115 protein-coding genes (2 of these 115 running past the window's edge) are annotated in these 111,145 nt (G+C 57.9%); 63 read left to right on the top strand and 52 right to left on the bottom strand.

From position 1 onward, the window contains the following. The 3 genes from AC2FEB_RS12135 to AC2FEB_RS12125 form a co-directional block, all read left to right on the top strand. A protein-coding gene (locus tag AC2FEB_RS12135) for a sulfatase-like hydrolase/transferase (RefSeq protein WP_299899032.1) crosses the window boundary here: on the top strand, positions 1 to 533 show its end. It extends 1,105 nt beyond the left edge of the window; the window shows 533 of its 1,638 coding nt (coding positions 1,106-1,638); the start codon falls outside the window, past its left edge; the stop codon is at positions 531 to 533. A gap of 668 nt (positions 534 to 1,201) precedes the next feature. After that, positions 1,202 to 1,408, top strand: a complete 207-nt coding sequence (locus AC2FEB_RS12130; protein ID WP_117870195.1) for a cold-shock protein — start codon at positions 1,202 to 1,204, stop codon at positions 1,406 to 1,408. A gap of 165 nt (positions 1,409 to 1,573) precedes the next feature. Then, positions 1,574 to 2,128, top strand: a complete 555-nt coding sequence (locus tag AC2FEB_RS12125; RefSeq protein ID WP_496672203.1) for a L,D-transpeptidase — start codon at positions 1,574 to 1,576, stop codon at positions 2,126 to 2,128. A gap of 18 nt (positions 2,129 to 2,146) precedes the next feature. Here the strand turns inward: AC2FEB_RS12125 and AC2FEB_RS12120 are convergent, their stop codons facing one another. Next, positions 2,147 to 2,773, bottom strand: coding sequence for an arylesterase (locus tag AC2FEB_RS12120; protein ID WP_117870199.1), 627 nt, complete (start codon positions 2,771 to 2,773; stop codon positions 2,147 to 2,149). Between the two features lie 66 nt (positions 2,774 to 2,839). On the opposite strand from AC2FEB_RS12120, the gene AC2FEB_RS12115 reads away from it, so the two are divergent. Then, positions 2,840 to 3,535: an ABC transporter ATP-binding protein gene (locus AC2FEB_RS12115; protein WP_117870201.1), complete on the top strand. Its 696-nt coding sequence runs from the start codon at positions 2,840 to 2,842 to the stop codon at positions 3,533 to 3,535. Beyond that, on the top strand, positions 3,532 to 6,060 hold the full coding sequence (locus tag AC2FEB_RS12110; RefSeq protein WP_496672209.1) for an ABC transporter permease: 2,529 nt from the start codon (positions 3,532 to 3,534) through the stop codon (positions 6,058 to 6,060). Before AC2FEB_RS12115 ends, AC2FEB_RS12110 begins: the two co-directional genes overlap by 4 nt. Before the next feature lie 2 nt (positions 6,061 to 6,062). Here AC2FEB_RS12110 and AC2FEB_RS12105 read toward each other — a convergent pair whose 3' ends face one another. Further along, positions 6,063 to 6,509, bottom strand: coding sequence for an RrF2 family transcriptional regulator (locus AC2FEB_RS12105; protein ID WP_170346430.1), 447 nt, complete (start codon positions 6,507 to 6,509; stop codon positions 6,063 to 6,065). A 93-nt stretch (positions 6,510 to 6,602) separates the two neighbouring features. On the opposite strand from AC2FEB_RS12105, the gene AC2FEB_RS12100 reads away from it, so the two are divergent. Further along, the gene (locus AC2FEB_RS12100; RefSeq protein WP_496672212.1) at positions 6,603 to 7,172 is read left to right on the top strand and encodes a gamma-glutamylcyclotransferase family protein; all 570 of its coding nucleotides are present in this window, start codon (positions 6,603 to 6,605) and stop codon (positions 7,170 to 7,172) included. Positions 7,173 to 7,224: 52 nt separating this feature from the next. Here AC2FEB_RS12100 and gltX read toward each other — a convergent pair whose 3' ends face one another. Both gltX and AC2FEB_RS12090 read right to left on the bottom strand, forming a co-directional pair. Further along, the gene (gene gltX, locus AC2FEB_RS12095; protein WP_496672214.1) at positions 7,225 to 8,550 is read right to left on the bottom strand and encodes a glutamate--tRNA ligase; all 1,326 of its coding nucleotides are present in this window, start codon (positions 8,548 to 8,550) and stop codon (positions 7,225 to 7,227) included. A gap of 75 nt (positions 8,551 to 8,625) precedes the next feature. Next, positions 8,626 to 9,060: a DUF1801 domain-containing protein gene (locus AC2FEB_RS12090; protein WP_496672217.1), complete on the bottom strand. Its 435-nt coding sequence runs from the start codon at positions 9,058 to 9,060 to the stop codon at positions 8,626 to 8,628. A 116-nt stretch (positions 9,061 to 9,176) separates the two neighbouring features. Between AC2FEB_RS12090 and AC2FEB_RS12085 the strand changes: the two genes are divergently transcribed. Then, positions 9,177 to 10,109, top strand: coding sequence for an MBL fold metallo-hydrolase (locus AC2FEB_RS12085; protein WP_496672220.1), 933 nt, complete (start codon positions 9,177 to 9,179; stop codon positions 10,107 to 10,109). 4 nt (positions 10,110 to 10,113) lie between these two features. On the opposite strand, the gene AC2FEB_RS12080 is transcribed toward AC2FEB_RS12085, so the two are convergent. From AC2FEB_RS12080 to AC2FEB_RS12070, 3 genes are all read right to left on the bottom strand, one after another. Beyond that, on the bottom strand, positions 10,114 to 11,445 hold the full coding sequence (locus AC2FEB_RS12080; RefSeq protein WP_496672222.1) for an NAD(P)/FAD-dependent oxidoreductase: 1,332 nt from the start codon (positions 11,443 to 11,445) through the stop codon (positions 10,114 to 10,116). A gap of 137 nt (positions 11,446 to 11,582) precedes the next feature. After that, positions 11,583 to 11,807: a hypothetical protein gene (locus tag AC2FEB_RS12075; RefSeq protein WP_496672224.1), complete on the bottom strand. Its 225-nt coding sequence runs from the start codon at positions 11,805 to 11,807 to the stop codon at positions 11,583 to 11,585. Positions 11,808 to 12,120: 313 nt separating this feature from the next. After that, entirely contained in the window at positions 12,121 to 13,779 is a 1,659-nt protein-coding gene (locus AC2FEB_RS12070) for an NAD+ synthase (protein ID WP_496672227.1), read from the bottom strand. Positions 13,780 to 13,933: 154 nt separating this feature from the next. On the opposite strand from AC2FEB_RS12070, the gene AC2FEB_RS12065 reads away from it, so the two are divergent. Then, entirely contained in the window at positions 13,934 to 15,415 is a 1,482-nt protein-coding gene (locus AC2FEB_RS12065) for an MORN repeat-containing protein (protein WP_496884077.1), read from the top strand. Positions 15,416 to 15,419: 4 nt separating this feature from the next. Here AC2FEB_RS12065 and AC2FEB_RS12060 read toward each other — a convergent pair whose 3' ends face one another. Next, positions 15,420 to 16,085, bottom strand: a complete 666-nt coding sequence (locus tag AC2FEB_RS12060) for an SDR family NAD(P)-dependent oxidoreductase (protein ID WP_496672233.1) — start codon at positions 16,083 to 16,085, stop codon at positions 15,420 to 15,422. 289 nt (positions 16,086 to 16,374) lie between these two features. On the opposite strand from AC2FEB_RS12060, the gene AC2FEB_RS12055 reads away from it, so the two are divergent. Next, positions 16,375 to 17,943, top strand: coding sequence for a 2-isopropylmalate synthase (locus AC2FEB_RS12055; RefSeq protein WP_117870220.1), 1,569 nt, complete (start codon positions 16,375 to 16,377; stop codon positions 17,941 to 17,943). Positions 17,944 to 18,111: 168 nt separating this feature from the next. On the opposite strand, the gene AC2FEB_RS12050 is transcribed toward AC2FEB_RS12055, so the two are convergent. Beyond that, positions 18,112 to 18,897: a 23S rRNA (adenine(2030)-N(6))-methyltransferase RlmJ gene (locus AC2FEB_RS12050; RefSeq protein ID WP_117870222.1), complete on the bottom strand. Its 786-nt coding sequence runs from the start codon at positions 18,895 to 18,897 to the stop codon at positions 18,112 to 18,114. A gap of 155 nt (positions 18,898 to 19,052) precedes the next feature. Between AC2FEB_RS12050 and AC2FEB_RS12045 the strand changes: the two genes are divergently transcribed. The 6 genes from AC2FEB_RS12045 to AC2FEB_RS12020 are packed head-to-tail and all read left to right on the top strand — an operon-like array spanning position 19,053 to position 25,619. Beyond that, on the top strand, positions 19,053 to 20,099 hold the full coding sequence (locus AC2FEB_RS12045) for a rod shape-determining protein (protein ID WP_039523195.1): 1,047 nt from the start codon (positions 19,053 to 19,055) through the stop codon (positions 20,097 to 20,099). A gap of 58 nt (positions 20,100 to 20,157) precedes the next feature. Beyond that, positions 20,158 to 21,060: a rod shape-determining protein MreC gene (mreC, locus tag AC2FEB_RS12040; protein ID WP_496672237.1), complete on the top strand. Its 903-nt coding sequence runs from the start codon at positions 20,158 to 20,160 to the stop codon at positions 21,058 to 21,060. Then, entirely contained in the window at positions 21,053 to 21,589 is a 537-nt protein-coding gene (locus AC2FEB_RS12035; protein ID WP_496672240.1) for a rod shape-determining protein MreD, read from the top strand. The genes mreC and AC2FEB_RS12035 overlap by 8 nt, the downstream gene beginning before the upstream one ends. Next, positions 21,586 to 23,535 (top strand): penicillin-binding protein 2, encoded by a 1,950-nt coding sequence (mrdA, locus tag AC2FEB_RS12030; protein WP_496672242.1) that lies wholly within the window; start codon positions 21,586 to 21,588, stop codon positions 23,533 to 23,535. Before AC2FEB_RS12035 ends, mrdA begins: the two co-directional genes overlap by 4 nt. Continuing rightward, positions 23,532 to 24,671 carry a rod shape-determining protein RodA gene (rodA, locus tag AC2FEB_RS12025; protein WP_117870230.1) on the top strand — a complete coding sequence of 380 codons (1,140 nt, stop codon included), beginning with the start codon at positions 23,532 to 23,534 and terminating at the stop codon, positions 24,669 to 24,671. Before mrdA ends, rodA begins: the two co-directional genes overlap by 4 nt. Before the next feature lie 15 nt (positions 24,672 to 24,686). Beyond that, a complete protein-coding gene (locus AC2FEB_RS12020; protein ID WP_496884076.1) occupies positions 24,687 to 25,619 on the top strand; it encodes a 2-hydroxyacid dehydrogenase in 933 nt (310 codons plus the stop codon). A 2-nt stretch (positions 25,620 to 25,621) separates the two neighbouring features. Here the strand turns inward: AC2FEB_RS12020 and AC2FEB_RS12015 are convergent, their stop codons facing one another. From AC2FEB_RS12015 to AC2FEB_RS11990, 6 genes are all read right to left on the bottom strand, one after another. Continuing rightward, positions 25,622 to 27,637, bottom strand: coding sequence for a M3 family metallopeptidase (locus AC2FEB_RS12015; RefSeq protein WP_496672247.1), 2,016 nt, complete (start codon positions 27,635 to 27,637; stop codon positions 25,622 to 25,624). Between the two features lie 75 nt (positions 27,638 to 27,712). Then, complete coding sequence (locus tag AC2FEB_RS12010) at positions 27,713 to 28,762, bottom strand: HesA/MoeB/ThiF family protein (RefSeq protein WP_496672249.1); 1,050 nt, start codon at positions 28,760 to 28,762, stop codon at positions 27,713 to 27,715. Beyond that, positions 28,762 to 29,217: a dUTP diphosphatase gene (dut, locus tag AC2FEB_RS12005; protein ID WP_117870240.1), complete on the bottom strand. Its 456-nt coding sequence runs from the start codon at positions 29,215 to 29,217 to the stop codon at positions 28,762 to 28,764. The genes AC2FEB_RS12010 and dut overlap by 1 nt, the downstream gene beginning before the upstream one ends. Positions 29,218 to 29,232: 15 nt before the next feature. Then, entirely contained in the window at positions 29,233 to 30,429 is a 1,197-nt protein-coding gene (gene coaBC / locus AC2FEB_RS12000; RefSeq protein ID WP_299899070.1) for a bifunctional phosphopantothenoylcysteine decarboxylase/phosphopantothenate--cysteine ligase CoaBC, read from the bottom strand. 63 nt (positions 30,430 to 30,492) lie between these two features. After that, positions 30,493 to 31,317: a ChaN family lipoprotein gene (locus tag AC2FEB_RS11995; protein ID WP_496884075.1), complete on the bottom strand. Its 825-nt coding sequence runs from the start codon at positions 31,315 to 31,317 to the stop codon at positions 30,493 to 30,495. Next, complete coding sequence (locus AC2FEB_RS11990; RefSeq protein ID WP_117870247.1) at positions 31,314 to 32,192, bottom strand: RNA polymerase factor sigma-32; 879 nt, start codon at positions 32,190 to 32,192, stop codon at positions 31,314 to 31,316. The genes AC2FEB_RS11995 and AC2FEB_RS11990 overlap by 4 nt, the downstream gene beginning before the upstream one ends. Positions 32,193 to 32,291: 99 nt before the next feature. Here AC2FEB_RS11990 and cobU point away from each other — a divergent pair, with 99 nt between their 5' ends. The 4 genes from cobU to AC2FEB_RS11970 are packed head-to-tail and all read left to right on the top strand — an operon-like array spanning position 32,292 to position 35,890. Then, on the top strand, positions 32,292 to 32,813 hold the full coding sequence (gene cobU, locus AC2FEB_RS11985; RefSeq protein WP_117870249.1) for a bifunctional adenosylcobinamide kinase/adenosylcobinamide-phosphate guanylyltransferase: 522 nt from the start codon (positions 32,292 to 32,294) through the stop codon (positions 32,811 to 32,813). Continuing rightward, a complete protein-coding gene (locus AC2FEB_RS11980) occupies positions 32,810 to 33,388 on the top strand; it encodes a histidine phosphatase family protein (protein ID WP_496672258.1) in 579 nt (192 codons plus the stop codon). The genes cobU and AC2FEB_RS11980 overlap by 4 nt, the downstream gene beginning before the upstream one ends. Positions 33,389 to 33,446: 58 nt before the next feature. Continuing rightward, positions 33,447 to 34,328, top strand: coding sequence for a glutathione S-transferase (locus AC2FEB_RS11975; protein ID WP_496672261.1), 882 nt, complete (start codon positions 33,447 to 33,449; stop codon positions 34,326 to 34,328). Positions 34,329 to 34,375: 47 nt separating this feature from the next. Then, on the top strand, positions 34,376 to 35,890 hold the full coding sequence (locus AC2FEB_RS11970; protein ID WP_496672264.1) for a YifB family Mg chelatase-like AAA ATPase: 1,515 nt from the start codon (positions 34,376 to 34,378) through the stop codon (positions 35,888 to 35,890). On the opposite strand, the gene gshB is transcribed toward AC2FEB_RS11970, so the two are convergent. From gshB to rsmI, 3 genes are all read right to left on the bottom strand, one after another. Next, positions 35,887 to 36,819: a glutathione synthase gene (gene gshB / locus AC2FEB_RS11965; RefSeq protein ID WP_117870259.1), complete on the bottom strand. Its 933-nt coding sequence runs from the start codon at positions 36,817 to 36,819 to the stop codon at positions 35,887 to 35,889. The genes AC2FEB_RS11970 and gshB overlap by 4 nt on opposite strands. Positions 36,820 to 36,880: 61 nt before the next feature. Beyond that, complete coding sequence (locus AC2FEB_RS11960; protein WP_117870261.1) at positions 36,881 to 37,252, bottom strand: YraN family protein; 372 nt, start codon at positions 37,250 to 37,252, stop codon at positions 36,881 to 36,883. A gap of 1 nt (position 37,253) precedes the next feature. Beyond that, positions 37,254 to 38,111 carry a 16S rRNA (cytidine(1402)-2'-O)-methyltransferase gene (gene rsmI, locus AC2FEB_RS11955; RefSeq protein WP_117870262.1) on the bottom strand — a complete coding sequence of 286 codons (858 nt, stop codon included), beginning with the start codon at positions 38,109 to 38,111 and terminating at the stop codon, positions 37,254 to 37,256. 88 nt (positions 38,112 to 38,199) lie between these two features. Between rsmI and AC2FEB_RS11950 the strand changes: the two genes are divergently transcribed. The 3 genes from AC2FEB_RS11950 to murJ are packed head-to-tail and all read left to right on the top strand — an operon-like array spanning position 38,200 to position 43,677. After that, on the top strand, positions 38,200 to 39,360 hold the full coding sequence (locus AC2FEB_RS11950; protein WP_117870264.1) for a penicillin-binding protein activator: 1,161 nt from the start codon (positions 38,200 to 38,202) through the stop codon (positions 39,358 to 39,360). Beyond that, positions 39,320 to 42,139 carry a [protein-PII] uridylyltransferase gene (locus AC2FEB_RS11945; protein ID WP_496672269.1) on the top strand — a complete coding sequence of 940 codons (2,820 nt, stop codon included), beginning with the start codon at positions 39,320 to 39,322 and terminating at the stop codon, positions 42,137 to 42,139. The genes AC2FEB_RS11950 and AC2FEB_RS11945 overlap by 41 nt, the downstream gene beginning before the upstream one ends. Continuing rightward, positions 42,136 to 43,677 carry a murein biosynthesis integral membrane protein MurJ gene (murJ, locus tag AC2FEB_RS11940; protein ID WP_496884074.1) on the top strand — a complete coding sequence of 514 codons (1,542 nt, stop codon included), beginning with the start codon at positions 42,136 to 42,138 and terminating at the stop codon, positions 43,675 to 43,677. The genes AC2FEB_RS11945 and murJ overlap by 4 nt, the downstream gene beginning before the upstream one ends. Here murJ and AC2FEB_RS11935 read toward each other — a convergent pair whose 3' ends face one another. Continuing rightward, positions 43,678 to 44,364 (bottom strand): rhomboid family intramembrane serine protease, encoded by a 687-nt coding sequence (locus AC2FEB_RS11935; protein WP_496672274.1) that lies wholly within the window; start codon positions 44,362 to 44,364, stop codon positions 43,678 to 43,680. 86 nt (positions 44,365 to 44,450) lie between these two features. On the opposite strand from AC2FEB_RS11935, the gene trpS reads away from it, so the two are divergent. From trpS to AC2FEB_RS11865, 14 genes are all read left to right on the top strand, one after another. Next, positions 44,451 to 45,479: a tryptophan--tRNA ligase gene (gene trpS / locus AC2FEB_RS11930; RefSeq protein WP_117870273.1), complete on the top strand. Its 1,029-nt coding sequence runs from the start codon at positions 44,451 to 44,453 to the stop codon at positions 45,477 to 45,479. A 59-nt stretch (positions 45,480 to 45,538) separates the two neighbouring features. Then, on the top strand, positions 45,539 to 46,402 hold the full coding sequence (locus AC2FEB_RS11925; RefSeq protein ID WP_117870275.1) for a branched-chain amino acid aminotransferase: 864 nt from the start codon (positions 45,539 to 45,541) through the stop codon (positions 46,400 to 46,402). A 77-nt stretch (positions 46,403 to 46,479) separates the two neighbouring features. Continuing rightward, positions 46,480 to 46,935, top strand: a complete 456-nt coding sequence (locus AC2FEB_RS11920; RefSeq protein ID WP_117870277.1) for a universal stress protein — start codon at positions 46,480 to 46,482, stop codon at positions 46,933 to 46,935. Positions 46,936 to 46,944: 9 nt separating this feature from the next. Further along, positions 46,945 to 47,538, top strand: coding sequence for a 2-hydroxychromene-2-carboxylate isomerase (locus AC2FEB_RS11915; protein ID WP_496672279.1), 594 nt, complete (start codon positions 46,945 to 46,947; stop codon positions 47,536 to 47,538). 69 nt (positions 47,539 to 47,607) lie between these two features. Further along, the gene (locus tag AC2FEB_RS11910) at positions 47,608 to 48,171 is read left to right on the top strand and encodes a NifU family protein (RefSeq protein ID WP_117870281.1); all 564 of its coding nucleotides are present in this window, start codon (positions 47,608 to 47,610) and stop codon (positions 48,169 to 48,171) included. Next, complete coding sequence (gene tsaB, locus AC2FEB_RS11905) at positions 48,161 to 48,751, top strand: tRNA (adenosine(37)-N6)-threonylcarbamoyltransferase complex dimerization subunit type 1 TsaB (RefSeq protein ID WP_117870283.1); 591 nt, start codon at positions 48,161 to 48,163, stop codon at positions 48,749 to 48,751. Before AC2FEB_RS11910 ends, tsaB begins: the two co-directional genes overlap by 11 nt. After that, on the top strand, positions 48,748 to 49,182 hold the full coding sequence (locus AC2FEB_RS11900) for a GNAT family N-acetyltransferase (RefSeq protein WP_117870285.1): 435 nt from the start codon (positions 48,748 to 48,750) through the stop codon (positions 49,180 to 49,182). The genes tsaB and AC2FEB_RS11900 overlap by 4 nt, the downstream gene beginning before the upstream one ends. 138 nt (positions 49,183 to 49,320) lie before the next feature. Continuing rightward, a complete protein-coding gene (locus AC2FEB_RS11895) occupies positions 49,321 to 50,319 on the top strand; it encodes a BMP family lipoprotein (protein WP_117870287.1) in 999 nt (332 codons plus the stop codon). Between the two features lie 95 nt (positions 50,320 to 50,414). Next, positions 50,415 to 51,944, top strand: coding sequence for an ABC transporter ATP-binding protein (locus AC2FEB_RS11890; RefSeq protein ID WP_299899100.1), 1,530 nt, complete (start codon positions 50,415 to 50,417; stop codon positions 51,942 to 51,944). A gap of 1 nt (position 51,945) precedes the next feature. Further along, the gene (locus AC2FEB_RS11885) at positions 51,946 to 53,040 is read left to right on the top strand and encodes an ABC transporter permease (protein ID WP_496672287.1); all 1,095 of its coding nucleotides are present in this window, start codon (positions 51,946 to 51,948) and stop codon (positions 53,038 to 53,040) included. Next, positions 53,040 to 54,008 carry an ABC transporter permease gene (locus AC2FEB_RS11880; RefSeq protein WP_496672289.1) on the top strand — a complete coding sequence of 323 codons (969 nt, stop codon included), beginning with the start codon at positions 53,040 to 53,042 and terminating at the stop codon, positions 54,006 to 54,008. Before AC2FEB_RS11885 ends, AC2FEB_RS11880 begins: the two co-directional genes overlap by 1 nt. A 90-nt stretch (positions 54,009 to 54,098) precedes the next feature. Next, the gene (locus AC2FEB_RS11875) at positions 54,099 to 55,022 is read left to right on the top strand and encodes a sulfite exporter TauE/SafE family protein (RefSeq protein WP_117870295.1); all 924 of its coding nucleotides are present in this window, start codon (positions 54,099 to 54,101) and stop codon (positions 55,020 to 55,022) included. A gap of 90 nt (positions 55,023 to 55,112) precedes the next feature. Next, positions 55,113 to 56,033 carry a sulfite exporter TauE/SafE family protein gene (locus tag AC2FEB_RS11870; protein WP_117870297.1) on the top strand — a complete coding sequence of 307 codons (921 nt, stop codon included), beginning with the start codon at positions 55,113 to 55,115 and terminating at the stop codon, positions 56,031 to 56,033. A gap of 2 nt (positions 56,034 to 56,035) precedes the next feature. Further along, on the top strand, positions 56,036 to 56,803 hold the full coding sequence (locus AC2FEB_RS11865; RefSeq protein WP_117870300.1) for a TIGR02186 family protein: 768 nt from the start codon (positions 56,036 to 56,038) through the stop codon (positions 56,801 to 56,803). A 3-nt stretch (positions 56,804 to 56,806) separates the two neighbouring features. Here AC2FEB_RS11865 and AC2FEB_RS11860 read toward each other — a convergent pair whose 3' ends face one another. From AC2FEB_RS11860 to AC2FEB_RS11835, 6 genes are all read right to left on the bottom strand, one after another. Beyond that, positions 56,807 to 57,535: an SDR family oxidoreductase gene (locus AC2FEB_RS11860; RefSeq protein ID WP_117870302.1), complete on the bottom strand. Its 729-nt coding sequence runs from the start codon at positions 57,533 to 57,535 to the stop codon at positions 56,807 to 56,809. After that, positions 57,532 to 59,064 carry an ATP-dependent DNA helicase gene (locus AC2FEB_RS11855; protein ID WP_117870304.1) on the bottom strand — a complete coding sequence of 511 codons (1,533 nt, stop codon included), beginning with the start codon at positions 59,062 to 59,064 and terminating at the stop codon, positions 57,532 to 57,534. The genes AC2FEB_RS11860 and AC2FEB_RS11855 overlap by 4 nt, the downstream gene beginning before the upstream one ends. Positions 59,065 to 59,124: 60 nt before the next feature. Further along, entirely contained in the window at positions 59,125 to 59,763 is a 639-nt protein-coding gene (locus AC2FEB_RS11850) for an acyl-homoserine-lactone synthase (RefSeq protein WP_496672295.1), read from the bottom strand. An 83-nt stretch (positions 59,764 to 59,846) separates the two neighbouring features. Beyond that, the gene (locus AC2FEB_RS11845) at positions 59,847 to 60,566 is read right to left on the bottom strand and encodes a helix-turn-helix transcriptional regulator (protein ID WP_117870308.1); all 720 of its coding nucleotides are present in this window, start codon (positions 60,564 to 60,566) and stop codon (positions 59,847 to 59,849) included. A gap of 368 nt (positions 60,567 to 60,934) precedes the next feature. Continuing rightward, a complete protein-coding gene (gene ccrA / locus AC2FEB_RS11840) occupies positions 60,935 to 62,218 on the bottom strand; it encodes a crotonyl-CoA carboxylase/reductase (protein ID WP_117870312.1) in 1,284 nt (427 codons plus the stop codon). A 136-nt stretch (positions 62,219 to 62,354) separates the two neighbouring features. Further along, the gene (locus tag AC2FEB_RS11835; protein ID WP_117870314.1) at positions 62,355 to 63,719 is read right to left on the bottom strand and encodes a 1-acyl-sn-glycerol-3-phosphate acyltransferase; all 1,365 of its coding nucleotides are present in this window, start codon (positions 63,717 to 63,719) and stop codon (positions 62,355 to 62,357) included. 144 nt (positions 63,720 to 63,863) lie between these two features. Here AC2FEB_RS11835 and AC2FEB_RS11830 point away from each other — a divergent pair, with 144 nt between their 5' ends. From AC2FEB_RS11830 to deoD, 3 genes are all read left to right on the top strand, one after another. Continuing rightward, positions 63,864 to 65,831, top strand: a complete 1,968-nt coding sequence (locus tag AC2FEB_RS11830; protein WP_117870316.1) for a protein meaA — start codon at positions 63,864 to 63,866, stop codon at positions 65,829 to 65,831. A 124-nt stretch (positions 65,832 to 65,955) separates the two neighbouring features. Beyond that, the gene (locus tag AC2FEB_RS11825; protein WP_117870318.1) at positions 65,956 to 66,273 is read left to right on the top strand and encodes an H-NS histone family protein; all 318 of its coding nucleotides are present in this window, start codon (positions 65,956 to 65,958) and stop codon (positions 66,271 to 66,273) included. An 18-nt stretch (positions 66,274 to 66,291) separates the two neighbouring features. Further along, entirely contained in the window at positions 66,292 to 67,002 is a 711-nt protein-coding gene (gene deoD / locus AC2FEB_RS11820; RefSeq protein WP_117870320.1) for a purine-nucleoside phosphorylase, read from the top strand. Positions 67,003 to 67,038: 36 nt separating this feature from the next. Here deoD and AC2FEB_RS11815 read toward each other — a convergent pair whose 3' ends face one another. From AC2FEB_RS11815 to AC2FEB_RS11755, 13 genes are all read right to left on the bottom strand, one after another. Next, complete coding sequence (locus AC2FEB_RS11815) at positions 67,039 to 67,902, bottom strand: urea carboxylase-associated family protein (protein ID WP_117870322.1); 864 nt, start codon at positions 67,900 to 67,902, stop codon at positions 67,039 to 67,041. A 290-nt stretch (positions 67,903 to 68,192) separates the two neighbouring features. Continuing rightward, positions 68,193 to 68,333 carry a hypothetical protein gene (locus AC2FEB_RS11810; protein WP_162896825.1) on the bottom strand — a complete coding sequence of 47 codons (141 nt, stop codon included), beginning with the start codon at positions 68,331 to 68,333 and terminating at the stop codon, positions 68,193 to 68,195. Between the two features lie 122 nt (positions 68,334 to 68,455). Further along, complete coding sequence (locus AC2FEB_RS11805) at positions 68,456 to 69,235, bottom strand: succinate dehydrogenase iron-sulfur subunit (protein WP_117870326.1); 780 nt, start codon at positions 69,233 to 69,235, stop codon at positions 68,456 to 68,458. A 31-nt stretch (positions 69,236 to 69,266) separates the two neighbouring features. Next, entirely contained in the window at positions 69,267 to 69,893 is a 627-nt protein-coding gene (locus tag AC2FEB_RS11800; RefSeq protein ID WP_117870328.1) for a sulfotransferase, read from the bottom strand. A 147-nt stretch (positions 69,894 to 70,040) separates the two neighbouring features. Next, positions 70,041 to 70,640 (bottom strand): class I SAM-dependent methyltransferase, encoded by a 600-nt coding sequence (locus AC2FEB_RS11795; RefSeq protein WP_496672303.1) that lies wholly within the window; start codon positions 70,638 to 70,640, stop codon positions 70,041 to 70,043. A gap of 24 nt (positions 70,641 to 70,664) precedes the next feature. Then, positions 70,665 to 72,470 carry a succinate dehydrogenase flavoprotein subunit gene (gene sdhA / locus AC2FEB_RS11790; protein ID WP_496672306.1) on the bottom strand — a complete coding sequence of 602 codons (1,806 nt, stop codon included), beginning with the start codon at positions 72,468 to 72,470 and terminating at the stop codon, positions 70,665 to 70,667. A gap of 18 nt (positions 72,471 to 72,488) precedes the next feature. Beyond that, positions 72,489 to 72,860, bottom strand: coding sequence for a succinate dehydrogenase, hydrophobic membrane anchor protein (sdhD, locus tag AC2FEB_RS11785; protein ID WP_117870336.1), 372 nt, complete (start codon positions 72,858 to 72,860; stop codon positions 72,489 to 72,491). A 13-nt stretch (positions 72,861 to 72,873) separates the two neighbouring features. After that, positions 72,874 to 73,260 (bottom strand): succinate dehydrogenase, cytochrome b556 subunit, encoded by a 387-nt coding sequence (gene sdhC / locus AC2FEB_RS11780; RefSeq protein WP_496672309.1) that lies wholly within the window; start codon positions 73,258 to 73,260, stop codon positions 72,874 to 72,876. Between the two features lie 215 nt (positions 73,261 to 73,475). Beyond that, complete coding sequence (locus AC2FEB_RS11775; RefSeq protein ID WP_117870340.1) at positions 73,476 to 74,138, bottom strand: DUF1194 domain-containing protein; 663 nt, start codon at positions 74,136 to 74,138, stop codon at positions 73,476 to 73,478. 54 nt (positions 74,139 to 74,192) lie between these two features. After that, complete coding sequence (locus tag AC2FEB_RS11770) at positions 74,193 to 75,221, bottom strand: MaoC family dehydratase (RefSeq protein WP_496672312.1); 1,029 nt, start codon at positions 75,219 to 75,221, stop codon at positions 74,193 to 74,195. Beyond that, on the bottom strand, positions 75,221 to 75,427 hold the full coding sequence (locus AC2FEB_RS11765; protein ID WP_496672315.1) for a DUF1737 domain-containing protein: 207 nt from the start codon (positions 75,425 to 75,427) through the stop codon (positions 75,221 to 75,223). Before AC2FEB_RS11765 ends, AC2FEB_RS11770 begins: the two co-directional genes overlap by 1 nt. 12 nt (positions 75,428 to 75,439) lie before the next feature. Then, positions 75,440 to 75,994: an NnrU family protein gene (locus AC2FEB_RS11760; protein WP_496672317.1), complete on the bottom strand. Its 555-nt coding sequence runs from the start codon at positions 75,992 to 75,994 to the stop codon at positions 75,440 to 75,442. A gap of 6 nt (positions 75,995 to 76,000) precedes the next feature. Continuing rightward, positions 76,001 to 76,858, bottom strand: a complete 858-nt coding sequence (locus AC2FEB_RS11755; RefSeq protein WP_496672320.1) for an HpcH/HpaI aldolase/citrate lyase family protein — start codon at positions 76,856 to 76,858, stop codon at positions 76,001 to 76,003. 171 nt (positions 76,859 to 77,029) lie between these two features. Between AC2FEB_RS11755 and AC2FEB_RS11750 the strand changes: the two genes are divergently transcribed. Beyond that, complete coding sequence (locus tag AC2FEB_RS11750) at positions 77,030 to 77,335, top strand: hypothetical protein (protein ID WP_496672323.1); 306 nt, start codon at positions 77,030 to 77,032, stop codon at positions 77,333 to 77,335. Here AC2FEB_RS11750 and AC2FEB_RS11745 read toward each other — a convergent pair whose 3' ends face one another. Further along, positions 77,336 to 78,091: a sulfite exporter TauE/SafE family protein gene (locus AC2FEB_RS11745; protein ID WP_496672326.1), complete on the bottom strand. Its 756-nt coding sequence runs from the start codon at positions 78,089 to 78,091 to the stop codon at positions 77,336 to 77,338. Between the two features lie 161 nt (positions 78,092 to 78,252). Here AC2FEB_RS11745 and mdh point away from each other — a divergent pair, with 161 nt between their 5' ends. Beyond that, a complete protein-coding gene (gene mdh, locus AC2FEB_RS11740; RefSeq protein ID WP_117870353.1) occupies positions 78,253 to 79,215 on the top strand; it encodes a malate dehydrogenase in 963 nt (320 codons plus the stop codon). Between the two features lie 122 nt (positions 79,216 to 79,337). On the opposite strand, the gene AC2FEB_RS11735 is transcribed toward mdh, so the two are convergent. Continuing rightward, positions 79,338 to 80,330: a zinc transporter ZntB gene (locus AC2FEB_RS11735; RefSeq protein ID WP_496672329.1), complete on the bottom strand. Its 993-nt coding sequence runs from the start codon at positions 80,328 to 80,330 to the stop codon at positions 79,338 to 79,340. A 392-nt stretch (positions 80,331 to 80,722) separates the two neighbouring features. Here AC2FEB_RS11735 and sucC point away from each other — a divergent pair, with 392 nt between their 5' ends. From sucC to lpdA, 9 genes are all read left to right on the top strand, one after another. Beyond that, positions 80,723 to 81,916, top strand: a complete 1,194-nt coding sequence (gene sucC / locus AC2FEB_RS11730) for an ADP-forming succinate--CoA ligase subunit beta (protein ID WP_117870358.1) — start codon at positions 80,723 to 80,725, stop codon at positions 81,914 to 81,916. Positions 81,917 to 82,013: 97 nt separating this feature from the next. Next, positions 82,014 to 82,841, top strand: coding sequence for a glycosyltransferase family 25 protein (locus AC2FEB_RS11725; RefSeq protein WP_496672332.1), 828 nt, complete (start codon positions 82,014 to 82,016; stop codon positions 82,839 to 82,841). Positions 82,842 to 82,854: 13 nt separating this feature from the next. Continuing rightward, a complete protein-coding gene (gene sucD, locus AC2FEB_RS11720; protein ID WP_117870362.1) occupies positions 82,855 to 83,736 on the top strand; it encodes a succinate--CoA ligase subunit alpha in 882 nt (293 codons plus the stop codon). Between the two features lie 48 nt (positions 83,737 to 83,784). Next, positions 83,785 to 84,426 carry a hypothetical protein gene (locus AC2FEB_RS11715; protein ID WP_162896827.1) on the top strand — a complete coding sequence of 214 codons (642 nt, stop codon included), beginning with the start codon at positions 83,785 to 83,787 and terminating at the stop codon, positions 84,424 to 84,426. Further along, positions 84,423 to 84,965, top strand: a complete 543-nt coding sequence (locus AC2FEB_RS11710) for a DUF805 domain-containing protein (RefSeq protein ID WP_117870366.1) — start codon at positions 84,423 to 84,425, stop codon at positions 84,963 to 84,965. Before AC2FEB_RS11715 ends, AC2FEB_RS11710 begins: the two co-directional genes overlap by 4 nt. After that, the gene (locus AC2FEB_RS11705) at positions 84,962 to 87,919 is read left to right on the top strand and encodes a 2-oxoglutarate dehydrogenase E1 component (RefSeq protein ID WP_496672336.1); all 2,958 of its coding nucleotides are present in this window, start codon (positions 84,962 to 84,964) and stop codon (positions 87,917 to 87,919) included. The genes AC2FEB_RS11710 and AC2FEB_RS11705 overlap by 4 nt, the downstream gene beginning before the upstream one ends. A 3-nt stretch (positions 87,920 to 87,922) precedes the next feature. Continuing rightward, positions 87,923 to 89,440 (top strand): 2-oxoglutarate dehydrogenase complex dihydrolipoyllysine-residue succinyltransferase, encoded by a 1,518-nt coding sequence (odhB, locus tag AC2FEB_RS11700; protein WP_496672339.1) that lies wholly within the window; start codon positions 87,923 to 87,925, stop codon positions 89,438 to 89,440. Positions 89,441 to 89,442: 2 nt separating this feature from the next. Beyond that, complete coding sequence (locus tag AC2FEB_RS11695; RefSeq protein WP_117870372.1) at positions 89,443 to 89,712, top strand: hypothetical protein; 270 nt, start codon at positions 89,443 to 89,445, stop codon at positions 89,710 to 89,712. Positions 89,713 to 89,784: 72 nt separating this feature from the next. Then, positions 89,785 to 91,173, top strand: coding sequence for a dihydrolipoyl dehydrogenase (lpdA, locus tag AC2FEB_RS11690; RefSeq protein ID WP_117870374.1), 1,389 nt, complete (start codon positions 89,785 to 89,787; stop codon positions 91,171 to 91,173). A 21-nt stretch (positions 91,174 to 91,194) separates the two neighbouring features. On the opposite strand, the gene AC2FEB_RS11685 is transcribed toward lpdA, so the two are convergent. Then, complete coding sequence (locus AC2FEB_RS11685; RefSeq protein ID WP_299899161.1) at positions 91,195 to 91,773, bottom strand: TetR/AcrR family transcriptional regulator; 579 nt, start codon at positions 91,771 to 91,773, stop codon at positions 91,195 to 91,197. 100 nt (positions 91,774 to 91,873) lie between these two features. On the opposite strand from AC2FEB_RS11685, the gene AC2FEB_RS11680 reads away from it, so the two are divergent. Next, the gene (locus tag AC2FEB_RS11680; RefSeq protein ID WP_299899163.1) at positions 91,874 to 92,467 is read left to right on the top strand and encodes an NAD(P)H-dependent oxidoreductase; all 594 of its coding nucleotides are present in this window, start codon (positions 91,874 to 91,876) and stop codon (positions 92,465 to 92,467) included. Between the two features lie 20 nt (positions 92,468 to 92,487). Here the strand turns inward: AC2FEB_RS11680 and AC2FEB_RS11675 are convergent, their stop codons facing one another. The 4 genes from AC2FEB_RS11675 to AC2FEB_RS11660 are packed head-to-tail and all read right to left on the bottom strand — an operon-like array spanning position 92,488 to position 95,393. Next, on the bottom strand, positions 92,488 to 93,093 hold the full coding sequence (locus tag AC2FEB_RS11675) for a pyridoxamine 5'-phosphate oxidase family protein (RefSeq protein ID WP_496672345.1): 606 nt from the start codon (positions 93,091 to 93,093) through the stop codon (positions 92,488 to 92,490). Continuing rightward, positions 93,080 to 93,820, bottom strand: coding sequence for a lysophospholipid acyltransferase family protein (locus AC2FEB_RS11670; protein WP_496884073.1), 741 nt, complete (start codon positions 93,818 to 93,820; stop codon positions 93,080 to 93,082). Before AC2FEB_RS11670 ends, AC2FEB_RS11675 begins: the two co-directional genes overlap by 14 nt. Then, the gene (locus AC2FEB_RS11665; protein WP_299899166.1) at positions 93,820 to 94,719 is read right to left on the bottom strand and encodes a cell division protein FtsX; all 900 of its coding nucleotides are present in this window, start codon (positions 94,717 to 94,719) and stop codon (positions 93,820 to 93,822) included. Before AC2FEB_RS11665 ends, AC2FEB_RS11670 begins: the two co-directional genes overlap by 1 nt. Beyond that, positions 94,716 to 95,393 carry a cell division ATP-binding protein FtsE gene (locus tag AC2FEB_RS11660; protein ID WP_117872870.1) on the bottom strand — a complete coding sequence of 226 codons (678 nt, stop codon included), beginning with the start codon at positions 95,391 to 95,393 and terminating at the stop codon, positions 94,716 to 94,718. The genes AC2FEB_RS11665 and AC2FEB_RS11660 overlap by 4 nt, the downstream gene beginning before the upstream one ends. A 182-nt stretch (positions 95,394 to 95,575) precedes the next feature. Here AC2FEB_RS11660 and AC2FEB_RS11655 point away from each other — a divergent pair, with 182 nt between their 5' ends. Further along, positions 95,576 to 96,316 (top strand): zinc-ribbon domain-containing protein, encoded by a 741-nt coding sequence (locus AC2FEB_RS11655; protein ID WP_496672353.1) that lies wholly within the window; start codon positions 95,576 to 95,578, stop codon positions 96,314 to 96,316. 3 nt (positions 96,317 to 96,319) lie between these two features. Here AC2FEB_RS11655 and AC2FEB_RS11650 read toward each other — a convergent pair whose 3' ends face one another. The 5 genes from AC2FEB_RS11650 to argH form a co-directional block, all read right to left on the bottom strand. Further along, positions 96,320 to 98,863 (bottom strand): TIGR02302 family protein, encoded by a 2,544-nt coding sequence (locus tag AC2FEB_RS11650; RefSeq protein ID WP_496884072.1) that lies wholly within the window; start codon positions 98,861 to 98,863, stop codon positions 96,320 to 96,322. A 37-nt stretch (positions 98,864 to 98,900) separates the two neighbouring features. Then, on the bottom strand, positions 98,901 to 100,166 hold the full coding sequence (gene lysA / locus AC2FEB_RS11645; RefSeq protein WP_496672356.1) for a diaminopimelate decarboxylase: 1,266 nt from the start codon (positions 100,164 to 100,166) through the stop codon (positions 98,901 to 98,903). Positions 100,167 to 100,228: 62 nt separating this feature from the next. Then, positions 100,229 to 100,384, bottom strand: a complete 156-nt coding sequence (locus AC2FEB_RS11640) for a hypothetical protein (RefSeq protein ID WP_162896828.1) — start codon at positions 100,382 to 100,384, stop codon at positions 100,229 to 100,231. Positions 100,385 to 100,471: 87 nt separating this feature from the next. After that, the gene (locus tag AC2FEB_RS11635; protein ID WP_117872872.1) at positions 100,472 to 100,669 is read right to left on the bottom strand and encodes an argininosuccinate lyase; all 198 of its coding nucleotides are present in this window, start codon (positions 100,667 to 100,669) and stop codon (positions 100,472 to 100,474) included. Continuing rightward, positions 100,669 to 102,057: an argininosuccinate lyase gene (gene argH / locus AC2FEB_RS11630; protein ID WP_496672360.1), complete on the bottom strand. Its 1,389-nt coding sequence runs from the start codon at positions 102,055 to 102,057 to the stop codon at positions 100,669 to 100,671. Before argH ends, AC2FEB_RS11635 begins: the two co-directional genes overlap by 1 nt. Before the next feature lie 21 nt (positions 102,058 to 102,078). Between argH and AC2FEB_RS11625 the strand changes: the two genes are divergently transcribed. The 11 genes from AC2FEB_RS11625 (at position 102,079) to yddG (ending at position 110,510) form a co-directional block, all read left to right on the top strand. After that, a complete protein-coding gene (locus AC2FEB_RS11625) occupies positions 102,079 to 102,645 on the top strand; it encodes a TlpA disulfide reductase family protein (protein ID WP_117870391.1) in 567 nt (188 codons plus the stop codon). Positions 102,646 to 102,710: 65 nt separating this feature from the next. Beyond that, positions 102,711 to 103,079, top strand: coding sequence for a hypothetical protein (locus AC2FEB_RS11620; RefSeq protein WP_117870393.1), 369 nt, complete (start codon positions 102,711 to 102,713; stop codon positions 103,077 to 103,079). Positions 103,080 to 103,163: 84 nt separating this feature from the next. Further along, entirely contained in the window at positions 103,164 to 103,493 is a 330-nt protein-coding gene (locus AC2FEB_RS11615) for a hypothetical protein (RefSeq protein ID WP_117872873.1), read from the top strand. A gap of 59 nt (positions 103,494 to 103,552) precedes the next feature. Next, complete coding sequence (locus AC2FEB_RS11610; protein WP_117870395.1) at positions 103,553 to 103,939, top strand: hypothetical protein; 387 nt, start codon at positions 103,553 to 103,555, stop codon at positions 103,937 to 103,939. Next, complete coding sequence (locus tag AC2FEB_RS11605; protein ID WP_496672365.1) at positions 103,936 to 104,907, top strand: sterol desaturase family protein; 972 nt, start codon at positions 103,936 to 103,938, stop codon at positions 104,905 to 104,907. Before AC2FEB_RS11610 ends, AC2FEB_RS11605 begins: the two co-directional genes overlap by 4 nt. Before the next feature lie 93 nt (positions 104,908 to 105,000). Continuing rightward, positions 105,001 to 105,189, top strand: coding sequence for a hypothetical protein (locus tag AC2FEB_RS11600; RefSeq protein WP_117870399.1), 189 nt, complete (start codon positions 105,001 to 105,003; stop codon positions 105,187 to 105,189). 103 nt (positions 105,190 to 105,292) lie between these two features. Then, positions 105,293 to 106,126, top strand: a complete 834-nt coding sequence (locus AC2FEB_RS11595; protein WP_496672368.1) for an EAL domain-containing protein — start codon at positions 105,293 to 105,295, stop codon at positions 106,124 to 106,126. Between the two features lie 190 nt (positions 106,127 to 106,316). Continuing rightward, entirely contained in the window at positions 106,317 to 107,492 is a 1,176-nt protein-coding gene (locus AC2FEB_RS11590; RefSeq protein WP_117870403.1) for an acetyl-CoA C-acetyltransferase, read from the top strand. A gap of 186 nt (positions 107,493 to 107,678) precedes the next feature. After that, positions 107,679 to 108,401, top strand: a complete 723-nt coding sequence (gene phbB, locus AC2FEB_RS11585) for an acetoacetyl-CoA reductase (protein WP_117870405.1) — start codon at positions 107,679 to 107,681, stop codon at positions 108,399 to 108,401. Positions 108,402 to 108,699: 298 nt separating this feature from the next. Then, positions 108,700 to 109,647 (top strand): transcriptional regulator GcvA, encoded by a 948-nt coding sequence (locus AC2FEB_RS11580; RefSeq protein ID WP_496672372.1) that lies wholly within the window; start codon positions 108,700 to 108,702, stop codon positions 109,645 to 109,647. Then, entirely contained in the window at positions 109,644 to 110,510 is an 867-nt protein-coding gene (yddG, locus tag AC2FEB_RS11575) for an aromatic amino acid exporter YddG (protein ID WP_496884071.1), read from the top strand. The genes AC2FEB_RS11580 and yddG overlap by 4 nt, the downstream gene beginning before the upstream one ends. Here yddG and AC2FEB_RS11570 read toward each other — a convergent pair. Together AC2FEB_RS11570 and AC2FEB_RS11565 are read right to left on the bottom strand one after the other, a co-directional pair. Next, positions 110,507 to 110,671, bottom strand: a complete 165-nt coding sequence (locus AC2FEB_RS11570; protein ID WP_083445267.1) for a YdcH family protein — start codon at positions 110,669 to 110,671, stop codon at positions 110,507 to 110,509. The two genes, yddG and AC2FEB_RS11570, sit on opposite strands and share 4 nt — an antisense overlap. 130 nt (positions 110,672 to 110,801) lie before the next feature. After that, positions 110,802 to 111,145, bottom strand: the final stretch of a protein-coding gene (locus AC2FEB_RS11565) for a tRNA1(Val) (adenine(37)-N6)-methyltransferase (protein ID WP_496672379.1). 421 nt of this gene lie beyond the right edge of the window; only the last 344 of its 765 coding nucleotides appear in the window; the start codon falls outside the window, past its right edge; its stop codon occupies positions 110,802 to 110,804.

Genomic DNA, 111,145 nt, shown 5'->3' with positions numbered 1-111,145 from the left:
AACATCTTGAGGGAGGCGTGCGCGTCGATGCTTTTGTCAGATGGCCGGCCGCAATCGAAGCGGGCAGCTATGCCGGTGATATTATTCATGTCTCAGACCTGTACACCACGCTTGCCCGGATCGCGGGCGGCAGTGAACATATCCCGCGTGATCGGGTAATTGACGGGATCGACCAGACGGCCTTGCTATTGGAGGGCGAAGGGAATTCACGGCGAGACTATGTCTATATCTACGAAGGCCCTGTTTTGCGTTCGATTGTTAAGCAGGAATTCAAGATGCACATGCCACCGCCGGGTGTGCCCGGCGCCGCAGCCCCGGTTTTCAATATACTGCGTGACCCTCGTGAATCCACGCCGGACATCGGCGGCTCACTCTGGTCCGGTGCGTCCTTTCAGGACATGATGAAGAGGCACCAGAAGATGATCGAAAAGTACCCTCACCTGCCACTGGGCAAAGGTGTGCCCTACGGAGGGATCGAGAATCTGCGCCCGGAAAGTGAAAAGGCCCGCGAAGTGTTTTCGAGCTGGCAGTGAGAGTGGTTTAGTACTTTCGGTCAGTCGGTTCGACGGAAAGACATCAAGAAAGCCCATATGCCCCTGAAAGAGGGTAAAACCATCGACATGTCCACTTGTCTCTGGCCACCCCGACTTGGGCACGACCTGTCCAATGGCAAACAGCACCGCGACCAGCGTGGCTGCGGGAAAAGGGTGTGACCTTCTGATTGAGAGAGCCTGGGGCAGCATGAATGCCAAGCCGCACAGCAGCCGTGAAAATCAAGAGTGGCCGCTCAATCCGTTTGACACTGCTGGGCAAGGCAGCAACGCGGTAGAAGAACCTTCGGCACCGGGAATGCGAGCACTGTGGACATCGCTCGTGCCGTGACCAGATCACGGGCCTGGTTAACGGATTCTGATTTCCGTTTGTATGCTCCGACCCAAAAAACACATCATATAGAAAGCACTCAAAACGATGGTCAAACCCGTCGGCGGAATCTTGTACAAACCGGACAATTGACCCGCAAACCCTTGCACAAATCCAACAAAATCTCTTGTCACAGTCTCGCCCCGATGCCATATGAAAAGAGCTTACGTTTATCTATTCGACCTACTGTCTCCTTCATCGGCAGTCAGTCTATCGATACAGACCGACGACGCCAGGCTGCCGCAACTCCGTGGGCAGCACTAAAACAGGAGACACGGATATGCCTACAGGCACCGTAAAATGGTTCAATACCACTAAAGGCTTCGGCTTCATCGCACCGGATGAGGGCGGCAAAGATGTATTCGTACACATCTCGGCCGTTGAACGTTCGGGCCTGACCGGCTTGGCCGACAACCAGAAAGTCACGTACGAGCTGCGTGCCGGTCGTGACGGCCGCGAAAGCGCCGACAGCATCCAGCTGGCCTAAGCTTGATATCGGGTGAGGGGATCCCCCTCGCCCTCTTCCCGCCGCGACCTCCGGTGGCAGGCAGGACACATCACGTCCACGTGATGTCTGCCCTAGAATTGACCAAATATCATATCATGATGAAACTGGTACTCAGGTTTTATTGGTCATTCGATGAGGGTTTCGATGTTTACACGCCGTATTTTTTTGGCTGGGGCTGCGGCCAGCATGTTGCCGGGTATCGCCAACGCGAAAAAAGCGGTCGAGTATGATCCGACACCGCAATTCGTGCGCATCAAAAAGCAGTTTGTGCCCGGTCAGCTGCTGGTCGCCCCCCGCTCGTTCTATCTTTACTACGTGACTGAACCTCGCAAAGCGATCCGCTATGGCTGCGGTGTCGGCAAGGCCGGGCTGGAGTTTACCGGCACAGCTACCATCGATGTGAAAAAGGAATGGCCGACCTGGCGTCCGACCATTGAAATGATCGAACGTGATCCCGTCGCTTACGCAAAATTCAAGGACAATGACTATGTCCAACCCGGAGGCGGAGACAACCCACTGGGCGCGCGGGCGCTGTATCTGTTCCAGAACGGTGTCGATACCTATTTCCGTATCCACGGCACGACACAGCCACAAACCATCGGTCGGGCAGTGTCCAACGGTTGCATTCGAATGCTGAACGAGCATGTGATCGATTTATACAGCCGGGTCCCAATCGGAACTGTCGTTACAGTCGTCTGATCGTCCCTGGGTGGGCGCTTATCTTTCTCCACCGGCTTGATCAACAAGCTTCAGCACGGACGGGCCCAGAGATTCAACGATCTTTGCCACCCCATCCGCGTTTGGATGTATTCCGTCAGGCTGCATGAACTGTGATACCGCACCGGGGTCACCCCCTGCTGCAAGCCCTTCAAAGAAACCTGCAGCGAAGAGGACGTCGAACTCGTTCGCCAAGTCAGGGTACATCCCGTCGAAAGCTTGCTTGTAATCGGCCCCGTAGTTACCCGGAGCCTGCATGCCGATCAGCAGAACCGGTACATTCGCGTCACGCGCCACGTCCAGGATCCTGCGCAGATTGGCCTTCGAGACGGCTGGATCGATCCCACGCAACACGTCATTACCGCCAAGGGCAACAATCATACCGTCCACATCCGGCGTCAGGGTCCAATCCACGCGCGCGGCCCCGCCCGCTGTGGTATCGCCCGAAACGCCGGCGTTGATTACCCTGACATCCGCCCCCTGCGCGTGCAGCCAACGGTCAAGCTGCGGAACAAACCCGCTCTCCTCCACCAGCCCATAGCCCTGAGTCAGCGAGTCTCCCAAAGCCGCAATCACCACTTGTTCGGCTGTGGCCGCAAAACCGCACCACGTGAAAAGGCCTGCCATCAAAGCCTTGCGCAATGTAGTGATCGCTCCATATCCCAAAAGACCGCTCCTTTTTCGGGTAGACCCATGACGACTGCTGTTCTTGCCCTCCAAAATGCCGCTTTGTCACTGGATGGCAATGCCGGGCGGGTCGATATTCTGCATGACATTTCATTGACAGTGAACAAGGGCGAGACGCTGGGGCTTATCGGGCCTTCGGGCTCGGGCAAGTCTTCGCTGCTGATGTTGATGGGAGGGTTGGAACAGGCCACGCGCGGTCAGGTCGTCGCTCTGGGTCAGGACCTGACTGGAATGGATGAGGACGCACTGGCCCGGTTTCGACGCGACAGTATGGGGGTGGTGTTTCAGAACTTCCATCTGATCCCGACAATGACGGCACTTGAAAACGTGGCGACCCCACTGGAACTGGCGGGGCACAAGGATGCGTTCGACCGGGCCGGGAATGAGCTGGAAGCCGTGGGCCTGTCGCACCGTCGTGATCATTATCCGGCGCAACTTTCGGGCGGTGAACAACAACGTGTTGCCTTGGCGCGAGCATCTGCGCCACGTCCCAAAATCCTGTTGGCTGATGAACCGACCGGGAATCTGGACGAAACGAATGGCGCCGCGATTGTTGATCTGCTGTTTGGTTTACGCCGGAAATTCGATGCAACCCTGGTTCTGGTGACACACAGCCTTTCGTTGGCAGAAAGATGTGATCGGGTCGTTCGGTTACGCGACGGCAGGATCACCGAAGAGACCCGGCAGGAGGCTGCGGAATGAGCCTGCGGATGGCCGGGCGGCTCGCGCGTCGCGAGTTGCGCGGTGGCCTGCGCGGTTTTCGGATATTGCTTGCCTGTCTGGCACTGGGGGTCGCAGCAATTGCCGCCGTCGGATCGGTCCGTACAGCCATCCAGACGGGGCTGGCACAAGAAGGAGCATCGCTGCTGGGCGGCGATGCCGAACTTGAGTTCACCTATCGTTTTGCCGACCAGGCCGAGCGCGCCTGGATGCAACAAGCGTCTGCGCGAGTTTCCGAGATTGTCGATTTCCGCTCGATGGCCGTTGTGCCCGGCGCTACGGATCCGGAACGAGCACTGACTCAGATCAAGTCGGTCGACAATGCATACCCACTCATTGGAACGGTTCGGCTGGAACCCGACATCCCGCTGCAAGACGCTCTGAACGGCAGTTCCGACTTACCCGGGGCTGTGATGGAACCCGCGCTGATAGACCGGCTTGGGGTGTCCATCGGTGATCGATTTGCGCTTGGTACGCAAGAGTTCATCCTGACAGCGGCCTTGCTGAACGAGCCCGATAGCGCGGCGGATGGATTTGGCCTTGGGCCGCGCACTCTGGTACGAACCGAGGCGTTGCAGGCGTCCGGTCTGCTGGAACCCGGAACGCTGTTTTCGACAAAATACAGGATGATCTTGCCCCAGAACGCAAACCTTTCGGATGTATCCGCAAAGGCTGATGCGGCATTCGAAGGCACCGGGATGCGCTGGACGGATGCGCGCAACGGTGCCCCCGGAATATCCGAGTTCGTCAATCGCCTGAGTGCTTTTCTGGTCCTTGTCGGGCTGTCCGGGCTTGCCGTCGGCGGCATCGGCGTGTCTGCTGCCGTGCGTGCTTATCTGACGCAGAAGACGGAAACCGTTGCGACGCTGCGCACCTTGGGGGCCGATCGCGCCACCATTTTTCAAACCTACATGATTCAAATTGGCGTGCTGTCTGTCATCGGGATCGTGATCGGCCTGACCCTGGGTGGATTGGCACCGCTTGTTCTGGCCCCACTGCTGGAAAGCCAATTGCCGGTTCCCGCAGTGTTTTCCCTGTATCCACAGCCGCTGATTGAGGCAGCAATTTACGGTCTGCTTACAGCGTTCCTGTTCACCCTTTGGCCTTTGGCCCGAACCGAGGATGTGCGCGCCGCGACGTTGTTTCGCGACGCATTAAACTCGGCCCGCCCCTTTCCGCGGCTTGTTTTTGTCGTGGCGACAGGAGTTGGGTTGTCGTTGCTGATCGCCCTTGCTTCATGGTTCAGCAGCTCAACCCGGCTCACCCTCTGGACCAGTGGCGGGCTCGTTGGCGCACTGGCGCTCTTGAGCCTCGCCGCTTATGCCGTTCGCAAACTGGCCCGGGCGAGTGCTCCGTTGGCCCGCGGCCGACCCACACTCAGATGGGCATTGTCCGCCATCTCAGACCCGCGCGAAGGCGCAGGGTCTGTGGTTCTGTCATTGGGGTTGGGCTTGTCAGTGCTGGCTGCGGTCGGGCAGATCGACGGCACCCTGCGAAACGCTATTTCGGGCAACCTGCCGGATGTCGCGCCTTCGTATTTCTTTGTAGACATTCAGAAGGATCAAATGCCCGGCTTCACCGAGCGCCTGCAAAGCGACCCCGCAGTCAGCCGCATTGAAAGCGCACCGATGTTGCGCGGGATCATCACGCAGATCAACGGCCGGCCCGCTCGGGACGTGGCCGGAGATCACTGGGTGCTGGAAGGGGATCGCGGCGTGACCTATTCGGTTCAACCTCCGCCGAACGCACGCCTGACCGCAGGGGAATGGTGGGCTGAAAACTACGCGGGTGCGCCTCAGGTCAGTTTTGCCGCAGAAGAAGCTGAAGAGATGGGTCTGAACCTGGGCGACCAGCTGACCGTCAATATCCTGGGGCGTGACATCACGGCAGAACTGACGTCCCTGCGCGAGGTGGATTTCTCCACGGCGGGAATGGGCTTTGTCATGTCGATGAACCCGTCTGCGCTGGCTGGTGCGCCGCACAGCTTTATCGCGACAGTCTATGCCGAAGAACAGGCGGAGGCGGCCATCCTGCGGGATCTTGCAGGCCAGTTCCCCAATATCACGGCCATTCGGGTGCGCGACGCCATTGACCGTGTATCGGGCCTGTTGGCAGGCATCGCCGCAGCAACCTCGTATGGCGCAGGAGTATCTCTGCTGACCGGATTTCTGGTGCTGATCGGCGCAGCGGCGGCGGGCGAACCTGCCCGCAGATACGAAGCAGCAATCCTCAAGACATTAGGTGCAGACCGCGGCCATATTCTGCGCAGCTTTGGCCTGCGATCTGTTCTGCTTGGGGCCGCCGCGGGTTGCGTCGCGCTGTTCATTGGCATTCTGGGCGGCTGGGCCGTCGCCACCTACATCTTCGACACAGAGTTCACGGTCATCTGGTCATCGGCCTTCGGGATCGTTCTGGCCGGGATAGGCGTCACGTTATGTGCAGGACTGGCATTTGCCCTGCGTCCACTTTCGGTGCGTCCGGCGCGCATATTGCGCGCGAGCGATTGAAATCAGCGCACGCAGGCCACAGGCTGCAAGAGCCTCAGCAGCGGATCATTGTCACATACCAACGCATCCAGGGTAACATCGTCCAGGGACGCATAGAACACCTCTGCCGCATCCTGAAGCGCAAGCCTCAACCGGCAGGCATCCGTGAGCGGGCAAGTGTTGTCAGCATCGGCGAAACACTCGGCAATGGGCAAAGCGCCTTCAACATGCCGGAATACCGCACCGATGCGTATCTGGTCCGCCGGGCGCGCCAGCGACATTCCACCGTTACGACCGCGCTGCGTGCTTAGATAATTCAGCTGGCTCAACTGATTGATCACCTGCGCCAGATGGTTTTCCGAAATGTTGCACACTTCGGCGATTTCGGATTTCGTGACCAGCCTGTCCGGGTGAGCTGCGCAATACATCAACAGGCGCACAGCGATATTCGTCCGTTTGGTAATCCGCATGAGGGCCTCCCTAAACTCAAGATGCAACCTTATTGCATGTCCGGGAAAAAAGCGGTTTGACATACATCAATCGACCGAAAGGACACTTCTCGGATGGCCGACCCCTATTTCTTTGGCTATGGCAGCCTTGTGAACCTCACGACGCATGATTTTCCCGATCCGCGCCCCGCGCGACTGAAAGGTTGGCGGCGGGCCTGGAGGCACACTGATCTGCGACCCGTGGCGTTTCTGACTGCTGTGCCCGACCCCGAGTCAGAGATCGACGGCATGATTGCGCATGTGCCAAAAAATGACTGGGCCGCGCTGGATGAGCGGGAATGGGCGTATGACCGAATTCCTGCAACGCATTCGGTTTCGCATCCCCTGACTCACGATGTCGAAATAGCTGTCTACGCCGTCCCGCAAGATCGGCACAACCAGCCCAGCAATCACCACCCGTTGCTGCTCAGCTATATCGATGTTGTCGTGCAGGGTTACTTGCGGGCCTTCGGCGAGGACGGCGCGGATCGGTTCTTTGAGACGACAACCGGCTGGGACGCCCCGATCCTGAATGATCGCGCCGAACCGCGTTATCCACGCCACCAACAACTCAAACCTGTCGAGCGTGATTTTGTCGATGACCGCCTGACCAGTTTGTCGGTTCGGATTGAGCAACCGGCTTGACGAAAAAGAGCCACGCCGATGACGTGGCCCATAACTGTCGTGTACCACAGCGTTAGCCGCGCGCGCGGATCACCTGCAGCAGCGGCATCAAAGCAGCCATTTCCGGGCCGCGCTCCATGCCGGTCAGCGCTTTGCGCAATGGCATGAACAGGCCTTTGCCCTTGCGACCGGTTGCCTCTTTCACGGCTTTGGTCCAGGTGCTCCAGGTCTCGCCGTCGAACGTACCCTCGGGCAGCAAAGCCATCGCCTCGGCAATGAATTCCTGATCTTCTTCGGCGATCAAGGGATCGGCCCCGTCACGGCACAGCTCCCACCAGCCCTTTAGATCGGCCAGGGTGGTGATGTTTTCACGGGCCATGGCCCAGAAAGGTTCCGCCAATTCATCGGGAACACCGGCATCCGCAACGGCACCGGCCACATCGACCAGCGGCAGCGATTGCAAATACCTGGCGGTCAGCGGGAACAGATCCTGTACATCGAACTTGGTCGGCGCGGCGCCAAATCGGTTCACATCGAACCCGTCGATCAGCTCTTCCATTTCCGAGCGCAGCTCGACCGGATCCGACGAGCCCAGACGCGCCATCAGGCTCAGCAACGCCATTCGCTGCACACCCTGTTCACGAAGATCGCGCAAGGCCAGCGTGCCCAGCCGTTTCGACAATGCCTCACCCTGCGGACCTGTCAGCAGAGAGTGGTGGGCAAAACGCGGACAACGCCCGCCCAACGCCTTGATGATCTGGATCTGCGTCGCCGTGTTGGTCACATGGTCTGAACCACGTACAACATCAGTTACGCCCATTTCAGTATCATCCACAACCGACGCAATCGTATAGAGAACCTGACCATCGCCACGGATCAGAACCGGATCGGAAACCGACGCCGCATCAATCGAGATGTCGCCAAGAATGCCGTCATTCCATTCGATACGTTCATGATCCAGCTTGAAGCGCCAGACGCCGTTGCCACGTTCGGCGCGCAAGGCTTCTTTCTCGGCCTCCGACAGGTTCAGCGCAGCGCGGTCATAGACCGGCGGCTTGCCCATGTTCAGTTGCTTCTTGCGCTTCAGATCCAGTTCGGTCGGCGTTTCGAATGCCTCGTACAAACGGCCCATCGCGCGCAGCTTATCGGCCGCCTCGGCATAGCGATCCATACGGTCCGACTGACGCTCGACCCGGTCCCAATGCAAACCCAGCCATTCCAGGTCCTGCTTGATGGCATCGACATATTCTTCTTTCGACCGCTCAGGGTCGGTATCATCGATGCGCAGGATGAACGTACCGCCTGCTTTGCGGGCAATCAGATAGTTCATAAGGGCGGTGCGCAGGTTGCCCACATGGATGTAACCGGTGGGCGACGGGGCAAAACGGGTGGTTGTCATGGGTGTCTCCTGTTGGCGCGGCTCTTGTCACATGGGGGCGTTTTTGTCCAGCCGCCGCTTGGTCCATCAGGTGATTCAGAAAGGTTTTACCGGCCACACCCTGTTGAGATCGTCCAATCCGGCGCGAATTAGCTCGGACAATACTCCCGAGTCGATATCCGCCAGCTTGTTGACATAAAGACAGGACTTACCCAGTTTGTGCTTTCCCAATCTGGCCACCAGATCTCCAAAATCTGCGTAACCCGGCATGATATAAATCACCAAAGCTGATTTGCGCGGTGAAAAGCCGGTTGCCAGAAAGTCCCCTTCACGACCCGATTTATAGCGATAGTGGTAGCGGCCATACCCGATGATCGACGGTCCCCACATGAGCGGTGTATACCCGGTGGTGGCGCGAAACAGTTTGTCAAGCTCGTGCGCGTCTTCGGCGCGACGTGCCGGTTGAACCGTCGTCAGGAAATGCTCAACGCTTTGATCCGTCGGAACTGTCTTGTTGTCTGATCGCGCCATGAACAAAATTTAACACGTAATATTCATCCCTGCACCCCATCTGGATGGCGTATAAACTGGCAACAGACTCACGACGCCCTAACTGAACCAATGAAGTCCTGACAGGGAGAACGAAGATGACAATTAAACTCACACGCCGCGCCGCTTTGGGAACTGCTGCCGCCTTGCCGTTTGCAACTGCGGCCGCACCGGTTCTGGCCGCAAGCCCGGAAACCAAAGCAAACTCGACCATCGCCAAGTCATTTCATGTTGGCGACTTCACGGTCACGACCCTGCTGGATGGCAGCTTTCCACGCGACGGAGTCAAAGAGATTTTTGGGGGCGGAGCGTCGGACGAAGAATTCGCCCGGGTTTCTTCTGAGAACTTTATTCCAGCGGACGTCACACAGTTTTTCTTTACCCCCTCGCTGGTCAATACAGGCTCAGAGCTGGTTCTGTTCGATACCGGCCTGGGGCAAGGCGGCATACAGGCCGCTCTGGCAGATGCAGGTGTGACCCCGGATCAGATCGATGTGGTCGTGATAACGCATATGCACCCTGACCATATCGGTGGCATGACGACCGAAGGCACGCCCACCTTCGCAAATGCGCGCTACGTGACGGCGGCTTCGGAATATGATTTTTGGGCTGCGCAGGACGCAGGCAATCGTGTGGGCGATCTGGTCGCTGAAAAAGTCACACCACTGGCCGAGAAAATGACCTTTGTCGAAGACGGGGGCGAGGTTGCCGCTGGCATTACCGCGGTTGCCGCTTATGGCCACACACCGGGCCACACGGTTTACCATCTGGAAAGCAACGGGCAACGTCTGGTGCTGACAGCGGATATGGCCAACCACTATGTCTGGTCTTTCGCGCATCCCGAATGGGAAGTCCGGTTCGATATGGACAAGGCCGCAGCAACTGCCGCACGCCGCAATGTCCTTGGCATGCTGGCTGCCGACAAGGTGCCTATGGTCGGCTATCACATGCCTTTCCCCGGTGCTGGTTATGTTGAGGCACGCGGAGAAGGCTTCCGCTTTGTCCCGGTCAGCTACCAGATGATGGGCTAAGCTTTCAGTACCCCGGATCCGGTCGCACTTTTGAACCGTCGCTGAACCGCGACAGGCGAAAGGCAGCCGGGTCCACGCAAGGCACTGTTTCTGAGACCAGATCAGCCATCAGTCGTCCCGCCCCGGGTCCGATTCCAAAACCATGGCCTGAAAACCCCGTGGCGATGTACATTCCCGGCAGGTCATCCACGCCCGAGATGACCGGAATGGCATCCGGGGTCACATCGATCATACCTGCCCAACTTTGTACGATCTCGCTTTTTTGCAAAGCGGGATATCCCTTGCACGCGCTGGCCCAGGCGCGTCGCAACGTTTTTTGCGACGGTTCAGGGTCCAGGATCCGGCACCGTTCGAATGGTGTCACATCGGTTGGCAGCCATATCCGGTTCTGTTTTGCTTCGACCGTCCAGCGTTTGGACAGGCGAAAGCGCAGAGATTTCCACTCCTGTGCGAAAGCTGGCAGGAACCGCATCGCCAACCGGAAACTGTCCGGCACGATGTCCACAGTATTCTCGTGACCGGACGCAATTGTGTAACCACCATCGGCCCGTTTTCGGATCGCAAAGTCATCCGACCACAACGATGCCTCGGGCCCCTCTGCGATGGGGGATGTGCGCAGCACCGTATTCAGGACTTTCAGCTGCGGCAGTTCGATCCCCGCATTGCCAGCAAACAGGCGCGACCACGCGCCCCCGGCCAGAACGACACTGCTGCTGGCAACTTTGCCACGTTCCGTGAAAACACCAGCGATACAGCCAGCCTGAACGTCCACACTGCGTACGGCGCAATTCGTCATGATCACAGCGCCCCGATCCTGCGCAGCCTGGGCGATTACAGGGGCTGTCCATTGTGGTTCAGCACGTCCGTCCTGTGGCATGTACAGCGCGGTTTCAATGCCCGTTTGGTTGCCGTGCAAAAGGTCTGCCAACTCACCGCCCGAAACCATCCGCGCGCCGGTCTGCAAACCCTCCACGTGGTGCAGCCAACGTTCCATGTTCCCCGCATCCCGCTTACCTGATGCGCCAAAAAGGATACCGGATTGGGTATACCCTGTCTTGCGGTCCAGCCGGTGATCCAGCGTCTGCCAGATGCGCAACGATTCTTGCATCAGGGGAATTTCCCTTGGGTCCCGCATCCCAAGACGGACCCACCCCCAGTTGCGAGAGCTTTGTTCGGAGGCAATCTGCCCTTTTTCGCACAAAAGGACCGAGGCGCCCCGCTCTGCAAGTTCCAGCGCGGTTGAAACGCCAATGATACCGCCGCCAATGACCACAACATCAACGGATTTCGGCAGGGCAAGATCAGATTCTACAGGAGTCGGTTTAGGAGCGGTCATCGATAGGCCTTACTCTGTCGCTTGGACCGTTATGGAGACCAAGAGACAAAGCATAGGCAATACAAACCGTCACCGCGACCAAGCGAATTTTGGCATCTGTGACCCAGACGCCTGAGGCTATGAATGCGGGCCGAAGGTTACGCTGCGCCGGACAGTTCCGCCCATTTCTGGCGCAAGATCGCAGACAACCGTTTTTCTTTCAGTGCTGCTTGTGCAGACACATCTTCCTGTGGATGCAATTGCGGAAACTCTGGCCGCAACATCGCCACTCTCTGATCTTCCGACTGCCGCTGCTCATTCAACAAATCGGCAATTGCTGAATCCAGCTTCTCTTCATCCAACTCTTGCGGCGAAGATTCCATTGTACGCCATCTCAAAGGCGCATGAAGCGATCTTTCATAGTCCTCGTACATTTTAACACCAAACCATTCACTCAGACATCCAACCCCGGATACGTCGCGTTCACCAAAATCAGCTTTGCAACTTCAACAAACAATGCGTCGCATCCGCCCCACATTGGGCAACTTCCAAGCAAAAATGTGTCAGAAAAATGTCATCCAAACAAGTCTGGGGTGGCCTTTTTTGCCTCTTTCCACAGGCAATAACCCCCGACCTGGGAACAATGCGCGCAAAGGAAACTTCACTGTTTCCAATTACCTGGTGAACCTTCGGCTTTCAGCGACGTTCGCGCCAGCGATTCACGATCGGGTACCGCCGGTCCAGCCAGAATGCCCGTTTGCTCAGGCGCGTACCCGGAGCGGACTGGAACCGCTTGTACTCGCTGATATAGATCAGATGTTCGACCCTTGTCGCATCCGCCTCGTCAAATCCAGCGGCGACACAATCCGCGATGGACCCATCCTGATCGACCAGAATATCAAGTATCCCGTCCAGTACGGGATAGTCCGGCAGGCTGTCGCTGTCCTTCTGATCCTCACGCAGTTCGGCGCTAGGTGGCTTGTCGATGACTGACGGGCGAATGACCTTTCCGTCAGGCCCCATCATCCAGTTTCGATGATTGGCGTTGCGCCAACGGCAGGTTTCGAACACGCGGGTTTTGTACAGATCCTTGATCGGGTTGTAACCGCCATTCATGTCGCCGTAGATCGTGGCATAACCTACCGCGACCTCGGACTTGTTGCCGGTGGTCAACAGCATTTCACCAAACTTGTTCGAGATCGCCATTAGCAATAGCCCGCGCAGGCGGGACTGAATGTTTTCCTCGGTCAATCCCTCATCCAACCCCGCAAACAACGGAGCCAGAGTGTTGGTGACAGCAGCCCGGCTTTCCGAAATCGGCACATAGTCATAGTGCACACCCAGTGCCTTGGCGACGGCCTCGGCATCGTCCAATGACGCTTGGCTGGTATATTCCGACGGCAACATCACGCAGCGAACGTTGTCGGCCCCGATAGCGTCCACCGCGATAGTTGCCACTAACGCGGAATCGATCCCGCCGGACAATCCCAGCAATGCCTTTTTGAAACCGGTCTTGCCCATATAGTCCCGCAGGGATTGAACCATCGCGCGATAGTCCTGCTCCCACACATCCGGCTGAGGCACGATCTCGGCAGGCACAATGCGCCAGCCGTCATCGCCACGCGCAAGATCCACCTGCGCAACCACTTCGTCAAACACCGGCATCCGGAAGGCCAGTTCTCCGCCCGGGTTGAGACCGAAGCTGGCACCGTCAAACACCTGATCGTCCTGCCCGCCAACCATGTTCAGGTAGATCAGCGGCAGGCCCGTTTCGACCACGCGCGCGACCATATGGTTCAGACGTACATCGTATTTGTTCCGGAAATAGGGCGATCCATTGGGGATCAGCAGAAACTCGGCCCCGGCTTCCTCAAGCGTTTCCGCCACATCCAGGTGCCAGCCATCCTCGCAGATGGGGCTGCCGATCCGGAAGTTGCCAACCGAATACGGACCGCCCAGAGGACCCGCATCATACAGGCGCACTTCGTCGAAAACAGTCTCATTCGGCAGGTGGTGCTTTAGAACCTTGCTGGTGATCCGCCCCCCCTTCAGGATCAGATAAGCGTTATACAGCTTTCCGTCATCGACCCACGGACCACCCAAGGCAATCGCGGGCCCTTTGGCGCATTTCTCGGCCAGAGACTCGACCGCATCCATGGCCGCGTTATGAAACACCGGCTTCAGAACAAGATCCTGCGTGTTGTAGCCGGTGATGAACATCTCGGGGAACGCCACCAGATCGGCACCCTCGGCCTTGCCTTGTTCCCACACGGCAACGACCTTGGCCGCGTTACCTTCGATATCCCCTACTGTCGGGTTCAATTGCGCCAGAGTGATGCGGAATCGGTCGGCCATGCTGCCCTCTTGCCTCGTCAGTCCTATTGCCATTTAGCAGATCACCGCGCGAGTAAAAGGCCAATGCGGCAAAACCCGTTGCCCTGCCCTCGACGGTACCCTAGTTTTGCGCACAGGGATGCAACCAACGATGATCCGGCAGGCAGGACCAAAAATGAACGTGATCCGAAACTCAATTGCAGCTGTGGCCATGAGCCTGGCAGCTGTGACCGCTTTCGCGCAGGACAGTACGGTTATCGTCAAGGATGACGAAGTGGGCGGCGTCTACGAGGGCACCTATGAAAACGGCCTGCGCCACGGGACGGGTACGTATCGGCTGCCCAACGGGTTCGAATACACCGGCCAGTGGGTGGAAGGCGAAATTCAGGGTCAGGGCATCACCAAGTACCCTGATGGATCGGTTTACGAAGGCTCGTTCGCAAAAGGTCAGCCGGAAGGGCGCGGCAAGATCGTCTATGCCAATGGCAGCAGCTATGACGGTGAGTGGTCTGACGGGTCCATCAACGGCACAGGCGTCGCTGAATTTGCCAACGGCTCGAGCTATGAGGGTGAGTTCAAGAATGCACAACGGCACGGCAAGGGCAAACTGACCTTTCCCGACGGATACATTTACGATGGCGATTGGGTGGACGGCCAGCGGCAAGGCAAAGCCACGATCACCTATGCCGATGGCAGCGTCTACGAAGGCGATGTCAACGCCGGCTTGCGCGATGGCACGGGCACCCAGACGATGCCTGACGGAATGATATACGAGGGCGAATGGACGCAGGACCAGATCACCGGTACAGGTCGCCTGACCTATGCCAATGGCGATGTGTATGAAGGTGAGCTTGTGGAAGGGCGCCGCCAGGGCAAGGGCAAAGTAACTCACGCGTCAGGGGACGTCTATGAGGGCGACTTTGTCGATGATCGCCGCCAGGGCAAGGGCACGTTCACCGGAACCGATGGTTTTGTGTACACCGGCGACTGGAACCAGGGTCAGATAGAAGGTCTGGGTGAGCTGACTTATCCCGACGGCTCGGTTTACGTGGGCGATTTCGTGGCCGACCTGGCGGAAGGAAACGGCCGCATTACCTATCCCGACGGCTCCACCTATGAGGGTGAGTGGATCGCGGGCGTAATCGAAGGTCAGGGTACGGCGACCTATGCCACCGGTATGATCTACAAGGGTCAGTTCAAAAACGCGCAAAGCCACGGCAAGGGTGTGATGACCCGGGCAGACGGTTCGATCTATGACGGGGATTGGTTCAACGGGGTCCGTCAGGGAAAAGGCAAGGCGACCTACTCTGATGGCACGGTATACACCGGAGACTTCATGAACGGAAAACGTCACGGCAAAGGAGAAATCGGGACCCCTGCCGGATTCAAGTATAGTGGCGACTGGTCCGAGGGCAAAATCAACGGCGAAGGCATAGCGACCTACTCGAACGGCGATGTCTATGAGGGCAACTTTGTCGACAACAAGAGACAGGGCAGCGGGACCATGCGTTACGCCAACGGGCAAGAGGAAACCGGAATTTGGGAAAACGGTGTGTTGCCAAATCAAACCCCGGATCAACAGGGCGGCGCTGACACTCCGGCACAGCAGACAGACCCTGATACAGAGGCGGTACAACCAGTTCCATCTGGCGAATGATCACTCACCAGGGAACAGGTTTTCCGGCCCAGTCAAAGAAGCCACCGGTATCTGCCGGGCTTAACCCGCCAATCACAGACAACAGATTGCGCGCGCCTTCGCCGGGTTCAACGGCGGGATGCCGGTTCAGATATTTCCGAGTGAACTCTGTCTTGACCGTACCCGGATGCAGCGCAACACATATCGCCTGTTTATGTGTCCGGGCCAATTCAATTGCCGAAGTATGGACGATCTGATTAACCGCTGCTTTGGCCGCGCGGTAGCTGATCCAGCCGCCCATCCGATTGTCGCCGATGGACCCGACCCGCGCGGACAAAACAGCAAATACCGAATGCCGCTGTCGCGGCAACAACTGATGGGCCCGGCTTAGCACCAACGCCGGACCAACGGCATTCAGAGCAAACTGGTCCATCATTGCCCTTGCCGAAACAGATCGAATGGTCTTTTCGGGCGCACTGCCTGAAACTTCCAGCGCCCCGGAAGCGACAAGAACAAGATCGAACGGTCCTGAAAGGCGGTCAAGCATCCGGCTCGCTCGGTCTGGTTCCATCAGATCGAACCCCTCGACAGAGCGCGAGAGGCAAGTCACCGCAACGCCCTGTGCCTCCAATTGCTCGCGTACGGCCGCACCAATCCCGCCGGACGCACCAATGATCAAAGCTGTATCCATCTGCGATCAGCTAGCGGCATGGCCGGATCAATCAAGGGAAAAGGAATTTGGAAAAGCCTACACCGCAACTTGTCGAAAATTGGTTCTTTTCATTCTTGTCGTCGTCTGTATAACCTCAATTCCATGATCAACCGCGCAGATATCCTTTGTGTCGACTCCGCCCTTCGCGGTGTGTCTCTGCGTGGCCTACTGATCCTAATCCGCCTCTGAGCGTGCCATCCGGCGCGCCCGCTCAGAGGAGGACGCCAGCGCGCCAACAGGCTTTAGGACAGACAAGAAAGAGATTCCCATGACCAACGTGACCGACCAAGACCGCGTCTTGATCTTCGATACCACTTTGCGCGACGGCGAGCAGAGCCCCGGCGCGACCATGACCCATGACGAAAAGCTTGAGATTGCCGAACTGCTGGATGACATGGGCGTCGACATCATCGAAGCAGGTTTTCCGATCGCATCAGAAGGTGACTTCAAAGCGGTATCCGAGATCGCGCAACGATCGAAAAACAGCCGCATCTGCGGACTGGCCCGCGCCAATTTCACCGATATCGATCGCTGCTGGGAGGCGGTCAAACATGCGGAACAGAACCGCATTCACACCTTCATCGGCACCTCTCCGCTGCACCGCGCCATTCCGAACCTGACACAGGACGAGATGGCTGACAAAATCCACGAAACGGTCAGCCACGCGCGTAACCTGTGCGAAAACGTGCAGTGGTCGCCGATGGATGCAACCCGAACCGAATGGGACTACCTGTGTCGCGTGATCGAAATCGCGATCAAGGCCGGGGCGACCACCATCAACATCCCTGACACCGTGGGGTATACTGCGCCGCTGGAATCCGCGGATCTGATCAAACGCCTGATCGAGACGGTTCCGGGCGCAGATGAGGTGATCTTTGCCACCCACTGCCACAACGACCTTGGCATGGCGACAGCGAATTCGCTGGCGGCCGTCATCGGCGGTGCGCGCCAGATCGAATGCACCATCAACGGCTTGGGCGAACGTGCCGGAAACACCGCGTTGGAAGAGGTCGTTATGGCAATGCGCACGCGCAATGACATCATGCCCTTCCACACCGGGATCGACACGACCAAGATCATGCATATCTCACGCCGGGTCGCTACGGTGTCGGGTTTCAACGTGCAGTTCAACAAGGCCATTGTCGGCAAAAACGCTTTTGCTCACGAAAGCGGCATCCATCAGGACGGAATGCTCAAAAATCGCGACAATTTCGAGATCATGCGTCCCGAGGATATCGGCCTGTCGGGCACATCCCTGCCACTGGGCAAACACTCCGGGCGCGCGGCACTGCGCGACAAACTTGAGACGCTTGGCTTTGAAGTTGGCGACAATCAACTCAAAGATATCTTTGTGCGTTTCAAGGACCTGGCGGATCGCAAGAAAGAAGTGTTCGACGACGATCTCATTGCGCTGATGACGCTGGATGAGGCGGACGACTATCTGCAACTGGTGTCGATGAAAGTCACCTGCGGCACCGGCGGTCAGGCGGAATCGACAGTCGAGTTGGAAGTCAACGGCAAGGACGTCATCGCAACTGAACATGGTGACGGGCCGGTTGATGCGACCTTCAAGGCGATCCGTGCGATTTATCCCAACACAGCCCGTTTGCAGCTGTATCAGGTTCATGCGGTGACCGAAGGCACCGATGCGCAGGCCACGGTTTCGGTCAGGCTGGAAGAAGATGGCATGATTGCCACGGGTCAGTCGGCGAACACGGATACCGTCGTGGCCTCGGCCAAAGCCTATATCCACGCGCTGAACCGCCTGATCGTGCGCCGGGAAAAGACCGGCCCGGGCGCGGATGCCCGCGAAATCAGCTACAAAGACCTGACCTGATTCAAATAATGGCGCGATAAAGGGCTCCCGCACCTGCGGTTGCCCGGCTGCGCCGGACACCTTTGCAGCTTTGGGCCCGGCAGCGCGCTGCCGGGCTCAACATGTTTGACGGCATCTCTGATGCAGGCAAACAAGGCGGGAGTATCGGTTGGAATCCCGTTGTTGACCTCAGAGACCTTCAAATAGCTGCGACAGACGGGACGTTTCTTCCTCGATGCCGAATGGTGCATTCAGGATGAACATCCCTGATCCCACCATCCGATGCCCCTCGCGCACCGGTGGAAACGTCACCTCATGACAAATGGTCTTAGGGAAGTTTTGCGATTTGAGCGTCGCGATCATTCGGGCATGACGCTTGCCCGTCAGGACCGGGTACCACAGCGCGATCACCCCGACATTCCATTTCCGGTGCAGTTTGGCAATCACACCGGGCAGTCGATCGTAATCGGTCTTCACCTCATAGCTTGGGTCGATCAGCAACATTCCCCGTCGAGGCGTCGGAGGCAGCAGGGACTGCACCAGTTCAAACCCGTCCTGCTGATACACCCTCGCCCCAAACGGCGACATCGCCAAAGAAAGCGCGGCATGTTCCTGAGGGTGCAGCTCTGCAAAATGCAGACTGTCCTGATACCTCAACAGACTTGCTGCAATCATCGGTGACCCCGGATAGGCCGCGTCACCGTGCCGGGCATGTACGTTTTCCAGAACCCGCGCCATTGGATGTTCAGGTCCGAACCACCCTTCTCTCTGCGCGCGCACGATCCCAGCCGCCGCCTCGCCTGTCCGCATGGATTCGTCCGCGTCCAACTGGTACAGACCCCGCCCGGAATGCGTTTCGATATAGCTGAGCGGCTTGTCCTTGCGCGTCAAATAATCCAGCACCCACGCCAGTAACGCGTGCTTTTGGACGTCAGCCAGATTCCCGGCATGGTAAATGTGTTGATAAGAGAGCATTTTGCCTTCTAAAGTCCCAATCAATAAGGCGGAAAGGTGCTGATCGTCGCGGAATCAGCCCTTTTACCGGGCGTGATGGCACCCTATAAGTCATCCGTCCCGGAACCGTCGAGTCGCGGGCAGTAGAAAAACCGACATACAGGATCAGGGGAAACATGGGGATCTTTGGCAATCTGGGCGGCCTGTTCACAGCGGACATGGCCATTGACCTTGGAACAGCGAACACGCTGGTTTACGTCAAGGGGCGCGGTGTCATCCTGTCTGAGCCTTCGGTCGTAGCCTATCACGTCAAGGACGGCGTGAAAAAAGTTCTGGCTGTCGGCGAAGATGCCAAGCTGATGCTGGGGCGAACGCCCGGTTCGATCGAAGCCATCCGCCCTATGCGCGAAGGTGTGATTGCTGACTTCGATACCGCCGAGGAAATGATCAAGCACTTCATCCGCAAGGTTCACAAGCGCTCAACTTTCTCGAAGCCCAAGATCATTGTCTGCGTCCCCCATGGCGCGACACCCGTTGAAAAACGCGCAATTCGTCAGTCGGTTCTGTCCGCTGGTGCCCGCCGTGCTGGCCTGATCGCCGAACCGATCGCCGCCGCGATTGGCGCGGGCATGCCGATCACCGACCCGACCGGCAACATGGTCGTCGACATCGGCGGTGGTACAACCGAAGTGGCGGTTCTGTCGCTGGGCGACATTGTCTATGCCCGTTCGGTCCGCGTTGGTGGTGACCGCATGGATGAAGCCATTATCTCGTACCTGCGTCGCCAGCAGAACCTGCTGGTCGGTGAATCCACTGCGGAACGCATCAAGACGACAATCGGCACGGCGCGTATGCCCGATGATGGACGCGGCCAGTCGATGCATATCCGAGGTCGTGACCTGCTGAACGGCGTACCGAAGGAAATCGAGATCAGCCAGGCCCAGGTCGCCGAGGCGCTGTCGGAACCTGTCCAGCAGATCTGCGAGGCAGTGATGACTGCGCTCGAGACCACTCCGCCCGATCTGGCCGCCGATATCGTGGACCGGGGCGTCATGCTGACCGGTGGTGGTGCATTACTGGGCGATCTTGATCTCGCCCTGCGCGAACAGACCGGCCTGGCCGTGTCCATTGCGGACGAAAGCCTGAATTGTGTGGCTTTGGGCACGGGCAAGGCGCTAGAATACGAAAAACAGCTACGCCACGCGATTGACTACGAAAGCTAAGGCACGCACCTTTTAGAGACAGGCTTAATTCGGCACGAGCAGCACGGGAAGGTAACCTGTGGCAAAAGACCGATCACAGCGCGATGACTACACGACCCCTCTGCGCAGATTGTTGCTGGGGATCGTCATTCTGTGCTTGCTGGGCATCTTTCTGGTTTGGCGGATCGACAGCCCGCGCGTCGAGCGGTTCCGCGCCCAGGTGGTGGACACGATCGTGCCCTCGATGGATTGGGCCATGGTGCCCGTGACTGCCGCTGTAAACCTTATCCGCGATTTCCAAAGCTATCAGCGCCTGAGCGAGCAAAACCGCGAGTTGCGTAGCGAACTGCGCCTGATGCGTGCCTGGAAAGAGGCCGCACTGCAGTTGGAGCAGGAAAATGCACGGCTGCTGGATCTGAACAATGTCCGCCTCGACCCGCGCCTGACATACATCACGGGCGTCGTGATGGCCGACAGCGGCTCCCCCTTCCGACAGTCCGTCCTGTTGAATGTGGGGGAGCGCGACGGGATCGTCGATGGATGGGCCACGATGGATGGCATCGGACTGGTAGGCCGGATTTCCGGCGTCGGGCCGGATACGGCACGGGTGATCCTGGTAACGGACGCCACCAGTGCCATCCCGGCAACGATCCAGCCTTCTGGTCAGACCGCACTGATCAAAGGAGATAACACCCCGGCCCCAGTGGTCGAGTTCCTGGAAAACCGAGAGCTGATCCGTCCCGGTGATCGGGTGATCACATCCGGCGACGGTGGCGTGTTTCCGGCAGGTCTGCTAATCGGCCAGATCGCCGCGGATCCGGGCGGCCGCCTGCGCGTTCGCCTATCGGCGGATTTTGAACGGCTCGAATTTCTTCGTGTTCTGCGCTTCCATTCGCCCCCCCCAATTCAGGATCCGGGTGGGATCGTCGGGCCAACGCGACCCGAAACTGCGCTTGTACCGGATGAGGTAAGTGATGGATAGGCCGGCCTCGTACAGCTGGGCCATGCGCGGCCTTTACGCTGCGCTGTCCTTTGTCGTGCTGTTCCTGCATTTGCTGCCGCTTGATGCGCAACCGGATCGCTGGCCCTTTCCCGATGTGCTGATTGCGCTGACCTTTGCCTGGGTGTTGCGGCGCCCCGATTATGTGCCCACCCTTCTGGTTGCGTTTGTCATGCTGATGGCGGACCTTTTACTGCAACGCCCGCCCGGCCTTCTGGCCGCCTTGGTGGTGTTTGGCGCAGCCTATCTGCGTGCCGCCGCTCCGGGTATGAAGGACACGGGATTTGTCGGAGAATGGATGTCGGTCGGTGTGGTGATTGCCATGGTGTTTTTGATGAACCGAGTCGTTTTGTCGATCTTGTCGGTGCAGCAGGCCGCTTTGTGGTCAGTGGTGATTCAACTTGTGCTGACAATCGCCTTCTACCCGGTCATCGTGTTGCTGACCCAAAGCGTATTTGGTGTCCACCGCTTGTCTGCGGCGGATGCCGGAGCCGTGGGAGGCAGGGCATGAAGCAACGCAAACCCAAGTCGCAGGGCCTTGCCTATAAACGCCTGCCACGCAGAGCGCTGGTGCTGGGCGGTTTGCAGGCGGCTTTTATCGGCGGGCTGGCTGCACGAATGCGTTTCATGCAGGTGGATCAGGCCGACGAATATCGCCTGCTGGCTGAAGAAAACCGCATCAACATTCGCCTGATCCCACCGACCCGTGGACGAATCTATGACCGCAACGGGCAGATCATCGGTCAGAACTCACCATCCTATCGCATCGTCATCGTGCGTGAGGATGCGGGAGACGTCGACAAAGTGATTGCCAAATTGTCAGAACTCATCCCGCTGAACGATGATGAGATCGAGCGCGCCCGGACCGAAATGCGCCGATCAGCCCCGTTCCTGCCAGTGACACTGGCGGATCAGGTCACTTGGGAAGACATCTCGAAAGTCGCGGTCAATGCCCCGGCCCTGCCGGGTGTGACGCCCGAGGTCGGCCTGACGCGACAATACCCACGCTATGAGGATTTTGCCCATATCGTCGGCTATGTCGGCCCGGTCAGCGACTATGATCTCAGCAAGCTTGAAGACCCCGAGCCGGTTTTGCGAATTCCCCGGTTCCAGATCGGCAAGGTCGGGCTGGAGGCAAAACAGGAAATTGCGCTGCGGGGTAAAGCCGGTGCAAAGCGCGTCGAAGTCAATGCCACAGGGCGCGTCATGCGAGAGCTGGACCGGCAGGAAGGTCAGCCCGGTGCCGACTTGCAATTGGCGATCGATGCCGACTTGCAACAATATGCGCAAGCGCGGCTGGCAGGTGAAAGCGCTGCCGCAATTGTTCTGGATTGCGAAACCGGGGATCTGCGCGCTGTCAGCTCTACACCCAGTTTCGATCCAAATCTATTTGTGCGCGGAATCTCGGTCGCTGATTATCGGGCGTTGACGCAGGACAAGTATCGCCCCCTGGCCAACAAGTCCGTGCAAGGCACTTATCCCCCGGGGTCGACGTTCAAGATGGTCACTGCATTGGCCGCGCTGGAGGCTGGCGTGATAGGCCCCGGCAACACAGTGTATTGCCCGGGGCACCTGAAGGTCGGCAGCCGCCGGTTCCACTGCTGGAAGCGCGGCGGGCATGGCACGGTCGATCTGAACCTGTCGCTGAAACGCAGCTGCGACGTTTACTATTATGACGTGGCTTTGCGGGTGGGCATCGACAGGATATCCGAGATGGCCCGCACGCTGGGTCTGGGGGCCAAACACGATATTCCGATGTCGGCGGTCGCCGCGGGGCTCGCCCCCAATCAGGAATGGAAGCAGCGGACACACGGTCAGGATTGGCTGGTGGGCGACACGGCCAACGCGTCCATCGGGCAAGGGTTCATGCTGGCCTCGCCGCTGCAACTGGCCGTAATGACCGCCCGCATCGCCACCGGCCGATCCGTGACACCGCGCCTTGTGCGCTCGATCGACGGTGTCGAACAGCCCTCAGGTGAAGGGGAGCCGCTGGGCATCAACGCGTACAATCTGGAACAGGTTCGTAACGCCATGTTCTCGGTCTCGAATGATCGGCGAGGGACGGCCTATCGCAGCCGCATCATCGCGGATGAGTTCCGCATGGCCGGCAAAACCGGCACCAGTCAGGTTCGAAACATCACCAAGGCCGAACGCGCTGCGGGTGTGATCAGCAACAAGGACCTGCCATGGGAACGTCGCGACCACGCCTTGTTCGTCTGTTTCGCCCCCTATGACAATCCGAAATACGCGGTTGCCGTGGTCGTTGAACATGGCGGCGGGGGGTCCAAGGCGGCGGCACCGGTGGCCCGCGATATCATGCTTCAGGCGCTCTATAACGGCACCCCGCCGCTTGAGGCTTATCCTGTTGCCGACCGCGAGCGTATCAAGGAACAGCAAAAACGGCTCGAGGGCGATCGTCGCCCCAAAGCGCGTCCCGACGGAAAGGACCGCGCATGAGCTACCTTGAATATGCCGTGAAATCCACGCCGTCGGGGTTTCGGAAGTTCCTGTACATGAACTGGCCGCTGACCCTGCTGCTGATCAGCACCGCCAGCGCTGGATTCCTGATGCTGTATTCGGTCGCAGGCGGTTCGTGGACACCCTGGGCCGAGCCGCAGATGGAGCGTTTTGGGCTTGGCCTGACCGCGATGTTCATCATTGCTCTGGTTCCGATCTGGTTCTGGCGCAACATGTCCGTTCTGGCCTATCTCGGTTCGGTCGCCTTGTTGGTGTTCGTGGAATTGTTCGGCACCATCGGCATGGGTGCACAGCGCTGGATCGACCTTGGGTTCATGCGTCTTCAGCCCTCAGAGGTCATGAAGGTGGCACTGGTCATGGTTCTGGCGGCGTATTACGACTGGCTTCCATCGCACAAGACGTCCCGCCCTCTTTGGGTCTTTATCCCCGTGGCCCTGATTGTCCTGCCCACTCTGCTTGTTCTGAAGCAACCGGATCTCGGCACGTCGATCCTGCTGTTGGCCGCCGGTGGAGGGCTGATGTTTCTTGCGGGTGTCCACTGGGCGTATTTTGCAGCCGTCATTGCAGCCGTCGTGGGCCTGATCGCCGCCGTGTTCAACAGTCGCGGGACCGAATGGCAGTTGCTCAAGGACTATCAGTTCCGCCGGATCGACACGTTTCTCGACCCCTCTACCGATCCTCTGGGTGCCGGGTATCACATCACGCAATCCAAGATTGCCCTTGGCTCGGGGGGCTGGAACGGGCGCGGTTTCATGCAGGGTACACAATCCCGGCTGAACTTCTTGCCCGAGAAACACACCGATTTCATCTTCACCACGCTCGCCGAGGAGTTCGGCTTTGTCGGGGGCATCACGCTCTTGGTCCTCTACGCCCTGATCCTTGTGTTCTGCATAGCGACCGCGCTGGCCTCCAAGGATCGGTTCTCCTCCCTGGTCACATTGGGCATCGCGCTGAACTTTTTCTTATTCTTTGCCGTCAATATGTCGATGGTGATGGGCATGGCACCGGTCGTGGGCGTCCCTCTGCCAATGGTCAGCTATGGCGGTTCGGCCATGCTGGTGCTGATGGCCGCGTTCGGCATCGTCCAAAGCGCTCATATCCATCGTCCCCGCTGATCTGAAAGGCCCCAGATGCCCGTAAACGTTCTGTTTTCCGCGCGCCCTGCCCTCTGGCCCGTGTATGAACCGCTGCTCACTCAATACCTTGCAGAAGCTGGCGTCCAGGCGGAGATCAGTACGGATTTTGAACCGGATCAGGTTGATTACGTAGTCTACGCTCCGAATGGCGGATTATTGGATTTTTCGCCTTTTACGCGCCTGAAGGCGGTTCTGAGCCTCTGGGCCGGGGTTGAAAAGATCGCTGACAATGACACGCTGAGCGTCCCCTTGGCACGGATGGTGGATCACGGGCTGACGCAGGGTATGACCGAATGGGTGGTGGGCCATGTGCTGCGCTATCATCTGGGAATGGATCGCCACATCACCATCCAGGATGGCGTCTGGGCCCCGGATGCCCCACCTTTGGCGCAAGAGCGCAACGTGTGCATTCTGGGCCTCGGCGCATTGGGCGAAGCCGCGGCCCGCGCCCTGGCCTTACTGAATTTCACGGTCACTGGCTGGAGCCGCACCGCCAAGGACATCCCCGGCGTGACCTGCCTGCACGGTCCTGACGGGCTGCGTGATGCACTTTCTCAGGCCGAGATACTGGTTTTGCTGCTGCCTGATACCGCCACCACTGAAAACGCGTTGAATGCAAAAACGCTGGCCTTGCTGCCCAAAGGCGCGCGGATCATCAACCCGGGCCGCGGGCCCCTGATCGATGACGAAGCGCTGCTGGATGCCTTGAACTCGGGTCAGATCGGTAATGCGACGCTGGATGTGTTCCGGGTCGAGCCCTTGCCCCCCGATCACCCTTATTGGGCACATCCGAACGTGACTGTGACCCCTCATATCGCGTCCGAGACCCGCCCGGCCACAGCCGCGCAGGTCATTTGCGAAAACATCCGACGTGGCGAAGCCGGAGAGCCCTATGTGCACCTGGTGGATCGCGCGTTGGGCTACTGATTTCAGGTCGCGATCAGACCGCGGCCTTTCAACAGGGCGTCAACCCCCGGCAATCTTCCCCGGAATGCCAGATACAGGTCTTCTGCCTCGCGCGAACCGCCAGTGGAAAGGATGTTGTCCTCCAACGCTTTGGCGCGTTCCGGGTCAAAGGCACCACCTGCCTCTTCAAAGGCGGCAAAGGCGTCGGCATCCATCACCTCGGACCACATATAGCTGTAATAGCCCGAGCTGTAGCCGTCGCCCGCGAACACATGAGCGAAATGCGGAGTGGCGTGGCGCATACCAATGGCCTTCGGCATCCCCAACCTGGCCAGAACTTCCGACTGTTTTGCCATCGGATCTGCCGGTGCCTCGTCATCGTGGAAGGCCAGATCAACGAGGGCCGAGGCGACATATTCCACCGTCTGGAACCCCTGATCGAAATTGGCCGCGTTCAGAACCTTCCGTAGCATTTCCTGCGGCATCGGCTCGCCCGTTTCCGCATGGGTCGCAAATTCGGCAAGGACCTCTGGCACTTCCAGCCAGTGTTCGTAAAGCTGGCTGGGCAATTCGACGAAATCGCGCGCAACCGAAGTGCCCGAGATGCTTTCATATGTCACGTTGGACAGCATCTGGTGTAGGGCATGGCCGAATTCATGAAACAGGGTCCGCGCGTCATCATAGGACAGCAAGGCGGGATCCCCCTTGGCGAAGTTGCAAACATTGATGACAACCGGTGTCTGCTTCTTTGGGAATTTGGCCTGCGCCCTCATCGCGCTGCACCAGGCACCTGACCGCTTGGACCCTCGTGCAAAGTAGTCTCCGATAAATACGGCAATATGCTGCCCGTCGCGGGTAACTTCCCAAGCCCGGCAATCCGGGTGATAGAGGGGTACGTCCAACGGATTGAATTCCAGCCCGAAAAGCCGGTTGGCGCAGGCAAACGAAGCCTCGATCATGCGATCCAGCTGCAGATAGGGTTTCAACGCGGCCTCATCCAGATCGTGTTCCGCATTGCGCCGCTTTTCAGCATAATACCGCCAATCCCAAGCTTCCAGCGGGCCATTGATGCCGTCTTCCTGCATCATCTGCGTCAGAACATCCGCGTCGGCGTCTGCGCGGGACTTGGCCGGTTCCCATACCTGCATCAACAGCTCACGCACCCGATCCGGCGTGCGCGCCATCTCGGTTTCCAGCTTGTATTCGGCGAACGTGTCATAGCCCAGAAGCTTGGCGCGCTCTTCGCGCAAGGCCAGGATCTCGGCCGCGATGTCACGGTTATCGGTCTCTCCCCCATTGGCACCGCGTGCGGCCCAGGCGCGATAGGCTTTTTCGCGCAGGTCCCGGCGGGGCGAGAATTGCAGGAATGGCACAATCAGCGACCGTGACAAGGTGACCACTGGCCCCTGTGCCTTCTTCTCCTGCCCCGCGGCACGCGCCGCGTCCACGACGAAATCCGGCAAGCCGTTCAGATCCTCTTCGGTCAGGTCCATGAACCAGTCCCGCTCATCCGCCAGCAGGTTCTGGGTAAACGACGTGCCCAGCGACGCGAGGCGCGACTTGATCTCTTGCATACGGGCGTCTTCGTCCCCTTCCAAGGCCGCGCCGGCACGCACAAAGCCTCGGTGGGTCAACATCAGAACACGCGCCTGTTCTTCGGTCAGGTCAAGATCATCGCGCCGTGCCCATAGGTCGGCAACACGCTTGAACAGCGACTTGTTTGAAGAAATGCCCGAAAAATGCGCTGAAAGCTTGGGGGAAAACTCTCGTTGCAGTTCTTCCCGCTTTGGGTTGCTGTCTGCGCCCGCAATCGTGAAGAAGGCCGACAGGACCTTGTCCAGTTGCCCGCCCGCGGCCTCGAGCGCCTCGATCGTGTTGGCGAATGTGGGGGTATCCGGATTTGCTGCTATCGCGTCAATCTCGGCGTTATGCTCTTTCATCGCCTGCTCCAGTGCGGGCGAGAAATCATCATCCGATATATCGGAAAAAGGGGCGATTTCAAACGGTGTGGTCCAATTGGACAGGATCGGGTTGGTCATGCGGATCTCCTTTGATCCTATAGCTATGTCGCCATGGCCGGGTGTTCCAGAACGCCCAACCCATGTGAAGAAAGGTTAATCGTTTGCTATGCCACAAGCAGGGCAATCGTCCCGGCGGGTCAGAGCAATCTTGCGGCTTTCACCGTACAGCGCGTCATAGATCAGCATCTCGCCGCGCAGCGCCATGCCGGCGCTCGTTATCACCTTGATCGCCTCGACCGCCATCATCGACCCAACCACGCCCGGCAGCGGGCCGATCACTCCGGCCTCGGAACAGGACGGGGCCAGGCCGGGGGCCGGTGCCTCTGGGAAGATACACTGATAGCAGGGGCTGCCGTTGGCCGGGTCAAACACACTCAGTTGACCTTCCCACTGTGACAAAGCCCCCGATATCAGCGGTTTGCCCAGCGCGACGGCGGTTCGGTTGGCCAGATAACGGGTCTCAAAATTGTCGGTTCCGTCAAGGATCAGATCGAAATCTGCAAACAGATCGGTCGCGATTTCCTCGCTCAAACGGCGATGATAGGGCAGAACCACCACGTTCGGGTTCTGCGCCTCCATCGCCTGCTGGGCCGAAAAGACCTTGGGCATTTCAATGTCCGCATCGCGGTGAATGACCTGTCGTTGCAGGTTGGCATTCTCGACGACGTCATCGTCGATGATCCCGATCGTGCCGACACCTGCTGCCGCCAGATATTGCAGCGCAGGTGCGCCCAGACCACCAGCGCCGATCACCAAAACGCGGGCCTTTTTCAGCTTTTTCTGACCGGGCCCACCCAGTTCGCGCAACACGATATGGCGGGCATAGCGGTCCAGCTCAGTCTCGGTAAATCGGTCGGAGGGCATGTCAGGCTCCGGGTCTGCAACTGAAGCTGCGCGGTTGCGCAGGGTTTTCAGCACTCTGCCATACAGCAAAGCCAGCGCCGCGAAACCCACAAGGATCAGCCACAGCGCCGCAGACCCGCCGGTTGCTTCGCGAAGAGGGTGCCCATCCGGCAAGATCAGATGAGACAGTATGACCCCCGCCAACAACACGCTCACGGAAACCACCCGCGCTTTTTTCGACGTGCCCGCGAAATAACCGACACCCCAAAGCCCCGCAGCCAGGATGAAAACCAACAGCATCAGCCGCGCCCAGTCGAGCCGAAACCGCCAGCCCCACGATCGGTTTCGCCCAGCGTCTGAGCCAGTTCAAACGTGGCCTGCACCACCGGCGCGACCACAAGCTGCGCGATACGATCTCCGTGGGCGATCTCGAACCGTTCCTGGCCCGCATTCATCACGATCACGCCCAACGGCCCACGATAGTCGCTGTCGATGGTGCCCGGCGTGTTGGGCAGTGTAATCCCATGTTTCAACGCAAGGCCCGAGCGGGGCCGAACCTGAACCTCATACCCACGCGGGATTTCAATGCGCAGGCCGGTTGGCACCAGCGCCCGCTGGCCGGGCTCCAACGCTATCGGCGCGCCGCCGGGCAGATTGGCACGCACATCCGCCCCGGCCGCCCCCGAGGTTTCATAAGAGGGAAGTGCCACGGCGGGGTCTGCCCCGTCTTCGCGGATCACTCGGATTGCAACCATGCTCTTGCCTTTCCTTCAGCCTGCCAACGCGTCCGAAATCTTCGCCGCCAATCGCCGGGCAACTTCGTCCTTGCCCATGCGGGGCCATTCCTCGGCCCCGTTGTCCGAAATCAGGATGACCGCATTCTCTGACCCGCCCATAATGCCTGTTGCAGGGCTGACATCGTTGGCGACGATCCAGTCGCAGCCTTTGCGCAGGCGCTTGGCCGTGGCGTGTTCGACCACATTGTCGGTCTCGGCCGCAAATCCGACAACCAACGGCGGACGGTTCGCGCCCATCCGAGAAACACGTTTCAGAATGTCCGGGTTTTCGGCGAATTCCAGTACCGGCAGGCCGTCGCGGCTTTTCTTCAGCTTCTTGTCCGACGCGCTGGCGACACGCCAATCCGCGACCGCCGCCGCGAATACTCCGGCGTCGACGGGCAGAGCCGCATCAACCGCATCAGACATCTGTTGCGCGGTTTCGACGGGCACGACCCGCACACCTGTCGGGGGTGGCACATCTGCGGGGCCGGTCACAAAGATCACCTCGGCCCCCAATTCCGCCAGCGCCCGAGCCACGGCGGCACCCTGAGCCCCGGACGACCGGTTCGCTATATACCGGACAGGATCTATTGGTTCATGCGTCGGGCCGGACGTCACCAGCACCCGCCTGCCCGCCAAAGGTCCCGCAGACAACTGAGCCTCAACTGCTGCAACAATTTCCATCGGCTCGGACATGCGCCCCGGGCCGTATTCGCCACAGGCCATGTCGCCTTCGTTCGGGCCAACAAAGCGCACGCCATCTGCCTGCAACTGCTTCAGGTTTCGTTGCGTCGCCGGGTGAGTCCACATCCGCACATTCATCGCGGGCGCACACAGAACGGGTGTGTCCGTGGCCATCAGAAGGGTCGATGCCAGATCGTTGGCCAGCCCTCCGGCCATCTTGCCCATCAGGTCCGCCGTTGCGGGGGCCACAACAATCAGATCAGCAGAGCGTGAAAGTTGAATATGCCCCATCTCGGCCTCATCGGTGAGGTCAAACAGATCGCGATAGACCTTTTCACCTGCCAGTGCAGACACGGACAGAGGCGTCACGAACTCTTCCGCTGCGCGCGTCAATACAGGGGTTACATCCGCACCGCGCTCGCGCAACCTGCGGATCAGATCCAGCGACTTATAGGCCGCGATCCCGCCACCGATAATCAGCAGAATGCGTTTGGATGACAGCATGCTCAGCCCTTCCTGTCCCGGTCGGCCCCGACATTAGGCAACGCCTGCAGGTAGTTCCAGCGATTAATTCTGAACTTGAAATGCCGCACAGGGATCTTCGCGCTCCACCGTGGGGCTGTCGATTACGATATCGAAATCACCGTCAATCGCTCCGTCCTCGGATTGTCCGACGGCCACCAGTTTCCACCCCGGCTGAAGACGCGCGAGATACGTTGGTATGCCTCGGTCTTTTCGCGCGTGACCGTTTCCAGTGATCACGGCAACCGGACCCCCGGTTTCTTCCATTGCACGCACAACCGCACGGGCCAGCACAGCATCGCGCAGGCGCTGGATCGCAACCATCTGGGGCAACATTTCAGCCGGAAGCGCGTCGCAATGCGCAGCCAATTGGTCGGCCTCGCGCTCGGCCTGTTCCTCGGGCGTCAACGGTACAGTCAGACCATAGCGCGCCGCGTCTGCACCCAGAGCCGTAGCCGCACCACGTTCCATTGCGGCACGTGCGGCGGTGCGCGGAACCATGGCCCCGTAAACCGGCGCGCCAGAAGCTTCAAACACCGGGTAATACATACTGAGCGGCGGCCATCCACTTTCAGCCCATTTAAGAATACGGCTAAGCTCCTCTGGGTTGGACACTGCTTTTAGAGTAAGCTTCTGTGCGCCCTCTTCGGTTACCATTTCCCAGACGACGGCCGAGGGTGAAACAGCCTCGAGCGCTTCGGCCTGCACCAGATGATGCGTAGGGTTGTCGTGAACTTCTCCCAAAATCACGACATCGGCGTCCCGCATCGCGGACATAGCATCAGCGGGAATTAGTCTATTTGCCAGCCCCGGTCGCGTTGCCGCAACCGTAAGACCAAGAACACACACAAGAATCGCAAACTGTTTCATGCGATGAAGTGTTGCACCTCGCGCGACTGGGCTTCAAGGTTCTTGCGCATCTTCACGAAGGCTGCGGCCTCGAGCTGTCGCACGCGTTCTTTGGACAGACCCAGCTCTGTTCCAAGGCTTTCCAGGGTTCGAGCGGGGTCTCGCAGCTTGCGTTCGCGCACAATGAAACGCTCGCGATCATTCAGCGCACTCATCGCCGTCAACAGCCACTTGCGCAATTGTTCGGTATCGTGGCTGTGCTCAACTGCTTCTGCGGCCTGTTCGCGGTCGTCTTCCAGAGCGTCGATCCACTCACGTCCATCCTCATCCGCAGATTGCACGGCATTCAGAGAAAAGTCGGAACCGGACAGACGGCCTTCCATCATCTCAACGTCGCGCAGAGGCACGCCGATTTCCGTTGCGATCATCTGATGCAACTGATGACGGTCCAGGTCCTGACCTTCGGTGGCGGCTTCACGTTCCAGCCGGGCCTGAACACGGCGCATGTTGAAGAAAAGGGACTTCTGAGCCGAGGTGGACCCGGTCCGAACCATGGACCAGTTCCGCATCACGTAATCCTGAATGCTTGCCTTGATCCACCACACGGCATAGGTCGAGAAACGCACACCGCGATCCGGGTCGAACTTGTCTGCGGCCTTCATCAGGCCAAGGCCTGCTTCCTGAATGAGATCATTCATCGGCGCGCCATAGCGCTTGAACTTGGCCGCCATCGAAATCGCCAGACGCATATAGGCGGTGATCAGGCGGTGCAACGCCTGCTCATCACGCTCATCACGCCAAGCATACGCCAGTTTCAGTTCAGTTTCCGCATCCAGCAGCTCGGCCTTCATTGCTTGCCGGGACATCGAAAAGTCCGTCGCGTTATCCAGTGCCATAAACCTCTCCCCTGTTTGCAGGTACTGGTCAGACTTGCTTTGCCGACCTATGACCTTTACGCAAAACAGCACCAATCGGATCAACTATAGGTAAGTATTGTGTCGCCGGATTTAACCTTGGTTCTGGGCGGGGCCGCGTCGGGCAAGTCGGTTTTCGCCGAAGAACTGGTTGTTTCTCAGGGGAAAAGCCGCGTTTACCTTGCGACATCACAAGTGTTTGATGACGAGATGCGCCAGAAAATCGACCGCCATCTTGAGCAACGCGGCGACGGTTGGACCACGGTTGAAGAACCCTTTGATTTGGGACCAGTTCTGGCAAAGTTGGCGCCCGATCAGATTTGCCTGATTGACTGCGCCACCATGTGGCTGAGCAACCACCTGTTGGCCGAATCCGATCTGGAAGCCGCACAAACCGCCCTGCTTAAAGCATTTCGCTCATGCCCGGCCCAGATTGTGATAGTCTCGAACGAGGTCGGTCACGGTATTGTTCCGGACAACGCCCTGGCCCGCCGGTTTCGCGAAGCGCAGGGACGGCTGAACATCGCGCTTGCAGCGCAGGCCGATCTGGTGGTGCAGATCACAGCCGGGTTGCCTTTGGTTCTGAAAGGGCAATTGCCGTGACACGCTTACATCTTGTCCGACACGGGCCGACCCATGCAAAAACAATGGTCGGCTGGTCCGACCTGCCCGCTGACCTGAGCGATACTGCGGCCCTGAAACGTCTGCACTACCATTTGCCGTCCGAGGCGCTTGTGATCTCGTCAGACCTGTCAAGGGCAGTTGACACGGCAACGGCTATACAAGGCCGGCGTCATCGACTGCCTCATCACCCTGACCTGAGGGAAATCCACTTTGGCCGCTGGGAACTGCGCGGTTTTGCCGAAATCGAAGCTGAAGACCCGGAACTGGCCTTTGCGTATTGGGACAACCCCGGCGATGTCCGCCCGCCGCAGGGTGAGAGCTGGAACGATGTCCGCAATCGGGTCGACGCAGCCATCGACGTGCTTGTTTCGGCACATACAGACCGCGATCTGGTCATCGTTGCGCATTTCGGCGTGATCCTCACCCAGGTGCAGCGCGCCCTTGATCTGGATGGGCAACAGACCTTTTCACATACAATCGACAACCTGTCGGTGACGGACATCACGATCGACGCAGGCAAGTGGTTGGTTGGGACAATCAATCACCTTCCGTGAACAGCCCCCGCACAAATCACCGTTTTACCGGGCTGCGAACCTGCGGCATCGTTCGCGTATGACTTATGATTTGTATATCGGTGACCGCCTTTTCTCCAGCTGGTCGATGCGCGGCTGGTTGATGCTTGAGAAATTCAACCTGCCCCATAGAAGCCACATGATTGGCCTGTATTCGGGCACCATGACACAGGACATGGCTTCCCTGGCTCCAGCGCGACTTGTGCCCGCCCTGCGCCTGCCGGATGGAACTGTGGTCGGCGAAAGCCTGGCCATGGCCGAAACCCTCGCCGAGCACCACCCTGATGCCGGGTTGTGGCCATCAGATTCCGCAGCCCGGGCGACTGCCCGATGGCTATGCGCCGAGATGGTGGCGGGGTTTGGCGCCTTGCGAGGTGAATGCCCCATGCAATTGCTGCGCGTCTGGCAGGATTTCAAACCATCGGATGAGACACTGGCAGATCTGGCACGCGTCGAAACACTCTGGGACCATGCACGCAAAGTGTCCGGTGCGGAACAAGGCCCGTTGTTTGTCACGTATTCGCTGGCGGACGTGTTTTACACACCCGTCGCAGCGCGGATCATCGGGTATGGGCTGCCAGTTTCAAAGGCGAACCGGGCCTATTGCCTGGACCTGTTGGCAGACCCCGCCGTCAGACAATGGCGCGCAATGGGCCTGACCGTCAGATACGACCCTTTTCCCTATCGTCAGGACTTGTCGTCCAAGCCCTGGCCGATCGGAGGGGTTTCAACCGCCAAGCCGGTATCCGGCCCGTCAATCAACGAAGTATGCCCTTATTCCGGCGAACCGGTCGTGGAGTTTCTGGAGTTGGATGGCAAATGCTGGGGCTTCTGCAATCCATTCTGCCGCGACAAAACCGTTGCAGATCCCGACGCGTGGCCCAAATTCGCTGCCTTGCGCGCAACCGTTAACGACTCTTAAACCACAACCATGGCAGCAACGTCCTGTTAACCAAGAACAGGACTGCCATGGTTGCCCGTGCCCACACTGTCGCGTTTCAAGGGGTCGATGCCCGCCCGGTCGAAGTGCAATGTGCCGTCTCACCCGGCTTGCCGGCCTTTTCCATCGTGGGCCTTCCAGACAAGGCTGTGTCCGAAGCCCGGGACCGTGTCCGCAGCGCGCTGAGTGCGATGGCCATCGCCCTGCCCTCGAAACGAATTACGATTAACCTGTCTCCTGCCGATCTGCCCAAGGAAGGTAGTCATTTTGACCTCCCCATCGCGGTCGCGCTGTTGTCCGCGCTCGAGATCATCCCGGCCGATGCCGCCGAAGGAACAGTTGCACTGGGAGAGTTGTCGCTTGATGGCTCCCTGGTGCCTGTTGTCGGTGCCCTGCCCGCGGCCATGACGGCAGCTTCCGAGGATCGCATGTTGCTGTGTCCCAAAGCCTCCAGCGCCGAAGCGGCATGGGTCGACGCCACTCAGGTTATCGGCGCGGATTCCCTTGGTGATGTTGTCCGCCATTTCTCGGGACAGTCCCCTTTGCCGGCGGCACAACCCGGCGAGGTGAATCTGACGCCCAGCGCGCGGGATCTGCGCGATGTAAAAGGACAGGAACGCGCCAAACGCGCCTTGGAAATCGCGGCAGCCGGGCGTCACCATCTGATCATGATCGGCACGCCGGGGTCAGGCAAATCCATGCTGGCTGCTCGGCTTCCGGGCATCTTGCCTCCGCTAACGGCGGTCGAAGCGTTGGAAACTTCGATGATCCAGTCCCTGTGCGGGTTGCTGGACGAAGGCGGCATCAACCGCACACGTCCTTTTCGAGAACCGCATCATACGGCTTCGATGGCAGCCATTGTCGGTGGTGGCAAAGGTGCCAAACCCGGTGAAATCTCACTGGCGCATAACGGCGTGCTGTTCATGGATGAGTTCCCCGAGTTTCCGCGTACAGTTCTGGAAACCCTACGCCAACCAATTGAATCCGGAGAAGTCATGGTGGCACGGGCCAATGCCCATGTGAAATACCCCTGCCGCTTCATGCTTGTGGCCGCTGCGAACCCATGCAAATGCGGCTATCTGACGGATCCCTCAAGAGCCTGCTCTCGCGCACCCGGCTGCGGCGAGGATTATCTGAACCGTATCTCGGGGCCCCTGATGGACAGGTTCGACCTGCGGATCGAAGTCCCGCCCGTGGGTTTCACCGATCTTGATCTGCCCCCATCCGGCGACAGCTCGGCGACAGTTGCCGTACGTGTTGAAAACGCCCGCGCCATTCAGGCAGACCGGTTTCGGGAAACACCGAACCTGCGCCAGAATTCCGACGCCGAAGGCAGGGTTCTGGAAGAGATCGCAACACCTGACGCCGAAGGAAAAGCGGTGTTGCTGAAAGCAGCCGATCGGTTCGGGCTATCGGCCCGCGCCTTTCACCGCATCCTGAGAGTGGCGCGGACGATCGCCGATCTGGACGGTTCAGCCGACATCCGCAGGCCACATGTGGCAGAGGCGCTGAGCTTTCGCATCAGCGCCCGGGTCATGGCCTAAACCTTGGCTTCTATCGCCTGCCAGATTTTCTCGGCAATATTGACGCCGTCGAACCGTTCCAGCTCCTGAATACCGGTGGGCGAGGTCACGTTGATCTCGGTCAGGTAGTCGCCAATAATGTCGATCCCGACAAATATCTGACCTTTTTCTTTCAGCAGCGGTCCGATGGCGGCGCAGATTTCCAGATCACGCTCGGACAACCCGATCTTTTCCGGGCGACCGCCCACATGCATGTTTGAGCGCGTTTCGCCTGCGGCGGGAACCCGGTTGATAGCACCAACCGGTTCGCCGTCCACCAGGATCACGCGCTTGTCGCCATTGCTGACATCTGGCAGGAATTTCTGTACGATCAGAGGCTCGCGCGAGAACCCCGTGAACAACTCGTGCAGAGAGGTCAGGTTGCGGTCATTGGCATCCAGTCGGAACACGCCAGCACCGCCATTGCCATAGAGCGGCTTGAGGATGATATCGCCGTGCTTTTCCTTGAACGCCTTGATCGTCTGCAGATCGCGGGCAATCGTCGTGGGCGGGGTCAGGTCGGGAAAATCCAGAACCAGCAGTTTTTCAGGATAGTTCCGCACCCAGAACGGGTCGTTGACCACCAGCGTTCGCCCTTTGAGGCGGTCCAGTAGGTGAGTCGACGTGATGTAGTGCATGTCAAAGGGTGGATCCTGACGCAGCCAGACCACATCGAAGTCGGCCAGGTCAGCTTCACGTTCGGAGCCCAGAACAGCCGGGTCCCCTGCGACCCGCTGAACAGTCATGTCATGGCCGCGCGCCGTAATGCGTCCTTCCTGATAAGCCAGTTGATCCGGCCCATAGAAAAACAACGAATGACCACGCACCTGCGCCTCTTCCGCCAGACGGAATGAGCTGTCGGCGTTGATGTCCACGTCCCCGATCGGGTCCATTTGAAAGGCTATTTTCATGCCGTGTCCCTCAGTTTAATGCCAGATACATGGCCCAGCAGGCCCGAGGGTTCAATGGGGCTTAGGCATGACCGAAGGCGTTTTCGATGATTTGAACTGCGCCAGTGCCATCTACAAGTGCCGCGTCAAAACGGACATTGGTCAGCTGCCCACCCGGCTCATTTTCCAGATATTGCGCGGCCGAGGCACAGATTCGGTCAATTTGTTTTTGACTGATCCGGGCCGCAGCCTTTTCGAAAGTGGAACTTTTCTTGACTTCGACAAACACAACCCCGTCGCCATCTCGGGCAATCAGATCGATTTCACCACCGGCACCCCGCCACCGGCGATGCACAATTGCAAAACCCCGACGCTCGTAATCCGAGGCGACCCGAAGCTCGGCCGACTGACCCGCATGATAGGAAACCGAGCCCTGAATTGCACGTTGCCCCATGTCACCCTTTTCCCATTTTCAGCGCTTTCTGGTAGATCGGACGCCGCGGCAGATCATACATTTCTGACACAAGATCCGCTGCATCCCGAACCGAGTGGGTTTCCAAAGCTCGCTTCAAGGCCTCTTCTACGTCGGATTCGTTAACGCTTTGCGAATGGCTGCGATCCACCAGCAGAACTATTTCACCCTTAACTGGTTTTTCCTGAATTTCAGTTGCCAGATCAGCCAGGCTTCCACGACGGATTTCTTCAAACTTTTTTGTCAGTTCACGACACAACGCCGCCTGACGGTCTGCCCCCAAACACTCGGCAAGATCCACAAGGCTGGCTGATACGCGTTTCGGAGATTCATAAAAAACCAAGGTGCCTGGAACAGTCTTCAATGCCTCAATCCGGGCCCGACGTGCACCGGATGCATTTGGTAGAAATCCCGCAAAAAAGAATGCATCTGTTGGCAGGCCCGCCAATGTCAACGCGGTTACCGCGGCCGATGCACCGGGCGCACAGGTCACCATATGCCCGGCTTCTGCCGCTTGCTTGCCAAGATCATATCCCGGATCAGCGATCAGCGGCATACCCGCCTCGGATGCGTAGGCGACCGATTGCCCCTGCGCCAGGGCATCCATAAGCCTGCCACGCGCACCTGCACCGCTGTAATCATGGTAGGCTTGTATACGCCGACCCTCCAGGGGGATGCCGTGAATCTCCATCAACCGGCGCAAACTCCGGGTGTCCTCTGCCGCTATCACATCGGCCGAGGCCAGAACATCCAGCGCCCTGAGCGTAATATCGCGCGCGGCTCCGATCGGAGTGGCAACAAAATACAGGCCCGCAGCCAATCTGATCTTTTGGAAATTCAAAGCTGGACCCTCACAGCGTGACGTTTATTATCGCGGCTCGACAGAACAGAAGCACTCACAGCCGCCGGATCAGGGAGTTTTCATTTAGATGTTTACCGTTTGCAAGCCCGTAAGCAAGCTGGCGAAAGCCGCCATTGCCCTGACGACCGCAGCGTTTCTGGCCGCTTGTGAGCCGGGTGGCGTTGGGGGTGGGCCCTCGATCAACACATCGAATCCTGTTCCGGTCGCTTTGCTGGTTCCCCGCTCTGGCGACGCAGCACTGGCGCAGAGCCTCGAGAACGCAGCCCGCCTGGCGATGTCCGATCTGCCCAACGTCAAAATCGACCTGCGTGTTTACGATACGGCGGGGAACCCAACCACGGCGACAGCCGTGGCCCAGCAGGCCGTTGCAGAAGGCGCCAAAATCATTGTCGGCCCCGTATACGCCCAGGCCGCGAATGCTGCAGGACTGGCGGTGCTGAACAATAACATCAACGTTCTTTCATTTTCGAACAACACCAGCATTGCGGGTGGCAACGTATTTGTTCTGGGACCGACCTTTGAAAACACGGCCAGCCGGCTGGTCAATTACGCGGGCCGGCAAGGCAAAACAAACATGGTTATCGTGCACAGCAATGATTCCGCGGGGCAAGTGGGGCAAACTGCAATCGCCAATGCGCTGGCAAACAGCCGAGTCAACAATGCCGGAACTGTCGGATATGACCGGTCGCAACAGGGCGTTATCAACTCGGTTCCCACGATCAAAGCCACCGTAGACTCGACCGGAGCGGACTCGATTTTCATGACGGCCACAACTGCGGGTGCTTTGCCACTTTTCTCGCAATTGCTGCCTGAGGCAGGCGTTTCTCCGGCGACAACTCAATTCATCGGCCTGACCCGTTGGGATATCCCCCCGCAGACGCTGGAACTGCCGGGTGTGCAGGGGGGGTGGTTTGCCCTGCCCGACCCATCCAAGGCACAAGCCTATCGTCAACGGTATAACGCGACGTATGGCGAAGCGCCTCACCCGATCAGCGGTCTGGCCTATGACGGCATAGCGGCGATTGGTGCCTTGGTCAGTCAGGGCAAGTCCGATGCCCTAACCGGTGCGGCCTTAACTCAGAATGCCGGTTTCCAGGGCGTTGGCGGCATCTTCCGCCTGCGTCCAAACGGCACTAACGAACGCGGCCTTGCCGTAGCGACGATTCAAAATAAACAGGTGGTTGTGATTGACCCTGCCCCGCAAAGCTTCTCTGGTGCCGGTTTCTGAGCGATCGGGCGTGACTATGGCGCCTGAAGGCGCTCTGATTTGCCCAGCCGAAAACATCTTTGACAGCGTCAGCGTCAATGATGCGCTGGCTATGGCCTTCGAGACCTGCTCTGACAACAGCGAAATGCGCTCTGAAACAGTGCGCATTCTGCGCGACGCTCAGAAAGCTGGTCGCAAAGCTATTGCCGATGCCTTCAGCGAGCATCCGTTTGACGCGCGCGCGCTGACACGTTCTTATACCTTCCTGACGGACCAACTGGTCGGAACTGCAATGCTGGTCTCCAGCACACGCCTGCATCCGATTGCGACGCCAACTCAGGGTGAAAAGATCGCTGTTCTGGCCGTTGGAGGTTACGGGCGCGGTGAAATGGCACCGTCTTCCGATGTCGATCTGCTGTTTCTCACACCGTACAAAATTACGGCCTGGGCCGAGAGCGTTATCGAATCGATGCTGTATATACTGTGGGATCTGCGGTTGAAGGTCGGGCATTCGTCACGCACGATCAAAGACTGCCTCCGGCTGGGGACCGAGGATTTCACAATCCGTACGGCAATGCTGGAGCAACGCTATCTGGCGGGTGACAAGGCGCTGGCCGACGAGCTTGAGCGGCGGCTGAAAACCGACCTGTTCAAGGGAACCGAACGGGAATTCATCGAAGCCAAGCTGAATGAACGAGATGAGCGGCACCTGAAACAAGGGGAACGATACAAGGTCGAACCCAACGTGAAAGAAGGCAAAGGGGGGTTGCGCGACCTCCAATCCCTCTACTGGATTGCAAAGTACATCTACGGCGTTCAGGACGTGGCCGAGCTTGTGCCTTTGGGTCTGTTCACCCCGGAAGAATTCAATACCTTCGTTCAGGCCGAAGAGTTCCTTTGGGCTGTTCGTTCGCATTTGCATCTGGTGACAGGCCGCGCCACCGAACAGCTGACCTTTGACATGCAGGTCGAGGTCGCGGCGCGCATGGGCTATGAGGATCGCGCCGGTCGCCGTGCGGTCGAAGTATTCATGCAACGCTATTTTCGCGAAGCCACACGTGTGGGCGAGTTGACGCGGATTTTTCTGACAAAGCTTGAGGCGCTGCACGTGAAAGGCGCGCCATTGCTGGAGCGCATTTTCCGCAAACGCCGGCGGGTCAAAGCCGGATACAAGGTTGTTCACGGCCGTTTGGACGTAGCAGACCCTGACAAATTTCTGTCCGACAAAGTGAACCTTCTGCGCTTGTTCGAAGAAGGTTTGCGAACAGCAATGCTGATCCATCCGGATGCCATGCGTCTGGTGGCGGCAAATCTGCATCTGATCGACGACGAAATGCGCAACGACAAAGAGGCGCGGCGCATCTTTCTGGACTTGATGCTGAAACACGGCAATCCAGAACGCGCTTTGCGGCGGATGAACGAACTGGGTGTACTCTCCGCTTTCCTGCCCGAGTTCGAGCCCATCGTGGCAATGATGCAGTTCAACATGTACCACAGCTATACGGTGGACGAGCATACCATCCAGTGCATCGTGAATCTGGCCCAGATAGAACGCGGAGAGTTGATTGAATCCCTGCCTCTTGCTTCGTCGATTCTGGAAGGCGGGGTCAATCGTAAGGTTCTGTATGTCGCCCTTTTGCTGCATGATATCGCCAAAGGACGACCCGAAGATCACTCGATCCTTGGGGCACAGATCGCGCGCAAGGTCGCGCCACGATTGGGTCTGAACAAAGCGGATACGGAGACGGTGGAATGGCTGGTGCGCTATCACCTGCTCATGTCCGACATGGCACAGAAACGCGACATTTCGGACCCCCGCACAGTGCGTGATTTTGCCAAAGCAGTCCAAACAGTCAAACGACTGGACCTGTTGACCGTTCTGACCGTCTGCGACATTCGCGGTGTAGGGCCGAATACTTGGAACAATTGGAAAGCCACGCTGCTGCGTGCCCTTCACGCTGAAACCAAGCGCGCGCTGGAAACCGGGATGGAGGACCTCAACCGCGCCAATCGCGGGGCCGAGGCAAAAAAAGCCCTGCGCACCGAACTGGCAGCCTGGTCCAAGGCCGACCTCAAATCCGAGACAGGACGTCACTACGACCCGTATTGGCAGGGTCTTAATCTGGCTTCACACGTCGAGTTTGCGAACATGCTGCGCGCGCTGGAACAAAGCGGCGACCCCGGCGCGATGGAGATCCGCCTTCAGCCGGACGAGGATCGCGACGCAACGCGAGCCTGTTTCGCGATGGGCGATCACCCCGGTATTTTTGCGCGCATCGCCGGCGCGCTGGCCCTGGTCGGCGCGAATGTTGTGGATGCTCGCAGCTATACCACCAAAGACGGCTACGTCACCGATGCCTTCTGGATTCAGGACGCAGAGGGACACCCGTTTGAAGCCTCGCGCCTGCCACGTCTAACGCAGATGATTCACAAGACACTGCGCGGCGAAGTGGTGGCAAAAGAGGCGTTGAAATCACGCGACAAGATCAAGAAACGCGAGCGTGCCTTCAACGTCCCGACGCATATCACCTTCGACAACGACGGTTCTGAAATATACACGATCATCGAAGTGGACACCCGCGACCGGCCGGGCCTGCTGTTTGATCTGACCCGGACCCTCGCCGCCGCGAATGTTTATATCGCCAATGCGGTGATCGCGACCTATGGCGAACAGGTGGTCGATACGTTTTACGTCAAGGATATGTTCGGCTTGAAGTACCATTCGGAAAGCAAGCAACGTGGGCTTGAGGCCAAGCTGCGCAAGGCAATCACCGAAGGCGCAGAGCGTGCGGCGTCATGAAGCAAATACGCTTGGTCTCGGGCCTGTTCACGGTCGGCTTCTGGACGCTGGCCAGTCGTATACTGGGGTTCCTGCGGGAAATACTGTTGACCGCCTTCATCGGTCCCGGGCCGGTGATGGATGCTTTTGTCGCGGCCTTTCGCCTGCCGAACATGTTTCGCCGCTTTTTTGCCGAAGGCGCGTTTAACGCCGCCTTTGTGCCCATGTTCTCGAAACGGCTGGAAGCGGATGAGAATCCTCAGGGCTTTGCACAGGATGCGTTCAACCTTTTGGCCCTGGCTGTTCTGGCACTGGTCGGGCTGGCCATGGTCTTCATGCCCGGCCTGGTGTGGCTGACAGCCGAAGGGTTTTATGGTGATGAACGGTTCGATCTGGCCGTGGACTACGGCTATGTCGTGTTCCCATATATCCTTTTCATGTCCTTGGCGGCCCTGTTCTCGGGCGTATTGAACGCAACCGGCAGGTTCGCCGCAGCCGCAGCAGCACCTGTCTTGCTGAACATTTTTGCCTGCACCGCGCTGATCGCCGGGGCCATGTCCGGCGGCGAGGTGATACGATGGCTGATCTCGGTCATTCCGGTTGCTGGTGTCGCGCAGTTGGCACTGGTCTGGGTAGCGACCGAGCGTGCCGGTATCCGCATACGCCCCGGCCTGCCCCACCTGACGCCCGAGATGCGCAGAATGGTCCGCATCGCGGTTCCGGCCGCTCTGGCCATGGGGGTTACTCAGGTCAATCTGGTGGTCGGGCAATTGGTGGCGTCCAAAACTGAAAAAGCCGTGAGTTGGCTGTTTGCCGCGGATCGCCTGTACCAACTGCCTTTGGGCGTCGTCGGAATCGCCATTGGCATTGTCCTGCTGCCCGACCTGTCCCGCCGCCTGCGCGCCGACGACAAGGAAGGCGCCCGCAACGCGTTTTCCCGCGCCGGGGAATTCATGCTGCTGTTGACACTGCCCTCGACCGTGGCGTTCCTGATCATCCCGAACCCGCTGGTTTCGGTACTTTTCGAACGGGGACAGTTCAGCCCCGAGGATACCGCTGCGACAGCGATGGCGGTCGCGATCTATGGCATCGGTCTGCCTGCATTCATGCTGCAAAAATTGCTGCAACCGCTTTTCTTCGCGCGTGAAGATACGCGTTCTCCGTTCCGCTACGCAATGGTTGCAATGGTGGTGAACGCGGCACTGGCGTTTGGCCTGTTTCCGCTGGTGGGCTGGATCGCCCCTGCGATTGCTGCGTCAACTGCCGGCTGGGCAATGGTGGTTCTGCTGGCGCTCGGCGCACGCCGCATGGGCGAGGAAGCGCGTTTCGATGACCGGTTCAGGAAACGTGCGGGCCGGATCGTTCTGGCCTCGGTCGGGATGGGAGTGGTCTTGTTCGCAGCGACCCACTTTTATGGTTGGACGCTGGACATTCCCGGCTGGCGCTATCTTGCGCTTTTGATCCTGATCGTGGTCGCCGCCGTCTCGTATCTCTGTCTTGGTCATGTCTTGGGCGCATTCAAACTGTCAGAATTCAAACGCGCCTTACGCCGGTCCTGATTAATCGCGGCGGATGCGCCCGACGATCCGGGCCCAGGCTCCGGGTGCCAACAAAAAAGACATGCCAAAGCCCGTGACAAACCCGCCCAGATCGGCAACCCATTCAGCGTTGCCGCCGAAGATCAGACCAAACAGGAACTGAATGCCCATAAGGACGGCGATCAGCTGAAACGCCTTCGCCTGATTTGCCCCTACAAGCGACAATTTGCGCCACAACAACCACGTGAATGCTCCGATCAGCCCGTAAACAGGTGGGAACCCTCCGATCAGGGGATAGCGTGGATCAAGGAGAACGGCATAGGTCAACGCACCGCCAATCCCCGAGACGACGAAGATCAGCAGCATGGGAAAGCCCCCGAATACCTCTCCGACCATCTTGCCCATCGCCAACACAAAGACACAGACAAAAATCGCCTGCGTGAAATTGGCTGAGACAAAGGGATAGGTCACGAACCGGATCACATGGTCGAACGGCCAACGCCCGTTCAGTACCATCCAGTCGAAAATATCCGCCGAGAAGGAATAGTGCTGAATCGCGTCCAGGCGCCAGCCGACTGCCGCTGGCCCCCCGACCAGCCCCCGCGCGCCCAGCGTGAAGGCAAGCTCAATGCCGATGATGAACAGAACCAGCGCCACCACGACCGGTGGAAGGGGGTTCACAGGCGGTGTGTAATGTGCACTGCTCATTGGGCTGGCCTTTCGCGGCTGTTGACGTCCCTTTGCCTCATGGGTAAGCGACGGAGGCTGATTTTTCCAGACAGGAGTTCCCTTTGATGACCGAGACCCAGTTCACGCCGCGCGTGTTTTCCGGCGCACAGCCTTCGGGCAACCTGCACCTCGGCAATTATCTCGGTGCGCTTCGGAACTGGGTGAGAATGCAAAGCGAGGAATTTGAAACCATCTATTGCATGGTCGATCTTCATGCAATCACAGTCTGGCAAGACCCAACCGAGTTGCAGCATGCAACGCGGGAGCTTTGTGCCGGTTACATCGCTTCTGGTCTAAACCCTGAGAAATCGATTTTGTTCAATCAAAGCCAGGTGCCGGAACACGCGCAACTGGCTTGGATATTCAACTGTGTTGCGCGTATGGGTTGGATGCAGCGCATGACCCAGTGGAAGGACAAGGCCGGCAAGAACCAGCAGAACGCTTCGCTTGGCTTGTTTGCCTACCCTGCCCTAATGGCAGCCGACATTCTGATCTATCATGCAACCCATGTGCCGGTCGGTGAAGATCAGAAACAGCATCTTGAGCTGACCCGGGACATCGCCATCAAATTCAACAACGATTTCGGCGTCGATTTCTTCCCTATCACCGAGCCGGTGATCGAAGGTGCGGCCACCCGCGTCATGAGCCTGCGGGACGGGTCCAAGAAGATGTCGAAATCCGATCCATCGGATATGAGCCGGATCAACCTGACTGATGACGCCGAAGCGATTGCCAAGAAAATTCGCAAAGCCAAGACCGACCCCGATGCCCTGCCGTCAGAAATCGAAGGGCTGGAGGACCGCCCAGAAGCGCGTAACCTGGTCAATATCTACGCGGCCCTGAACGATCAAAGCATCGAGCAGGTTCTGGCCGATGTTGGCGGCATGCAGTTCGGTGACTTCAAACCGATGCTGGCCGATCTGGCAGTGGCGAAACTGGCCCCGATCTCGACCGAAATGTCACGTCTGATGGGGGATCAGGCCGAGATTGACGGGATTCTGGCCCGTGGTGCTGAGCGCGCCCGCGAGATCGCGGCTCCGATCCTGCAAAAGACCTACGAAATCGTAGGCATGGTCGGACCTGCATCACGCTGATTGCACTGGACCTTCGCCTGACGCCCTCCTAGGGTTTGCCTGAATCAAAGGAGGGCGTCATGGCAACCGGCACGAACATCCGGACCTATTTTCAAGGCCAATGGCATGAGGGGGATGCACCCATCATGCGCGCGGCGGATCATGGCGCTTGGCTGGGATCTTCTGTCTTTGACGGCGCGCGGTATTTTGACGGGGTCTCTCCCGATCTGGCGGCCCATTGCGCACGGGTGAACCGGTCTGCCGAAGCCTTAATGCTGACGCCGACAATGACGACCGAGCAGATGGTCGAGTTGGTGCGCGAAGGGTTGCGGGCTTACAACCCGGATGCAGCCGTCTACATCCGCCCGATGTATTGGGGGATCGACGGCGACAGCACGGCCATAGTCCCGCAGGAAAACAGCACCGGTTTTGCTATCTGCCTGGAAGAAATCCCAATGGCGCCCGAAACCGCGTCGGCCACTCTGTCAACAACGCGCTTCCGCCGCCCGGTTCTGGAAAGCGCGGTCGTAAACGCCAAGGCAGGGTGCCTTTACCCCAACAACGCCCGCATGCTGCAAGAGGCGCGCTCGAAAGGTTTTTCCAACGCTTTGGTAGCTGATGCGATGGGACATGTGGCCGAAACGGCAACGGCCAACATCTTTATGGTAAAGGATGGCGAAATCTTTACACCGATCCCGAACGGAACCTTCCTGGCTGGCATTACGCGAGCACGGCATATCAAAAACCTGCGCGAAGATGGTGTGACGGTCCACGAAACGGTTCTGAGCTTCGAGGATTTTCATGAAGCCGACGAGGTCTTCATGTCCGGCAACATGAGTAAGGTCACACCGGTAACCGCCTTGGAAGACACGCAATTTCAGGTCGGCCCTATTGCCCGCCGTGCCCGCGCGCTCTATTGGGATTGGGCTGCAAGCGAACGCTAGCATAGCGCTTATGACGTGTCCGAGTTGCCAGCACGCGATCGCTCGGGCATGATCCCTTAAAATTGAAGAGGATACCCATGCGTAAGTTCCTAGTTGTTCTGGATGACAGCCGCGAATGCCTGAACGCAATGCGGTTTGCCGCGATGCGAGCTGCCCATACCGGTGGTGGTGTAACAGTCCTTTCTGTCATCCCGCCTGACGAGTTCAACCATTGGATCGGCGTGGCTGAAACCATGCGTGAAGAAGCCCGCGAACGTATCCACGCGCATTTCGAGGTGTTTGCCAAATGGATGCGGGACAAACAGAATGTGGAACCCGAACTGGCCATTCGCGAAGGTGATCCCGTTACGCAGATCATCGAGCATGTTCAATCCGATCCTGAGATTGGTGTTCTTGTCCTTGGAGCGGGTACCGACAAGAAGGGCCCCGGCCCGTTGGTAACTCAACTGACAAAGAATTCAGGCAGCCTGCCGATTCCGATCACGATTGTTCCAGGTGATCTGAGCAAAGAGAAACTGGAAGAAATCACCTGAGGGGCGGCAATGGCGAAGACAGTACAGTTCTGGTTCGAATTCGCCTCGACCTATTCCTACCTCAGCGCAATGCGGATCGAACCGGCCGCAGAAGAAATGGGCGTTGCCGTAGAATGGCACCCTTTCTTGCTGGGTCCGATTTTCGCGGATCAGGGTTGGCGCACCTCACCTTTCAACCTGTATCCGGCCAAGGGGCGGTACATGTGGCGCGATATGGAACGTCTGTGTGAAGCGCGGGGACTGCCTTTTTCAAAGCCTGATCCGTTTCCGCAGAATTCGCTCAAGGCAGCGCGTCTGGTTCTGGCCATTGAAGATCACAAGGAACGGGCGGCGTTTGTCCGGGCTGTCTACAGCGCCGAATTCGGCGCCAGGCAGAATATCTCAGAGGACAGCGTTCTGACCTCCTGTCTCAGCGAGGCAGGGTTGTGCAGCAGCTTGATGAACCGCGCAGGGGACACGGACATAAAAGAGGCCCTGTTCGAACAATCTGCCCGTGCCAAGGTGCTTGGCCTGTTTGGTGCACCAAGTTTTCTGGCCGGGGGGGAGTTGTTCTGGGGCGATGACCGTCTGGATGACGCACTTGAATACGCCTCGACAATTTAGAATCGTTCCAAATCTTGACTTCCAGTACGCCTGCGCGCATATCAGAAGCACATCAGACGGAGCGCCCTCATGTTCATCCAGACCGAATCCACCCCCAATCCGGCCACGTTGAAATTCCTGCCCGGCCAAACGGTGCTGGAAGCTGGAACAGCGGATTTCCCAACTGCGGAAGCGGGCGAAAAATCCCCGCTGGCCAAGCGCATATTTGCAGTCAACGGTGTGACCGGCGTGTTCTTTGGCAATGATTTTGTCACCGTTACCAAAACGGACGACGTTCAGTGGGATCACATTAAACCGGCCATTCTTGGTGCGGTGATGGAGCATTATCAATCCGGCCAACCCGTTGTGGGCGCAGATGCCGCCGGAGCATCAGGCCATGCCGAGCACTCTGGCGAAGACGCTGAAATCGTAAACCAGATCAAGGATTTGCTGGACAGTCGCGTACGCCCTGCAGTGGCTCAGGATGGGGGAGACATCACGTTCCACGGTTTTGATCGCGGCGTGGTCTATCTGCACATGCAGGGGGCCTGCGCAGGCTGCCCGTCTTCGACATTGACCCTGAAGATGGGTATCGAAAACCTTCTGCGCCATTACATTCCGGAAGTGACCGAGGTTCGCCCTGTTGCCGTCTAACCCGACGATTCTGGCGTTTGACACATCGGCCGCGCATTGCGCGGCCGCTTTGTTGCGCGATGGCAAGATCGTGACGTCCCGTGCCGAAGCAATGTCTCGCGGCCAGGCCGAGCGATTGATTCCGCTGTTGGAAGACGTTCTGGCAGAAACCGGATGTGATTGGGCTGGTCTGGACGCAATCGGCGTTGGGATAGGGCCAGGTAATTTCACCGGCATCCGCATTTCGGTCTCGGCCGCGCGGGGTCTTGCGCTTGGGCTTGAAATCCCTGCGGTCGGGGTTTCCGGTTTCGATGCCCTGCGTGAGCTGGCGGAAGAAGGGCAGATACCGGCGATCCCTGCCCCGCGCGACCAGGTTTATGTGAAAATGCCCGGTGCCGATCCTTGTCTTTTGCCCAGGGCCGAAGCAGAACTTGGCGGGCCGTTGTTTTCCTGCTCTGACCCAGCCTTGCAGGCACAAGCCATCGCCCTTCTGTCCGCGCAGCGCTGGGACAGTGTCAGTTCGCCTCCGGCACCTTTATACGTGAGGCCTGCGGACGCGGCCCCTTCCCGCGATACACCCCCTGTACTGCTGGACAAATGACACCGCACGAGATGGCAACGATTCACGCCGCTGCGTTCGCAAAATCGCGCGGCTGGACAGAAGGTGAATTCACCGCTCTTCTCGAAAACCGCTTTACTCATTCCATCGGAGATTCCCGGTGTTTTGCCCTGTTTCAGGTGATTGCGGGCGATGCCGAGTTGCTGACTATTGCGACCCATCCCTCGTTTCAAAGGCAGGGCCTGGCACTTCGACTCATGCACGAATGGCATGATCAGGCGATCGATTTTCAGGCGACACGTGCCTTTCTGGATGTTGCAACCGACAACATTGCGGCCATTTCCCTGTACAGTCGATGCGGATATCGGCAGTGCGGGTTGCGCAAGGATTATTATGCCCGAGAAAACGGCCAAAAAGTTGATGCATTTGTAATGGAATGCTGCCTGCCCCAACGGCAATCGCCCGTTTTTTAGACCATTTGGTCAGAATTCAGTTGACCATGGTGGTTGCAAACCCCCTTAATACCCGCCATCACAACAGTTATGCTCGCTAAAAGTGGGTGAACGGGGCTAATCTGACCCTGTGCCAACAAAATAAACTGGGAGACTGAAATGACCCTGATGAAATCCTTGATGGGTGCTGCCGCTGCGGTCGCAATGTCAGCTGGAGCGGCTCTGGCCGAGCCGGCGGTAATCTTTGACCTGGGTGGCAAGTTCGACAAGTCCTTCAACGAAGCCGCCTATAACGGCGCGCAGCGCTGGGCCAACGAAACCGGCGGCAAGTATCTGGAAATCGAAATTCAGGCAGAACCGCAGCGCGAACAGGCTCTGCGCCGTTTTGCGGAATCCGGCGCAAATCCGATCATCACCATGGGGTTCGGAATCGCTGACGCCCTGGCCGCTGTTGCAAGTGATTACCCCGACACCAAATTCGTCGCTGTTGACGTGACTTGGCTGGACACACCAAACATCCGCCAGATTGGCTTTGCCGAGCACGAAGGATCTTACCTGGTCGGCATGATGGCTGCCATGGCGTCGAAAACCGGCACCGTTGGTTTCATCGGAGGCATGGACATCCCGTTGATTCGCCATTTCGGCTGCGGCTATGCTCAGGGCGCAAAGGCCGTGAACCCGGACATCAACGTTGTCGCCAACATGACTGGCACGACTCCTGCTGCCTGGAACGATCCGGTAAAAGGCTCAGAACTTACAAAAGCACAGATCAGCCAGGGCGCTGATGTGATTTACGCCGCGGCCGGCGGAACCGGCGTTGGCGTTCTGCAGACTGCGGCTGACGAAGGCATCCTGTCGATTGGTGTGGACAGCAACCAGAATCACCTGCATCCCGGCAAAGTGCTGACTTCGATGCTGAAGCGTGTGGACGTTGCTGTTTATGAAGCGATGAAGGCGGGTGATGGTGTCGAAACCGGTGTATTCATCATGGGTCTGGCCGAAGACGGTGTTGGCGTTGCCATGGACGAAAACAACAAGGAACTTGTTTCAGTTCGCATGAGCGACGCTGTCGACGAAGCCCGCAAGGGTATCATCAACGGCGATATCAATGTTGTAAGCTACTACGAGAACGACAGCTGCCCGGCACTGCAGTTCTGATTACCTGCGGGGCGGGAGGACGCCTTCCGCCTCGCCACCCACTTCGCCATCCGAGCGGACAGCCGGATGGGTTTCTCGGCAGTTGAGGGCAAGACATGACCGTCCCAGCCATTGAGCTCAAAGGGATATCCAAAGCCTTTGGGCCAGTTCAGGCCAACAAAGACATCTCGATCAGTGTTGCACCCGGTACGATCCATGGGATTATCGGTGAAAACGGCGCAGGCAAATCCACGTTGATGAGCATCCTCTTCGGCTTTTACAAAGCCGACAAAGGTGAGATTTGGATCAATGGCACCAAGACCGACATCCCTGACAGCCAGGCGGCCATTGCCTCGGGCATCGGGATGGTGTTCCAGCATTTCAAACTGGTGGAAAACTTCACCGTCCTGGAAAACATCGTTCTGGGTGCCGAGGATGGCGGGCTGCTGGCCCCGTCACTGGCAAAAGCCCGCAAAGAGCTGAAAGAGCTCGAGGAAGAATACGAACTGTTCGTCGATCCCGACAAGCGCATCGACGAGATCGGCGTGGGGATGCAGCAGCGGGTCGAGATCCTGAAGGCGCTGTACCGCAAGGCCGAAATTCTGATTCTGGACGAACCGACCGGCGTGTTGACCCCAGCCGAAGCCGATCAGTTGTTCCGCATCCTCGATCGACTGAGGTCCGAAGGCAAAACGGTCATCGTGATCACCCACAAACTGCGCGAAATCATGGAAAACACCGACACGGTGTCGGTTATGCGGCGCGGGCAAATGACGGCGACTGTCAAAACATCCGAGACCAGTCCCGAGGAGCTGGCAGAACTGATGGTCGGCCGCAAGGTTCTGCTGCAAGTCGACAAGGTACCTGCGACGCCCGGCAAACCCATCCTCGAGATCGAAAATCTCAGCGTTTTCGATTCGGCCGGCGTTGAACGGGTCAAGAGTATCGACCTGACCGTACGCGCAGGTGAGATCGTCGGCATCGCCGGGGTGGCCGGCAATGGTCAATCCGAACTGTTGGAAGTTCTTGGCGGAATGCGTCCGGGACAGGGCACGATCAAACTGAACGGCGAGCCGCTGGCACTGAGTGGTGCAGGATCAGATGGTCAGGCCCGTCGCGCGCAACACATCGCCCACGTGCCCGAAGACCGGCAGCGGGAAGGCCTAATCATGGATTTCCACGCATGGGAAAACGTGGCCTTCGGGTATCACCGCGACCCGGCCTATAAACGCGGTATCTTTATGGACAACGCGGCGTTGCGTGCCGATACCGAAGCCAAGATCGAGAAATTCGACGTCCGTCCACCCAATCCATGGTTGGCAGCCAAGAGTTTCTCGGGCGGCAACCAGCAGAAAATCGTTGTTGCACGCGAGATTGAACGCAACCCTGACCTGCTGCTGGTCGGCCAACCCACGCGTGGCGTGGACATCGGTGCCATCGAGTTCATTCACAAACAGATTGTTGCGCTGCGCGATCAGGGCAAGGCTATCCTGCTAGTATCGGTCGAACTGGAAGAAATCTTCTCGCTCTCGGACCGGATCGCGGTGATGTTTGACGGACATATCATGGGAGAGCGCCTGCCCCATGAAACAGATGAAAAAGAGCTGGGCCTGCTGATGGCCGGTGTTGCGGGAGAGGCCGCGTAACATGGAAAAAATGCCTAAATGGGCGGATGTCATTCTGATCCCGCTGATCAGTTTGATACTGGCCGCAATCCTTTCGGCGCTGGTCATTCTCGCCATCGGCGAAAACCCTGTCGAAGCAGTCAAACTGATGGTCACTGGTGCGCTGGGATCGACCTATGGCTGGGGCTATACGCTCTATTATGCAACGAACTTCATGTTTACCGGTCTGGCAGTGGCCGTCGCCTTCCACGCCCGTATGTTCAACATCGGGGGCGAAGGTCAGGCAATGCTGGGCGGGCTGGGCGTGGCCATGGTCTGTCTGTATGTCGATTGGCCGCATTGGAGCATTGCCTTGCTTGCAGCCTGCGCAGCGTCGATGCTGTTCGGCGCGCTATGGGCGGCAATTCCGGCCTATCTTCAGGCAAAGCGTGGCAGCCACATCGTGATCACCACGATCATGTTCAACTTCATCGCCGCTGCTTTCCTGAATTACATGCTGGTCAATGTCATGCGCCCCCAAGGGTCGCAGGATCCGGCCACCGCGCGGTTCTCTGAAAGCGTGCATCTGCCGTCTTTCCAGGAGATGTTCTCAACCGCAGAGAACGTTGTTTTCCGAGGTGCACCGGCGAATATAACCTTCTTCATCGCGTTGCTTGCCTGCGTCGTTGTCTGGGCACTGATCTGGCGCACGCGTCTGGGTTATGAAATCCGGGCTTACGGCCATTCCGAGACCGGCGCTGTTTATGCCGGTATTTCACCTGTGCGTATCACGATTGTTGCGATGCTGATTTCCGGCGGGCTAGCGGGGCTGATGGCCATCAACAATGTCATGGGCGAAGCTGAGCGACTGGTAATGAACTCGACCGAGGGCGCGGGTTTCATTGGCATCGCCGTGGCACTGATGGGGCGGTCACATCCGTTCGGTGTGTTTCTGGCCGCGCTCTTGTTCGGGTTTCTGTATCAGGGTGGCGCCGAGCTGGCGCTGTGGGCTTCGATCCCGCGGGAACTGATCGTGGTTATTCAGGCACTGGTCATCCTGTTCACCGGTGCATTGGATAACATGGTGCGAATACCGCTTGAAAAACTGTTTCTTGGTATGCGGAAGAGGGCTGAGTGATGGAAATCTTCGTTACCCTCATTCAGGTTCTGGATTCGACCATTCGCCTGTCTACGCCGCTGCTGCTTGCCTGTCTGGCCGGTCTTTTTTCGGAGCGAGCCGGTATCTTCGACATCGGCCTCGAAGGCAAGATGTTGATGGCAGCGTTCTTTTCTGCTGCCATCGCTGCTGTCACAGGGTCGGTTTGGCTGGGCCTGCTGGCTGGTATCGCGTCCTCGTTGTTGCTGTCGGGTCTGCATGGGCTGGCATCGATCACCTTCCGGGGCAACCAACTGATATCGGGTGTGGCCATTAACTTTCTTGCCTCGGGTTTGACTGTTCTGGTCGCCCAAAGCTGGTTTCAGCAGGGTGGGCGGACACCATCGCTGTTTGGCGGTGGGCGGTTCGAACCGATCAACTTCCCCTTCGCCGCGTCCCTCAGCGGTGTGCCGATTGTCGGCCCCATCTATTCCGAATTGCTCTCGGGCCACTCGATCCTGGTTTATGTCGCGTTCCTGATGGTTCCAGGCACTTGGTGGATTCTGTATCGCACCCGGTTCGGTCTACGCCTGCGGGCCGTAGGTGAAAACCCTGCGGCGGTGGACACTGCTGGTGTCTCAGTGGTCGGCCTGCGGTTCGCTGCTGTCGCCATCTGTGGCGTGCTGTGCGGTATTGCAGGTGCCTATCTGGCCACAGCCTTGCAGGCCGGGTTTGTCAAAGAAATGACCGCCGGTCGTGGCTTTATCGCATTGGCTGCCCTGATCTTTGCCAAGTGGCGCCCGTGGCATGCCATGTGGGCCTGCTTGCTGTTTGGTCTGTTGCAAGCGGTCGCGCTGCGGTTCCAGAACATCGACCTGGGTGGTATTGTGATTCCCGTGCAGGTGATGGACGCCCTGCCCTACATCCTGACGGTGGTGATTCTGGCCGGTTTTGTCGGCAAAGCCATTCCACCTCGGGCTGGTGGAGAACCCTACGTCAAAGAACGCTGATAAGGCCAGTTGTGAACTGAGTTTCAGTCCTGTTCGCTGCAGAGCGGCATGCAGAGTTGATTTTGCATGCCGCAACCGTTCTAAGAGGGTATGCACGTATACCTTCCCATAGCAGAAGTTTCTGTCAGCCCATTCCTGCTTTTGGGGATCGGCGGGGCTGTCGGCATTCTGTCCGGCATGTTCGGGGTCGGAGGTGGATTTTTGATCACTCCGTTGCTGTTCATTATCGGCATACCCCCTGCGGTTGCTGTGGCAACATCAGCCAATCAGGTTGTTGCCTCGTCTATTTCGGGTTTGTTGGCGCATCTCAGACGCAAGACAGTGGACCTTAAAATGGGAAGCGTTCTGCTGGCCGGAGGGTTGTTTGGTGCGGCTCTTGGGATGGTTGTTTTCAATTTCCTCAAGCATCTCGGACAGGTCGATCTGGCGGTACAGCTTTGCTATGTCGTGTTTTTGGGGGCCATCGGGACCCTGATGTTCATCGAAAGCCTGGCGGCGATCCGAAAGGTCAGCCAGTCAGGCAATGAACCTGCCCCCAAGCGACGCCAGCGAACCTGGATTCATGCCCTCCCGTTCAAGACGCGGTTCCCTGCATCGGGCCTTTACATCTCGGTCATACCCCCGGCGCTGGTCGGATTTGGCGTTGGCGTTCTGTCGGCGATCATGGGAGTCGGCGGTGGGTTCATCATGGTGCCCGCAATGATCTATGTCCTTGGTATCCCGACAAAAGTGGTAATTGGGACATCCCTGTTCCAGATTATTTTCGTCGCCGGGTTCACAACGATGATACATGCGTCGACCAACTACAGTGTCGACGTGGTCCTCGCCCTGTTCCTGTTGCTCGGCGGTGTTCTGGGTGCGCAATTCGGGACTCAGATCGGCGCACGTCTGAAAGCCGAACAGTTGCGTATTCTTTTAGCGCTTCTTGTTATGGGCGTTGCGGGAAAGATCGGGTTTGACCTTCTGTTACCGCCGGGAGAGATCTTTTCTCTGGCAGAACCCGGGGGGGTATGATGTGTTTGACCCGCAGCACACGACAATAACCACACTTGAATTCGCAACCATTAACAGGCAAGCCACGCGCATACGCAAAGTGACGGTATCATGTATATTTACCTGCCCATAGCCGAAGTCTCGGTGAACGCATTTCTACTCCTTGGTCTGGGCGGCATGGTCGGCATCCTATCCGGAATGTTCGGTGTCGGTGGCGGCTTTTTGATGACCCCGCTGCTTTTCTTCATCGGCATTCCCCCGGCAGTGGCTGTTGCAACTGAGGCCAATCAGATTGTCGCATCGTCCTTTTCCGGTGTTCTGGCGCATTTTCGACGAAAAACCGTGGACTTCAAAATGGGAACGGTGCTGCTGACCGGCGGTTTGATCGGGGCCGCTTTGGGTGTGGTTGTTTTCAACTACCTCAAAAGCCTGGGTCAGGTCGATCTGCTGGTGACGCTTTGTTACGTTGTTTTTCTCGGCGTCATTGGCAGCCTGATGTTCATCGAAAGCCTCAGGGCGCTGCGCAAAGCCAAGAAGGGCGGCACGGCCCCAGCCAAACGCCGACAGCGTGGCTGGGTTCACGCCATGCCCTTCAAAATGCGTTTCCGCACTTCAGGCCTGTATATCTCGGTCATTCCACCGGCTTTGGTTGGTCTGTGCGTTGGGGTTTTGTCCGCGATCATGGGTGTCGGCGGTGGCTTCATCATGGTCCCTGCCATGATCTATTTACTCGGTATGCCGACCAAGGTTGTTGTCGGCACGTCGCTGTTTCAGATCATCTTTGTGACAGCCTTCACCACAATGTTGCACGCCACCACCAACTATACGGTTGATGTTGTTCTGGCGGTCTTGTTGCTGGTAGGCGGCGTCATTGGCGCCCAGATCGGAACCGTGATCGGAGCGCGGATGCCGGCGGAACAATTGCGCGTGTTGCTGGCTGCGCTGGTTCTGGTCGTATGCGGCAAGCTGGCACTTGATCTGCTTCTTGAACCCGCCGAGCTCTACTCGCTTGGCAATGGCGGAGGGCACTGAGGATGCTGCGTTCATTAACTGCCGCCCTATGCTTGTTCTGCACGCCCGCTTTGGCAGCGGAAGAGCAGGTTGTCCTTGGTCTCAGCCAGGACCGGGTTGCCATCACCGCTACATTCGACGGATCGGAACTTCTGATTTTTGGGGCCATCAAACGGGAAACCCCAATCCCTTCCGGCCCACCAGTTGAAGTCATCGTCGCAGTTGCGGGTCCGTCCGAACCTGTCACCGTGCGACGCAAGGAACGCAAACTTGGGATTTGGGTGAACACCGACAGCGTTCTGGTCGACCTTGCACCCAGCTTTTATGCTGTTGCGACCAGCGGGCCCTTCGACGAAATCCTGTCCGACACCGAGGACCTGCGCTACCGGATTTCCATCGAACGCGCGATCCGCTCAGTCGGTGCCGCGATGCACATCCGGGGCGCACAGGACTTTGCAGATGCCGTGATTAGGATTCGTGAGAACGAACACCTTTATTCCATCCGCGAAGAGACCGTGGCAGTGGATGAACAGACCTTGTTCCGTACTTCAATCGACATGCCTGCAGACCTGACGGAAGGCGACTATGCCGCCCGGATATTCCTGACCCGGGGCGGAGAGGTCGTCTCGCAATATGAAGCGATCATTGATGTCCGGAAAGTTGGCCTGGAGCGTTTTTTGTACAATATGTCCCGCCAACAGCCCGTCTGGTACGGCCTGATGTCGCTGGTCATAGCGATTGCGGCAGGCTGGGGAGCCTCAACAGCCTTCCGGCTGTTGCGTGAAAAATAACGGTCAACCTCGGCCGATATAGGGCATGGTCGTGGCCATGACGGTCATGAATTGCACGTTGGCCTCGGGCGGCAGGCTTGCCATATGCAGGACCGAGCGCGCGGCGTCTTCCACAGCCATCGTCGGGTCTGGTGTCTCGCCAGCGGCTTGCGCCGCATCCACAAGGCCTTGCACCATCTGCGTGCGCGCGTTTCCGATGTCGATCTGCCCGCAGGCAATTCCAAAGGGTCGCCCATCCAGCGAAAGGCTGCGCGTCAGCCCTGTAATGGCGTTCTTTGTGGCCGAATAGTGCACCGAATTCGGGCGTGGAACATGCGCGGCTATAGAGCCGTTGTTTATGATCCGCCCGCCTTGCGGGTTTTGGTAGCGCATGAATCTGAAGGCTTCGCGAGCGCACAAGAACATGCCGTTCAGGTTCACGTTGACGCTTTGGTACCAATCGTCCAAAGCGATCTCGTCAATCGTGCCGCCCGGTGCAAATATCCCGGCGTTGTTGAACAGAACATCCAGCCGCCCCGTGCGGTCCACGAAGGACCGGAAAGCCCGTTCGACCGCATCCGGGTCGGTCACATCCGCAGGCAGAACAACAACCGCCTGATGCTCCTTTGCCAGAGTTTCCAGCTTTTCCTTGCCGCGGGCCAAAAGCCCAACCGTCCACCCTTCGGACAAGAACAGCTGGGCTGTTGCACGGCCAATACCTGAACTGGCACCCGTTACGATGATGGATTTCATGTCTCTTCCACTTCCAATGTCAGCGAAGCGGCCGGGATCGCCCGCAAATCGTCCACACGCAGGGGGTGCGTAGGTTTTGACAGGCGATTGCGCACCACCCAGATCAAACGTTCCTGCGCGCGCGTGATCGCGACATATGCCAAACGTTTCCACAATGGCTGACCGGCCTCGGTCCGGCCCATGCGAGCGGCGGCATAGAGATCCGGAGCGAACACCTGAACCGTATCCCATTGGGACCCTTGCGCCTTGTGGATCGTAACGGCCGCCCCGTGCAAAAAAGTCGCCCCCATGCGGGCAGCGTAGGGAATAAAAGGCTCTTCCTCGTCGGGTTTTTCGATCTGAACGATCGAGGCGGCACTGACCTGAGGGTCTTCGGCCCCAATCACATGCAGGCGTGAAAAACCCGGTTTCCGACCGGGCCCGAGATATACGACCTGGGCCCCTTTGATCAGCCCGCGCGCCTCAAGATCCAGCCGTTTCTTGCGATGTTTCATGGGCAACTCAATCCCATCACAAATGAGCGGTTCACCGGCCAGCAGTTCCGTATCCGGCGCACCGTAAACTTGCCTGAAAGCCTGTATCAACCGAATGCGAGTGGCGTTGCGCCAGACAAGAACCGGGCTTCGAGCCATCAAATCCACTTCAACCCGCTGGCCCCAGACAACCCGGTCATCCCGACGAGCGGATTCTTCTACCAGTCGTTCGAAACCCTCGAAGCCCATTGCCGGATCGGCCAGCGCATGCGCAAGATCCAGAATTGGATTGTCCGCATCCTGGCGGTGCACCCGCTGGAGTGTCAGCTTCCTGGGCTCGGGCAAAGCCTCGAACACCATGCTACCGGACTGATTAACCGGAGCCAGCTGAGCCGGATCCCCAAACAACAGAAGGGTCGGGAAAATCTCCTTGAGATCGTCGAACTGACGGTCATCCAGCATCGACGCCTCATCGACCAACCCGATATCCAGCGGCTCATCACGGCGCTTCCACCCTGTGATGAAATCCGATCCCCGCAATCCAGCGGCGGCCAACGCCCCGGGGATCGATTTGTTGTTTTGATAAAAAGCAGCCGCACGATCCAAGGCTTCATCTGTCAAACCTTCGATATTGGGGCGTTCGTCATTGCCGGCCAACCATTCGGCAATACGCTCGTATTCCGGATCATAGACCGGCGTGTACAATATGCGGTGAATCGTGGTCGCAGGCACGCCGCGCAATCGCAGAACGCTTGCAGCCTTGTTCGTCGGCGCCAGGATGGCAAGGCTGCGCTTGTCTTTCGATTTGCGGCTTTCATAATCGCCGGACACGATCTGAACACCCGTCTCTGCCAGTGCCTTGTACAGCTCGGCCAACAGCAGCGTTTTGCCCGAACCTGCTTTGCCGATTACGGCCATCACACCGGATTTTCCTGTGCCCGGCAGTTTCAGAAGGGCATCATCTTCCAGATCAACACCTGCCGATCGCAGCATCTCGGCGATGCTGTCAAACGCGGCGGCCTGATCTTCGGAGAAAGTCACATTCGGCAAAGACATGGCGCGACCCTACAGGGCCGCGCCAGCCATCACCAGATGTGGATTGGCGTTTTCCGGCACTTAAGCGGACAGGGCGAACCGGTGCTGTTTCCTGGGGCCAAATGCGGTCCTGAACCACATCCGCGACAGGTCGCGCGGGATGCCCGCACGCTCGGCCACTCGGTTGCAGTCGCCCGCTGAATAGGGCCACAAGCCGACTGAAATCTGATCGCGCCCGCTGCCCTGGGTTCCCAGAAGCTCTGGCGACGACCCGATCAGGCGATAGATTCTGATCATGCGGGCATCGAATACGCCAGCAATATGAGTCAGGCCGAAGCCTTCCATCATTTCGCCTCCGCTCAGCATGATGGCGCCGGCAGTATGCGGGCTGGCTGTTCGCGACAGGCAGAACCGGGTCACCTCCCAGATCAGAGGGTTGCAAAACGGCTTGCCGCCATTCAGATGGCCAAAAACCTCATTGATCATGACCCGACCTGTTGTGGGCAATACCCGCATCGACCCTCCGTGGCTGCCATCCGGCTCTTCCCAGATGACATAAAGCGGATTGAGATCATCGTATTCGTCCCGCTCTTCCCCTTTCTCGTTGACGTGGACATCCCACCCCAACCGGGTCTTGAACTGATCCGCGCGATCTTTGAACATCCCCTCTGCCAGAATCGGAAATCTGTGTAACTCATCGGCGTATAGATAACGCAACATGACTTGTTCCCCTTGTCGTCCTGTGCAGGAACGAAGGGAGTACAGAGTCGTGGTTAATTTTGCGTTTGGAGGCCGTTCAGCCCTTAAACCACTATTAATCCTCGGCTTAGTGCCGTGGCGATTGCGTGGGTTGTGTTATGAGCGCCTAGTTTCGACCGCGCACTTTCAATGTAAACGCGTAACGTGTGTTCGGAAATCGTCAGGGAATGGGCCACTTGGGCCCGGCTGTACCCCAACGCCAAAAGTGTGATCGCGTCTATTTCCCTTGGTGACAAGCTGCGTGGGCAGTCCGGTTGCCTGTCTTTTTCAAACTCCAGCGCCTTGCGATTTATGTAATGCGCAACAAGAATCAAATCACGCCCGTAAGTCGAGATAAAGCTTTTCCAGGTTGGATCATCACAACTGTGGTTGACCGTAAACAGGGCGAACTGACCATTTGGGCCCCGAATTGGGATGGAATACCCCTGATTCCCAACGCCATGGTTTTGCGCATCCAGAAGGAAGGATTTTGCCACTTTGCTGGACCAATCCAGCGACTTCCAGTCAACCGGGTGAAATCGCTGGAAACACCCCAAGATGACGGGGTCGATGCGGTGATAGTTTTTTTCTCTGTAGCGCTCATCCCAGGCGTCTGAATAGGTGGTGTAGCCGTATTGATCTCCGGCACCGTCAACCCAGTGATACGTCAGGTGCTCGACCTTCAATGCGTCCCGCAGACGCTCAGCTACTGCGCTGAGTTCTTCAAGCGTGTTGGTGTTTTCCAAATCCTGCAGGATCTGACTCAAATCGACCTTTGTTGCCATCCGCGGGCGCCCGTGCCTCGTTCTTCAAGGACGCAATCTCGGCCGCCGCGATCAGTCTTGTGTCATCAAGCTGCTCTGCAAGCGCGCTCAACCCATTCGCAACGGCGAAAGCATTGAGGTCCGACAATACGTCCAATATCCACTCATTTTGCGCCATCAGGGTCTCTCTGAAACAGTTAACGAAGGGTTAACACAACCATAACATGTATGATCTTTTTTGGCCTATTCACCGGTTTCTACTCCCCAAAAATAGCGATGGAAAAAAACACAAGCATTTGAAAGTTCATCAAAGGGCTCAACAACGCAAAACACCCGCGAACCGAAAAGGCGATTCGCGGGTGTTTTTTGTCTACAACCCTTACGGGCGATCACCCTGCGTCCAGGACTTCCTCGAGAGTGCGCAGACCGGTGCGGGGCGCCTGCACGAGAACGGACATGTTGCCCGGCTTGTGCTCGTTCCGAAGCATTTTCATGTGCGCCTCCGGCAGGTCGTTCCATGCGAACACCTCGGACATGCAGGGGTCCAGACGACGTTCTACCATCAGCTTGTTCGCAGCTGCCGCCTGTTTCAGGTGGGCAAAGTGTGAGCCCTGCAAACGCTTCTGGTGCATCCACATGTAGCGTACGTCAAACGTGCAGTTGAAACCTGAGGTGCCGGCGCAAATCACGACCATACCGCCTTTTTTGACCACGAAGGTCGACACAGGGAAAGTGCTTTCGCCTGGGTGCTCGAACACCATATCAACATTGTTGCCCTTGCCGGTTATGTCCCAGATCGCCTTGCCGAACTTGCGGGCCTCTTTGAACCACTCGGCGTATTCCGGCGTATTGACTGTGGGCAGCTGACCCCAGCAGTTGAAGTCCCGTCGGTTCAGAACACCCTTGGCCCCCAGACCCATAACAAAATCACGTTTGCTTTCGTCCGAGATCACTCCGATCGCATTCGCGCCTGCGGTATTGATCAACTGAATCGCATAAGAGCCCAAGCCACCCGACGCGCCCCAGACCAGGACGTTCTGACCCGGTTTCAGATCGTGCGGCTCGTGGCCAAACAGCATCCGGTACGCGGTTGCCAGCGTCAGGGTGTAGCACGCCGCTTCTTCCCATGTCAGATGCTTGGGGCGCGGCATAAGCTGCTGTGCCTGCACGCGGGTGAACTGGCTGAAAGAGCCATCAGGTGTTTCATAACCCCAAATCCGCTGGCTGGGCGAATACATCGGATCGCCGCCGTTGCATTCCTCATCGTCGCCATCGTCCTGGTTGCAGTGGATCACGACCTCATCGCCGACTTTCCAGCGCTTTACCTTGTCACCAACGGCCCAAACGATGCCCGACGCATCCGAACCGGCAATGTGGTAAGGTGCCTTGTGACCATCAAACGGGCTGATCGGCTGCCCCAGAGCAGCCCAGACGCCGTTATAGTTGACCCCAGCGGCCATAACCAGAACCAGAACTTCGGTGCTGTCCAAGGCCGGAACATCGACAACTTCCTGCTGCATGGCCGTGTTCGGCTCGCCATGACGTTCCTTACGGATGGCCCAAGCATACATTTGCTTTGGGACATATCCCATGGGTGGGATTTCACCCATTTCATACAAATCTTTTTCGGGTGCCTCGTACGACGCGATACCACTTTCGGTGTCCAAAGCCATGCTGGCCTCCTCTTTTCAGTACCTTTGCCGCGACGCAGAATCGCGCGCTTCACAGAATGAAATATTGGCCGTTGCGAAATATTGCAACTGTTTTTGGTTCCACTTTGAAATTTTATGACCCAGCGGTTGCAGAAAATTATTTCGCGGATGCAGAAATATCGCTCCCCGAACCAGCTGGAACGGATGCTGCATAATAGTCCAGAAGATCGCTTCGCTGACCTGATACCGTCAGCATGTTCCCCTGTCGGCTCAGAATCCGGCGTTCAACCAATTGATCCAAAGCACTTGATATGGCCTGCGAATTGTCCACTGTCTGCGGGTCATCGCGTTCCATCATCTGTTGGATACGTGACAGCACGTCTTCTTCGGGCATTGGCCCGTTATCGCGCACCAGCAAACAGGCCGCTGGTGCCGGCACCAGCGGAATAGCATGCTGGATACGCTGCATCAGCGCCCGAGCCAAATCAGTCATCATGTCGTCGCTGCCCTCAGCCCGGAAGTCCTTCAGAGAGATCGGCCTCCCGTACCGGACGGACGCCAGACCGAACCGCTTGTATCGGCCGATCAACCGACGCCAAAACTGTTTCAATATCCAGCGCGTGATGACGCCGATCCGCGCGCGAAATCGCCGCTCTGTGCCAAGCGCCGCCCGGGTCAGGATAGTGTCTTCCAACACACGGTCGTAATTCAGTGCCACCGGAACAAACACTACATCACGTCCCTGTGGCGCTGCTCCATCCATAATATATTTGAGCAGCCCAAGCTTTGGGCGGGCAATGGCCCCGGTCAGGCTCAGACCGCCTTCTGGAAACATGGCTTGGGTCACGCCGGCCTCGGTTGCGTGGCGCACATAAGTGGACAGAACCTGACGATAGAGCTCGTTGCCGGACTTGCGCCGGATGAAGTAAGCCCCCATCGCCCGAATCAATCGGCTCAGCGGCCAGACCCGCGCCCACTCTCCTACTGCATAGGACAAAGCAGAGTGATGGGCGGCAAGATACGTGACCAATACGTAATCCATGTTGCTCCGGTGGTTCATGACAAAGACAATGGTTGCTTCAGGGTCGATGGTCTTGACGTTTTCTTCGTCTTGATTGCTAAGCCGCACCTCGTAGAATGTGTTGCTCAGCAGCCGGGCCAGTCGAATCGCAAAGCTGAAATAGGCGAAGGCCGAAAAGGATGGCACGATCTCACGGGCATAGCGGCGCGCCTGCTCCGAGGCGACAGCCTCGGGCATACCAGTTTCGCGGGCATGTTGCTGAACCGCCTGACCGACCTGCGGATCATAAATCAATCGCTGAATCATGTCATGTCGACGCGCCAGCTTGAAGGGCTGGATCGGGCGTTGAAGGCGCTGGTTCAGACGTGCCACCGCGCGCTCCAGCCTCCGGCGGAAAAACCAGCGGACAGACGGGAACAGGAAATGCGATGCGAAAGTGACCATGGCAAAGACCACGATCAGCACGAAAAGCCAAAGCGGAAGTTCCACGGTTTGCGTCATGGCTGCACATTGCCACCAATCACACTGACCCACAATCTGAACAATTGCGACATGCCGCAACGCAGCGAATTGACATATCCCGAAAATTGCGCTTTAGAACCTCAAGACGTAATTTTATTGCCCACTGAAACGCGAGGCCCCGCAATGACGCAGACGCAGAAAGATCGCCCCTGGCTCATCCGAACCTATGCTGGTCATTCCACGGCCAAAGCCTCGAACGCGCTCTATCGGGGAAACCTTGCGAAAGGCCAAACCGGTCTCTCCGTTGCCTTCGATCTGCCGACACAAACAGGCTATGACAGCGACCACACTTTGGCGCGCGGTGAAGTCGGCAAGGTGGGTGTACCAGTCTGCCATCTGGGTGACATGCGAGTTCTGTTCGACCAGATACCCTTGGAACAGATGAACACCTCAATGACCATCAATGCCACTGCCCCATGGCTTTTGGCGCTGTATATCGCCGTCGCGGAAGAGCAAGGCGCGGATGTGTCGAAACTGCAGGGCACAGTTCAAAACGACCTCATAAAGGAATACCTGAGCCGCGGCACTTATGTTTGCCCGCCAAAGCCGTCACTTAAGATGATCGCGGACGTGGCCGAGTATTGCTACACCAATGCTCCGAAATGGAACCCGATGAACGTGTGCTCGTATCACCTGCAAGAGGCGGGTGCGACGCCAGAGCAGGAACTGGCCTATGCGCTGGCCACGGCCATCGCCGTTCTGGACGAATTGCGCCCACGAGTACCTGCCGAGGATTTCCCCGCACTCTGCGGCCGCATTTCCTTTTTTGTGAATGCTGGTATCCGCTTTGTCACCGAAATGTGCAAAATGCGCGCGTTCGTTGATCTTTGGGATGAAATACTGCAACAGCGTTATGGCGTAGAGAATCCGAAATTCCGTCGATTCCGCTATGGCGTGCAGGTGAACTCTCTGGGGCTGACCGAGCAACAGCCTGAAAACAACGTCTACCGCATCCTGATCGAGATGTTGGCCGTAACCCTTTCGAAGAATGCACGCGCCCGTGCGGTGCAGTTGCCCGCCTGGAACGAGGCGCTTGGCCTGCCGCGCCCATGGGACCAGCAGTGGTCGATGCGGATGCAGCAGATTCTGGCCTATGAGACCGACCTACTGGAATACGATGACCTGTTCGATGGCAACCCCGCTGTCGATGCCAAGGTGCAAGAGCTGAAAGAAGGCGCGCGGGCCGAATTGGCCAACCTGGATTCGATGGGCGGTGCGGTCGCTTCGATCGAATACATGAAGTCCCGACTGGTGGATTCCAACGCTGAACGCCTGAACCGGATCGAGCGCAACGAAACCGTTGTTGTCGGTGTGAACAAATGGATCGAAGGCGAGGCATCGCCCCTGCAAACCGAAGACGGTGGCATCATGGTTGTTGATCCTGCTGTGGAACAAGAACAGATCGACCGCCTGAATACGTGGCGCACAGAGCGGGACGAAGCGGCCGTAGCGGCCACCCTGGCTGCGCTGCGCGAAGCAGCACGGACCGGGGCAAACATCATGGAACCCTCCATCGCCGCCGCAAAGGCAGGCGTGACAACGGGCGAATGGGCCGAAGAGATGCGAAAGGTATACGGAACCTATCGCGGCCCAACCGGCGTTTCGGGGTCCGTTTCGAACAAGACCGAAGGGCTGGACGACCTGCGTGCCGCCGTTGATGCCGTCAGCGACAAGCTGGGCCGCCGCCTGAAGTTTCTGGTAGGCAAACCCGGACTGGACGGCCATTCCAACGGTGCCGAACAGATCGCCTTCCGTGCCCGCGATTGCGGTATGGACATCAGCTATGAAGGCATTCGCCTGACACCCGAAGAAATCGTTGCGGCCGCCCGCGAAGATGACGCGCATGTCATTGGATTGTCGATCCTGTCCGGTAGCCACCTGCCGCTGGTCAAAGACGTCATGGAACGTCTACGACAGGCGGAGTTGTCTCATATCCCAGTCGTAGTTGGTGGCATTATTCCGGACGAAGATGCCGAAAAACTGAAAACCATGGGTGTTGCCAAGGTCTACACCCCGAAAAACTTCGAACTCAATTCGATAATGGGCGATATTGTTACTCTGGTAGATCCTAAGAACCTCGCAGCAGAGTAATTAAGGTTAAAGGCACTTTTTCTCCTGTTTCAGTCCCTGAAATATTCGGGATGGAATAAGCTGATTTTTGGAATTACGGTGCGCGCTCATGTGCACCGTAATTATTATCTAATGGAGAAGACTGATGGGGATCAATCTTGAGCAAATGTCACGTAAAGACCTTTTGGCTCTGCGTGATGACGTTGAAAAAGCTTTGATAAAGGCAGAAAAGCGCGAACGTCAGGAAGCATTGAAAGCCGCAGAAAAGGCCGCGGCAGAATTTGGCTTCTCTTTGTCTGAACTGTCCGGAGAAGCACCGCGCAGTTTAAAGCCAACAAAAACAAAGGCAAAATACCGCAATCCGGAAAACCCCGATCAAACCTGGACCGGCCGCGGCCGCAAACCTCAATGGGTGCATGACGCGCTGACGGCAGGAGCAGATATTTCGGAATTGGAAATTTAATCTGAGTGTTTTGGAAAAATGACAATTCACATTGGCGCCGAAAAAGGCGAAATAGCTGAAACCGTTCTTTTGCCTGGTGATCCGTACCGGGCAAAATGGGCAGCCGAGACGTTTTTGGTCGATGTTAAACAGGTCAATAACGTTCGAGGAATGCTTGGCTTTACAGGAAACTGGAAGGGAAATCCCGTAACAATACAGGGAAGTGGCATGGGAATGCCGTCTCTTTCAATTTACGTGAACGAGTTGATCCGCGATTACGATGCAAAAACCCTGATCCGCATTGGCTCGTGCGGGGGGATGCAGGACAGCGTCAAAATTCGTGACGTTATTCTGGCCATGACATCAACCACGCTGAGCACACCGTCGCGCGGCATCATGAAAGAGCTCAACTTTGCGCCCTGCGCCGATTGGGAGCTGCTGCAAGCTGCCGCCACAGCGGCTGCCGCCAAAGGAACGCCAACCCATGTTGGTGGAATTTACTCGTCAGATGTCTTTTATGACGAGCGTCCGGATCTCAACGAACAAATGGTGCGTCACGGCATTCTGGGGGTCGAGATGGAAGCAGCCGAACTGTATATTCTGGCCGCGCGTCATAAGTGCAGGGCGTTGGCTGTACTTACGATTTCGGATCACTTGTTGACCGGAGAGGCTCTGCCATCCTCAGAACGTGAAAGCAGCTTTGGCGATATGGTCGAGATCGCACTTCAGGCCGCATTCCCGAACAGCTGACAAAGCGCAGGTACCGAATATTGGTGCCTGCCGATCCTAACGCCCGTGCGAGCGATCATAACCGTTGCTCGCGGGGCTTCCCCACCCCTCCAAATCGCCTCTAGCCGGCGCAAAAACCTCGACCAGCAAGGGGTAGCACGCAGCTGTGTCCGAGGAATGCTCGGATGAACAATCCCCACCCGGACAGGCGCTGAGATTGCCCAGCAGATCAATCTCGGCAAAGAACTCCAGAAAATCTCCGGGACGTACGGGTGAGGCTTTCATGAAGTACTGACCAGTGTCGCGGGTGAAACCAGTGCACATGAAGACATTCAGAACGTCGTGCACCGCAGGCTCGGCTTCGATCAGCGGAATATTGAAGTGATCCGCAAGCGCGCGGGTCAGGTTGGAGTGGCAGCAATGGTGGTATTGCGTGCCGGACAAAAGGTTGCCCGTGTACGGATCGCATCGCGTGCCGATGACGTCATGAACCGACCCCCCATAGGTATCGATCCCGTACCACTCCAGCGTATCCGCAATAATCGTGGCCATCGGGCGCAGATGAGGGAAACTGGACCACATCCGCTCTCCGGTGGTCAGATGCGTGCCATGCAGCGCTCGGGTTTTTCCGGAATAGAAGCGTTCCGACAAGTCGTTTAGGTTCCAGACGTTCAGATCGCCAACCTGCGGCCCTTCGACGGAAGTGATGCGAAAGAAATGGCCGGCAGGCACTTCAAAACAACGCGCATCACGTGGCGGCACCAGCACTTCGCCCGTTTTGCTTGCACGTTCGCGAAGGGACCTCATCCAGCGCACATCGGGTCGCGGCAATGCCTCGTTCGGGTAACAGATGACAGGGGCCACCGCGCGACGGGATTCGGCATCTTCGGGAGGATGGATAGTGTTTTCTGAAACGGTCATGCCGGGCAGAGTGGCGCATTATTCAGCCCGCGAAAAGCACAATCTTTCAGGGATCACGCGCCCTCAAACACCGCAAAGGTTGGTCCAGTGCAGTGATTTCGGCACCGCAGAAGCTGCACCGCCAGATGCCGTGTCTCTTGTCCTGCCGCCACCTACACTCACGTGTCAGCACGGAATGGCGCGAGCGCCAGAGGAAATAGGCAAACACGCCGGCCACCAGAAGAAGCAGAAGAACAGGCATCCCTCTGCTTTGCCGATAAACCGTCAGTTTTCAAGTCTTGCCGCCCGTATCAGGCTGCGTTTGCGTATTCGAACAGCTCTGGTTCCTTGTCAGCCTTGGCAGGTTCGGGCGTGTAATAGGCCCATGCCTGTTCAAGCAGGTCCAGCGCTTCTTGGGCGTCGGTTTTCTGTTTGAATGTGTCTTTGCTCATTGGAGTGATCCTGATTAAAGCTCATCACTCCTCCCTGCCCAAAAAAATATAGCAATGCAGCCGGGGCTGCATCGCCTAATTTTGCAAGATGGACATGCGAAAATCGCAAATCGCGCCCGTGATTAAACCGCGCGCTCAACCATCATCTTCTTAATCTCGGCAATCGCCTTGGCCGGGTTCAGACCTTTCGGACAGGTCTTGGCGCAGTTCATGATTGTGTGACAGCGGTAGAGCTTGAACGGATCTTCCAGCTCATCCAGACGTTCACCCGTCGCCTCATCCCGGCTGTCGATGATCCAGCGATAGGCGTGCAGCAAGGCCGCGGGGCCAAGGTAGCGATCGCCGTTCCACCAGTAGCTGGGGCATGAAGTCGAGCAGCTGGCGCACATCACACATTCATAAAGACCGTCCAGCTTCTTGCGGTCTTCGATGGACTGCTTCCATTCCTTCGCAGGGCGATTGGTCTTGGTTTCCAGCCATGGCATGATGGACGCATGCTGGGCATAGAAATGGGTCAGATCAGGGATCAGGTCCTTGACCACCGGCATGTGCGGCAACGGGTAGATTTTCACGTCGCCCTTGATCTCATCCATGCCATAGATACAGGCCAGCGTGTTGATCCCATCGATATTCATCGCGCAGGATCCACAGATGCCTTCGCGGCAAGACCGGCGGAACGTCAAGGTCGGATCAATCTCGTTTTTGATCTTGATCAGCGCGTCCAGAACCATCGGACCGCACGTATCCATATCAACGAAATACGTATCGACACGCGGGTTCTGCCCGTCATCGGGGTTCCAACGATAGATCTGGAACTTGCGCACGTTCGTGGCGCCGTCCGGCTTTGGCCAGGTCTTGCCGGTGATAATCCGGGAATTCTTGGGCAGGGTCAGTTGAACCATGTCAATTCTCCATTCAGCACAAGGCCGCCTTTCAGCCTGTCCGGGCGCGGTCAGACGCCCCTCGGTTATAATGCCCCCAATGGGCGATGTTCACGTCGAAATCCGGAGAGAGCAAATCCGCAAGGTTTTGCGGATCGTCCTGATCGATATCAAAACGCAGAAAGCGTGGGTTGTCGTCGAAGAAAGCTTCGACCTCGGAATGGTGCACATCGTACATATGTGCCCAACCCCGTTTCACCTCATCGGCCGTTTGGCCATTGGCCTTGCAGCATCGCTCAAGGTACCTACCGCCGGAATGATTGGCACGGGATGCGATCCAGTCATCGCGATTGCGTGTGTTCAGCAAGAAAAAGGCGTCCGGGTAAGCCGCGTGCAGCTCTCGAAAGAACCTGGCGCCGTCCAGCATGAAACGCGAATTGACAAAGGCGATATCGGTGAAGGCCCGGATTGCCCCGAACCCATCCAGTGGCCTGCGGCCCATGGCAATGTTTGTAACCATTCGAAGGGCAAGGTTTTTTCCCTGATCATCTTCCCAATGCACCGAAGGGATCCCACTGTTCTGAAACAGCTTGTGAAACGAGGTCGTCGCACATCGGTTCAAGCCGATCAGGATTATCTTGGGATCGCTTTGCCCGGATTGGAGCTTCTCGACTGTCATTGAGAGCACCAGCAAAACATACGCCGCCGTCCGCCTGGGGTCTCAGCACTACATGCGCTTTTTTGAACGTCCTTCCGGCATTTGAAAGGACCAAAAGCGGTAGGCTTGGCTTCCCGGGTCGATATGGTGCTTGTGCCAGTCACTCGTTCATCTCCGCTCGAACACTTTGAACGCGGCAAAGCTGTTCTTTGAGGCATGAGCATGCCCTTTGACGGCAAACGGGTTTTCTTCTTCACAATAGAGTTGCCAGCCGGGCATGAAGTCTTCAATCCAGGCGGAATACGGGCGATGGCGAACATGTTGATTGGAAGGGTTCTGGTCAAAATCCGACGAATAGATACAGACAAAACGCTTTGCCAGTCCGAACAGCCGCCGCATGTAGTTTTCGAAAACGCTGTCTTCTGTCAGATGATAAATTACATCCAGCGAAAGAGATACGTCATGCGGCTCAACCTCAGAATCAGCGTTTTTGAACACCCAATTGGGCCGGGATCGAAAAACTTCATTGCAGCGCCGAACGCAAAGGTCAGAGACATCCAAACCGGTATATTTCGGGATATCAAACAATTGCGCCTGATTTCCGTCGCCCGACCCCAATTCCACAACCGATTCCAGGCCTTCCATCTCGACCATCGTGTTGATGAAATTCGCTTTGTAAACAGCAAGACGCCCGTAAGACCCCGCACCCGAGGTCTTGCCGCGCTCATATCGGCGTTGCCAATAATCAGTCGAAGAAAACTCAGCCATCTCGCCCCTATTCCTGACCAGCCCTTAGAACGTCCGCGCCTTCGGCGCGATTTTCTGCAGGCTGATACCGCCTTGGTCTTCGGTCGTCAGTGGATCAACGATGACCGGACGGTAGCTGAGCTCAACCTTGTTGCCCTCAACCCGGCTGACCGTATGAACGCGCCAGTTTTCGTCATCACGCTCGCTGAAGTCCTCATGCGCATGGGCCCCTCGGGATTCCTTGCGGGCCTCGGCGCCGACGATGGTGGCAAGCGCGTTTGGCATCAGGTTGGTCAGTTCAAGGGTTTCCATCAGATCGCTGTTCCAGACCAATGAACGGTCTGTGACTTTCAGGTCGTCCATCTTTGCGGCAATCGCTGTCATCTTCTCGAAGCCTTCGGCCATGGTCTTGGCGGTTCGGAACACGGCCGCGTCCGCCTGCATGGTCTTTTGCATCTCAAGTCGCAGATCAGCGGTTGGGATTGAACCGCTGGCATTACGCACAGCATCAAAACGGTCAAACGCCTTGTCTACCGACGCCTGGTTCAGAACCGGGTTCGCGGCTTCGGCGTCGACAACCTTGCCAGCCCGGATCGCTGCCGCCCGGCCAAAGACCACAAGGTCAATCAACGAGTTCGACCCCAGTCGGTTCGCCCCGTGGACCGAGGCACAGCCGGCTTCGCCAACGGCCATCAATCCAGGAACAATCGCCGTCGGGTCATCAGTGGTCGGGTTCAGAACCTCACCCCAATAGTTCGTGGGGATACCGCCCATGTTGTAATGCACGGTGGGCAGAACCGGTATCGGTTCCTTGGTAACATCCACACCCGCAAAAATCTTGGCGCTTTCCGAGATGCCAGGCAGGCGTTCCGCCAGAGCCTCGGCAGGCAAGTGGCTGAGGTTCAGGTGAATGTGATCCCCTTCGGCCCCTACGCCCCGTCCCTCGCGGATTTCCAAGGTCATCGAGCGCGAAACGTAGTCGCGCGGTGCGAGATCCTTGTACTGGGGCGCATAGCGCTCCATGAACCGTTCACCTTCCGAGTTTGTCAGGTAACCGCCTTCGCCGCGCGCACCTTCGGTGATCAGGCAGCCGGACCCATAGATGCCGGTTGGGTGGAACTGAACGAACTCCATATCCTGCAAGGCCAGCCCTGCTCGGGCCACCATGCCACCACCATCGCCGGTGCAGGTGTGGGCCGAGGTCGCGCTGAAATAGGCACGGCCATAGCCGCCGGTCGCCAGAACCACCATCTTGGCGTTGAAGACATGCATGGTGCCGTCGTCCAGTTTCCAGCAGACGACCCCCTGACACTGGCCGTCCTCGGACATGATCAGGTCGATGGCGAAATATTCGATATAGAACTCGGCGTTATTCTTGAGCGACTGCCCGTACAGAGTATGCAAAATCGCGTGGCCGGTCCGGTCGGCGGCCGCACAGGTGCGCTGTACCGCAGGACCCTCTCCGAATTCAGTGGTGTGCCCACCGAAGGGGCGCTGATAAATCTTGCCCTCTTCCGTCCGGCTGAACGGAACGCCATAGTGCTCCAGCTCGTAGACTGCCTTGGGTGCCTCCCGCGCGAGATACTCCATCGCGTCGGTATCGCCCAACCAGTCCGAGCCCTTGACGGTGTCGTACATGTGCCACTGCCAATGGTCGGGGCCCATGTTTGACAGCGACGCGGCAATGCCACCCTGTGCGGCCACGGTATGGGAACGGGTCGGGAAAACTTTGGTTACGCAAGCCGTGCGCAGACCTTGTTCTGCCATACCCAATGTCGCCCGCAGACCGGCCCCACCGGCGCCGACAACGACCACGTCATATTCATGCGTTTCGTATTCGTATGCAGCCATTTCTTTCAGCTCCGGGAATTAAAGGGCAATGCGCGCGATGGCGAAGATGCCGGCCGCAGCCGCACCATAGGACAGGCAGGTGACCAAGATGATCAGGACCTTTTCAAGCGTGCCGTGAACATAGTCCTCAAGCATCACCTGCGCACCGTCTGCGAAGTGTTTGAAGCCAACCGCCAGCGTCAGTGCTGCCACGATGGCTGGGAAAGGCCGCGAGTAATACTCAAGTACCACATCGAACGGCTGGCCCAGAACCGGGCCAAACGTGAAGACAAACAATGGCACAAGTATCAGCAGAGCCACCGAGCTGACTTTCATCGCCCAGAAATGGGCTGTGCCTGATTTCGCCGAGCCAAGGCCAGCGGCGCGCTTACGGTCGGTCAGATAACGCATGTCAGGCCTCCAATCACGCGACGATGACAAGGGTCAGAAGGGTCAGAACGACCGATCCGATGACAACCGCCCAGCCCAGCTTTGTCGCTGTGGGAAGGTCCAGACCAACCGCATTGTCCCAGATCAGGTGCCGAACACCGGCCAGCGTGTGATACCAAAGACCCCAAACAGACAGTGCCATCACCAGATCCCCAAGCATCGAGGTTATTACGCCGTTTGCCATGGCGAAAGCCTCGGGCGAAGTCGCTGCGGCCAGAAACCACCAGACAATCAACAACGCGGCCAGTAGAAGCGCGTTGCCAGTGATGCGTGTCAGGATGGATGTGATCGACGTTAGCTGCGGACGATAGATCGACAGATGCGGCGAAAGTGGGCGGTTGCCCCGATTTACATCGGCCATGGCGGCTCCTTTTCGGTTGGCTACCGAACGTTTTACTGGTTTTTGCGACACTGTCACGTGCTGCGGGTGCAAAAACCACTAAATTCAGTGCAAATTTACGGATAATTCAGGTATGTGATCACACAAAATATTCTCGTGATCACATATTACATTCTGCTTCATCAATGTTAGCGATTTCAAGGCCAAAGCGATGTGATCACGAATCTCTCAGCCTGTCACTTAAGGCCAGCCGTTTGCTGCGTCACTTCGCGCAGCAGTTTTTTGCGAATTCTATCCGGGTAGTCGGCGAACCCGGAGGCCGAAACGACAAAAGCACCTTCGCCCACAATGACATTCTCAAAGAAATATGCCGTCAGATCCGGTTCACTCTCTTCGATCGCCAACGCATTTACGACAATGCCGCGGTTCCGCAGAGCGGCATGAACCTGCGTTGGTTCGACCCCTTCATTGGATACGCCGTCCCCCGACAGATCGATCAGACGTCGTTTGCAATCTGAAACGGCATCAAAAGCATCCAGAGTCGTGTGCAACGCCTCACCTATCGCCGTCGAGAAATTCCGCCAGATGCGTGGATCTGCGGCAACCTGATCGGCAAAACGATCCAGTGAAGAGAAACTGTCGATACGGGTCCAGGGGATCGTGACCTGCTGACGCGATGACCCGGTCCATTGCACCAGCATCAACTGCGCCTGACCACGAACCAAAGCCTCGGACACGACCGGGTCGCGCAGACCGGCGGCCAACCCGTCCATCTGTATGCGGTACTCGTTGCTGTCGACCGAGCCGGAAACGTCCACCGCCAGGGCCAATGCCAGATCGCAGGCCTGAGCCGACGGGGCCAGACAAATACTGGCTAGTATCGCGCGCAGAAGATGCATGGTGCAAGCCTAGCACGGCTTGCACGCGAATGGTTCACATAACCGTCAGCTCTCCTATTGCGGCATGAGCGCCCAATAATCGAGGTCCAGAAGCACATCGGGCAAATACCGCCCCTCGTCGGTCTTCAACTCAAATGGAACACCGCCCTTGGTCGCCACCATGCGCAGACGGATCGCACCCACGCCGGGAACACCGGTTTCCGCTTTATCCAGTACTTCGGACCAGGCCTTGATCGTGTCGCCCGCGAAACAGGGGTTGGCATGTGCGCCACCATTCAGGCCAACAATCATCTGCGCGTTCGCAAGTCCATTGAACGACAAGGTCCGCGCCATCGAGATCACGTGCCCACCATAGATCAACCTGCCTTCCGGGCGGAACGTCAGGTCGAAATGCACCTTGGCGGTGTTCTGCCACAATCGCGTGGCCAGCATATGTTCGGCCTCTTCCACGGTGACGCCGTCCACGTGGTCGATTTTCTCACCGATTTCATAATCGCCCCAACGATGCGCTTCACCGGCCAAAGCGAAGTCGTAATTCGAGAAATCGAGGCCTTCAGGCACGATCAGATCCTGAGCGGTCAGCGCTTGCTTCAATTCGGGAATAACCGTTTCGGGCGCTGGCGCATCCACGTTTGCTTTGCGCACCATGACCCAACGGACATATTCGATGACCACTTCGTCCAATTGGTTCAATCCACGGGTACGGACCCAAACCACACCCGTTTTCCCGTTGGAGTTCTGCTTGAGCCCGATCACCTCGGACACGGATCGCAGAGTATCACCGGCATAGACAGGCTTCAGCCATCGGCCTTCGCCGTAGCCAAGGTTAGCAACCGCGTTCAGCGAGACATCCGGTACTGTCTTACCGAACACCAGATGAAACGCGGCCAGATCATCAAGCGGACTTTCCGGTAAACCACAATGCCGGGCAAATTCGTCCGAGGAATAAAGAGCGTGGCGTGCGGGATAAAGCGCGTGATACAAACCGCGTTCGCCCTCGGTCACTGTGCGTGGCACAGCGTGTTGCAGTACCTGCCCTACGGAATAATCCTCGAAATATCGGCCCGGATTTGTTTTTACCATTACTGCTGTCCCAGTTTCATGTCGGGGGAATAATCGGGCACGACCTCTTTGGTCACGGCCTGCGCACAGCGCATCTTGTTGGTGGACGGATCGAACGTATAGGACGGGTCGCCATACAACTCCCATCCCTTTGCCAGCGCATCCGACACCTTGTGACAGAAGGCTGACGTGTCCTCTTCGGTCAACAAACGATAGAGTTTCGCCATGGGGTCAGGTCCTCATGAGCCGAACGGAGACGGACCGACCAGGCCGTGGATATATCCGATAATCCCCAGCAGCACGATCGACGCCACAAAGAACATCGCATCCTTGCCGTAAGTCCCGGGTTCACCCGGCGCCCAGTCAGGTTCGGACTTGTTGATTACAATGACTTCGACCACAGCCCATGCCAGAAGACCGCCGAACAGGATGATCGAAGCCAGATCTCCGTTCACCAGCAAATGCGCAAAGGCCCACAGCTTGAACCCGCCGAGCATCGGATGGCGAAACTTGTTCAGCACCCGACCTTTGGTACCTGCAGGGCTCATCATGTAGATTGCGATAAGAACCAACAGATTATTGACGTGAATCAGGAAGGTCGGCGGCGCCCAGACATAGATGAAGTCGGTCATACGATAGCCGAACACCATCAGCAGGATCGACGCGACCAGTGCCAGAGCAACTGCCCCTTTGCCCCCGTCGCCCATTGCGGCGCGGCGTTCGGGTGCCACACGTTTGAATAGATGAGCTGCCCACCACAACGCGACGCCCAAGATCAGAAGAAAAAAGCCCATGCTGGCTTACCCCGCTTGCAAAGCTGATATTGCCTCTGCTTTTGCCAGAATTTCGCGGGCAGTTACAACGTGCAGATTTTCAACAATCTTGCCATCCACGACAGCAACACCCTGCCCTTGCGCTTCGGTCTCTTCAAATGCCGAGATTTGACGGCGGGCCAGGTCGATCTCATCATCCGATGGCGCAAAGGCTTTATTGGCCACATCGACCTGGGCCGGATGGATCAGCGTTTTGCCATCAAAGCCCATGTCTCGGCCTTGTGCACACTCATCGGCCAGACCCTCGGCATCCTTGAAAGCATTGTACACGCCATCGACGATGATCAACCCCTCGGCTTTGGCAGCCAACAGGCACAGACCCAGCGAAGTCATCATCGGCAAGCGATCAGGACGGAAGCGGGTTTGCAGCTCTTTGGCCAGATCGTTCGTGCCCATCACGAACCCGGCCATCAGCGGATGCGCAGCGATTTCCGCCGCGTTGAGCATTCCGCGCGGTGTTTCCATCATGGCCCAGATCGGCAATTCTCCGGTGATCGCCGCCAATGCATCTACGTCGGTCGCCGAATTCACCTTGGGCAACAGAACAACGTCGGCATCCATGTCGCGCACCGCCTCGGCGTCGGCACGCCCCCATTCGGTGTCCAGCCCATTGATCCGGACGATCTTGACCCGTGCGCCATAGCCCCCATCGGACAGGGCGCCTTTCAGCGTTTCGCGCGCGTTTTCTTTTTCGTCCGCTGCAACTGCATCCTCCAGATCAAAGATGATCGCATCCACGGGCAGAGTGCGGGCCTTTTCCAGGGCTCTATCCTTCGAGCCAGGGATGTACAGAACTGAACGATAGGGGCGCTGACGAGGATCCATGGACCACTCCCATTGAAATAAAGTTGCGCGGAATGGGGCATTTTTTGCAGTAAAGTTCAAGCATAAAATCGCCGCACTGCAGCAAGCCCGACGCAACGTGCGTTCCCTTAACTGGATTTCGTCCCTTGCCATCCACCCTGATCGGCAGATGGAACCGAAAAAGGGTACGGGATGCAAAAGACGGTGTTCAAGATGACAATGGGGCTTGGAATCATGGTTCTGGCCGCGCAGCACGTGCACGCTCAGGGTCAAAACTGTGCGCCTCGAGAAGATGTGCTGGAACGGTTGCTCGAGGCCTATGGTGAAACGCGCAGAGGTTTGGGGTTGGCCCGGAAAGGCGCAGTAGTGGAGCTTTTTGCCTCGAACGAAAGCGGCAGCTGGACCATCACGGTGACCATGCCCAACGGGATCACCTGCCTTGTGGCTTCGGGTCAGTCTTTTGAAGATGTCGCCGAGGCGCTGCCCCCCAATGCCTGATCAGGTAAACGAGTCCCAGATCAGCTTGCTGCCGGTAAGTGTCAGCAGCACATAGGCGAGCCCAAAGAACAGGCGTTCGGACAACATGAAATGTGCCCGGACGCCCAGCCATGCCCCCAAGATCGCAAAGGGTGTCAGCAACAAGCCCGCCCACAACGTCTGCCATGTGAACATGCCCAGATAAGCGTAGGGTACAAATTTCGCGATATTGATCACCCAGAAAACCAATACTGTGCTGGCCTGAAACTCGGTTTTGGTCAGCCGTTGAGACAAAAGATAGACAGCCGCCGGGGGGCCGCCGGCGTGGCTGACGAAGCTTGTGAAACCCGCGACCAGCCCGGCAAAAAGACCAGAAGACGGCGGCAGTCGCCTGGCAAACCCGCGCACCCAACCTTGCGATTGCGCCATGTGCCAAATCACGAACCCGACAGAGATGCCACCGATCAGCAGGCGCAGCAGGTCATCATCCGTTGCACGATAAAGCCACGCACCCATCGCCACGCCGGGTACCGCGCCCAGAATCAGCAGACGTGAATCCGGCCAACTCCACCGTCTCCAATACGGACCCAGTGTGGCCACGTCGATCACCATCAGAATCGGCAGCATCAAGGCCAAAGCCTGCCCGGGCGTCAGGATCAAGGCCAGAATCGACGAAGAGGCAAAGGCCACGCCAGAACCGAAACCACCCTTTGAGATACCGGCAAAGATCACTGCCGGGATCGCCACGGCAAAAAACATCAGGTTCAGTTCGAACATGTGACGGTCCCGGTTTTGGCTTATCTCAAAGGCCGTTTAGCGCAATCAAAGCAGGGCCTGCAAACGGTATGCGGTTGTATGCCACGTCGCAGAACCCTTGCCTATTGACGTTTTAACGACTAGCACAGCCGCGATTTCAATACCGACCGGAGATATTCCAAATGGCCAGACCCAAGATTGCGCTGATCGGCGCGGGGAACATCGGCGGCACGCTTGCACATCTCGCAGCTGTCAAAGAACTGGGTGACGTTGTCCTGTTTGACATCGCAGACGGGCTGCCGCAGGGCAAGGCGCTCGACATCGCTGAATCCGGCCCTTCGGAAGGGTTCGACGCCTCGATGAAAGGCACCAGCGACTATGCCGATATCGCTGGTGCGGATGTGTGCATCGTGACCGCAGGCGTGGCCCGCAAGCCGGGCATGAGCCGCGATGATTTGCTGGGCATCAACCTGAAGGTCATGAAGTCGGTCGGTGAAGGCATCGCTGCCCACGCACCCGATGCGTTCGTGATCTGCATCACCAACCCGCTGGATGCCATGGTCTGGGCCCTGCGTGAATTCTCGGGCCTGCCGCACAACAAGGTTTGTGGCATGGCTGGGGTGCTTGACTCGGCCCGCTTTGCACATTTTCTGTCGGAAGAGTTCAACGTCTCGATGCGCGACGTCACCGCATTCGTGCTGGGCGGCCACGGCGACACCATGGTACCGTCGGTACGCTACTCGACGGTTGCCGGTATTCCGCTGCCTGATCTGGTCGAGATGGGCTGGACCACGCAAGAGAAACTGGACGCCATCGTGCAGCGCACCCGTGACGGCGGCGCTGAAATTGTTGGCCTGTTGAAGACCGGTTCTGCCTATTACGCGCCTGCCACGTCGGCGATCGAAATGGCCGAGGCCTATCTGAAAGACCAGAAACGCGTTCTGCCATGCGCGGCCTACTGCAACGGCGAGCTGGGCGTCGATGGCCTCTATGTCGGCGTTCCGACCGTCATCGGTGCTGGTGGTGTCGAGCGTATCGTTGACATCAAGCTGAACGAAGACGAGCAGGCAGGTTTCGACAACTCTGTGAACGCAGTGAAGGGTCTGATCGACGCTTGCAAGGGTATCGACAGCTCGCTGGCATAGTAGCCTACCCCTGTCGCCTGTGGATCTGGCGACAGGAGAGCCAGGACAGAATAGAGCCCTGCCCGAGATTGTGGCAGGGCTTTTTACATTGCCCGACTTACATTGCCCGACCTAAACCCAACCTACCGGAACATGCCTAACCATCTAGCTACGGCCAGAAGCAGCCCCCCTAAAACGACTAACAGGACACACACCTCCCAGAAGGCGCTTGGGTTGCTTGCACCAGGCACGCCGCCGACATTGATCCCAAGAACCCCCGCGACCAGACTTAGCGGAAGAAACACCGCACTCACGACCGACAGAACTAGCATCCGGCTGTTCATGCGTTCGGCGCGCTGATCCATCAATTGGTCATGAATGATCTGGACTCGTTCGCGAACCGCGGCAAGGTCCTCGCCGATCCGATAGATGCGTTCCGATGCTTCGCGTAAACGTGACCGATCTTGCGCCTGGAGCCAGGGCAGGTCTTCGATTTCCAAGGTGGTCAGCGCATCGCGTTGGGGTACGAGGTAACCGCGCAGAACAATCGACGACCGACGGATCGCTGAAAGCTCTGTCCGCGAGATATCGGCATCCGGTTCCAAAAGGATTTCCTCAAGATCATCCACGCGCTCGTTTAGATCTGTGATCGCCGGCTCGGCCCGGTCGGCCAGCCGAAGCGCCATGCGCGCGACAAAATCACCGGGTGTTCTTGGGCCTTGCCCCCGTTCTATCGACGCCAGCAAATCGGAAACCGCGTCCAGTGGCCGACGCCAGACACCTATCACTTTGGCTTCCGTCAGCCACATCCGGACCGAAATCATATCTTCGGGTAGTTGATCCAGCAGCAGGTTTACGCCTCTCAGGTTCAGGATGACGCCGTCACCGTGTACGGTACACCGAGGCCGGGTTTCGTCAGCCATCAGCGCGTCAATCACAAATTCGTCCAACCCGCTGGCGCGCAGAAGCGATTGAGTGGCTGGCGCTTCCAGTCGCAGGTGCTGCCATGCGAACCCAACCCCGGTTTCCGGCGGTGACCAAACCGGAAAACTGTCGTCGTTTACCGTCGTCGCCCGACCCGCACCATCAAAGACAATCGTCAAGGCATCCGGAAGGCTGTGGCCTTGTGCATTCATCCTGTTGGACCCTTCTGGCTATCAATCTACCGCACCTTGCGGCATCGGGACACTATCCAACCAACTGACGACCGCCAAGCCCAAGCGACGCCAGAGACAGTCAGCGCTGCTGCGTTTTCCCGCGCTCGCATACGGTGTACGCTCCGCAAGTGTGACCGATGTTGTTAGCGTAAGCAGTAAGCTGAGCAGCGTAGAATGAGTTTTTTTGCACAAATCCTCGGATTGTCGAATCAAGCGTCGACGCGCACTGAATTTGTGATCACACGCGAAAAAACCGTGATCACAAAAGTTGAAAATCTTTGGCTAATCGCCCCGAGGAGTCAGAAAACCCTTTAAATCTGACGTTTAAACACCCCTATAACGTTTAAACGCAGTCAGACGGGACAGTTTCGATGAACATTCACGAATATCAGGCCAAAGCCCTCCTTCGCAGCTATGGCGCACCGGTGTCCGATGGTCGCGCAGTGTTGCGCGCCGAAGAAGCCAAAACCGCAGCAGGTGAGCTGGACGGCCCGCTTTGGGTTGTCAAAGCACAGATCCACGCGGGTGGTCGCGGCAAGGGTTCGTTCAAAGAGGCCGACGCCGGTGAAAAAGGCGGTGTTCGTCTGACCAAGTCGGTTGAAGAAGCCGCTGAAGAAGCCAAAAAGATGCTGGGCCGTACGCTGGTCACTCATCAGACCGGTCCGGCGGGCAAGCAGGTCAACCGCATCTATATCGAAGCAGGCTCGGGCATCGAGCGTGAACTGTACCTGGCTCTGCTGGTGGATCGTCAGACCAGCCGCATTTCCTTCGTCTGTTCGACCGAGGGCGGCATGGATATCGAAGAAGTAGCCGCCGCGACGCCCGAGAAAATCCTGTCCTTCTCGGTCGATCCGGCCACCGGTTACATGCCCTATCACGGCCGCCGCATCGCCTTCTCGCTGGGTCTGGAAGGCGCGCAGGTCAAGCAATGCGTCAAACTGATGAGCCAGCTGTATGCCGCCTTCGTCGAGAAGGACATGGAGATGCTGGAGATCAACCCGCTGATCGTGTCCGACAAGGGCGACCTCAAAGTACTGGACGCCAAGGTCGGTTTTGACGGCAACGCGGTCTACCGCCACCCCGACATCGCCGAGTTGCGCGACACGACCGAGGAAGATCCCAAGGAACTGGAGGCCTCGAAATACGACCTGAACTACATCGCACTGGATGGTGAGATCGGTTGCATGGTCAACGGTGCCGGTCTGGCGATGGCGACCATGGACATCATCAAGCTGTATGGGGCAGAGCCTGCCAACTTCCTCGACGTGGGTGGCGGCGCCACCAAAGAGAAAGTGACCGAGGCGTTCAAGATCATCACCTCGGACCCGCAGGTCAAAGGCATTCTGGTCAACATCTTCGGCGGCATCATGCGTTGCGACGTGATCGCCGAGGGCGTTGTCGCCGCAGTGAAAGAGGTCGGCCTGAAAGTGCCGCTGGTCGTCCGTCTGGAAGGCACGAATGTCGAGAAGGGCAAAGAGATCATCAACACCTCTGGCCTGGACGTGATCGCGGCAGACAACCTGAAAGACGGTGCCGAGAAGATCGTGAAGGCAGTTAAGGGGTAAGCTTGTTTGAGTGGGGCTGGCCTCGGGCCCGCCCCATCGCGGCAAATACCAAGCTGCAAATCACTGCCGCGCAAGGCCGAAAGAAGCAATCGATCTGATGACCATCCCCATCTTCCTCATAGGCCTCGAACGCGCCACAGGGCGGGCGCGCTTGATGGAGCAGGAGCTGCAAAAGGCAGGCCTGTCGGCGACGCGCGTCAACGCTGTTGACTGCGATGCCGCCACCCGTGAGGATTTTCTGCGCGAATGCCGGGCGGAAGGACCTTGGGGCTATTTCCATACCAAGGACATGGCTTGCACCCTCAGCCACGCCAAAGCGTGGGAGGCGGTGATTGCCTCGGGCGCGGAACAGGCCTTGATCCTTGAGGATGATGTTTTCCTGACACCGGAACTGGCAGACTGGCTGAACGATCCGTCCTGGTGGCCAGAGGATGCCGACATCGTTCGGTTCGAACGTTGGCGCAGCACGAAGCTTTACGTGGCACTTGGACGCAAGCGGTTGTCCCATTTGGGACGGGAACTGCGCCTGATGCGCTCGCGCCATCCCGGTGGTGCAGCTTATGCGCTGACACGCGAAGCGGCCCGGCACTTTCTGGCACAGAAACCCTTTGACATTACGCTGGATGGTTTGTTGTTCAACCCGTCCGCCTCGCCGGCGGCGCGTCAGATCAACATCTATCAGGTGATCCCGGCCATGGTCGAACAGGGCAACGAAGCGCCCGGCGAATACCAGATGGGTGCGCCACGCGCGCGTCCCAACGGCTGGCCCCTGATCCGGCAAAAAGTTAGGCGTGGCATCGCCGAAATCAGCAGCGGCCTTCGCACGACGGCCAACCTTGCCTTGGGACGTGCCACGCTCGAGAAGATTACCTATGCGCCGCAGGTTCTGCCGGCGACTGAACCCAATCAATCCAACACCGCCTAGAGAAAGGGACAAAATGGCAGTCCTCATCGACGAAAACACCAAAGTGATCTGTCAGGGCTTTACCGGCTCGCAGGGTACATTCCACAGCGAACAGGCCATTGCCTATGGCACCAAGATGGTCGGCGGCGTAACCCCCGGCAAAGGCGGGATGGAGCATCTGGGCTTGCCCGTGTTCAACTCGGTTCACGAAGCCAAGCACGTGACCGAAGCCAACGCTTCGGTGATCTATGTACCGCCGCCGTTTGCCGCGGATTCGATTCTCGAAGCGATTGATGCCGAGATGGAAGTGATCGTCTGCATCACCGAAGGCATCCCGGTTCTGGACATGATGAAGGTGAAGCGGGCGCTGGAAGGCTCAAGCTCGCGCCTGATCGGCCCCAACTGCCCCGGTGTCATCACGCCCGACGCCTGCAAGATCGGCATCATGCCCGGCCACATCCACAAGCGCGGCTCGGTCGGCGTTGTGTCGCGTTCGGGCACCCTGACCTATGAGGCCGTCAAGCAGACCACCGATGTGGGTCTGGGCCAGTCCACCTGCGTCGGCATCGGCGGCGACCCGATCAAAGGCACGGAGCATATCGACGTTCTGGAGTGGTTCCTGGCCGATGACGAAACCGAGTCGATCATCATGATCGGTGAGATCGGCGGCTCGGCCGAGGAAGAAGCCGCGCAGTTCCTGGCGGACGAGGCCAAGAAAGGCCGCAAGAAACCGACTGCAGGGTTCATCGCTGGCCGCACAGCCCCTCCGGGCCGCCGCATGGGCCACGCAGGCGCGATTGTCGCTGGCGGCAAAGGCGGTGCCGAGGACAAGATCGAAGCTATGCGCAGTGCCGGTATCGTCGTGGCCGAAAGCCCGGCGCAACTGGGCGAGGCTGTGCTGGAAGCGATTGGGTAAGTCGTGATCCGAGGCCGTCAATCCTTAATAGGCTTAGTGGCTGCCCTATTGGCAGTCACATCCGCACCTGCTGGTGCGGAAAACTATGATCCGGCCTCAGACGCCATTAGCGCATGCCAGTCAGCAACCGATCTGGCCATACTGACAGATGCGCTTATTCAAGTTGGGTGGACGCCCCAGGTGCCTGCAAATCTTGATGACAGTGCAATCCGGTCTTATGCAGCCACCTATTTACCAAATCACTTCGGCACTGGCGACTACTCAGACACGCGCATCGCAAGCACTTGGGAGTTAGCTCTCACCAATGCGACAGGTGCGCGCAATTTGAAGATAGTTGATGGTTCCGAAAAGAAGGACAGATGGTTTGTTCGTGACCAAACCGGAAGCGTTTTGCGTGTCGAGAGCTACAAGAATGGAGAGTTCGAGCAAACCAACTGTGTTCTGGCGCTCAAAGAAGAAGACTCTCCAACTACTTTTGAAAAGTTACTAGTGGACTCGGACCGCGACCCCAAATCCCTTCCGCCAGTTCTTCATCTTCGGTCCCAGTCTTCCGAAAATGATACGTTCAAAAGAAGCAAGAACGGCGCGATCCTGAACATACATCGAATGCAATCTGCCTCAGACCCAGAATTTGATGTATCGTCAGTTTTCACAACTGTAACCACAAAGCGACCGGAGAAGTCACGATGACCTTCTCGGACGCCATCCAAACCTGTTTCTCCAAGTTCTTCACCTTCTCGGGTCGTGCCTCGCGGTCTGAGTACTGGTTCTTTTTCCTGTTCATCCTGATCTGGAGCATCATCGCCGGGATCATTGACTGGCAGTTCTTCACTCAGGTCGCGATCACAGAAAGCGATGAGGTCAAATCCGTTACCGCCACTTCTTCGCAACCGGTGCAAAGTATCGTCAGCCTGATCGTTTTCTTCCCGCATCTGGCTGTCGCGTGGCGACGGATGCATGATACCGGGCGCAGCGGGCTTTATGCTTTGCTGCCGATCCTGCTGATCCTCGGGGCGTTTGCGGTTCTGATCTTCGGCATCGGCCTCGCCTCTCATTTCCAGCATGGTGGCACTCTGGACATTATGTTTACCCGCGCAACATTGCTGATCGTCATCCCGACACTTATCGTTCTGGTGGTGTCGCCCCTTCTGGTGCTGTGGTGGCTGACCCGCCCCAGTCAACCAGGCACCAATCAATACGGTCCCAACCCACATGAGGTAGCCCAATGACCGAACACTCGCCCAATACTGCCTTTCATGCCTCCAGCTTCATGCAGGGGCACAACGCCGAATACCTGGAACAGCTTTATGCGCAGTACACCAAGAACCCCGGTGCGGTAGACGCTGCCTGGGTCGAGTTCTTCAAGGCCATGGGTGACGCCGCGCCTGATGTTCAGCGTGAGGCCGAAGGGCCTTCGTGGGCGCGCACGGACTGGCCTCCGATGCCGGCCGATGATCTGACCGGTGCGCTGACCGGTGAGTGGGCCGAGATTGACGCCAAGGCGGCGGGCAAGAAGATCAAGGACAAGGCCGAGGCCAAAGGTGTTGAGGTCAGCGATGACCAGATCAAGCGCGCCGTGCTGGACAGCCTGCGCGCCCTGATGCTGATCCGGGCCTACCGGATCCGGGGTCATCTGGCCGCCGATCTGGATCCGCTGGGCATGCGCGCGGCCAGCAATCATCCGGAACTGGATCCCAAAACCTACGGCTTCACCGATGCGGACATGGACCGTCCGATCTTCATCGACAACGTGCTGGGGCTGCAGGTCGCCTCGATGCGGCAGATCGTCGAGATCGTGAAGCGGACCTATTGCGGCACTTTTGCGCTGCAATACATGCATATCTCAAACCCGGAAGAGGCCGCATGGCTGAAAGAGCGCATTGAGGGCTATGGCAAGGAAATCCAGTTCACCAAGGAAGGCCGCAAAGCCATTCTGAACAAGATGGTCGAGGCCGAAGGCTTTGAGAAATTCCTTCACGTCAAGTACATGGGCACCAAGCGCTTTGGTCTCGATGGCGGTGAGGCGCTTATTCCGGCGATGGAGCAAATCATCAAACGGGGTGGCGCGCTGGGTCTCAGCGATATCGTCATCGGCATGCCGCACCGCGGTCGTCTGAATGTTCTAGCCAACGTAATGGGCAAGCCCTATCGCGCCATCTTCAACGAATTCCAGGGCGGCAGCTATAAGCCCGAAGACGTGGATGGCTCGGGTGATGTGAAGTACCATCTGGGTGCCTCAAGCGACCGCGAGTTCGACGGCAACAGCGTACACCTGTCGCTGACTGCAAACCCGTCGCACCTTGAGGCGGTGAACCCTGTGGTTCTGGGCAAGGTCCGCGCCAAGCAGGATCAATTGGGCGACACTGATCGCACCAGGGTCATGGCCATTCTGCTGCATGGGGATGCGGCCTTTGCCGGTCAGGGCGTCGTGGCCGAAGGCTTTGGCCTGAGCGGTCTGCGCGGGCATCGCACCGGCGGGACAATGCACATCGTGGTGAACAACCAGATCGGCTTTACCACCGCGCCGCATTTCTCACGCTCCAGCCCATATCCGACGGATATCGCGCTGATGGTCGAAGCACCGATTTTCCACGTGAACGGGGATGACCCCGAAGCGGTTGTTCATGCAGCCAAGGTGGCGACCGAGTTCCGCCAGAAATTCCACAAGGATGTGGTTTTGGATATCTTCTGCTACCGCAGGTTTGGTCACAACGAGGGCGACGAGCCCATGTTCACCAACCCGATCATGTACAAGAAGATCAAGACGCATAAGACCACGCTGTCTCTGTACACAGAACGCCTCGTCAAGGATGGCCTAATCCCCGAAGGTGAAATCGAGGATATGAAAGCGGCCTTCCAGGCCCATCTGAACGACGAATTCGAGGCCGGTAAAGACTATAAACCCAACAAGGCCGATTGGCTGGACGGGCGCTGGTCGCATCTGGACAAGAACAAAGACGAATACATGCGCGGCGAGACGGCGATCGCGCCGGACACTCTGGCCGAAATGGGTGGCGCCCTGACCCGCGTACCGAGCGGATTTGCCATGCACAAGACGGTCGGTCGGCTGCTTGAGCACAAGAAGCAGATGTTTGAAACCGGTAAAGGCTTTGACTGGGCCACTGGTGAGGCGCTGGCCTTCGGGTCATTGCTGACCGAGGGGTACCCGGTACGCCTTTCTGGCCAGGACGCCACGCGCGGCACCTTCAGCCAGCGCCATTCGGGGTTCATTCATCAGGAAACCGAAGAGCGGTACTACCCGCTGAACAACATTCGCGCAGGCCAATCGCAGTACGAAGTGATCGACTCGATGCTGTCCGAATATGCAGTGCTTGGGTTCGAATACGGATACTCGCTGGCCGAACCCAATGCACTTGTTCTATGGGAAGCCCAGTTCGGGGACTTCGCCAACGGCGCGCAGATCATGTTCGACCAGTTCATCAGTTCTGGTGAATCGAAATGGCTGCGGATGTCCGGTTTGGTCACGCTGTTGCCGCACGGGTTTGAAGGACAGGGCCCCGAACACTCATCCGCGCGGCTTGAGCGGTTCCTGCAAATGTGCGGTCAGGACAACTGGATCGTGGCGAACTGCACCACGCCCGCGAACTATTTCCACATCCTGCGTCGCCAACTGCATCGGACGTTCCGCAAGCCGTTGATTCTGGTGACGCCTAAATCGTTGCTGCGCCACAAGCTGGCGGTCAGCACGGCCGAGGATTTTACCACCGGCTCCAGCTTCCACCGCGTGCTGTGGGATGATGCACAGAAGGGTAATTCCGACACCAAGCTGGTGGCGGATGACAAGATCAAACGCGTGGTGATGTGTTCCGGCAAAGTCTATTTTGATCTGCTGGAGGAACGCGATGCACGTGGTATTGACGACGTCTACTTGATGCGGATCGAACAGTTCTATCCCTTCCCGGCACATTCGCTGATCAACGAGCTTGAACGATTCAAGAATGCCGAAATGGTCTGGTGTCAGGAAGAGCCCAAAAACCAAGGCGCCTGGACCTTTATTGAGCCCAATATCGAATGGGTTCTGTCCCGGATCGGCGCGAAACATACCCGTCCGGCTTACGTCGGTCGCGCAACCTCGGCTTCGCCCGCAACGGGCCTGGCCAGCCAACACAAAGCCCAACAAGAAGCGCTGGTTAACGAAGCGCTGAGCATCGAAGGAAAATAAGCGATGACGATTGAAGTTCGTGTTCCCACGCTTGGCGAGTCGGTCACCGAAGCCACTGTTGCAACATGGTTCAAAAAGCCCGGTGATGCGGTCGCCGTGGATGAGATGCTGTGTGAGCTGGAGACTGACAAGGTCACGGTCGAAGTGCCCTCTCCCTCTGCTGGTGTGATGGGTGAGATTGTAGCCGCCGAAGGCGAAACGGTTGGTGTCGATGCTCTGCTGGCGACGATTACTGCCGGCGAAGGCGCAGCCACGCCTGCCCCAGCAACAGCCGCAGCAGCTCCGGAGGCCGCACCTGCCGCATCTGGCGGGTCGGTTGACGTGATGGTTCCGACACTTGGCGAATCCGTGACGGAAGCAACTGTTTCAACCTGGTTCAAGCAAGTCGGCGACAGCGTCGCGCAGGACGAGATGTTGTGTGAGTTGGAAACCGACAAAGTCTCGGTCGAAGTACCGGCCCCGGCTTCCGGTGTTCTGGCAGAGATTGTCGCGCCGGAAGGTGCAACCGTGGATGCAACCGCAAAGCTGGCAGTCATCTCTGGCGCGGCCGCTGGCGCAGCTCCTGCGCCAGCTCCTGCGGCGGCGACAGCTTCTGCAGCGGCAAGCACCGGCAAAGATGTTGCAAACGCACCATCGGCTGAAAAGGCGATGGCAGAAGCCGGGTTGTCAGCCGATCAGGTCACCGGCACCGGTCGCGATGGCCGTATCATGAAGGAAGACGTTGCCAAGGCGGTTGCAGCCGCTTCTGCTCCGGCACCTGCGGCTTCTGCGTCTGCACCAGCGGCTCAGGCTCCACGCGCACCGGTTGCTGCCGAAGACGCGGCCCGCGAAGAACGCGTACGGATGACTCGTCTGCGTCAGACAATTGCCAAGCGCCTGAAGGATGCGCAGAACACCGCCGCGATCCTGACCACCTATAACGAGGTGGACATGACCGAGGTGATGGCCCTGCGCAATCAGTACAAGGACCAGTTCGAGAAGAAGCACGGCGTGCGCCTGGGCTTCATGTCCTTCTTCACCAAGGCCTGCTGCCATGCCCTGAAAGAAGTGCCAGAGGTCAATGCCGAGATCGATGGCACCGACATCGTCTACAAGAACTTCGTTCACATGGGCGTTGCTGCCGGCACGCCGCAGGGTCTGGTCGTACCGGTCATTCGCGACGCGGACAGCATGTCCTTTGCAGCCATCGAAAAAGCCATCGCCGAAAAGGGCAAGCGCGCCCGCGATGGCAAGCTTTCAATGGCCGAGATGCAGGGCGGCACCTTCACCATCTCGAACGGTGGTGTTTACGGGTCGCTGATGTCGTCGCCGATCCTGAACCCCCCGCAGTCGGGCATTCTTGGCATGCACAAGATCCAAGAACGACCGATGGTCATCAATGGCGAGATCAAGATCCGCCCGATGATGTATCTGGCCCTGTCTTATGACCACCGGATCGTTGACGGCAAAGGCGCGGTGACGTTCCTGGTTCGTGTGAAAGAGGCGCTGGAAGACCCCCGCCGCCTGCTGATGGATCTGTAACCATGGCGACACATGTACTCTGGCAGGCTGATGTGGCCGATTTCGACGCCTGGCTGAAAGTGTTCCGCGAGGACAAGCCGATGCGCAAGGCCTCGGGTATCCGCGACCTGCATGTCTGGCGCGATCCCGATCAGAAGGACCATGCAATCGCGATGTTCGAGGTTACGGATCTGGAAAAGGCGCGCGCCTTTTTCGGGTCCGAGGAATTGGCAATGCACCACGAGCGAGGCGGCATTGCGCATATCTCGATCAAGCTGCTGGAACCCGTTTGACAAAAGATATTCCTGACCCACCAAATCGGGTCGGGGAAGCACCGGATCGTCCGGTCGGTTTAGGAGAATCTAATGGCAAATTATGACGTCATCGTAATCGGCGCCGGACCCGGCGGCTATGTCTGCGCGATCCGCTGCGCTCAACTGGGTCTGAAGACTGCTGTTGTCGAGGGGCGCGAAACGCTGGGTGGTACTTGCCTGAATGTGGGCTGCATCCCCTCGAAAGCTTTGCTGCATGCCAGCCATCAGTTGCACGAAGCCGAACACAACTTTGCCAAGATGGGCCTGAAGGGCAAAAGCCCTTCGGTCGATTGGAAGCAGATGCAAGCCTACAAGGATGAGGTGATCGAGGGCAACACCAAGGGCATTGAGTTCCTGTTCAAGAAGAACAAGATCGACTGGCTGAAAGGCTGGGGATCGATCCCTGCCGCCGGTCAGGTCAAAGTGGGCGATGAGGTGCACGAGGCCAAGAGCATCATCATCGCTTCAGGCTCCGAACCGTCCTCGCTGCCTGGTGTCGAAGTGGATGAGAAGGTGGTCGTGACGTCCACCGGTGCGCTGTCTCTGGGCAAGATCCCCAAAAAGATGGTGGTGATCGGCGCGGGTGTGATCGGTCTTGAACTGGGATCGGTCTACAGCCGTTTGGGTGCTGAAGTAACCGTGATCGAGTTTCTCAAGGAAATCACCCCCGGCATGGACCCGGAAGTGCAGAAGACATTCCAGCGTATCCTCAAGAAACAGGGGTTGAATTTCATCATGGGTGCGGCGGTGCAGAAAACCGAAGCAACCAAGACCAAGGCCAAGGTGACCTACAAGCTGCTCAAGGACGACAGCGAGCATGTGATCGACGCCGATACCGTGCTGGTGGCCACGGGCCGCAAACCTTTTTACGACGGGCTGGGGCTGGATGCGCTGGGAGTCGAGATGACCCCGCGCGGGCAGATCAAGGTGGGTGCGGATTGGCAAACCAACGTACCTGGCATTTATGCCATTGGCGACGTGATCGAAGGCCCGATGTTGGCCCACAAGGCCGAAGATGAAGGCATGGCCGCCGCCGAAGTGGTCGCCGGCAAGCATGGCCATGTGAATTATGGTGTCATTCCGGGCGTGATCTATACGTGGCCCGAAGTCGCCAATGTCGGTGAGACCGAGGCGACGCTCAAGGAACAGGGTCGTGCCTACAAGGTCGGCAAGTTCATGTTCATGGGCAATGGCCGCGCCAAAGCCAACTTTGCCTCTGACGGTTTCGTAAAGATTCTGGCAGACAAAGAGACCGACCGTATCCTTGGCGCCCATATCATCGGTCCGGCTGCGGGCGATCTGATCCACGAGGTCTGCGTCGCCATGGAATTCGGCGCATCCGCCGAGGATCTGGCCCTGACCTGCCACGCGCACCCGACCTATTCCGAAGCGGTGCGTGAAGCGGCACTGGCTTGCGGCGACGGCCCGATCCACAGCTGACAACCTTGACCCCGGCAGCGATCAGCCTGTCGGGGTCAACCAGGCATCCAGATAGGTCTCCAACCTGTCTGTAAATGTCGTCGCTGAATGCAACGCGCAAAACTTTAGTGACATGGCCTGAATGGCGAAAGCCTGCACACCTTCGGCCAATAACTCGCATGGCACGTCCTTTCGCACCTCTGCAGCTTCGAGCCACAGCATCACGACACGGAAATATCTCTCAAAGCAATAGGCGACCGGTCCTATCTCAGCGACAGCCGTTGCACCGGAATACCTGATCAACAGATCGAATACATACCGCTCGGACGTCATGAAACTGTGAACCGGCTCCAGCGCCATGATGATCTCTGCAACAGTTTTGGGTGAAGTTCCGGCCTCGGCCTGATCCAAACACGCATTCAGCTTGTCCGCGATCAGAATTTCCATAAGCGCATCCTTGTCGCGAAAATGCGCAAAGAAGGTGCCCTTCGCAACACCTGCAGCCTTCACAACGTCTTCCACCCGCAAAGCTTCATATCCGCCATTTTGGATAACCTCTTCGGCAGCCGAGAGAAGCTTGGCGCGGGTCTTGATCGTACGTTTCTGGATCGTCTTTTGCATACCTCTCAATTGCACAGTTTTTGACCGTGGTCAAATTTATATTGACCGTGGTCATTTTTTTACCTACAAACTGACCACGGTCATTTTCAGGAGAATCACAATGCAATCGAAGAAAATCCTCATCCTTGACGGACACCCCGCAGAAAGCAGCCTGTCACGAATATTCGCCGAAACGTATGGAGACGCCGCCCGTAAAAAGGGCCATGACGTCCGGTTGGTCCATCTGAGCGATCTGCAGTTCGATTTTGATTTCGGTCAGGGCAATTACCACGATTTCAAACCGCTTGAGCCGGTTCTGGAACAAGTGCTGCAAGACTTTGAGTGGAGCGACCATCTGGTTTTGACCACACCGATGTGGTGGGGCGGCCTTCCCGCGAAACTCAAGGGACTGATCGACCGGACATTTATCCCCGGGCGGACTTTCGACACCCGGAATACGACAAAGATCGGGTTCCCGGCGCCCATGCTGACTGGGCGTACTGCACGCGTCATCCTGACCTCAGACACGCCGGGATGGTTCATGCGCCTGATATACCGGCAGGCGCTTATCCGTCAGGTACGGGACCAGATCCTTGGGTTCGTCGGCTTCAAACCAACGCGGTTCACCTATTTTGCTGGCGCAAGCTATCCCAAGCCCGGCAACGTTGATCGCTGGATTGAAAAAGTATCCAGGATCGGAGCCGCTGCGGTTTGAGCCACTGCCGCCACCCAGATCTACCACATCGTTTTTGCGGCGCGTGCAGACCATTCCTCGTCATATTGCGCGCCGCCTTCCGCACCACCTGATGCCTCGGACAGAAGCTGACCTATCGTGGGAAGATTGCCGCTTTCATCACCGCTGGACCAGATACGCGCCCGGATCAGAGCACGGGCACATTGGCTGTAAATCTCGGCGATTTTAACGACGATAACAGTCGCCGGGCGTTTGCCGCCCTTTTCAAATTGATGTCGCAGCCCCTCATCTACCGTTACAAACGCCAACCCATTCACCCGAACGACGTTGTTGGACCCCGGAACAAAGAACATGAGCGAAACACGTGGGTCGCGTACGATATTGCGCAGACTGTCCAGACGGTTGTTGCCGCGCCAGTCCGGTAGCGCCAGCGTATTCTCATCCAACTCTTTCACCACCGGGCCATCATCACCCCGAGGGCTGCCATCCACACCTTCAGGACCAACGGTGCTGAGAACACAGAGGCGTGATGCGAGAATCCACTTGCGATAGAGAGGCGTCAGTTGACGAACGACCTTTCGCAAGGACGGCGCGCCGGGCCGACCATACAACGCTTCAAGCGTTTCAATGTCACTAATGTGCTCCATCCGGATCAAACCCAACTTCCCGCATCAACTCGTTAGAACGTGTTTCGATCACCTCTTCCAGCCGGGCAAGGAAGTCGTCCCGACCAACACCCGGCTCGATCGGGTCCAGGAAATGCACGATCGCAAGGCCCGGTTTGCGCATGACACCTGTGCGGGGCCAGAAGACGCCGGCATTCGTTGCGACCGGAACGCAGGGAAAACCGAGTCCTTCGTAAAGAACTGCAGTTCCAACCTTGTAAGGCTTCTTTGCACCGGGCGCCACGCGTGTTCCTTGCGGGTAAATCACAAGCTGACCGGGTTCCGAGAACTCCTTCGATACATCCTTGACCATCTTGGCCACGGCGGCACCGCGCTTGCCACGATTGACCGGAATGCAGCCGAGACGTCGTGCATACATGCCAATGACGGGCGTAAACAAGAGCTCACGCTTCATAATGAACTTGCCGTGCGGAATGGCATCGAAAATCAGGATGATATCAAGAAATGACTGGTGTTTTGCCGCTATGACCACCTCATTCGTTGGGGCTGTACCTCGCACTTCACTCCGGATGCCAACCATCCAGCGGGCCAGCCACATCGTACTGCGCGCGTAGGTCTTGCACGCCTTCAGGGCGCCAGCCTTGGAAAACAGCGCGTAGGGCAGAAAAACAATGCCAAGGATCAGCATCCAGGCGTAGATCACGATCATGAAGATCAACGACCGGACCCATTGAACAGCCATCAACATCAGGAAAGCTCCTTCAATTTGCGTCGGGCCGCAGCCCAGGTGGCAAAAAACGCGACCATGGCACCAAGGATCGGGATAAGTACCGGCAACACCCAGTCTTTGCCCTGAAAGCCCACGCCGGTCAGAAAACCGCCCGTGTCCGAGGCTTCGGGCAACAACAGGACACCTGTCATCCCCAGCAATGTACCGACCGAAGCCCCGAAAAACGCGCGATATGTGAACCGCCTTACGAATGCCCCCGCTATGAACCCGTCGCGTGCGCCGACCAGGCGCAGCACTTCGATGATCTGGGCATTGGCGGCAAGCGAGGCATTGGCGGCAAGGGTAATCATGGCCGCGGTCGCACCGCCGATCAGCAGGATCGAAATCCACCCCAGACGACGCAGGGACATCGCCGCATCAACCAGAGGTTCCCGCCATCGAGAATGATCATCCAGTACGGCGCCCGGCACCTCTGCCCCCAACCGCAAACGCAACCCGGCCACATCAATGCCCGGTTCGGTTTCAATGATCTCGATAAGTTGCGGCACGGGCAGCGTATCCAGCGGCAGATCCGGCCCGAACCACGGGGCAAGCAACGCCGCCTGCTCTTCCTGCGTCAAAGCACGGGCCGAGGCCACGCCGGGCGTTTGGCTAAGAACCGTCAACGCAGCCTCGGTCTGGGCTGCGCGCTGTTCCGCGGGCGCGTTGATACGCAGGGTTGCGGCTCCGGCCAGTTCCGAAGCCCAACGATCTGCAATGCGCCCCGACGCCAGAGAAAGGGCCAAAGCGAATACTGCAAGAAACGCCATCGCACCCGCGACAAACAGGGTCAGGTGCGCCGTGTATCCCGTTGGGGGAACAACCCGGTCTGCCCGCTTGTCGCCACGCAACAGATTTCGCAGGTCAGGGCTGATCATAGATCCGCCCCCGCCAGTTGCAGCTTGCGCTGCGAAATACGCAAGACACGCGCCTGCACCTGGCTTTTGGCCGCGCGGATCAGGCTCAGGTCATGGGTTGCGATCAGGACGGTTTTGCCCATCCGATTCAACTCAATCAGAAGACGCAGCAGCCGTTGCGACATCTCCCAGTCAACGTTGCCTGTCGGCTCATCCGCCAAAACCACATCAGGCGACAGGATAACGGCGCGCGCCAGAGCAGCCCTTTGGCGTTCGCCTCCGGACAGTTCGGGTGGACGGGCTTCAAGCCTGGCTCCAAGACCCACCCAGCTGAGCAGTTCACTCAGGTTGTCCTGCTCGGATGATTCCGCGCGCCCGGACACCATCAGAGGCAACGCGACGTTTTCGGCGAGCGTCATGTGGTCAAGGAACTGACAATCCTGATGCACGACACCCACGCGGCGGCGCAGTACCGCCAGCTGGTCGCGATCAAGGGCTGAAATATCCTGATCAAACACGCTCAACCGCCCCGAAGTTGGTAGCAAGGCGCCATAACACAGCTTGAGCAGCGTGGTCTTACCCGTCCCGGAAGGCCCGGTCAGAAAGTGAAACGAACCCGGCTGCAATTGCACCGAGACATCGCTCAGCAACTCACCGCCACCGTAGGTGTAGCTGACATTTTCCAGCTCGATCACACGTGCCCCCATTATTTTGCCGCTCTTCTTGCCCGAGCATGGTCTTGGTTTCAATGGCTCTACCGAGTCCAATTGGTGACACTTGACCCGTGAAACCGAAAACGCTCTTTGCTGTTGGGTCTTAACGGAATATCATTCCTGAAAAAACTATTATCGGCCCTTCACCCGGCTGAGGAGGCAGCATGCGTCTTACATGTCCGAATTGCAGTGCGCAGTACGAGGTTCCTGACGAGGTCATCCCCGAGGAAGGCCGCGACGTGCAGTGTTCCAACTGCGATCAGACCTGGTTTCAAGCGAAGCACCCCACGGAGCCCGCAAGCACACCAGACGACAAAGCAGAAGGGCCTGCAACGGATGACGCATCGTCCGACGTGGTCGAAGCTCAGCAGGATGCAGAACCGGAACCTGTTGAAGAGGTGGTATCCGAAGATAAGCCCGAAGTTGACGAACCCGTTGCGTCCACCGGAAATGTCGATCCTTCCGTTGCCAGCATTCTGAAAGAAGAAGCTGCTCGCGAAGCGGAACTTCGGTCGCAAGAAGGCAGTAGCCTTGAGAGCCAGCCCGATCTGGGACTGGATACGCCGCCAGAGCCCAAGGTGCGACCCAAACGGCCTTCGGCTTCGGAAACCGCAGTTGATGCCGGGCAGAAAGACGCGTTACCGGATGTCGAGGCAATCAATTCCTCTATGCGATCAGATGAGCCGGAAGAGGCCGCGCAAACACCGCGCAAATCGGGAGGGTTCTTACGCGGTTTTGCGCTGATGCTGATCATCGGCGTGATTCTGTATCTGATCTATGGAAATGCCCAACAGATCAGCGATGTGATCCCCCAGACCGAACCGTTGCTCAGTTCATATGTGTCACTTTTGGATCAGGCGCGAATCTGGCTTGAAGCACAGGTTGGGTCGGGCACCCAGAACTAAGGTCTAGAACCGCTCCAACAAACGTTTCAGGTATTCCAGTTCGATCTGGGGGCGGTCCGATTCCCCGGTTCTGCGTCGGATTTCATCCAGCAGTTCCCGCGCCCGGCGGTACACGTCTTCGCCTTGCAGCAGATTCTCATCCGTTGAAATCGAACCGGCGGCACCCGGGTTTCGGCCCAGTGGATCGCGGTTATTGGCTTGCATATCGCCATCCTGCGTTCCCTGACCCGGTTGGTTTTGCTGGTTCTGCGCCATCGCCTCGCCCAGCGACCGCATGCCTTCACGCAACGCTTCCATGGCTTCGGATTGCTGATCGATGGCTTCCGCCAGATCGTCACCGCGCAGGGCTTGTTCCGCCTCGTCCATCGCACGCCCGGCCCGGTCAAGCGCCTCACGCGCAGCGTCGCCTTCGGGTGTGCCTGCGCCGGGCAGCCCCTGTTGCTGGCGGCCCAGCTCATCTCTCAGAGCCTGCTGACGATCCGCAAGTGAACCTTGACCCTGCTGGCCTTCGCCAGCCTGATCCGAGCCTTCCCCCTGACCGCCCTGACCTTCGTGGCTTTGCCCCCGGCCCTGCCCGCCGTTGCGCCCCTCATTGCCCTGGCTTTCACCGGATTGGGCGCCGGGGTTGAACTGTTCCTGCAAATCACGGAAGGCCTGATCGCTCAGACCTTGCTGTTCGCGCAGGGTTTCCGCCAATCCTTCCATGGCCTGCTGACCCTCGGACTGCTGGCCCTGACCCTGTCCCTGGGTCACACGCATGTTTTCCATCATCTGCTGGAACTCTTCCAATGCCTGCTGGGCCTCGGCCATCCGGCCCTGTTCCATAAGTTCCTGAATGCGGTCCATCATTCGTTGCAGGTCATCCTGCGTCATTTGCAGGGATTCGCCGTTCTGGCCGGGCTGACGCTCGCCATCTTCGCCATTGGGCTGAGCCAGCCGCTGCAACTGCTGGAGGTAATCCTGCGTCGCTTCGCGCAATTCCTGCATCAGTTCCGCGATTTCTTCGTCGCTGGCCCCGTTCTGCATCGCTTCGGTCAGACGTTCCTGCGCGCGGCGCATTCGTTCCAGCGCATCCGCCAGCGTGCCATCCTCGATCAACACGGCAAGATCCCAGAGTGCCTGAGCGATCTCTGCCTGCTGTTCAGGTTTCAACCCGTATTGATCAAAGGTCTCAAGCCGCCGCAGTACGACCCTCAAGCGCAAATAGGCAGTGTCCGAACGAAACAGGTCCTCTGGCAGATGAGACACAGCCCGCAGCAGTTGCGCGATGCGAGGCGCGTTGGAGCGCGACCAGAGCAGATCACGCCGTTGTTCGACCACCGCAGCAGCCAACGGATCAAAAAACCGTCGGGCCGGCAGGTCGGTCACATGTGGTTCGGAGGAAGATTGCTGATCCGCCGCGTCCGTAGCCATCAAAGTGATCCGGACCGGCAAATGCGCCCAGGGGTGTTGCGAGAAGTCCTCGATCAGATCTTCGGCAAAGTCCGCCCGGTCGCCCGTGATCGGCATCGGCAGTTCAATCTCGATGGCTTCCCGTGGTTCGGGCTCTGCTGCCAGACCATAACGGCGATCAACGGCAGCCAGATCCAGTTCAATCCGGGCTGAACCTGAAACCACACCATAGTCATCTCCTGCGACGAATGGCAGCTTCATCTGCCCGCCCGCCTCGGCCTCAGCCGATCCGGCCACGGCTATCTGTGGTGCCGTGTCGTCAATGATATCAACGACCCATTCCCGCCCCGAAGGCCCGTCGATGCGCAATTGACCAGAGCGTTCGGCCACGAATTCCTGCTCTGGGTCGGTCGCAGCTTCGACGCCCAGGGCTGAGCTGTTTTCGGTCAGGCTATGTGCGCCAACCTCGCCGTAAAGCCGTAAGGTAATGCGGCTGCCTTTGGGCACGGAAAGCTCCGCATCCGTTTGATCCGCGAGGTACAGCGTCGGAAGGCCCGTGTAACGGGGTGGTTCAACCCATCCTTCCCAAGTCGGTCCTTGCCCGGCGGCTGCAGTACCCGGTGCCATATCCACCACCGACCCCACGCGCCACAAAGAGCCGAAAACCAGCGCTACGACAAAAGCCAGCAATGCCGCGTAGCGCAGCGCACACGGATCTCGCGATGCCAACCGAAGGTCTGGTTTGACAGGCTCGGCCGTCGCGACCCGTTGCGCCATCCGGGTTTTATGCGCTTGCCATAGCGCCACGGAATCCCGATCGGCCGCACCGATGGCCTGATCATCCAACAAGGCCTGAACCGGCCGGCCTGGAAGAGTCTCATCCAGACGTATCAGAGCGTCCGCGCGCGAGGGTAGATTGAACTTTCGCAGGCCTAGAGCAACTGCCACGAAAAGCGACAAAAACGCCAGCGCACCGGCACCCCAGACGATTTCCACCGAAACGTGGTCCTGAAGCCCCAGCATCAACGCCGCAAGCAGAACCAGTACAATCGAGAACACCGGCCAGAATGCGCGCAGCACCTGTTCGGCCACCATGCCGACATGGGTCAGCCACAGGGACAGGCGCGGAATGGGCAGGTTGGAACGGTCGGACAAGACGGGCCTCCGGGGTTTGGCCCGCGCGGTTATCGCGTCAAAGCCACGTAGGTATGGTATCGCGGTTTATGATTTCGTCAAAGCTTGGGCGTTCACGAATGACTGCAAATTGATCGCCATTGACCAGAACCTCGGGGATCAGCGGGCGGGTATTGTACTCGCTGGCCATCACCGCACCATAGGCACCCGCGCTGCGGAAGGCGATCAGGTCTCTCGATTTCAGCGGCGGCATGTTGCGCTGCTTGGCAAAAGTGTCACCGGATTCGCAAACCGGGCCGACGATGTCATAGGCTTGCTGTTCCACGCCTGCCGCCGGCTCCTGTACCGCGACAATATCGTGATGCGCTTCGTACATTGCCGGACGGATCAGGTCATTCATGGCGGCGTCGACAATCAGGAAGTCACGGCCTTCGCCCGACTTCACATAGATCACCTTGCTGACCATCAGCCCTGCATTGCCTGCGATCAGGCGACCCGGCTCTATCTCGATCTCACAGCCCAGATGGCCCAGTGTCTTCTTGATCAAAGCGCCATATTCCACCGGCAGCGGCGGCGCGTCATTCGAGCGGGTATAAGGGATGCCCAATCCACCGCCCAGATCAAGACGGCGGATGTTGTGGCCTTCAGCCCGCAACTGCTCGGTCAGTTCGGCCACTTTCGTGTAGGCCAGCTCGAACGGCTCCAGTTCGGTCAGTTGCGAGCCTATGTGGACGTCGATGCCGATCACCTCCAGCCCGGGCAGGCTGGCCGCATGCGCATAGACTTCCGAGGCGCGGGAAATCGGTATTCCAAACTTGTTCTCGGACTTGCCGGTCGCAATCTTGGCATGGGTCTTGGCATCCACATCAGGATTCACCCGGACAGTGATCGGAGCAACCACACCCAATTCCAGTGCAATGGCGTTGATCACTTCCATCTCGGGCTCGGATTCGACGTTGAACTGACGAATGCCGCCGGTCAGCGCCGTACGTATCTCTTCCGCCGTTTTACCTACACCCGAGAACACTATTTTTTCTCCCGGAACTCCCGCCGCCTTGGCCCGCAGGTACTCACCGCCCGAGACCACGTCCATCCCCGCGCCTGCCTGCGCCAGGGTCTTCAGGATCGCCTGATTGCTGGCCGCTTTCATCGCGTAGCAGACAAGGTGGTCCGTGCCGTCAAGCGCATCGTCAAACAGCTGGAAATGCCGCAGCAAGGTTGCGGTGGAATAGACATAGAACGGCGTTCCGACCGCAGCAGCGATTTCGGAGACAGGGACATCCTCGGCGAAAAGCGCGCCGTCGCGGTAGAGAAAATGATCCATACCTGCGCGCTTAGACCAGAAGATGGCTTCGAATCAATGGATTCCGAACCCATCGACCAGGTTTAATTTCGGGTTGAAACTCCAACCCGGCCATAGCCCGAGATCGAAACTCCGGTGCCCGATTGCTTGGGTTCGGCCGCAGGTTCCGGGCGTCTTGCCGATGTAGGTTCGCAAGCCGTCAAAACCGCAAATACCAGAAACAGTCCTAGTGTTCTCATTTCAGTATCTTTTCTTTGGATGACACGCGCATCGACATGCCACCTCGCGTTGGTAGATCAAAAACCGATGCGCAATATGAAAATGGCTCAGAATCCCAGGTAAATACCCAGCGGTCCACGGCTCAGCCCCACACCGCCGCCAACATACGCTCCGCTTGAGCCAACCCCAACTGTCGCACTGACAGTTGGCTGTGCGGGCGCGGGCTGAACGGGCTCGCCATCGGCTCCGCATCCGGCCAGTATCAGGCCGAAAACTATAAACAGGCTCGCACGCAGCGCGGTCATCACACGATTGCCTTCCATCGTTCAACCTGAGCACGGACCTGATCCGGGGCCGTGCCACCATAGGACTGGCGTGAGTTTACAGAATTATCGACACCAAGGACAGAGTAGACGTCCTTTGTGATCTCGGCATGGACCGAATGCATGTCATCCAGCGTCAGATCCGGCAGGTCACAGCCCTTGTTCTCGGCCATTGCCACCAGAGATCCAGTCACATGATGCGCATCACGGAACGGCAGGCCCAGTACGCGCACCAACCAGTCGGCCAGATCGGTCGCCGTCGAGAAACCCGAACCAGCCGTAGCGGCTAGGCTGGCGCGGTTGGCCGTCATGTCCCTGATCATGCCTTCCATCGCCGCCAGCGCCAGCATCCAGTTGTCGGCGGTGTCAAAGACCTGTTCCTTGTCTTCCTGCATGTCCTTGGAATAGGCCAGCGGCAGGCCCTTCATCACCATCATCAGCGCCGTGTTGGCCCCAAAAATCCGTCCCACCTTGGCGCGAATCAGTTCGGCCGCGTCGGGGTTCTTTTTCTGCGGCATGATCGATGATCCGGTCGAGAAGCGATCTGACAGGGTGACAAAGCGGAATTGAGCCGAGGACCAGATCACCAGCTCTTCGGCAAAGCGCGACAGGTGAATGGCGCAGATCGAGGCCACCGACAGGAACTCCAGCGCGAAATCCCGGTCGCTAACGGCGTCTAGCGAGTTGGCAGCGGGGCGGTCAAAGCCCAGCGCCTCAGCCGTCATATGACGGTCGATCGGAAACGATGTGCCAGCCAGCGCAGCTGCGCCCAGCGGGGATTCGTTCATCCGGGCGCGGGCGTCACGAACGCGGGACAAATCACGGCCAAACATCTCGACATAGGCCATCATGTGATGGCCCCAAGTCACCGGCTGCGCCGTTTGCAGGTGGGTAAAACCCGGCATAACCCAATCGGCCCCGGCCTCGGCCTGCGCCAAAAGCGCGCGGATCAGGGCCAACAGGCCGGATTCAGCCGCGTCCAGCTGATCGCGGACCCACAGCTTGAAATCGGTTGCGACCTGATCGTTGCGCGACCGGCCTGTGTGCAACCGGCCTGCGGGCTCGCCGATGATCTCTTTCAGGCGCGCCTCGACATTCATGTGGATGTCTTCCAGCGCAGTCGAAAACTGAAACTCTCCGTTCTGGATTTCTGACAAAACGGTGAGCAGCCCTTCCCGAATGGCTTCAGCGTCACTATCACTTATGACGCCTGTGGCAGCCAACATGGCCGCATGGGCGCGCGAGCCTGCGATGTCCTGGGCTGCCATCCGCTGATCGAACCCGATCGAGGCGTTGATCGCCTCCATGATCGCGTCTGGACCGGCGGCAAAGCGGCCGCCCCACATCTGGTTCGAGGATTGATCGGTCATGTAAGAAAACCCGGAGTTGATATGCGCCTATTTCGTCTGATCCCCCTTTATATGGCCCTTGCGCTGGGTGCAAACGCCGCTTTGGCAACCGATGCCGAGACGCTCGCCCCTCTGCGGGAAGACAGCCTGAAACGTCTGATCCTGCACAAGGAACCGAAACCCGCCAAATCGATTGAATTCCAACTGGAAGACGACAGCGGTGTCGGAACACTTGCTGATTACGAGGGCAAGTATGTGTTGCTGAATTTCTGGGCCACCTGGTGTGCGCCCTGCCGCAAGGAAATGCCTCAGATTGCCGAGCTTCAGGAAGAATTCGGCGGCGACAAGTTTCAGGTTCTGACGTTGGCCACGGGTCGCAATTCACCTGCCGGTATCAAAAAGTTCTTTGAAGAAAACGGCATCGCCAACCTGCCCCGTCATCAAGACCCCAGTTCGGCAGCTGCGCGTGAGTTTGGCGTGATCGCGTTGCCGATCACAGTCATCCTGAACCCCAAAGGGCAGGAAATCGCCCGGCTGATCGGCGACGCGGAATGGAACTCGGACAGTGCGAAGGCGATTATCTCGACGCTCGTTGGCGCTGAAAGTTAACGCATTTAGAAAAATTCGCGGAGTTGTGGTATCCTCCCACGTATTAAGAGTGGGAGGCTTTTTTTATGAAAAATACGATTCTATTCCTTGCTGTTGCAGGCACATTGGCAATCGCTGGCGCCGCACATGCCGACTACAAACGGGTCAAGACCGCAAAGCAGTTCAATTCAGATATTGTTGGAAAAAAGCTGACCGACGAACAAGGCAATGTTTTTGTCGCGAATGCCGATGGCACGATTTCAGCCAAACTCAAAAGCGGGAAAAAGTTCAGCGGAACCTGGGTCTGGAACAAAAAATTCTGGTGCAGAAACGGGGTATTGGACGGCAAGGCACTGGGCACGGATTGTCAGCTTTGGGAAACTGACGGGGACACTGCCCGAATGACCCGTGAAAAAGGCAAGGGCAAAACAACCATTTATTCGATCAACAACTAAAGGCATCACCCCCTGTCAATCTCATGATATACTGTTCCTGCCCTGCCGGGCAGGGCAGGCATATTGTTTGGAATGGAGGCAATGATGAAATCCGTCGTACTGCTGATCGGACGCTTGCCAAATGTGATCGGAGATGTGGCGCGGCAACTGGATCACCTGCCGATAGAGTGGCTGGGTGCACATGACACCGACGAGGTTCGAAAACAGCTGGATGCCGAGCCCCGGATTGCCTGCGCCATGTTGGGCGCGGGACTTGACGACACGATCCGCGGTGAAATGGTGGGCATAATTGCCGCCCGCCGCCCGGATATCTGCATCCACCTGAAGGACCGGGCATCCGGCCCCGAAGGGCTGGTACCTTTCGTCGAACGTGTGGTGCAACACGAGATACTGGAACGGCTGGAAAACAGCTGACGTCACGCCACCTTTGACAGAGTTTCAACTCCTTTGCACTCTACGCTCAGGAGGATGGAATGCCACTTGAAATTCTATTGGCGCTGGTCGTCGGCGGCATAGCTGGCGTCACCCTGTTATTGCATCTCACCGGCAGGTCGCAGCAGGTGATGCTGACGCCCGACACGGCACGCTCACAATGGGCACGTCACTTTCCGGACGATGATGTGGTCGACGTCACGGTTTCCCATGATGGCCACGCCGCGGTGGTGCGCACCAGTACGGGCAATGGGTTGCTTTGGTCCTTCGGGGCCGACACCGTTGCCCGGCATCTGCTAGACTATGACCTTCTGGATCATCCGGAAGGTTATGAGATTCTGTTTCACGAATTCTCGGCACCCAAAACACTCATCCGACTGGACGAATTCGAACGCCATCACTGGCGTTACCTGATGGAGCCCGCATGACAAACCAGATTAGTTTTCCCGATGTGGTACAATGGGCCGTTCCTTTTTTCATCGCAGCGATTCTGGCTGAGTTTCTGTGGATCGCAGTCAAAGGCAAAGGCGGGCGTTATGAAACACGCGATGCGGTAACCTCATTGATAATGGGTGCTGGAAACATCGCGTCGGGCTTTTTGCTGGGCTTTATTGCCTATGTGTTTTTCATGTGGCTGTGGCAGATCACTCCGATGAACCTGGGTACATCAATTCCCGTTATCATCCTGTGCTTTGTCCTGGATGATCTGCGTTATTACTGGGTCCACCGCTTTGGCCATCGCATCCGCTGGGTCTGGGCCAGCCACGTAAACCATCACAGCTCACAGCACTATAACCTAACGACCGCACTGCGGCAGACATGGACCTATACATTCACCTTCATGATGGTCGTACGCGCTCCACTGATCCTGCTTGGGTTCCATCCGGCGATGGTTTTGTTCGTCGGTGGCCTCAATCTGATCTATCAGTTCTGGATTCACACCGAAGCCATCGGCAAGATGCCCCGCTGGTTCGAGGCAGTAATGAACACGCCCAGCCATCACCGCGCCCATCATGGCCGCAACGCGCGCTATCTGGATTGCAACTATGCCGGGGTGTTCATCATCTGGGACAAGATGTTTGGCACTTTTGTGCCAGAACAGGAAAACGACCGGGTAGATTACGGGTTGGTTCACAATATCGGCACGTTCAACCCGCTGCGCGTTGCGTTTCACGAATGGGTCGGCATCTGGAACGATGCCACGCAGCCCGGGCTGACCCTGCGCCAGCGGTTGGCCTATTGCTTCGCCCCACCGGGGTACAGCCACGATGGTAGCCGGGATAATTCGGAACAGATCAAGGCCAAGCATCTGACGCGCCATCCAGAAGATCGCGGAACGCCCGGTTTTGAGAATCTGGACCGAAAGTTGCCCAGCGGACAAGCAGAAAAGGCCTGAACCTGCTGACTAAAGCCTGCTTGTACCTTGAAATCTGGTCTTTGTGCGCCATATCGGTCGATAGACGTAGTGTAAGAGTGAGCGAGGGTCGGCATGAACCGTTTGGCAACCATTTCAACCTTTGTTGGGTTGTTCGGCTTGATGATTGCCATGCTCGCAGCCCTTGGCGGCGCTGTTGCAACCCTGATTGCGCTTGGTTTTGCAATGATGGCCCTTGGTGCAATGGGCGCGATACTTGGTGCAGCAGCTTCACTGGCGCGCGCGTGGCAATCCGCCCGCTGAGACCGTGCCGCAGATTTTTTTCTGAACCCTTAACTCCAGATTCATCTCTTTGCCCCGAGATTGTGACCGGACACCTGTCCCGGTCACATGGGAATCCGCGCGTATGGGAAACAAAAGACTGGCACATCTGCCTGAGGGGTCGGACAGCCCGTTGAACGCGGCAGTTTCGACACGGGATCGCTCGGTCGTGCAGATGGCAACCGATGCAGTGAAGCATAAGCAGTGCAAGCTGGCCTTTCAGCCCGTGATCCAAGCGCACGCCCCACGTGGCGTCGCGTTTTACGAAGGATTCATTCGGGTTCTGGACGAAACCGGTCGCGTCATCCCGGCGCGCGAGTTCATGCCTCAGGTTGAAAACACGCCTATCGGCCGCGAACTCGACTGCGTGGCGCTGGAACTCGGGCTGCGTACTTTGGCAAAGAACCCGGATATTCGTCTGTCGATCAACATATCTGCTCGCTCAATCGGTTATTCCAACTGGTCCAGAATACTGGACAGGTTTTTGAAACGAGATGCCGGCTTGGGCGAACGGTTGATTCTCGAGATTTCCGAAAGCTCAGCCATGCAGGTACCTGAGCTGGTTGTCGATTTCATGGACCGATTGCAGGGTCGCGGCATCGCTTTTGCGCTGGATGACTTTGGTGCCAGCAACTTCAGCTTCCGCCATTTTCGCGAATTTCTGTTCGACGCGGCGAAAATCGATGGCCAGTTTGTGCGGGGTATCAGCAACAATCCTGACAACCAGACATTGGTGCGGGCCCTGATCGCGGTGGCCCGTGAATTTGAAATTCTGGTCACAGCCGAATCGGTTGAAACGCAGGAGGATGCCGCGTTTTTGGTCGCAAGTGGTGTGGATTGCCTGCAAGGGTTCTTGTTTGGCGCACCCAGTGTCGCGGAACCCTGGAAGCAGGAAAACAAATCAAAAACAGGCAGTTGAACGCCTTTTGACCGACATTTTAATGTCTTTTCAGACACTGAGACAAGCTGCCCGTTGCTGCAAGTGCAGCATTACGCTATTGCAAGAGTACTTGAGCGGGGGATCACGGGGCGCTCTTGTTTCGAGAGGACACCTCTTGACCTGCGCCGTCAGAAATTCCGCTGGCCCATGACGGTAAAGGACTGATCATATGACCAACGTAGTAATCGCATCCGCCGCACGAACAGGTGTCGGCAGCTTCAGTGGTTCGTTTGCGAACACCCCTGCCCATGATCTGGGCGCTGCCGTCCTGGAAGCAGTTGTCGAGCGCGCCGGAGTAGAAAAAGGCGAAGTCAGCGAAACCATTATGGGTCAGGTTCTGACTGCCGCCCAAGGCCAGAACCCCGCGCGTCAGGCGCATATCAATGCCGGCCTGCCACAGGAAAGCGCCGCATGGGGTATCAATCAGGTTTGCGGCTCGGGCCTGCGCGCCGTTGCATTGGGCGCTCAACATATCCAGTTGGGCGACGCGGAAATCGTCGCTGCAGGTGGCCAGGAAAACATGTCTCTGTCACCCCACGCTGCCGCCCTGCGCGCCGGTCACAAGATGGGCGACATGAAATACATCGACACGATGATCCGCGATGGTCTGTGGGATGCTTTCAACGGCTATCACATGGGTCAGACTGCCGAGAACGTTGCTGAAAAATGGCAGATCAGCCGCGAGACGCAGGATGAATTCGCCGTCGCCTCGCAGAACAAGGCAGAAGCTGCTCAGAAAGCCGGAAAATTCGCAGACGAAATCGTGCCCTTCACCATCAAGACCCGTAAGGGCGACATCGTGATGGACAAGGACGAATACATTCGCCACGGCGCAACAATGGAGGCCATGACTAAGCTTCGCCCGGCCTTTACCAAGGACGGCTCTGTCACCGCGGCCAATGCATCCGGCCTGAATGACGGCGCTGCGGCCACGTTGCTGATGTCAGCCGAAAACGCCGAAAAGCGTGGAATCGAACCTCTGGCACGCATCGCATCCTACGCGACCGCCGGTCTGGACCCATCGATCATGGGTGTCGGCCCGATCTACGCGTCGCGCAAAGCGCTGGAAAAAGCAGGCTGGTCGGTTGACGATCTGGATCTGGTAGAAGCCAACGAAGCCTTTGCCGCACAGGCTTGCGCCGTGAACAAGGATATGGGCTGGGATCCGTCGATCGTGAACGTAAACGGTGGCGCGATTGCCATCGGTCACCCGATCGGCGCTTCGGGCTGCCGTGTTTTGAACACTTTGCTGTTCGAAATGAAGCGTCGCGATGCAAAAAAGGGTCTGGCGACCTTGTGCATCGGCGGCGGCATGGGCGTTGCCCTGTGTGTGGAGCGCGACTAAGCGCTTTGACAATCAAATAGAAATAGGCGCCCAGTTGGGCGCCTTTTTTGTTACATTGAGGTTCTACCTCTTGGATGCGACGATATTGCCGCCCGGAATCTGAAATTCATGACGAAACAATATTGCGCACGATCATCTCTCAGAGTAACAGCATTACCAAGACGACTAAAATTGAAGGAGTCATAAATGGCACGAACAGCACTCGTAACCGGCGGTTCCCGCGGCATTGGCGCAGCAATTTCCAAGGCGCTCAAAGCCGAAGGGTATAACGTTGCGGCCACCTATGCAGGGAATGACGAAGCCGCCGCAAAATTCACCGAAGAAACCGGTATAAAGACCTACAAGTGGAATGTCGCCGATTACGACGAATCCAAAGCAGGCATCGAACAGGTCGAAGCCGAGGTTGGCCCCATCGATATCGTTGTCGCCAACGCAGGCATCACCCGCGATGCTCCGTTCCACAAAATGACCCCCGACCAGTGGAAGGACGTGATCGACACCAACCTGACCGGTGTTTTCAACACCGTACACCCCGTCTGGCCCGGCATGCGCGAGCGCAAGTTCGGTCGTGTCATCGTCATCAGCTCGATCAACGGTCAGAAAGGCCAATTCGCTCAGGTGAACTATGCTGCGACCAAGGCGGGCGATCTGGGCATCGTGAAGTCTCTGGCGCAGGAAGGCGCGCGAGCGGGCATCACTGCCAACGCAATCTGCCCCGGCTATATCGCAACTGAAATGGTCATGGCTGTGCCTGAGAAAGTGCGCGAGTCCATCATCGGCCAGATCCCGGCCGGACGTCTGGGTGAGCCAGAGGAAATTGCGCGTTGTGTGGTTTTCCTGGCCTCGGATGATTCGCAGTTCATCAACGGCTCGACGATTTCGGCCAACGGTGCGCAATTCTTCGTCTGATCCAGACTTGGAAAGAAAAAGCGGGCCGGTCCCTTTGGGCCGGCCCTTTGTAATCCCGTAAGATCGCGCGCGCTGCGATCAGCGGGAACCGAATACCCATCCCCAAAACTGCCAGACCACCCGGCTGCGCTCTTGATGGGCGCGCAGGATCGCCACTTGGGCGGCGGGATTTGTCGTCATCTCGATCATGGCAGTCTCCTTTTCAAATCAGTTTTATTTGACCTGATGTGAATATGAGGGTTACGAAAGAAAGAGACAAACGAGCTTTCTTGGATCTTCAGTTAAGATTTACTTCACTATGAGCGACTATCTTCCACCGCTGACCGCGCTGCGCGCTTTTGACGCCGCAGCCCGGCACATGTCTTTCGCGAAGGCGGCGGAAGAGCTGCATGTGACGCCAGCCGCCCTGTCCTTTCAGATCAAATCGCTAGAAGAACACCTTGGACGGCCGCTGTTTCGCCGCCTGAACCGCGCCGTAGAACTGACCGAGGCGGGCCGTGCCCTCGCGCCCGGTGCGGCAGAAGGGTTTGCCACATTGCAATCCGCGTGGCGCGCAGTGCGCAGACAGGAAGATGGCACAAGCCTGACCGTCACTGCAGGTCCAGCTTTGACCGCCAAGTGGCTGGCGCCACGGCTCTACGAATTTGCTCGGGCGCATCCCGAGATCGATCTGAAATTTTCGGCCACACTTCGCAACATGGATCTGGAGCGAGACGACGTGGACGTCGCCATCCGGTTCGGGAATTCGGCCGATGACGGGCTGTATTCCGTTCCCGTCAGAAAGGAATGGCTGACCCCTGTCATGACTCCGGAATTTGCGGAACAATTCACCACGCCGGAAAGCCTTCAAGAGGCGCCGTTGATCCATGACGATTCGATCAGTTTTCTGACTCCGCCCTGCGATTGGCCCGCCTGGTTCCGTGCCGTGGGAATAGACTTTACTCCGACCCATGGCGCGCATTTTTCTAATGCTGATCACGCGATTGACGCGGCTGTTGCCGGGGTTGGCGTCGCACTGGGGCGGCGCGCCATGATTCTCAAGGACTTGACCGAAGGCCGTTTGGTTGCGCCTTTCAAAGTGGCTCTGGAAACCCTAGGCCGGTTCCGGTTTCTTTGCCTGCCGGGGGCTGAAAACAAACCTCAGATCGCAGCGTTTCGCGATTGGTTCCTGGCCGAGATTGAAAAAACCGCGCATATATCGGATGAGTTCAAAATCGTTCCGATTGAAGAGGTTTCCTCCCCATGACCAAAATGCGTGCAACGGCCATAGGTTTCGTGGCCGTCTTGCTGTGGGCCTTACTGGCGTTGTTCACTGTTGGGTCGGCACCCACGCCGCCGCTGCTGCTGAACACGATCTGTTTTTCGATCGGCGGGGCGCTTGGACTGATCTGGGCGGCGGCAACAGGTGGTCTGAGCGGTTTGAAGCAGGTCCCCTGGACAACTTACCTTTTTGGCGCATTGGGCCTATTTGGCTATCACGCGCTGTATTTTTCAGCTCTGCGCATGGCACCGGCTGCCGAGGCTGGGCTGATCTCTTATCTCTGGCCTCTGCTCATTGTGCTTTTGTCGGGACTTTTGCCAAGTGAACACCTGCGTATCGGTCACCTGATCGGCGCCTGTCTTGGGTTTTCCGGGGCCGCTGTGATCATCGCCGGAGGCGGCGGTGCAGGCTTTCAGGCCCAATACCTGCCGGGGTATGCGTTGGCTTTGCTCTGCGCACTGACATGGTCGGGCTACTCGGTTCTATCGCGCAAATTGGAGGGCACGCCGACAAGTTCCGTGGCGGTATTCTGTCTTGCGGCTGCGCTCGCCTCGGGGCTGCTGCACCTGGCGGTGGAAGACACTGTATTGCCCGATACGGCACTGGGCTGGGCGTCGGTGCTGGCACTCGGCCTTGGACCAGTCGGGTTGGCGTTTTACGTCTGGGATATTGGTGTAAAGCAAGGCGACATACAAATCCTCGGAACCTCATCATATGCGGCCCCGTTATTGTCGACCCTAGCTTTGGTGGCGGCCGGGATCGCCGCCCCATCTTGGGGGCTTGCGATCGCGGCTTTCCTGATTACCGGCGGGGCCTTGATAGCGGCCCGCGCAAGCCTGAAAACTTAAGCAGACAGGCGCTCGATCTCTTCTTTCAGCTTGAGCTTCTGTTTTTTCAGCTGAGCTATGTGGAGATCATCGATGCCTGGCGAGCGTTGGGCTTGTTCCACTTCTAGACCGAGAGATTCGTGCTTTTTCTTCAGTTCCGTCAGATGTGCGCTCACGCTCATTGCGATCCTCCTTGTTTACGTGTCTGTATGTCACGTAAGAATTTGACCACATCGTTTCCACACTGTCACGCTGCAGACGCACAGAATCTGTAATAAATCCGACAAATTCGGCTGGTCATTGCCGATGGCATCAGATCCGAGGCAAAGGGGCGGCCTGCCGAAGCACGGCAGAGACCGCCTCGGTATAGCTTTCACCGTCTTTTTCGTGGCGCTCACCTGCGTGCAGAATCAAAGGCGCATGGAGGCGAAATGCCGCGCGTCCCCCTTTGCGGGCGCTCAGGATGACCAACTCGGCCTGGCGGCCCGCCCGCGCGCTGAGCGGCAGCACCTCGATTGAACCCAGCTTCCCCTGACAGGCCGTCAGCATATCGGGAAGACGATCAGCTTTTTGGATCATGTGCAGAAACCCCCGAGGGGCAAGGCGTTTGGCCGCCACGGCGATCCAGTCGATCAGCGGAGTCTCTTCGCCCAGGG

It is taken from the genome of Ruegeria sp. YTSC106 (genome assembly GCF_059609765.1).
The sequence above is the reverse complement of the archived record's forward strand: the minus strand, read 5'-3'. Positions and strand labels throughout refer to the sequence as shown.

What these genes read in the sequence shown, in the direction of transcription:
- AC2FEB_RS11745 (WP_496672326.1), bottom strand. Translation starts at nt 78,091, where the DNA reads ATGTTCGAACTGAACCTGATGTTTTTTGCCGTGGCGATCCCGGCAGTG.
- AC2FEB_RS11890 (WP_299899100.1), top strand. Translation starts at nt 50,415, where the DNA reads ATGACCGTCCCAGCCATTGAGCTCAAAGGGATATCCAAAGCCTTTGGG.
- AC2FEB_RS12065 (WP_496884077.1), top strand. Translation starts at nt 13,934, where the DNA reads ATGAACGTGATCCGAAACTCAATTGCAGCTGTGGCCATGAGCCTGGCA.
- AC2FEB_RS11590 (WP_117870403.1), top strand. Translation starts at nt 106,317, where the DNA reads ATGACCAACGTAGTAATCGCATCCGCCGCACGAACAGGTGTCGGCAGC.
- AC2FEB_RS11570 (WP_083445267.1), bottom strand. Translation starts at nt 110,671, where the DNA reads ATGAGCGTGAGCGCACATCTGACGGAACTGAAGAAAAAGCACGAATCT.
- lysA (WP_496672356.1), bottom strand. Translation starts at nt 100,166, where the DNA reads ATGGATCATTTTCTCTACCGCGACGGCGCGCTTTTCGCCGAGGATGTC.
- AC2FEB_RS12020 (WP_496884076.1), top strand. Translation starts at nt 24,687, where the DNA reads ATGCCCGTAAACGTTCTGTTTTCCGCGCGCCCTGCCCTCTGGCCCGTG.
- AC2FEB_RS11765 (WP_496672315.1), bottom strand. Translation starts at nt 75,427, where the DNA reads ATGGCGAAACTCTATCGTTTGTTGACCGAAGAGGACACGTCAGCCTTC.
- AC2FEB_RS12120 (WP_117870199.1), bottom strand. Translation starts at nt 2,773, where the DNA reads ATGGCAGGCCTTTTCACGTGGTGCGGTTTTGCGGCCACAGCCGAACAA.
- AC2FEB_RS11995 (WP_496884075.1), bottom strand. Translation starts at nt 31,317, where the DNA reads ATGAAACAGTTTGCGATTCTTGTGTGTGTTCTTGGTCTTACGGTTGCG.
- AC2FEB_RS11950 (WP_117870264.1), top strand. Translation starts at nt 38,200, where the DNA reads ATGTTTACCGTTTGCAAGCCCGTAAGCAAGCTGGCGAAAGCCGCCATT.
- AC2FEB_RS12070 (WP_496672227.1), bottom strand. Translation starts at nt 13,779, where the DNA reads ATGGCCGACCGATTCCGCATCACTCTGGCGCAATTGAACCCGACAGTA.
- AC2FEB_RS11640 (WP_162896828.1), bottom strand. Translation starts at nt 100,384, where the DNA reads ATGAGAACACTAGGACTGTTTCTGGTATTTGCGGTTTTGACGGCTTGC.
- AC2FEB_RS11760 (WP_496672317.1), bottom strand. Translation starts at nt 75,994, where the DNA reads ATGGGCTTTTTTCTTCTGATCTTGGGCGTCGCGTTGTGGTGGGCAGCT.
- AC2FEB_RS11685 (WP_299899161.1), bottom strand. Translation starts at nt 91,773, where the DNA reads ATGCAAAAGACGATCCAGAAACGTACGATCAAGACCCGCGCCAAGCTT.
- AC2FEB_RS11670 (WP_496884073.1), bottom strand. Translation starts at nt 93,820, where the DNA reads ATGTTGATGGCTGTTCAATGGGTCCGGTCGTTGATCTTCATGATCGTG.
- AC2FEB_RS12090 (WP_496672217.1), bottom strand. Translation starts at nt 9,060, where the DNA reads ATGGCGCGATCAGACAACAAGACAGTTCCGACGGATCAAAGCGTTGAG.
- AC2FEB_RS11605 (WP_496672365.1), top strand. Translation starts at nt 103,936, where the DNA reads ATGACAAACCAGATTAGTTTTCCCGATGTGGTACAATGGGCCGTTCCT.
- odhB (WP_496672339.1), top strand. Translation starts at nt 87,923, where the DNA reads ATGACGATTGAAGTTCGTGTTCCCACGCTTGGCGAGTCGGTCACCGAA.
- dut (WP_117870240.1), bottom strand. Translation starts at nt 29,217, where the DNA reads ATGGTTGCAATCCGAGTGATCCGCGAAGACGGGGCAGACCCCGCCGTG.
- AC2FEB_RS12050 (WP_117870222.1), bottom strand. Translation starts at nt 18,897, where the DNA reads ATGCTCTCTTATCAACACATTTACCATGCCGGGAATCTGGCTGACGTC.
- AC2FEB_RS11705 (WP_496672336.1), top strand. Translation starts at nt 84,962, where the DNA reads ATGACCGAACACTCGCCCAATACTGCCTTTCATGCCTCCAGCTTCATG.
- mdh (WP_117870353.1), top strand. Translation starts at nt 78,253, where the DNA reads ATGGCCAGACCCAAGATTGCGCTGATCGGCGCGGGGAACATCGGCGGC.
- AC2FEB_RS12085 (WP_496672220.1), top strand. Translation starts at nt 9,177, where the DNA reads ATGACAATTAAACTCACACGCCGCGCCGCTTTGGGAACTGCTGCCGCC.
- AC2FEB_RS11750 (WP_496672323.1), top strand. Translation starts at nt 77,030, where the DNA reads ATGCAAAAGACGGTGTTCAAGATGACAATGGGGCTTGGAATCATGGTT.
- AC2FEB_RS11915 (WP_496672279.1), top strand. Translation starts at nt 46,945, where the DNA reads ATGGCGAAGACAGTACAGTTCTGGTTCGAATTCGCCTCGACCTATTCC.
- AC2FEB_RS11800 (WP_117870328.1), bottom strand. Translation starts at nt 69,893, where the DNA reads ATGACAGTCGAGAAGCTCCAATCCGGGCAAAGCGATCCCAAGATAATC.
- AC2FEB_RS11870 (WP_117870297.1), top strand. Translation starts at nt 55,113, where the DNA reads ATGTATATTTACCTGCCCATAGCCGAAGTCTCGGTGAACGCATTTCTA.
- AC2FEB_RS11580 (WP_496672372.1), top strand. Translation starts at nt 108,700, where the DNA reads ATGAGCGACTATCTTCCACCGCTGACCGCGCTGCGCGCTTTTGACGCC.
- AC2FEB_RS11625 (WP_117870391.1), top strand. Translation starts at nt 102,079, where the DNA reads ATGCGCCTATTTCGTCTGATCCCCCTTTATATGGCCCTTGCGCTGGGT.
- AC2FEB_RS12010 (WP_496672249.1), bottom strand. Translation starts at nt 28,762, where the DNA reads ATGCTGTTGGTTTTCATCCTGGCTGCGGGGCTTTGGGGTGTCGGTTAT.
- AC2FEB_RS11710 (WP_117870366.1), top strand. Translation starts at nt 84,423, where the DNA reads ATGACCTTCTCGGACGCCATCCAAACCTGTTTCTCCAAGTTCTTCACC.
- mrdA (WP_496672242.1), top strand. Translation starts at nt 21,586, where the DNA reads ATGAAGCAACGCAAACCCAAGTCGCAGGGCCTTGCCTATAAACGCCTG.
- yddG (WP_496884071.1), top strand. Translation starts at nt 109,644, where the DNA reads ATGACCAAAATGCGTGCAACGGCCATAGGTTTCGTGGCCGTCTTGCTG.
- AC2FEB_RS11600 (WP_117870399.1), top strand. Translation starts at nt 105,001, where the DNA reads ATGAACCGTTTGGCAACCATTTCAACCTTTGTTGGGTTGTTCGGCTTG.
- AC2FEB_RS11610 (WP_117870395.1), top strand. Translation starts at nt 103,553, where the DNA reads ATGCCACTTGAAATTCTATTGGCGCTGGTCGTCGGCGGCATAGCTGGC.
- AC2FEB_RS12110 (WP_496672209.1), top strand. Translation starts at nt 3,532, where the DNA reads ATGAGCCTGCGGATGGCCGGGCGGCTCGCGCGTCGCGAGTTGCGCGGT.
- AC2FEB_RS12100 (WP_496672212.1), top strand. Translation starts at nt 6,603, where the DNA reads ATGGCCGACCCCTATTTCTTTGGCTATGGCAGCCTTGTGAACCTCACG.
- AC2FEB_RS11925 (WP_117870275.1), top strand. Translation starts at nt 45,539, where the DNA reads ATGGCAACCGGCACGAACATCCGGACCTATTTTCAAGGCCAATGGCAT.
- lpdA (WP_117870374.1), top strand. Translation starts at nt 89,785, where the DNA reads ATGGCAAATTATGACGTCATCGTAATCGGCGCCGGACCCGGCGGCTAT.
- argH (WP_496672360.1), bottom strand. Translation starts at nt 102,057, where the DNA reads ATGACCGATCAATCCTCGAACCAGATGTGGGGCGGCCGCTTTGCCGCC.
- AC2FEB_RS11880 (WP_496672289.1), top strand. Translation starts at nt 53,040, where the DNA reads ATGGAAATCTTCGTTACCCTCATTCAGGTTCTGGATTCGACCATTCGC.
- AC2FEB_RS11775 (WP_117870340.1), bottom strand. Translation starts at nt 74,138, where the DNA reads ATGCATCTTCTGCGCGCGATACTAGCCAGTATTTGTCTGGCCCCGTCG.
- gshB (WP_117870259.1), bottom strand. Translation starts at nt 36,819, where the DNA reads ATGAAAATAGCCTTTCAAATGGACCCGATCGGGGACGTGGACATCAAC.
- coaBC (WP_299899070.1), bottom strand. Translation starts at nt 30,429, where the DNA reads ATGCTGTCATCCAAACGCATTCTGCTGATTATCGGTGGCGGGATCGCG.
- AC2FEB_RS11960 (WP_117870261.1), bottom strand. Translation starts at nt 37,252, where the DNA reads ATGGGGCAACGTGCAATTCAGGGCTCGGTTTCCTATCATGCGGGTCAG.
- AC2FEB_RS11695 (WP_117870372.1), top strand. Translation starts at nt 89,443, where the DNA reads ATGGCGACACATGTACTCTGGCAGGCTGATGTGGCCGATTTCGACGCC.
- sdhA (WP_496672306.1), bottom strand. Translation starts at nt 72,470, where the DNA reads ATGGCTGCATACGAATACGAAACGCATGAATATGACGTGGTCGTTGTC.
- AC2FEB_RS11595 (WP_496672368.1), top strand. Translation starts at nt 105,293, where the DNA reads ATGGGAAACAAAAGACTGGCACATCTGCCTGAGGGGTCGGACAGCCCG.
- AC2FEB_RS12130 (WP_117870195.1), top strand. Translation starts at nt 1,202, where the DNA reads ATGCCTACAGGCACCGTAAAATGGTTCAATACCACTAAAGGCTTCGGC.
- AC2FEB_RS11970 (WP_496672264.1), top strand. Translation starts at nt 34,376, where the DNA reads ATGGTTGCCCGTGCCCACACTGTCGCGTTTCAAGGGGTCGATGCCCGC.
- AC2FEB_RS11805 (WP_117870326.1), bottom strand. Translation starts at nt 69,235, where the DNA reads ATGGTTCAACTGACCCTGCCCAAGAATTCCCGGATTATCACCGGCAAG.
- AC2FEB_RS11835 (WP_117870314.1), bottom strand. Translation starts at nt 63,719, where the DNA reads ATGACGCAAACCGTGGAACTTCCGCTTTGGCTTTTCGTGCTGATCGTG.
- AC2FEB_RS11900 (WP_117870285.1), top strand. Translation starts at nt 48,748, where the DNA reads ATGACACCGCACGAGATGGCAACGATTCACGCCGCTGCGTTCGCAAAA.
- AC2FEB_RS12045 (WP_039523195.1), top strand. Translation starts at nt 19,053, where the DNA reads ATGGGGATCTTTGGCAATCTGGGCGGCCTGTTCACAGCGGACATGGCC.
- ccrA (WP_117870312.1), bottom strand. Translation starts at nt 62,218, where the DNA reads ATGGCTTTGGACACCGAAAGTGGTATCGCGTCGTACGAGGCACCCGAA.
- AC2FEB_RS12105 (WP_170346430.1), bottom strand. Translation starts at nt 6,509, where the DNA reads ATGCGGATTACCAAACGGACGAATATCGCTGTGCGCCTGTTGATGTAT.
- AC2FEB_RS11810 (WP_162896825.1), bottom strand. Translation starts at nt 68,333, where the DNA reads ATGAGCAAAGACACATTCAAACAGAAAACCGACGCCCAAGAAGCGCTG.
- AC2FEB_RS11860 (WP_117870302.1), bottom strand. Translation starts at nt 57,535, where the DNA reads ATGAAATCCATCATCGTAACGGGTGCCAGTTCAGGTATTGGCCGTGCA.
- rodA (WP_117870230.1), top strand. Translation starts at nt 23,532, where the DNA reads ATGAGCTACCTTGAATATGCCGTGAAATCCACGCCGTCGGGGTTTCGG.
- AC2FEB_RS11830 (WP_117870316.1), top strand. Translation starts at nt 63,864, where the DNA reads ATGACGCAGACGCAGAAAGATCGCCCCTGGCTCATCCGAACCTATGCT.
- AC2FEB_RS11920 (WP_117870277.1), top strand. Translation starts at nt 46,480, where the DNA reads ATGCGTAAGTTCCTAGTTGTTCTGGATGACAGCCGCGAATGCCTGAAC.
- AC2FEB_RS11795 (WP_496672303.1), bottom strand. Translation starts at nt 70,640, where the DNA reads ATGGCTGAGTTTTCTTCGACTGATTATTGGCAACGCCGATATGAGCGC.
- sucC (WP_117870358.1), top strand. Translation starts at nt 80,723, where the DNA reads ATGAACATTCACGAATATCAGGCCAAAGCCCTCCTTCGCAGCTATGGC.
- AC2FEB_RS12075 (WP_496672224.1), bottom strand. Translation starts at nt 11,807, where the DNA reads ATGGAATCTTCGCCGCAAGAGTTGGATGAAGAGAAGCTGGATTCAGCA.
- AC2FEB_RS11615 (WP_117872873.1), top strand. Translation starts at nt 103,164, where the DNA reads ATGAAATCCGTCGTACTGCTGATCGGACGCTTGCCAAATGTGATCGGA.
- AC2FEB_RS11885 (WP_496672287.1), top strand. Translation starts at nt 51,946, where the DNA reads ATGGAAAAAATGCCTAAATGGGCGGATGTCATTCTGATCCCGCTGATC.
- phbB (WP_117870405.1), top strand. Translation starts at nt 107,679, where the DNA reads ATGGCACGAACAGCACTCGTAACCGGCGGTTCCCGCGGCATTGGCGCA.
- AC2FEB_RS11990 (WP_117870247.1), bottom strand. Translation starts at nt 32,192, where the DNA reads ATGGCACTGGATAACGCGACGGACTTTTCGATGTCCCGGCAAGCAATG.
- AC2FEB_RS11875 (WP_117870295.1), top strand. Translation starts at nt 54,099, where the DNA reads ATGCACGTATACCTTCCCATAGCAGAAGTTTCTGTCAGCCCATTCCTG.
- sdhD (WP_117870336.1), bottom strand. Translation starts at nt 72,860, where the DNA reads ATGCGTTATCTGACCGACCGTAAGCGCGCCGCTGGCCTTGGCTCGGCG.
- AC2FEB_RS11635 (WP_117872872.1), bottom strand. Translation starts at nt 100,669, where the DNA reads ATGACCGCGCTGCGTGCGAGCCTGTTTATAGTTTTCGGCCTGATACTG.
- AC2FEB_RS11865 (WP_117870300.1), top strand. Translation starts at nt 56,036, where the DNA reads ATGCTGCGTTCATTAACTGCCGCCCTATGCTTGTTCTGCACGCCCGCT.
- AC2FEB_RS11680 (WP_299899163.1), top strand. Translation starts at nt 91,874, where the DNA reads ATGCAATCGAAGAAAATCCTCATCCTTGACGGACACCCCGCAGAAAGC.
- AC2FEB_RS12125 (WP_496672203.1), top strand. Translation starts at nt 1,574, where the DNA reads ATGTTTACACGCCGTATTTTTTTGGCTGGGGCTGCGGCCAGCATGTTG.
- sdhC (WP_496672309.1), bottom strand. Translation starts at nt 73,260, where the DNA reads ATGGCCGATGTAAATCGGGGCAACCGCCCACTTTCGCCGCATCTGTCG.
- AC2FEB_RS12060 (WP_496672233.1), bottom strand. Translation starts at nt 16,085, where the DNA reads ATGGATACAGCTTTGATCATTGGTGCGTCCGGCGGGATTGGTGCGGCC.
- sucD (WP_117870362.1), top strand. Translation starts at nt 82,855, where the DNA reads ATGGCAGTCCTCATCGACGAAAACACCAAAGTGATCTGTCAGGGCTTT.
- AC2FEB_RS12080 (WP_496672222.1), bottom strand. Translation starts at nt 11,445, where the DNA reads ATGACCGCTCCTAAACCGACTCCTGTAGAATCTGATCTTGCCCTGCCG.
- AC2FEB_RS11895 (WP_117870287.1), top strand. Translation starts at nt 49,321, where the DNA reads ATGACCCTGATGAAATCCTTGATGGGTGCTGCCGCTGCGGTCGCAATG.
- AC2FEB_RS11620 (WP_117870393.1), top strand. Translation starts at nt 102,711, where the DNA reads ATGAAAAATACGATTCTATTCCTTGCTGTTGCAGGCACATTGGCAATC.
- AC2FEB_RS11845 (WP_117870308.1), bottom strand. Translation starts at nt 60,566, where the DNA reads ATGGCAACAAAGGTCGATTTGAGTCAGATCCTGCAGGATTTGGAAAAC.
- AC2FEB_RS11735 (WP_496672329.1), bottom strand. Translation starts at nt 80,330, where the DNA reads ATGAATGCACAAGGCCACAGCCTTCCGGATGCCTTGACGATTGTCTTT.
- AC2FEB_RS11825 (WP_117870318.1), top strand. Translation starts at nt 65,956, where the DNA reads ATGGGGATCAATCTTGAGCAAATGTCACGTAAAGACCTTTTGGCTCTG.
- AC2FEB_RS11815 (WP_117870322.1), bottom strand. Translation starts at nt 67,902, where the DNA reads ATGACCGTTTCAGAAAACACTATCCATCCTCCCGAAGATGCCGAATCC.
- AC2FEB_RS11975 (WP_496672261.1), top strand. Translation starts at nt 33,447, where the DNA reads ATGACTTATGATTTGTATATCGGTGACCGCCTTTTCTCCAGCTGGTCG.
- AC2FEB_RS11755 (WP_496672320.1), bottom strand. Translation starts at nt 76,858, where the DNA reads ATGGATCCTCGTCAGCGCCCCTATCGTTCAGTTCTGTACATCCCTGGC.
- AC2FEB_RS11855 (WP_117870304.1), bottom strand. Translation starts at nt 59,064, where the DNA reads ATGTCTTTGCCGAATGTGACTTTCTCCGAAGATCAGGCCGCCGCGTTT.
- AC2FEB_RS11665 (WP_299899166.1), bottom strand. Translation starts at nt 94,719, where the DNA reads ATGATCAGCCCTGACCTGCGAAATCTGTTGCGTGGCGACAAGCGGGCA.
- AC2FEB_RS11655 (WP_496672353.1), top strand. Translation starts at nt 95,576, where the DNA reads ATGCGTCTTACATGTCCGAATTGCAGTGCGCAGTACGAGGTTCCTGAC.
- AC2FEB_RS12055 (WP_117870220.1), top strand. Translation starts at nt 16,375, where the DNA reads ATGACCAACGTGACCGACCAAGACCGCGTCTTGATCTTCGATACCACT.
- AC2FEB_RS12035 (WP_496672240.1), top strand. Translation starts at nt 21,053, where the DNA reads ATGGATAGGCCGGCCTCGTACAGCTGGGCCATGCGCGGCCTTTACGCT.
- AC2FEB_RS11935 (WP_496672274.1), bottom strand. Translation starts at nt 44,364, where the DNA reads ATGAGCAGTGCACATTACACACCGCCTGTGAACCCCCTTCCACCGGTC.
- AC2FEB_RS11850 (WP_496672295.1), bottom strand. Translation starts at nt 59,763, where the DNA reads ATGTTGCGTTATCTATACGCCGATGAGTTACACAGATTTCCGATTCTG.
- AC2FEB_RS11910 (WP_117870281.1), top strand. Translation starts at nt 47,608, where the DNA reads ATGTTCATCCAGACCGAATCCACCCCCAATCCGGCCACGTTGAAATTC.
- AC2FEB_RS11675 (WP_496672345.1), bottom strand. Translation starts at nt 93,093, where the DNA reads ATGGAGCACATTAGTGACATTGAAACGCTTGAAGCGTTGTATGGTCGG.
- AC2FEB_RS12115 (WP_117870201.1), top strand. Translation starts at nt 2,840, where the DNA reads ATGACGACTGCTGTTCTTGCCCTCCAAAATGCCGCTTTGTCACTGGAT.
- AC2FEB_RS12015 (WP_496672247.1), bottom strand. Translation starts at nt 27,637, where the DNA reads ATGACCAACCCGATCCTGTCCAATTGGACCACACCGTTTGAAATCGCC.
- trpS (WP_117870273.1), top strand. Translation starts at nt 44,451, where the DNA reads ATGACCGAGACCCAGTTCACGCCGCGCGTGTTTTCCGGCGCACAGCCT.
- AC2FEB_RS11770 (WP_496672312.1), bottom strand. Translation starts at nt 75,221, where the DNA reads ATGGTAAAAACAAATCCGGGCCGATATTTCGAGGATTATTCCGTAGGG.
- AC2FEB_RS11725 (WP_496672332.1), top strand. Translation starts at nt 82,014, where the DNA reads ATGACCATCCCCATCTTCCTCATAGGCCTCGAACGCGCCACAGGGCGG.
- gltX (WP_496672214.1), bottom strand. Translation starts at nt 8,550, where the DNA reads ATGACAACCACCCGTTTTGCCCCGTCGCCCACCGGTTACATCCATGTG.
- murJ (WP_496884074.1), top strand. Translation starts at nt 42,136, where the DNA reads ATGAAGCAAATACGCTTGGTCTCGGGCCTGTTCACGGTCGGCTTCTGG.
- deoD (WP_117870320.1), top strand. Translation starts at nt 66,292, where the DNA reads ATGACAATTCACATTGGCGCCGAAAAAGGCGAAATAGCTGAAACCGTT.